General features: G+C 34.1%; 91 protein-coding genes, 8 tRNA genes and 2 other RNA genes (1 of these 101 running past the window's edge). 64 read left to right on the top strand and 37 right to left on the bottom strand.

Going from position 1 to position 115,343, the window contains the following annotated elements; translation table 11 throughout:
* From H3T96_RS03495 to H3T96_RS03470, 6 genes are all read left to right on the top strand, one after another.
* Positions 1-522, top strand: the 3' end of a protein-coding gene (locus H3T96_RS03495; RefSeq protein WP_025316140.1) for a rod shape-determining protein. It extends 522 nt beyond the left edge of the window; only the last 522 of its 1,044 coding nucleotides appear in the window; the start codon falls outside the window, past its left edge; its stop codon occupies positions 520-522.
* A 139-nt stretch (positions 523-661) separates the two neighbouring features.
* Positions 662-1,504, top strand: coding sequence for a rod shape-determining protein MreC (gene mreC / locus H3T96_RS03490; protein ID WP_144091541.1), 843 nt, complete (start codon positions 662-664; stop codon positions 1,502-1,504).
* Positions 1,491-1,976, top strand: coding sequence for a rod shape-determining protein MreD (mreD, locus tag H3T96_RS03485; protein ID WP_144091542.1), 486 nt, complete (start codon positions 1,491-1,493; stop codon positions 1,974-1,976). Before mreC ends, mreD begins: the two co-directional genes overlap by 14 nt.
* 14 nt (positions 1,977-1,990) lie before the next feature.
* Positions 1,991-3,466, top strand: a complete 1,476-nt coding sequence (gene rng, locus H3T96_RS03480) for a ribonuclease G (RefSeq protein ID WP_086326477.1) — start codon at positions 1,991-1,993, stop codon at positions 3,464-3,466.
* Between the two features lie 112 nt (positions 3,467-3,578).
* Complete coding sequence (tldD, locus tag H3T96_RS03475) at positions 3,579-5,036, top strand: metalloprotease TldD (RefSeq protein ID WP_144091543.1); 1,458 nt, start codon at positions 3,579-3,581, stop codon at positions 5,034-5,036.
* Between the two features lie 30 nt (positions 5,037-5,066).
* A complete protein-coding gene (locus H3T96_RS03470; RefSeq protein ID WP_086326479.1) occupies positions 5,067-5,735 on the top strand; it encodes a DedA family protein in 669 nt (222 codons plus the stop codon).
* A 33-nt stretch (positions 5,736-5,768) separates the two neighbouring features.
* Here H3T96_RS03470 and rnpB read toward each other — a convergent pair.
* From rnpB to H3T96_RS03455, 3 genes are all read right to left on the bottom strand, one after another.
* An RNA gene (rnpB, locus tag H3T96_RS03465) (RNase P RNA component class A) lies at positions 5,769-6,157 on the bottom strand.
* 201 nt (positions 6,158-6,358) lie between these two features.
* On the bottom strand, positions 6,359-6,721 hold the full coding sequence (gene bamE, locus H3T96_RS03460; RefSeq protein WP_039129379.1) for an outer membrane protein assembly factor BamE: 363 nt from the start codon (positions 6,719-6,721) through the stop codon (positions 6,359-6,361).
* A 140-nt stretch (positions 6,722-6,861) separates the two neighbouring features.
* Positions 6,862-7,182 (bottom strand): helix-turn-helix transcriptional regulator, encoded by a 321-nt coding sequence (locus H3T96_RS03455; RefSeq protein ID WP_086326958.1) that lies wholly within the window; start codon positions 7,180-7,182, stop codon positions 6,862-6,864.
* A gap of 177 nt (positions 7,183-7,359) precedes the next feature.
* On the opposite strand from H3T96_RS03455, the gene H3T96_RS03450 reads away from it, so the two are divergent.
* The 13 genes from H3T96_RS03450 (at position 7,360) to H3T96_RS03390 (ending at position 21,636) form a co-directional block, all read left to right on the top strand.
* The gene (locus H3T96_RS03450; RefSeq protein WP_086326957.1) at positions 7,360-7,716 is read left to right on the top strand and encodes a DNA-binding protein; all 357 of its coding nucleotides are present in this window, start codon (positions 7,360-7,362) and stop codon (positions 7,714-7,716) included.
* Between the two features lie 69 nt (positions 7,717-7,785).
* Complete coding sequence (gene proQ, locus H3T96_RS03445; RefSeq protein WP_086326956.1) at positions 7,786-8,334, top strand: RNA chaperone ProQ; 549 nt, start codon at positions 7,786-7,788, stop codon at positions 8,332-8,334.
* A 9-nt stretch (positions 8,335-8,343) separates the two neighbouring features.
* The gene (gene prc / locus H3T96_RS03440; RefSeq protein ID WP_144091544.1) at positions 8,344-10,419 is read left to right on the top strand and encodes a carboxy terminal-processing peptidase; all 2,076 of its coding nucleotides are present in this window, start codon (positions 8,344-8,346) and stop codon (positions 10,417-10,419) included.
* Positions 10,420-10,454: 35 nt separating this feature from the next.
* Complete coding sequence (locus H3T96_RS14975; protein WP_141677587.1) at positions 10,455-10,544, top strand: YnhF family membrane protein; 90 nt, start codon at positions 10,455-10,457, stop codon at positions 10,542-10,544.
* A gap of 72 nt (positions 10,545-10,616) precedes the next feature.
* Positions 10,617-10,704, top strand: a tRNA-Ser gene (locus tag H3T96_RS03430).
* A 151-nt stretch (positions 10,705-10,855) separates the two neighbouring features.
* A complete protein-coding gene (gene prmB, locus H3T96_RS03425; protein ID WP_086308148.1) occupies positions 10,856-11,749 on the top strand; it encodes a 50S ribosomal protein L3 N(5)-glutamine methyltransferase in 894 nt (297 codons plus the stop codon).
* 28 nt (positions 11,750-11,777) lie between these two features.
* Positions 11,778-12,851, top strand: coding sequence for a chorismate synthase (gene aroC, locus H3T96_RS03420; RefSeq protein ID WP_086308149.1), 1,074 nt, complete (start codon positions 11,778-11,780; stop codon positions 12,849-12,851).
* Positions 12,848-13,600, top strand: a complete 753-nt coding sequence (locus H3T96_RS03415) for a TSUP family transporter (protein WP_086308150.1) — start codon at positions 12,848-12,850, stop codon at positions 13,598-13,600. Before aroC ends, H3T96_RS03415 begins: the two co-directional genes overlap by 4 nt.
* Positions 13,601-14,895: 1,295 nt before the next feature.
* The gene (locus H3T96_RS03410) at positions 14,896-15,819 is read left to right on the top strand and encodes a LysR family transcriptional regulator (RefSeq protein WP_086327165.1); all 924 of its coding nucleotides are present in this window, start codon (positions 14,896-14,898) and stop codon (positions 15,817-15,819) included.
* A 150-nt stretch (positions 15,820-15,969) separates the two neighbouring features.
* On the top strand, positions 15,970-16,239 hold the full coding sequence (gene rpsO, locus H3T96_RS03405) for a 30S ribosomal protein S15 (protein ID WP_025316125.1): 270 nt from the start codon (positions 15,970-15,972) through the stop codon (positions 16,237-16,239).
* Positions 16,240-16,513: 274 nt separating this feature from the next.
* On the top strand, positions 16,514-18,628 hold the full coding sequence (gene pnp, locus H3T96_RS03400) for a polyribonucleotide nucleotidyltransferase (protein WP_144091545.1): 2,115 nt from the start codon (positions 16,514-16,516) through the stop codon (positions 18,626-18,628).
* A gap of 23 nt (positions 18,629-18,651) precedes the next feature.
* Positions 18,652-19,512, top strand: a complete 861-nt coding sequence (gene nlpI / locus H3T96_RS03395) for a lipoprotein NlpI (RefSeq protein ID WP_144091546.1) — start codon at positions 18,652-18,654, stop codon at positions 19,510-19,512.
* A 354-nt stretch (positions 19,513-19,866) separates the two neighbouring features.
* On the top strand, positions 19,867-21,636 hold the full coding sequence (locus tag H3T96_RS03390; protein ID WP_144091547.1) for a DEAD/DEAH family ATP-dependent RNA helicase: 1,770 nt from the start codon (positions 19,867-19,869) through the stop codon (positions 21,634-21,636).
* Between the two features lie 83 nt (positions 21,637-21,719).
* On the opposite strand, the gene H3T96_RS03385 is transcribed toward H3T96_RS03390, so the two are convergent.
* Entirely contained in the window at positions 21,720-23,114 is a 1,395-nt protein-coding gene (locus H3T96_RS03385; RefSeq protein ID WP_144091548.1) for an MFS transporter, read from the bottom strand.
* A 147-nt stretch (positions 23,115-23,261) separates the two neighbouring features.
* On the opposite strand from H3T96_RS03385, the gene H3T96_RS03380 reads away from it, so the two are divergent.
* From H3T96_RS03380 to recB, 3 genes are read left to right on the top strand one after another with little or no spacing between them, the layout of a single operon-like run.
* Complete coding sequence (locus H3T96_RS03380; protein WP_086326658.1) at positions 23,262-23,558, top strand: YfcZ/YiiS family protein; 297 nt, start codon at positions 23,262-23,264, stop codon at positions 23,556-23,558.
* Positions 23,559-23,583: 25 nt separating this feature from the next.
* The gene (sixA, locus tag H3T96_RS03375) at positions 23,584-24,024 is read left to right on the top strand and encodes a phosphohistidine phosphatase SixA (RefSeq protein WP_198227058.1); all 441 of its coding nucleotides are present in this window, start codon (positions 23,584-23,586) and stop codon (positions 24,022-24,024) included.
* A complete protein-coding gene (gene recB, locus H3T96_RS03370; RefSeq protein WP_144091549.1) occupies positions 24,006-27,467 on the top strand; it encodes an exodeoxyribonuclease V subunit beta in 3,462 nt (1,153 codons plus the stop codon). Before sixA ends, recB begins: the two co-directional genes overlap by 19 nt.
* A 75-nt stretch (positions 27,468-27,542) precedes the next feature.
* Here recB and H3T96_RS03365 read toward each other — a convergent pair whose 3' ends face one another.
* Entirely contained in the window at positions 27,543-30,629 is a 3,087-nt protein-coding gene (locus H3T96_RS03365) for a beta-galactosidase (protein ID WP_144091550.1), read from the bottom strand.
* A 390-nt stretch (positions 30,630-31,019) separates the two neighbouring features.
* Between H3T96_RS03365 and H3T96_RS03360 the strand changes: the two genes are divergently transcribed.
* Positions 31,020-32,798: a carbohydrate porin gene (locus H3T96_RS03360; protein WP_144091551.1), complete on the top strand. Its 1,779-nt coding sequence runs from the start codon at positions 31,020-31,022 to the stop codon at positions 32,796-32,798.
* Between the two features lie 93 nt (positions 32,799-32,891).
* On the opposite strand, the gene H3T96_RS03355 is transcribed toward H3T96_RS03360, so the two are convergent.
* Both H3T96_RS03355 and H3T96_RS03350 read right to left on the bottom strand, forming a co-directional pair.
* Positions 32,892-33,896 carry a substrate-binding domain-containing protein gene (locus H3T96_RS03355; protein ID WP_144091552.1) on the bottom strand — a complete coding sequence of 335 codons (1,005 nt, stop codon included), beginning with the start codon at positions 33,894-33,896 and terminating at the stop codon, positions 32,892-32,894.
* Positions 33,897-34,239: 343 nt separating this feature from the next.
* Complete coding sequence (locus H3T96_RS03350) at positions 34,240-36,357, bottom strand: alpha-galactosidase (RefSeq protein WP_144091553.1); 2,118 nt, start codon at positions 36,355-36,357, stop codon at positions 34,240-34,242.
* Between the two features lie 185 nt (positions 36,358-36,542).
* Between H3T96_RS03350 and H3T96_RS03345 the strand changes: the two genes are divergently transcribed.
* The 9 genes from H3T96_RS03345 (at position 36,543) to H3T96_RS03305 (ending at position 39,206) form a co-directional block, all read left to right on the top strand.
* Complete coding sequence (locus tag H3T96_RS03345) at positions 36,543-37,193, top strand: TIGR04211 family SH3 domain-containing protein (protein WP_086308160.1); 651 nt, start codon at positions 36,543-36,545, stop codon at positions 37,191-37,193.
* Positions 37,193-38,290 (top strand): multifunctional CCA tRNA nucleotidyl transferase/2'3'-cyclic phosphodiesterase/2'nucleotidase/phosphatase, encoded by a 1,098-nt coding sequence (locus H3T96_RS03340; RefSeq protein WP_144091554.1) that lies wholly within the window; start codon positions 37,193-37,195, stop codon positions 38,288-38,290. The genes H3T96_RS03345 and H3T96_RS03340 overlap by 1 nt, the downstream gene beginning before the upstream one ends.
* 117 nt (positions 38,291-38,407) lie before the next feature.
* Positions 38,408-38,484: transfer RNA gene (locus H3T96_RS03335), tRNA-Met, on the top strand.
* 37 nt (positions 38,485-38,521) lie between these two features.
* A tRNA-Leu gene (locus tag H3T96_RS03330) sits at positions 38,522-38,606 on the top strand.
* A gap of 25 nt (positions 38,607-38,631) precedes the next feature.
* Positions 38,632-38,706, top strand: a tRNA-Gln gene (locus H3T96_RS03325).
* Between the two features lie 77 nt (positions 38,707-38,783).
* Positions 38,784-38,866: transfer RNA gene (locus H3T96_RS03320), tRNA-Leu, on the top strand.
* A 25-nt stretch (positions 38,867-38,891) separates the two neighbouring features.
* Positions 38,892-38,966, top strand: a tRNA-Gln gene (locus H3T96_RS03315).
* Positions 38,967-39,031: 65 nt separating this feature from the next.
* Positions 39,032-39,116, top strand: a tRNA-Leu gene (locus tag H3T96_RS03310).
* A gap of 15 nt (positions 39,117-39,131) precedes the next feature.
* Positions 39,132-39,206, top strand: a tRNA-Gln gene (locus H3T96_RS03305).
* Between the two features lie 986 nt (positions 39,207-40,192).
* Here the strand turns inward: H3T96_RS03305 and H3T96_RS03300 are convergent.
* From H3T96_RS03300 to H3T96_RS03280, 5 genes are all read right to left on the bottom strand, one after another.
* The gene (locus tag H3T96_RS03300; protein ID WP_144091555.1) at positions 40,193-41,599 is read right to left on the bottom strand and encodes a hypothetical protein; all 1,407 of its coding nucleotides are present in this window, start codon (positions 41,597-41,599) and stop codon (positions 40,193-40,195) included.
* A 3-nt stretch (positions 41,600-41,602) separates the two neighbouring features.
* Positions 41,603-42,973, bottom strand: coding sequence for a DUF6384 family protein (locus tag H3T96_RS03295; RefSeq protein WP_144091556.1), 1,371 nt, complete (start codon positions 42,971-42,973; stop codon positions 41,603-41,605).
* The gene (locus H3T96_RS03290; protein WP_039129465.1) at positions 42,973-44,124 is read right to left on the bottom strand and encodes a hypothetical protein; all 1,152 of its coding nucleotides are present in this window, start codon (positions 44,122-44,124) and stop codon (positions 42,973-42,975) included. The genes H3T96_RS03295 and H3T96_RS03290 overlap by 1 nt, the downstream gene beginning before the upstream one ends.
* 584 nt (positions 44,125-44,708) lie before the next feature.
* Complete coding sequence (locus tag H3T96_RS03285) at positions 44,709-45,509, bottom strand: YdgH/BhsA/McbA-like domain containing protein (protein WP_172398387.1); 801 nt, start codon at positions 45,507-45,509, stop codon at positions 44,709-44,711.
* 346 nt (positions 45,510-45,855) lie between these two features.
* On the bottom strand, positions 45,856-46,470 hold the full coding sequence (locus tag H3T96_RS03280) for a CoA pyrophosphatase (RefSeq protein ID WP_086327434.1): 615 nt from the start codon (positions 46,468-46,470) through the stop codon (positions 45,856-45,858).
* A gap of 84 nt (positions 46,471-46,554) precedes the next feature.
* Here H3T96_RS03280 and H3T96_RS03275 point away from each other — a divergent pair, with 84 nt between their 5' ends.
* The 10 genes from H3T96_RS03275 to H3T96_RS03230 all read left to right on the top strand — a co-directional run bounded on the left by H3T96_RS03275 (position 46,555) and on the right by H3T96_RS03230 (position 59,865).
* Entirely contained in the window at positions 46,555-49,047 is a 2,493-nt protein-coding gene (locus tag H3T96_RS03275) for a class I adenylate cyclase (protein WP_143422867.1), read from the top strand.
* A gap of 211 nt (positions 49,048-49,258) precedes the next feature.
* A complete protein-coding gene (gene rpoE / locus H3T96_RS03270; protein ID WP_086309220.1) occupies positions 49,259-49,834 on the top strand; it encodes an RNA polymerase sigma factor RpoE in 576 nt (191 codons plus the stop codon).
* Positions 49,835-49,875: 41 nt separating this feature from the next.
* Positions 49,876-50,436 (top strand): RseA family anti-sigma factor, encoded by a 561-nt coding sequence (locus tag H3T96_RS03265; protein ID WP_086326228.1) that lies wholly within the window; start codon positions 49,876-49,878, stop codon positions 50,434-50,436.
* 141 nt (positions 50,437-50,577) lie between these two features.
* Complete coding sequence (locus tag H3T96_RS03260; RefSeq protein WP_172398386.1) at positions 50,578-51,426, top strand: MucB/RseB C-terminal domain-containing protein; 849 nt, start codon at positions 50,578-50,580, stop codon at positions 51,424-51,426.
* Positions 51,427-51,579: 153 nt separating this feature from the next.
* Positions 51,580-53,376 carry a translation elongation factor 4 gene (lepA, locus tag H3T96_RS03255; RefSeq protein WP_065738724.1) on the top strand — a complete coding sequence of 599 codons (1,797 nt, stop codon included), beginning with the start codon at positions 51,580-51,582 and terminating at the stop codon, positions 53,374-53,376.
* Positions 53,377-53,395: 19 nt separating this feature from the next.
* Positions 53,396-54,400 (top strand): signal peptidase I, encoded by a 1,005-nt coding sequence (lepB, locus tag H3T96_RS03250; RefSeq protein ID WP_144091558.1) that lies wholly within the window; start codon positions 53,396-53,398, stop codon positions 54,398-54,400.
* An 8-nt stretch (positions 54,401-54,408) separates the two neighbouring features.
* Positions 54,409-55,086 carry a ribonuclease III gene (gene rnc / locus H3T96_RS03245; protein ID WP_370528571.1) on the top strand — a complete coding sequence of 226 codons (678 nt, stop codon included), beginning with the start codon at positions 54,409-54,411 and terminating at the stop codon, positions 55,084-55,086.
* Positions 55,083-55,988, top strand: coding sequence for a GTPase Era (gene era / locus H3T96_RS03240; RefSeq protein WP_065738727.1), 906 nt, complete (start codon positions 55,083-55,085; stop codon positions 55,986-55,988). The genes rnc and era overlap by 4 nt, the downstream gene beginning before the upstream one ends.
* A 459-nt stretch (positions 55,989-56,447) precedes the next feature.
* On the top strand, positions 56,448-58,487 hold the full coding sequence (locus tag H3T96_RS03235; RefSeq protein WP_144091559.1) for a beta-galactosidase: 2,040 nt from the start codon (positions 56,448-56,450) through the stop codon (positions 58,485-58,487).
* Positions 58,480-59,865: an MFS transporter gene (locus H3T96_RS03230; protein WP_186279218.1), complete on the top strand. Its 1,386-nt coding sequence runs from the start codon at positions 58,480-58,482 to the stop codon at positions 59,863-59,865. The genes H3T96_RS03235 and H3T96_RS03230 overlap by 8 nt, the downstream gene beginning before the upstream one ends.
* Positions 59,866-60,519: 654 nt before the next feature.
* Here H3T96_RS03230 and H3T96_RS03225 read toward each other — a convergent pair.
* The 4 genes from H3T96_RS03225 to H3T96_RS03210 all read right to left on the bottom strand — a co-directional run bounded on the left by H3T96_RS03225 (position 60,520) and on the right by H3T96_RS03210 (position 66,006).
* The gene (locus tag H3T96_RS03225) at positions 60,520-61,212 is read right to left on the bottom strand and encodes an L-ribulose-5-phosphate 4-epimerase (protein ID WP_144091561.1); all 693 of its coding nucleotides are present in this window, start codon (positions 61,210-61,212) and stop codon (positions 60,520-60,522) included.
* Between the two features lie 84 nt (positions 61,213-61,296).
* Complete coding sequence (locus tag H3T96_RS03220; RefSeq protein WP_232356411.1) at positions 61,297-62,661, bottom strand: sugar porter family MFS transporter; 1,365 nt, start codon at positions 62,659-62,661, stop codon at positions 61,297-61,299.
* Positions 62,662-62,796: 135 nt separating this feature from the next.
* Positions 62,797-64,305, bottom strand: a complete 1,509-nt coding sequence (araA, locus tag H3T96_RS03215; RefSeq protein WP_144091563.1) for an L-arabinose isomerase — start codon at positions 64,303-64,305, stop codon at positions 62,797-62,799.
* Between the two features lie 39 nt (positions 64,306-64,344).
* On the bottom strand, positions 64,345-66,006 hold the full coding sequence (locus tag H3T96_RS03210) for a ribulokinase (protein WP_144091564.1): 1,662 nt from the start codon (positions 66,004-66,006) through the stop codon (positions 64,345-64,347).
* 202 nt (positions 66,007-66,208) lie between these two features.
* On the opposite strand from H3T96_RS03210, the gene araC reads away from it, so the two are divergent.
* The 3 genes from araC to purD all read left to right on the top strand — a co-directional run bounded on the left by araC (position 66,209) and on the right by purD (position 70,622).
* Positions 66,209-67,111: an arabinose operon transcriptional regulator AraC gene (araC, locus tag H3T96_RS03205; RefSeq protein ID WP_144091565.1), complete on the top strand. Its 903-nt coding sequence runs from the start codon at positions 66,209-66,211 to the stop codon at positions 67,109-67,111.
* Between the two features lie 539 nt (positions 67,112-67,650).
* Positions 67,651-69,243, top strand: a complete 1,593-nt coding sequence (gene purH, locus H3T96_RS03200) for a bifunctional phosphoribosylaminoimidazolecarboxamide formyltransferase/IMP cyclohydrolase (RefSeq protein ID WP_144091566.1) — start codon at positions 67,651-67,653, stop codon at positions 69,241-69,243.
* Positions 69,244-69,323: 80 nt separating this feature from the next.
* Positions 69,324-70,622, top strand: a complete 1,299-nt coding sequence (gene purD, locus H3T96_RS03195; RefSeq protein WP_144091567.1) for a phosphoribosylamine--glycine ligase — start codon at positions 69,324-69,326, stop codon at positions 70,620-70,622.
* Positions 70,623-70,720: 98 nt separating this feature from the next.
* Here the strand turns inward: purD and H3T96_RS03190 are convergent, their stop codons facing one another.
* A complete protein-coding gene (locus H3T96_RS03190) occupies positions 70,721-71,089 on the bottom strand; it encodes a hypothetical protein (protein WP_144091568.1) in 369 nt (122 codons plus the stop codon).
* Between the two features lie 770 nt (positions 71,090-71,859).
* Between H3T96_RS03190 and rnr the strand changes: the two genes are divergently transcribed.
* The 9 genes from rnr (at position 71,860) to H3T96_RS03145 (ending at position 81,547) form a co-directional block, all read left to right on the top strand.
* Positions 71,860-74,337, top strand: a complete 2,478-nt coding sequence (rnr, locus tag H3T96_RS03185) for a ribonuclease R (RefSeq protein ID WP_144091569.1) — start codon at positions 71,860-71,862, stop codon at positions 74,335-74,337.
* Entirely contained in the window at positions 74,338-75,090 is a 753-nt protein-coding gene (gene rlmB, locus H3T96_RS03180) for a 23S rRNA (guanosine(2251)-2'-O)-methyltransferase RlmB (protein WP_086308866.1), read from the top strand.
* 14 nt (positions 75,091-75,104) lie between these two features.
* On the top strand, positions 75,105-75,719 hold the full coding sequence (locus H3T96_RS03175) for a hypothetical protein (RefSeq protein WP_144091570.1): 615 nt from the start codon (positions 75,105-75,107) through the stop codon (positions 75,717-75,719).
* Positions 75,720-75,907: 188 nt separating this feature from the next.
* Entirely contained in the window at positions 75,908-77,998 is a 2,091-nt protein-coding gene (locus tag H3T96_RS03170; RefSeq protein WP_144091571.1) for a transcription antiterminator, read from the top strand.
* Between the two features lie 26 nt (positions 77,999-78,024).
* Positions 78,025-78,327, top strand: a complete 303-nt coding sequence (locus H3T96_RS03165) for a PTS sugar transporter subunit IIB (protein WP_065738740.1) — start codon at positions 78,025-78,027, stop codon at positions 78,325-78,327.
* 21 nt (positions 78,328-78,348) lie between these two features.
* On the top strand, positions 78,349-79,638 hold the full coding sequence (locus H3T96_RS03160; protein WP_065738741.1) for a PTS sugar transporter subunit IIC: 1,290 nt from the start codon (positions 78,349-78,351) through the stop codon (positions 79,636-79,638).
* 14 nt (positions 79,639-79,652) lie between these two features.
* Positions 79,653-80,057 carry a tetratricopeptide repeat protein gene (locus H3T96_RS03155; protein ID WP_144091572.1) on the top strand — a complete coding sequence of 135 codons (405 nt, stop codon included), beginning with the start codon at positions 79,653-79,655 and terminating at the stop codon, positions 80,055-80,057.
* Between the two features lie 12 nt (positions 80,058-80,069).
* On the top strand, positions 80,070-80,927 hold the full coding sequence (locus tag H3T96_RS03150) for a class II fructose-bisphosphate aldolase (RefSeq protein WP_144091573.1): 858 nt from the start codon (positions 80,070-80,072) through the stop codon (positions 80,925-80,927).
* 11 nt (positions 80,928-80,938) lie between these two features.
* A complete protein-coding gene (locus tag H3T96_RS03145; protein WP_144091574.1) occupies positions 80,939-81,547 on the top strand; it encodes an AAA family ATPase in 609 nt (202 codons plus the stop codon).
* A gap of 203 nt (positions 81,548-81,750) precedes the next feature.
* Here the strand turns inward: H3T96_RS03145 and H3T96_RS03140 are convergent, their stop codons facing one another.
* The 13 genes from H3T96_RS03140 to H3T96_RS03080 form a co-directional block, all read right to left on the bottom strand.
* Complete coding sequence (locus H3T96_RS03140) at positions 81,751-82,296, bottom strand: 5-formyltetrahydrofolate cyclo-ligase (protein WP_144091575.1); 546 nt, start codon at positions 82,294-82,296, stop codon at positions 81,751-81,753.
* Positions 82,297-82,328: 32 nt separating this feature from the next.
* Positions 82,329-82,510: non-coding RNA, 6S RNA (gene ssrS / locus H3T96_RS03135), on the bottom strand.
* Positions 82,511-82,575: 65 nt separating this feature from the next.
* Positions 82,576-82,860 carry a cell division protein ZapA gene (gene zapA / locus H3T96_RS03130; protein WP_065738746.1) on the bottom strand — a complete coding sequence of 95 codons (285 nt, stop codon included), beginning with the start codon at positions 82,858-82,860 and terminating at the stop codon, positions 82,576-82,578.
* Positions 82,861-82,867: 7 nt separating this feature from the next.
* A complete protein-coding gene (gene dxs / locus H3T96_RS03125; protein ID WP_198248589.1) occupies positions 82,868-84,730 on the bottom strand; it encodes a 1-deoxy-D-xylulose-5-phosphate synthase in 1,863 nt (620 codons plus the stop codon).
* 15 nt (positions 84,731-84,745) lie between these two features.
* Entirely contained in the window at positions 84,746-85,615 is an 870-nt protein-coding gene (ispA, locus tag H3T96_RS03120) for a (2E,6E)-farnesyl diphosphate synthase (protein ID WP_144091577.1), read from the bottom strand.
* The gene (gene xseB, locus H3T96_RS03115; RefSeq protein WP_065738748.1) at positions 85,608-85,853 is read right to left on the bottom strand and encodes an exodeoxyribonuclease VII small subunit; all 246 of its coding nucleotides are present in this window, start codon (positions 85,851-85,853) and stop codon (positions 85,608-85,610) included. Before xseB ends, ispA begins: the two co-directional genes overlap by 8 nt.
* Before the next feature lie 192 nt (positions 85,854-86,045).
* Complete coding sequence (gene rmuC / locus H3T96_RS03110; protein ID WP_086326053.1) at positions 86,046-87,392, bottom strand: DNA recombination protein RmuC; 1,347 nt, start codon at positions 87,390-87,392, stop codon at positions 86,046-86,048.
* Between the two features lie 2 nt (positions 87,393-87,394).
* Positions 87,395-88,369 carry an elongation factor P--(R)-beta-lysine ligase gene (gene epmA / locus H3T96_RS03105; protein WP_144091578.1) on the bottom strand — a complete coding sequence of 325 codons (975 nt, stop codon included), beginning with the start codon at positions 88,367-88,369 and terminating at the stop codon, positions 87,395-87,397.
* A 67-nt stretch (positions 88,370-88,436) separates the two neighbouring features.
* Complete coding sequence (mdoH, locus tag H3T96_RS03100; protein ID WP_144091579.1) at positions 88,437-90,794, bottom strand: glucans biosynthesis glucosyltransferase MdoH; 2,358 nt, start codon at positions 90,792-90,794, stop codon at positions 88,437-88,439.
* An 18-nt stretch (positions 90,795-90,812) separates the two neighbouring features.
* Positions 90,813-92,375: a glucan biosynthesis protein G gene (locus H3T96_RS03095; protein ID WP_198248587.1), complete on the bottom strand. Its 1,563-nt coding sequence runs from the start codon at positions 92,373-92,375 to the stop codon at positions 90,813-90,815.
* A gap of 17 nt (positions 92,376-92,392) precedes the next feature.
* Positions 92,393-93,058, bottom strand: coding sequence for a hypothetical protein (locus H3T96_RS03090; protein ID WP_144091581.1), 666 nt, complete (start codon positions 93,056-93,058; stop codon positions 92,393-92,395).
* A gap of 151 nt (positions 93,059-93,209) precedes the next feature.
* A complete protein-coding gene (locus tag H3T96_RS03085) occupies positions 93,210-93,446 on the bottom strand; it encodes a YecH family metal-binding protein (protein ID WP_144091582.1) in 237 nt (78 codons plus the stop codon).
* 176 nt (positions 93,447-93,622) lie between these two features.
* A complete protein-coding gene (locus H3T96_RS03080; RefSeq protein WP_144091583.1) occupies positions 93,623-95,563 on the bottom strand; it encodes an exoribonuclease II in 1,941 nt (646 codons plus the stop codon).
* 136 nt (positions 95,564-95,699) lie between these two features.
* Here H3T96_RS03080 and H3T96_RS03075 point away from each other — a divergent pair, with 136 nt between their 5' ends.
* Complete coding sequence (locus H3T96_RS03075; protein WP_086326306.1) at positions 95,700-96,473, top strand: alpha/beta fold hydrolase; 774 nt, start codon at positions 95,700-95,702, stop codon at positions 96,471-96,473.
* 31 nt (positions 96,474-96,504) lie between these two features.
* Here H3T96_RS03075 and H3T96_RS03070 read toward each other — a convergent pair whose 3' ends face one another.
* Genes H3T96_RS03070 through H3T96_RS03055 form a run of 4 tightly spaced genes read right to left on the bottom strand, consistent with a single transcriptional unit; the run spans position 96,505 to position 98,275 of the window.
* Complete coding sequence (locus H3T96_RS03070) at positions 96,505-96,828, bottom strand: prepilin-type N-terminal cleavage/methylation domain-containing protein (RefSeq protein ID WP_086326307.1); 324 nt, start codon at positions 96,826-96,828, stop codon at positions 96,505-96,507.
* A complete protein-coding gene (locus H3T96_RS03065) occupies positions 96,821-97,258 on the bottom strand; it encodes a DUF2509 family protein (RefSeq protein ID WP_144091584.1) in 438 nt (145 codons plus the stop codon). The genes H3T96_RS03070 and H3T96_RS03065 overlap by 8 nt, the downstream gene beginning before the upstream one ends.
* A complete protein-coding gene (locus H3T96_RS03060) occupies positions 97,227-97,805 on the bottom strand; it encodes a prepilin peptidase-dependent protein (RefSeq protein ID WP_086326309.1) in 579 nt (192 codons plus the stop codon). Before H3T96_RS03060 ends, H3T96_RS03065 begins: the two co-directional genes overlap by 32 nt.
* A complete protein-coding gene (locus H3T96_RS03055; RefSeq protein ID WP_086326310.1) occupies positions 97,799-98,275 on the bottom strand; it encodes a prepilin-type N-terminal cleavage/methylation domain-containing protein in 477 nt (158 codons plus the stop codon). The genes H3T96_RS03060 and H3T96_RS03055 overlap by 7 nt, the downstream gene beginning before the upstream one ends.
* A gap of 220 nt (positions 98,276-98,495) precedes the next feature.
* On the opposite strand from H3T96_RS03055, the gene dapD reads away from it, so the two are divergent.
* From dapD to H3T96_RS03025, 6 genes are all read left to right on the top strand, one after another.
* Positions 98,496-99,320 carry a 2,3,4,5-tetrahydropyridine-2,6-dicarboxylate N-succinyltransferase gene (dapD, locus tag H3T96_RS03050; RefSeq protein ID WP_065738760.1) on the top strand — a complete coding sequence of 275 codons (825 nt, stop codon included), beginning with the start codon at positions 98,496-98,498 and terminating at the stop codon, positions 99,318-99,320.
* A gap of 104 nt (positions 99,321-99,424) precedes the next feature.
* Positions 99,425-99,916: a YajQ family cyclic di-GMP-binding protein gene (locus H3T96_RS03045; RefSeq protein ID WP_025316067.1), complete on the top strand. Its 492-nt coding sequence runs from the start codon at positions 99,425-99,427 to the stop codon at positions 99,914-99,916.
* A gap of 232 nt (positions 99,917-100,148) precedes the next feature.
* A complete protein-coding gene (gene bglX, locus H3T96_RS03040) occupies positions 100,149-102,422 on the top strand; it encodes a beta-glucosidase BglX (protein ID WP_370545714.1) in 2,274 nt (757 codons plus the stop codon).
* A 52-nt stretch (positions 102,423-102,474) separates the two neighbouring features.
* Positions 102,475-104,175 carry a sensor histidine kinase gene (locus H3T96_RS03035; protein WP_144091586.1) on the top strand — a complete coding sequence of 567 codons (1,701 nt, stop codon included), beginning with the start codon at positions 102,475-102,477 and terminating at the stop codon, positions 104,173-104,175.
* The gene (btsR, locus tag H3T96_RS03030; RefSeq protein WP_065738764.1) at positions 104,169-104,888 is read left to right on the top strand and encodes a two-component system response regulator BtsR; all 720 of its coding nucleotides are present in this window, start codon (positions 104,169-104,171) and stop codon (positions 104,886-104,888) included. Before H3T96_RS03035 ends, btsR begins: the two co-directional genes overlap by 7 nt.
* 321 nt (positions 104,889-105,209) lie before the next feature.
* Positions 105,210-107,357 (top strand): carbon starvation CstA family protein, encoded by a 2,148-nt coding sequence (locus H3T96_RS03025; RefSeq protein WP_232356410.1) that lies wholly within the window; start codon positions 105,210-105,212, stop codon positions 107,355-107,357.
* Between the two features lie 472 nt (positions 107,358-107,829).
* Here the strand turns inward: H3T96_RS03025 and H3T96_RS03020 are convergent, their stop codons facing one another.
* Complete coding sequence (locus H3T96_RS03020) at positions 107,830-109,008, bottom strand: NAD(P)-dependent alcohol dehydrogenase (protein ID WP_198248586.1); 1,179 nt, start codon at positions 109,006-109,008, stop codon at positions 107,830-107,832.
* 149 nt (positions 109,009-109,157) lie between these two features.
* Here H3T96_RS03020 and H3T96_RS03015 point away from each other — a divergent pair, with 149 nt between their 5' ends.
* Complete coding sequence (locus H3T96_RS03015) at positions 109,158-110,051, top strand: LysR family transcriptional regulator (protein ID WP_144091588.1); 894 nt, start codon at positions 109,158-109,160, stop codon at positions 110,049-110,051.
* 338 nt (positions 110,052-110,389) lie between these two features.
* On the opposite strand, the gene H3T96_RS03010 is transcribed toward H3T96_RS03015, so the two are convergent.
* Together H3T96_RS03010 and H3T96_RS03005 are read right to left on the bottom strand one after the other, a co-directional pair.
* Positions 110,390-110,857: an NfeD family protein gene (locus tag H3T96_RS03010; RefSeq protein ID WP_144091589.1), complete on the bottom strand. Its 468-nt coding sequence runs from the start codon at positions 110,855-110,857 to the stop codon at positions 110,390-110,392.
* A gap of 106 nt (positions 110,858-110,963) precedes the next feature.
* On the bottom strand, positions 110,964-111,872 hold the full coding sequence (locus H3T96_RS03005) for an SPFH domain-containing protein (protein WP_039127625.1): 909 nt from the start codon (positions 111,870-111,872) through the stop codon (positions 110,964-110,966).
* Between the two features lie 310 nt (positions 111,873-112,182).
* Between H3T96_RS03005 and H3T96_RS03000 the strand changes: the two genes are divergently transcribed.
* Together H3T96_RS03000 and H3T96_RS02995 are read left to right on the top strand one after the other, a co-directional pair.
* Complete coding sequence (locus tag H3T96_RS03000; protein WP_144091590.1) at positions 112,183-114,813, top strand: sel1 repeat family protein; 2,631 nt, start codon at positions 112,183-112,185, stop codon at positions 114,811-114,813.
* Between the two features lie 71 nt (positions 114,814-114,884).
* Positions 114,885-115,343 (top strand): helix-turn-helix domain-containing protein (locus H3T96_RS02995; protein WP_144091591.1); only part of this gene is annotated, 459 nt, incomplete at its 3' end.

Here is a 115,343-nt window from a genome sequence, read left to right as displayed (position 1 = left end):
GTTATTTCGTTAAATGGTGTTGTCTATTCTGCATCGGCAAGAATTGGTGGTGACCGTTTTGATGAGGCAATTATCAATTATGTTCGTCGTAATTATGGTGCGTTAATTGGTGAAGCAACCGCTGAACGAATTAAACATGTTATTGGAAGCGCGTATCCAGGGGATGAAGTTCTTGAGATTGAAGTGCGTGGTCGAAACCTTGCTGAAGGTGTGCCTCGTAGCTTTACTTTAAATTCCAATGAAATTTTAGAGGCGCTTCAAGAACCACTAAGTGGTATCGTCAGTGCCGTTAAAGTTGCGTTAGAACAGTGTCCTCCTGAACTGGCCTCTGATATTTCAGAACATGGTATGGTATTAACTGGCGGTGGTGCTTTATTACGTAATATTGATAAATTACTATCGGCTGAAACGGGTATTCATGTGGTTGTCGCTGAAGATCCTCTTACATGTGTGGCACGAGGCGGTGGCAAAGCTCTCGATATGGTTGATATGGAGGGCGGGGATCTCTTTAGTGAAGAGTAATTATTTTCTAATTATTGATTAATCTAATTTTTATGAAATCGATAATTAATAAACATCTCACTTTTTCCGCCGACATAGTCGGCGGAGTCATATCTTGAATTAATTAGATTTTAAGCATATAACAGGTAAGTACTGGATAATGAAATTACTTTTTTCTAAACGTTCTCCTCTTAGTGTGCAGTTATTTATATCTTTGCTATTATCTATTATATTGATAATATTAGATTTAAATTATCGTCCGTTTAAAGAAGTTCGTTACTATTTAGATACAATGATTTCGCCATTGTATTACATTTCAAATGCACCAAAAGCGACCTATGACACACTTTATGAGATGTCAAAGACGCGTGAAGCGTTAGAAAAAGAAAATGCAAATTTGAATAATATACTGCTTGAAAAAAAGACAGACTTGTTATTGCTTGAGCATCTTAGACATGAAAACGATCGATTGAGAGAATTGCTTGGGTCTCCTTTAAGACATGATGAACATAAAATGGCAGCTCAAGTTATATTAGCTGATACGGATCCTTATGTTTATCAAGTCGTTATCAATAAAGGTAAAAATGACGGTGTTTATATAGGTCAACCTGTCGTTGATGATAAAGGTATCGTTGGGCAAATTTATGAAATCGCTCAAAAAACTAGCCGAGCAATTTTAGTTTGTGATTATCAACATGCAATACCTGTACAAATATTAAGAAATGATATTTCTATGGTGGCAGTTGGTAATGGATGCAGTAATGATTTAACACTCGATTTTTTACCAAATAATGTTGATATCAAAGTCGGCGACATATTAGTAACTTCTGGACTAGATGGTCGTTTTCCTGAAGGCTATCCTGTTGCAGTAGTAAGTTCTGTCAAACTTGATATTAGCGATTCAACACCGGTTATTTCAGCAACGCCGACAGCCGATCTAAAACGTTTACGCTATCTATTATTACTATGGGGAGATCAAGGAGTAAAACATGAGGGCTCGTAATAGCATATTAATTATTTGGTTCACTTTGTTAATAGGCTTATTTTTTCAAATTATACCTTGGTCACCTTCATATGATGTGTTTAAACCACATTTGTTTTTATTAATTATCGCTTATTGGTTAATTACTCTACCTTATCAGATTGGCATAGGTACCGCATTTGTTTTTGGTTTATTGATAGATTTATGCTCGGGAACAGTATTAGGCGTACATGCTTTCATCTATTCTTTAATTGCCTATTTACTTGTATTCAAATACCAATTGTTGAGTAATTTAGCTTTGTGGCAACAGGCTTTTATCTTATTTGGTATTTCGGTATGTTATAATGCATTAATCTTTATATTTCAGGTAAGTATTTATCATACAATTACTATGTCGCCTTATATACTATTATCAAGTTGTGTTGATGGCTTTTTATGGATATGGATATATCTGCTATTGCAAAGCATAAAACAAAACTTTGCAATTAATTAGGGGAATGTTTCTGTATGTCTGTTGAATTATTAATGAACGTAACTCCGTCTGAAACGCGAGTTGCCTATATTGAAGATGGTGTATTGCAAGAAATTCATGTTGATCGTGAATCGCGTCGAGGCATTGTCGGTAATATTTATAAAGGAAAAATTATTCGTATTTTGCCTGGTATGCAGGCAGCATTTGTCGATATTGGTCTTGAAAAGGCAGCATTTTTGCATGCATCCGATATCATGCCCCATACTGAATGTGTGTCAGATTCAGAACAAGAGCAATTTCAAGTAAAAGATATTTCTGAACTTGTCCGTCAAGGACAAGATTTAATGGTACAAGTCGTTAAAGATCCATTAGGAACTAAAGGCGCTCGACTCACAACTGATATTACTTTACCGTCCCGTTATTTGGTGTTGATGCCAGGTCAAAATTCTTCACACGTTGCTACTTCTCAACGCATAGAAAGTGAAGAAGAGCGTCAAAGACTAAAACATATTGTTGAACAATATGTAACCCCAGACGGTGGTTTTATTGTTAGAACTGCTGCCGAGGGTGCAAGTGCTCATGAGCTTGAGCAAGATGCAAACTTTTTAAAACGGTTATGGACTAAAATTCAAGAACGAATGGCACGACCTACCAGTAAAAATTTAGTTTATGGTGAGTTAGCTTTATCTCAACGAGTGTTAAGAGACTTTGTAGGTGATCCAATTGAGCGTATTTTAGTTGATTCTAAATTGACTTACGATCTTCTTGTCGATTTTACTCAAGAGTTTATGCCAGAAGTGACTGATAAACTCTTTCATTATCGTGGTAATATCCCAATATTCGATCTATATGATACTGAAAATGAGATTCAACGAGCATTAGATCGCAAAGTTAAACTGAAATCGGGCGGTTATTTAATTATTGATCAAACCGAAGCCATGACAACAATTGATATTAACACTGGTGCATTTGTTGGTCATCGAAATTTAGAAGAGACAATCTTTAACACTAATATAGAGGCAACCATTGCTATTGCGCGTCAATTAAGATTACGCAATTTAGGTGGTATTATTATTATCGATTTTATCGATATGCAAGAAAATTTGCATCGAGAACGTGTATTACAATCATTGCAGGATTCTTTATCGAAAGATCGAGCTAGAACGACTATTAATTCATTTTCTACATTAGGACTAGTAGAAATGACACGTAAACGAACTCGTGAAAGTATTGGGCATATTTTGTGTGAAGAATGTCCTGCTTGTAAGGGTAGAGGAATAGTCAAATCAGTTGAAACTGTTTGTAATGAAATTTTACGTGAAATTGTAAGAGTATATAAAGCTCATCGTTCTGAATATTTTTTAGTCTATGCGTCATCTGCTGTTGCGAATGCTTTAACGATTGATGAATCACATGCACTTGCTGAAGTTGAAGTCTTTGTTGGTAAAAGAGTTGAAGTGAAAATCGAACCACTTTATATTCAAGAACAATATGATGTGGTATTAATGTAAAGCAATTACATGTTAAAAAGTTTCAGGTTAACTATACGTTTCAGTATAAAAATAACATAATAATGGATATATATCAAAAATATAGCATTATAAATTAAAATTTAAGGAATTTATGATAGTAACTCAAGTGAGTGAACGGCTACTCAACCCTAATAACTTAAGCCAACGTGATATTTCACATTTGCTTGATATGTTAAGTTCAAGGCAAATTGATTTTGGTGATTTATACTTTTTATCTGGTTATTATGAAAGCTGGGTACTGGAAGATAGCATTATTAAAAATGCTTCGTTCCATCGTGATCAAGGTGTTGGCGTTCGTGCAGTTGTTGGCGAAAAAACCGGTTTTGCTTATACTGATCAGCTCTCTTTAAATCGTTTAGAGCAGAGTGTATTGGCAGCCAATTCAATCACTAAACAGCAAACTCCAATTGTTGTCACACCTTTTAAAACGGCTAAAACGGTACCAATGTATGCATCAATCAATCCAATTAACTCTTTTTCTCAAGAGCAAAAGATTGCATTGTTACGACATATTGATCAGTTAGCAAGGTCAATTGACAAAAATGTAATTGAAGTATCAGCCAGTTTAACTGGTAGTTATGAAGATATTTTGATTGCAGGTACTGATGGTACACTATGCGCCGATGTCCGTCCATTAGTACGTTTATCTGTATCGGTCATTGTCGAAAAAGACGGGAAACGTGAGCGAGGCGGTAGTGGCGGTGGGGGCCGTTTTGGTTATGAGTATTTTTTAAATATTAATCCTAAAACGTCTGAAAGCTTTGCTGATAGTTATACTCGAGAAGCTGTGAGATTAGCATTAGTTTCATTGTCAGCTAAAGCTGCCCCTGCAGGTACAATGCCTGTAATTTTAGGTGCGGGTTGGCCAGGAGTACTACTTCATGAAGCGGTAGGACATGGTTTAGAAGGGGATTTTAATCGCAAAAACAGCTCGGTATTCTCAGGAAAAATTGGTGAAAAAGTCACCTCAGAGCTCTGTACCATTGTCGATGATGGAACAATTGAAAATCGCAGAGGTTCATTATCAATTGATGACGAAGGTACCGTGAGTCAAAAAACCGTTCTTATCGAAAATGGTATTTTAAAAGGTTATATGTTTGATAAGACTAATGCTAAATTGATGAACACTCATTCAACCGGCAATGGTCGTCGTGAAGGATATGCATGCTTACCTATGCCAAGAATGACTAACACTTATATGTTAGCTGGAGAATCGACTTTCGACGATATTATCAATAGCGTTGACTATGGCCTTTATGCACCTAATTTTTCGGGTGGTCAGGTTGATATCACTTCTGGTAAGTTTGTATTTTCAACATCAGAAGCCTATTTAATTGAAAAAGGAAAAATAACTACCCCAGTTAAGGGCGCAACATTAATTGGTTCCGGCATTGAAACCATGCAACAAATATCGATGGTAGGGAATGATCTCACATTAGATTCAGGTGTTGGTATTTGTGGCAAAGCTGGACAAAGTGTTCCTGTAGGGGTTGGTCAACCCACTTTAAAAGTGGATAATTTAACCGTTGGCGGAACGATTAATAACTAATAACTATAAATAAAATGGGAAATTAAATAGATGGAAACAATCATCAATCTTTATCATGCTTTTATTAACTTGGATATTGCAATCTTATCCAATCCGAATGTGCTTTGGACGCTTTATGGGATGTTGTTTGTCGTCATTTTATTAGAAAATGGCGTATTACCAGCAGCATTCTTACCGGGTGATAGTTTATTATTCCTAACTGGGGTTTTGATTAGTCGTGATGTTTTTCATTTTGGTTTAATAAATGTTATTTTAATTTCTGGTGCGGCTTTAGGTACTTGGTTAGGTTACATACAAGGTCTCTGGTTAGGTAATACTAAGCTGGTTAAGGGGTGGATGGAGCATGTTCCTGAAAAATATCATAAAAAATCAGAAGTGTTATTCCATAAATATGGATTGCAAGCTTTATTCATTGGACGCTTTATTGCTTTTGTACGTACGTTATTACCTATGATGGCGGGAATCTCAGGGCTACATAGTCGAAAATTTCATATTTATAACTGGATCAGTGCGACATTATGGATTTTTCTAATTGTGACATTAGGTTACTTATTTGGTTTATCACCATTTTTTGATAAATATGAAAAACAAATCATGTCTCTTCTTATGTTGATTCCTGCCTTTTTATTGGTACTAGGATTAATTTTTTCACTATGGCTTGCATTTAAACGTTGGTTAGCAAATAAGAAGCAATCTTAAAATTTAATATTGAAGATAAATTTATAAAGAAGAGGGCGAAATTAACCGATAAGCCGGGTTCTGTCGTGGACAATCATTCCTCTAGGCTAATGCTCACGCATTAGCTCAAGCAGTCTACCCGGATTCAACGCGGGCCGCGCCAATGAATCCCTATTTGACCTTGCTCCGAGTGGAGTTTACCGTGCCACAACTGTTACCAGTTGCGCGGTGCGCTCTTACCGCACCCTTTCACCCTTACCTGTACTTATAAATAAGTCATCGGCGGTATACTTTCTGTTGCACTAGTCGTGAATGTTTGCTCACGCCAACATCCCCCAGGCGTTACCTGGCACTCTGCCCTATGGAGCCCGGACTTTCCTCCCCTCTGTTTGTCTCCTTTTTACAAAGGACTACAACAAAGCAGCGATTGTCTGGTTAATTTCGTCAATGAGTATAACTTAATGTATGATTTTGTCCAGTAATGTCTGTTTTTGAATAGGCAGGTGGGTAAAGTATATACTTTTTTATACTGATATTGCCGGAAAAGGTAGGATCATACTTAATGATGCATCAATTAATTAACTTGCTCACTCTAATAGCACATTATAACAATGTGCTATTGGTATTAGATAAAGTAAGTTTAACTACCATCTTTTTTGTTCATGATTTTCATTATAATTATACCAAGTTACAACACCTTTCGAAATGATAACATCCAGTGTTCCGCTGATAGTATTAGATTGGGTTTCGCCAATAATTAAATGGCTGGTTGAACTCTTTCTAATATATTTGTATGTCCATTGCACTTCATCAGAATTAATCACTTTCTTACTTACTGGTTCACCAAATAATGATATTATTTGTGACTCAGTTGTTGAACCTTCAACTATACTACTAACTTTGTCTTTACTTAGTGGTGTACCTTGTTCAATAAAATTATTTTGTGAACAACTCGATAATATTATTATTGAGAATAAAGCGATAAAGAACTTATTAACATTTTTCATTATATTGTAGCCTGATAATTAATGTTTTTTCTCCATGTATATGAATGATAACATATGTTTGGTAACGTTCAAGATCAACTAAAATTTAATCTATAATAAATATAGAAAATGTTTCATTTCTATATGTTTCCATAGTTTCATCATTCTTTATTAATTTTTTTTCGTTTACTCGTTGATTTTCGTTTTTTCTTCTTCTTTGTGGTGGTTGTAAGTCGTAATACGCGTTTTATTGGTTCGTTGGTGATTGAATCAATATAACGGCTTGGCCAAATTTCATTAGGCTCTACATCTAGCGCTTGGGCAATAATGAACTCTCCTTTTGTCCAAGGTCGAGCTAAAGCATTACTAAGCGTTGATGAACTTAGACCTGATTGTCGAGATAGATTAGCAAGAGTTGTCCCCTTCTTTTTTAGTGCGGCAATAATGTCTGCAGGATGCCAATCACTAGAATTTATTTTCATTTTTTATTTCCTCTTTGTTTATAACCTTGTATATCTATGTTATGCTTTGATGTTACTAAAACAAGTAAGTTTATAATCTAACTATAGTTATTTATGATTTCTTGTTTCTTATTTATTGTATCAAAGTTTCTTTAATTTCTGTATTTTTTTCTTATTGTGTTAAAATGGGATGATAAAATGAAAGAATGGTTCTCATCAAAAGAGCTATTAAGTATTGCCGGGATGCCATCAACGATACAAGGTGTTAATCGTAAAGCAAGATCAGAAAATTGGACTGCACGCAAAAGAACAGGTGTTCGAGGAAAGGCTTTAGAATATCATATAAATAGCTTACCTCTTAGCGTCAAAAGAGCATTGTATCTTGAGGAAGAAAGTGCAACTTATGTTGTTCCGCCAATTGACCCATTGCAAATATGGATGACAGCATTTGAACAGTTATCTGTTGATGAAAAATCAATTGTTATATCATGGTTGATGCGAAATGGTATTAAAGATTTTATAAGTTTTATTTATAAAGATAAAAAAGATAGTTAGTGTTATTGCGCAAGCTGCGATATACTCTAACGCTAGTAAAAAATTAATTTAGTTGCTATGGAATAAACAATGGAAAGTCAGTTTCAATTAACAAATAGTAAAGATATTATTGCATATTTAGCTCAACAATTTCCTAATTGTTTTACTCTCGAAGGTGAAGCGAAACCTTTAAAAATTGGAATTTTTCAAGATATCCTTTCACGCTTGGATAGTGAAGCACTAAGTAAAACTAAACTTCGCGTTGCTTTACGCGGTTATACCATGAGTTGGCGTTATTTATACAGCATTAAAGAAGGCGCTCATCGTATAGACTTAGATGGAAATCCAGATGAGATTATAAGCAAAGAACAAATGGAATATGCCCAACAACAGCTAAAAGAAAGTAAGCAGAAAGCAAAAGAACGTTTAAAAGAACGGACACAAAAAGAAAAACGTAAAAACCCACGTCCGCCTGTGAAAAAAGCGAAGACTTTAAAAGTGGGTGACTATGTTAAAGTAATATTAGGCAATAAACCGTTAAAAGTACAAATCATTAATATTGAAAAAGAGCATATCAAAGTAAATGTTGGCTCTGGAATGGAATTAACTGTTAAACCTGAGCATATTATTACCAAATAGAGAATTTGAATGAATAAATTACTCAAAGGCACCATTAAATTAAGCCTAGCATTATGTATTGTAAGTTTGAGTGTCCAGGCCAAACAACCTGCCACCGATCCATTACCAGTACTTAAACAAGATGATGTACACCAAGTCGTTGCTAAGCGAGTAACGAATTTTTTTACTCAAGCGCACTATCGTAACTTTGCATTAAACGGTGCATTTTCAGCTAAAATTTTTGATCGCTATTTTAAAATGCTAGATGGTAGTAAAGCGATATTTATTCAAAGTGATGTCGATACTTTCCGCAATCGACAAGAGTTATTAGGTCAAGAATTATTCGATGGTAATTTAAAAACTGCTTACGATATCTATAATCTTGCAATGCATAAACGTTATGAGCGTTATAAGTATGCACTTAAAGTTTTACAATCTCCAATGGATTTTTCTACCGACGATGAAATTGATTTTAATCGTGAAGATATATCTTGGCCAACCACTGAAAAAGAGCTCGACTCTTATTGGGATAAGCGCGTTAAATATGACGAACTTAGCTTATCTTTATCTGGCAAAGATGAAAATCAAATTCGAGAAACGTTAACTAAACGTTATAATCGAGTTTTAAAAACCATTGAACAATCAAATAATGAAGATGCTTTTCAAGTATTTATGAATGCATTTGCGCGAGAAATTGATCCCCATACCAGTTATTTAGCACCACGCAAAAAACGTGATTTTGATACTGAAATGAGTTTATCTTTTGAAGGTATCGGTGCAACGCTTAGCCAACAAGATGATTATACAGTAATCATGTCTTTTGTGACTGGCGGTCCGGCTGAGAAAAGTAAATCGATTGCCGTAGGTGATAAAATCATTGGTGTTGGGCAAAGCAATTCTCCAATAGAAGATGTAATTGGTTGGCGTTTAGATGATATCGTTGACAAAATCCGTGGTCCTAAAGGAACCGTTGTTAAACTCGAAATATTGCCTGCGGGTAATAACAGCAAACCAAAGGTTATTGAGCTGACTCGAGATAAGATCCACTTTGAAGATCGTGAAGCAAAATTAAATATTGTTGATAATCAAAGAGGAAAAGTTGGTGTTATTGATATACCAAGTTTTTATATGGGTTTAACCGACAAAGTTGAATCACTTTTATTGGAAGCCAATAAAGCTAAGTTACAAGGTCTGGTTATCGATTTACGCAATAATGGTGGCGGTTCATTAGCTGAAGTTATCTCTTTGACTGGGCTTTTTATTGATTATGGACCAGTAGTTCAAGTTCGCGATAATCTTCAAAAAGTTATTGTTTATGATGATAAAAATAAAGGCATCGAATATACAGGTCCGATTGTTGTAATGGTTAATCGTTATAGTGCTTCGGCCTCCGAGATATTTGCCGCAGCATTGCAAGACTATGGCAGAGCTGTAATAGTTGGTGAAACAACTTATGGTAAAGGGACGGTACAAACCTCTCGAAATATTGCTTATCAAACTGATGCTAGACTTCATCCTAATTGGCCAGAGCTTGGTGGTATTCAGTATACCGTGCAAAAATTTTATCGTATCAATGGCGGTAGTACACAACTTAAAGGTGTCGAGCCCGATATTGAAATGAGTAAAACTAAATATGATGATGAAACTGGTGAACGTTTCTTAGATAACGCTTTGCCATGGGATAAAATTCCATCATCTGAATATTTAACTCTGACTAATATAAAAACAATATTGCCTTATTTGAAGTCCGAACATTTAGCACGAATTTCAAATAATCCAGAGTTTGTCTATATTGATCAAGATATTAAAGAGCTTAATGATAAAAAAGATCGTCGATATATTGTGTCTCTCAATAAAAAGAATCGTGAAGCAGAACAAAAAAGTTATGAAGATCGCGATTTAAAAAGAATGAATGAACGTTTAGCTCGAGAAGGCAAACCTCCTATTACTAAATTAGAAGATTTACCTAAAGATTATAAGCAACCCGATACTTATCTAAACGAATCAGTTGAGATATTGTTAGATTTGATATCTAAATACCCAAATATTGACGATAAAAAATTAACTCAAGAGATTATTTCACTTAGATCACCTATTAAAAACTAGGTGAATAAATATTAAAACGATTGGAGATAATAAACATGTGTACAGATTTGAAATACGCTTTAATGACGACAACTGCAATTGTATCGGTTTTGATTGTGTTTGGCGCCATTGTTTGCATGAATTAAAAAAGCTTGATTAATTCGCTTGGGATTATTATAGTATGCAACCTGCTCTTCTAAAGCAGGTTGTAAATAGATGGTGAGGTGTCCGAGTGGTTGAAGGAGCACGCCTGGAAAGTGTGTATACGGCAACGTATCAAGGGTTCGAATCCCTTCCTCACCGCCATATTAATTTTTAGTTATTGGAAGTGAAAAGCCTTTTGGCTCATCGTGATTGTTATTAGTCACTTTCAATATTAATTTAGTGCATTTCCTCATTATAATGTGATCGGAAGTGACGAGTAATACCTTCCCTCTCCTTAATCATTGGAGCCATTATGGAAAACTTACGCACGGTTCAGGATTTTATACGCTGGACATCATCACAACTTAGTCTATCAGATGTTTTCTTAGGTCACGGTACAGATAATCCTATCGATGAAGCTAAACAACTTATCTTAGCCACTTTGGGTTTATCATTGTTTATTCCTACCGAATTTTATTCTGCAAATCTTACCAATGACGAAAAACAAGCGCTTTTCGATATTATCCAAAAACGGATTAGTGATCGAGTGCCAACGCCATATTTAACTAATCAAGCTTGGTTTTGTGGACACAGTTTTTACATTGATGAACGTGTATTGATTCCACGTTCTCCGATTGGTGAATTAATTGATAATCATTTCCAATCTTTATTATCACAGCCACCCCAACAGATTTTAGATCTCTGTACAGGTAGCGGCTGTATTGGTATTGCTTGTGCTTATGCTTTTCCTGAGGCACAAGTTGATATCACTGATATTTCATTAGAAGCGTTAGATGTAGCACAACAAAATATTGACTTGCACGAAATGAATTTTCGAGTTACACCAATGCTATCTGATTTATTCAATGATATTCCAGCAAAACAATATGATCTTATTGTTACTAATCCTCCTTATGTTGATAATGAAGATATGGACGATTTACCTGATGAATTTTCCTATGAACCTAAATTAGCACTTGAAGCCGGATTTGATGGTTTAGATATCGTTAAACGAATTTTAAGTGATGCAATTAATTATCTATCACCACAAGGAATATTAGTTTGTGAAGTAGGAAATAGCTGGGTTAGCTTACAAGAGCAATATCCTCAAGTTCCTTTTAATTGGTTGGAGTTTGAACGTGGCGGATTAGGTGTTTTTTCTATCACGCGTGAAGAATTAATTCAATATCAACACTGTTTTAAATAAGCTGTTTTTAATATACGGAAAAATTATTATGGCTGGAAACTCAATTGGAAAATTATTCAAAGTTACAACATTTGGTGAGTCACATGGCATTGCGCTAGGTTGTGTTGTTGATGGCGTTCCGCCTGGTCTTGCTTTGACTGAATCAGATATGCAATATGATCTTGATCGTCGTCGTCCTGGTTCATCGCGTTATACCACTCAAAGGCGTGAAGCTGACCAAGTAAAAATCTTATCAGGCGTTTTTGATGGAGTAACAACGGGAACCAGTATCGGCCTATTGATCGAAAATACCGATCAACGTTCACAAGACTACAGCCAAATTAAAGATATTTTTAGACCGAGTCATGCTGATTACACTTATCAACATAAATATGGGATTCGCGATTACCGAGGAGGAGGGCGTTCTTCCGCGCGTGAAACTGCTATGCGAGTTGCAGCAGGCGCAATAGCAAAAAAATATTTGCATGAAAAATTAGGGATTACCATTCGTGGCTATCTAGCTCAAATGGGTGAGATAAAATGTCAATTAAAAGATTGGCAACAAGTTGAACAAAACCCATTTTTTTGTGCAGATGAAAGTAAACTTGATGAGCTAGATCAATTATTAAGATCATTAAAAAAAGAAGGCGATTCAATTGGTGCTAAAGTTTGTATTGTTGCTGAAAATGTACCTGTTGGTTTGGGTGAGCCTGTTTTTGATAGATTAGATGCCGAACTAGCTCATGCACTCATGAGTATTAATGCCGTAAAAGGTGTAGAAATTGGTGATGGTTTTGATGTTATCAATAAACGTGGCAGTGAAAACCGTGATGAAATAACGCCACAAGGTTTTTTATCTAATCATGCTGGTGGTATTTTGGGTGGAATTAGCTCAGGGCAAACTATTTTAGCCAGTATTGCATTAAAACCGACGCCGAGTATTGAAATTGCTGGTCAATCAATTAATATTCATGGTGAAAGTGTAGAAGTATCAACCCATGGTAGGCATGATCCATGCGTAGGTATAAGAGCTGTGCCGATTGCTGAAGCAATGGTTGCTATTGTTTTAATGGATCACTATCTTCGTTATCGCGCTCAGTGTAATGATGTAAATGAATTATGAGTTATGAACTACTTTTATTATTATTTGCTATTGCTGCTTTAGCTGGATTTATCGATTCAATTGCTGGTGGTGGAGGATTATTAACCGTACCAGCATTATTGGCGGTTGGCTTACCACCAGCTAGTGCATTAGCCACCAACAAATTGCAAAGTTGTGGTGGTTCATTTTCTGCGAGCCTCTATTTTATACGGCAAAAAATGGTTGATTTAAATCAACAAAAATGGGCAATTGTAGCAGCTTTTGTTGGTTCAGCCATTGGCACAATATCGGTAATGCATATCCAAACCGATTTTTTGAAATTATTGCTGCCAATTTTAACGATTAGCGTAGGGTTATATTTTTTATTATCCCCAACGATTGGTGAAAGTGATCGTAAAAGTCGTTTTTCTATTCTTCAATTTGCTCTTATTCCTGCTTTAGGGATTGGTTTTTATGATGGCTTTTTTGGACCAGGTGCCGGGTCATTTTATGCTTTAGCATATATTACATTGGCAGGATTTAATCTAACCAAAGCTACCGCCCACACTAAAGTACTTAACTTCACCTCAAATTTAGCTGGTTTACTATTTTTTATTATGGGCGGGCAAGTGGTATGGTCGATTGGTCTTGTCATGCTGGTTGGTCAGTTTATTGGAGCAAGGTTAGGCGCTAAAATGGTTATTGCTAAAGGGCGTAAATTAATAAGACCAATGCTTATTACGGTTTCTACTATTATGAGCATTAAACTGATTTATGAAAATTTCTTTTAAAACAAGTTGTTCAATTTGTTGAATCCTGTATAACAGCAAAAAAAGAGATATTGCAGAATTCATATAAGGTTAGTTTGCGATTTAAGTAGTAATAAACCTACTACAATAATCGCAAAAGCAATTATGTTTATAAAACCAGCCTTTTTAACTTGTTTTAATATTGAAATGTCGATTGATTTTAAATAAATTATTAGAACTATAAACTTCACGAAAAAATAAAAAATTAACCAATATTATTCTTAAATCCTGTCTTTTACTCAAATTTCTCAATACTATTTTTCAAACTTTACTGCAAATAATAAATGAAATTTACTGAAGTCTATATTACAAGTTATTATTTAAAACAAATTGATGTGTTTTTAGCTTATAAAATAGGAATTGAATAAATTAAACAAAACCCAGAGTTTATCCCTATGTGTATAGGGAACAAACCAATTATAATCTATTGTTTTATTTTGAAAATAGTGGCATGCAAATTTCTACCAACTTTTTGCATATTTTTTGAATAATCTTATGATTTTATAATGTCATCGGAGTTAAATATGATATAAGCCGAAAATATTTATTTTCACAATATATATCTATTTAGAACCATTGTAAAAAAGTTTGAGGTCATGCCTACATTTCAGCAAAAAACTTTTATTAAATTCAGTTATTAACTGATAACAATAATAAAACAAGATAAATTAGATAATTAATTTAAAAAAATGGTGTTTATCAGTCTCGTTTTTAACTGTTATTCATCTTTTTGTAAAAAAGTTTGAGGTCACGCTTACTTTTCAGCAAAAGACTTTTATTAAATTCAGTTATTAACTGATAACAATAATAATATAAATTAAATAATTGATATAAAAAATATGCGGTTATCAGTCTCGTTTTTAACTATTATTCATCTTTTTGTAAAAAAGTTTGAGGTCACGCTTACGTTTTAGCAAAAAAAATTTATTAAATTCAGTTATTAACTGATAACAATAATAAAATAATATAAATCAAATAATTGATATAAAAAATACGGCATTTATCAGTCTCGTTTTTAACTGTTATTTATTTTTTGTAAAAAAGTTTGAGGTCACGACTACGTTTCAGTAAAAATTTATTAATAGTATGTTTCATACATTTTATCGAATCATCTTTTGATAAAGATTATCTAAAGTTTAAATCAAATGGCATAAAATTCATTGCATACAATTTTTGCTATGTAAGTTATGATGTATAGGATATTTTAGATAAGCAAATAATTATAAAGCTTGTTTAATTTAACCTATTTTACTTTTGACGATAATCTATTTGATGTTATGAAATTACAACAATTACGTTATATTTTAGAAATTGCTCGCTCAGGTTCAATTAATGAAGCGGCTAAAAATTTATATATTACTCAACCGAGTTTATCAACCGCCGTAAAAGAGTTAGAGGCTGAATTTGGTATTGAGATTTTTGTTCGAACATCAAAAGGGGTTTCACTTTCAACTGATGGTGTAGAGTTTTTAGGGTATGCTAAACAAGTTTTAGATCAAGCTGAACTATTAGAACAGCATTATGCTAAAAAAGAGCCCTCTAAACAGCTGTGTAGCATTTCAACTCAGCACTATGCCTTTGCGGTAAATGCATTTGTTAATTTGATTAAAAAAAATCACACAGATGAATATGAATTTACCTTAAGAGAAACCCGAACTTACGATATTATTACTGATGTAGCTAATTTACGTAGTGAAATTGGCATTTTATATATTAACGATTTTAACCAAAAGGTGATCTTGCGTTTATTGAAAGAACATCGGCTAACGTTTAACCCGTTATTTGAAGCAGATCCTCACGTATTTATCAGTACTAATCATCCTTTATCTGATATGAAATCGTTAACTTTACATGATTTAGAAGAGTATCCTTACTTATCGTTTGAACAAGGTGAGTATAATTCGTTTTATTTTTCGGAAGAGATTTTGAGTACGGAATACCATAAAAAAAGTATTCATGTTAGTGATAGAGCAACTTTGTTCAATTTACTACATGGGCTAAATGGTTATACTATAAGCACGGGAGTATTGAGCACGGATTTAAATGGCTCTGATATTTTATCTATACCGCTCAAAGTCAAAGAAAAAATCTTAGTAGGGTGGATCACATCTCAAAAAGTACAATTGAGTATGTCGGCACAAAATTATATTGAAGCACTTAAAAAGCTCATTCAAGAAGAATATGGCTTTACCCTTAAGTAATACCAATGCAATAAGGAACAAATCAAATTGCTATTTCAGTAAATTCTAGTATAATTGCGCACGATTCATATATCTAATATATGAATATCGAGGAGTGTCTGAATTAGAGATCGGTCATTCCATATTTTATGTTAATTTAAGAGGTTTATTATGTCTCTAACTGTAGAAGCTAAAGCGAAAATCGTTGCCGACTTTGGTCGTGGTACTAACGACACTGGTTCAACTGAAGTTCAAGTTGCACTTTTAACTGCACGTATTAATGACTTACAAGGTCATTTTTCTGAACATAAGAAAGATCACCATAGCCGTCGTGGTTTGTTACGCATGGTATCTAGCCGTCGTAAATTATTAGATTATTTACGTCGTAAAGATTTCGATCGTTATAGCCAATTGATTCAAAAATTAGGTTTACGTCGCTAATTTATAATCTACTTGAAAAGAGGCTTAGGCCTCTTTTTCGTTGTGAAAAATTAGGGCTCTGATATAATGCTGAGCTCAAAAGTAAAAGATTATATCTCATGTTTCGCGCGACTAATGAGAGCTCTATAATTTATAGATTTGTCATTAGTCGTGACAGTGAAATAATCTTTTGTTGATTATCCCCACATTGTTGAAGTCAGTATCATAACTTAAGTTGTGCTGCTCTCTATCAAAATATTAAACTTCAACAAAATTACTACAAGAGGACATTATTTTGTTTAATCCGACATATCAAAAATTTCAATATGGTCGTCATACCGTTACTTTAGAAACAGGCATTATGGCTCGTCAAGCAACTGCTGCCGTAATGGTTAATATGGATGACACGGCTGTATTTGTAACTGTTGTTGCTGATAAAAAAGTTAAAGAAGGTCAAGACTTTTTCCCTTTAACAGTTAACTACCAAGAACGTACTTATGCTGCTGGACGTATTCCAGGGGGATTTTTTAAACGTGAAGGCCGCCCAAGTGAAGGTGAAACTTTAATTGCTCGTTTAATCGACCGTCCACTTCGTCCTTTATTTCCAGAAGGTTTTGTTAATGAGATTCAAATCATTGCAACAGTCGTATCAGTTAACCCAGATGTTAGCCCAGATTTGGTTGCGATGATTGGTGCTTCTGCTGCACTATGCTTATCTGGTGTGCCTTTCCATGGACCAATTGGTGCTGCACGTGTGGGCTTTATTAATGATGAATTTGTTTTAAATCCATCAGTAAAAGAGCTAGCAACAAGCCGTTTAGACTTAGTGGTTGCTGGTACTAAAAGTGCGGTATTAATGGTTGAATCTGAAGCTGATTTATTAACTGAAGATCAAATGTTAGCTGCGGTCGTATTTGGTCATGACCAGCAACAAGTTGTCATTGATAATATTAATGAGTTTGTCGCCAAAGCTAATTGCGAAAAATGGGATTGGGTTGCACCAGTTAAAGATGAAGCGCTTTATAATGCCGTTTCTGAATTAGCAAAAGATCGTTTAGGTGAAGCTTATCGAATTACTGAAAAACAAGCGCGCTATGCTCAAATCGATTCAATTAAAGAAGATGTACTTGCAGCACTTAAAGCACAAAACGAAGAACTTGATGAAAACAAAGTTATCAATATTATTGTTGATTTAGAAAGTCAAATCGTTCGTCAACGCGTTATTGCTGGTGAACCACGTATCGATGGTCGTGAAAAAGATATGATTCGTGCGCTTGATATTCGTACAAATGTATTACCAAGAACTCACGGTAGTGCACTATTTACTCGCGGTGAAACTCAAGCATTAGTAACAGCCACTTTAGGTACTGAACGTGATGCTCAAATTATTGATGAATTAACCGGTGAATACACTGAACGCTTCTTATTGCATTATAACTTCCCTCCATATTCAGTTGGTGAAACGGGTATGGTTGGTTCGCCAAAACGTCGTGAAATTGGTCATGGACGTTTAGCTAAACGTGGTGTTGCAGCAGTAATGCCAAGCATTGAAGAGTTCCCTTACACTGTTCGTGTCGTTTCTGAAATTACGGAATCAAATGGTTCATCTTCAATGGCTTCTGTATGTGGTGCGTCATTAGCTCTTATGGATGCGGGTGTACCAATTAAATCATCTGTAGCTGGAATCGCAATGGGGCTAGTGAAAGAAGGTGATAAATTTGTTGTTTTATCGGATATTTTAGGTGATGAAGATCATCTTGGTGATATGGACTTTAAAGTAGCGGGTACTCGTGAAGGTGTGAGTGCGTTGCAAATGGATATCAAGATTGAAGGTATCACTAAAGAAATTATGCAAATTGCGCTTAATCAAGCAAAAGGCGCTCGTTTACACATTTTAGGTGTGATGGAACAAGCGATTAATAAACCTCGTCAAGAGATTTCAGAATTTGCACCACGTATTTATACTATGAACGTCAATCCGGATAAAATTCGCGATATCATTGGTAAAGGAGGCGCAACCATTAGAGCCTTGACCGAAGAGACCGGCACTACTATTGAAATCGCTGATGATGGTACTGTTAAAATTGCTGCTTCAGACAGTAATAAAGCGAAAGATGCAATGGAGCGCATTAACAATTTAGTTGCTGAGGTTGAACTTGGCAAAATTTATACAGGTAAAGTAACACGAATTGTTGATTTTGGTGCTTTCGTTTCAATTATCGGTGGTAAAGAAGGTCTTGTCCATGTGTCACAAATCGCCGACCATCGCGTTGAAAAAGTTTCTGATTATCTAAAAGTCGGACAAGAAGTGAATGTTAAAGTTTTAGAAATTGATCGACAAGGTCGAATTCGTTTGAGCATGAAAGATGCTGTTGAACCAACGACAGAAACAGCTCAAACTTCCGAATAAAAAATTATTCACTAGGAGTTAAGATGAGACAGTTCAACCTGATGAGAATTCTAAGCTTTTCATTAGCGGTTATTCTTATGTCAGGTTGTTCTAACTCTCAGCCTTTACTTGCTGTTCCTGAGCAAGTTTCGTATGATGATGAATTGAAAATTGCACAGATTAGTCAACAGTTATCTCAAAAAGATATTGATGCAGTAACGCGGATACAGCTTATATTTCAACGTGGCGTTGTCTACGATTCACTGGGCTTTAAAGCATTTGCACAAAGTGATTTTAGTTATTTGATGGAATTCAATCCTGAAATTCCAGACATTTATAATTTCATGGGAACTTATGCTTTACGTGAAGGGGATTTTGACAATGCCTTAATGTCCTTTAATACGACAATTGAACTTGATCCAACATATGTTTATGCTTATTTAAATCGTGCCATTACTTTATACCGTACTGGCCATTATCAATCAGCAGAACGCGATGCATATCAATTCTATCAATTTGATGTGAATGAACCGATCAGAATTTTATGGCTTTATTTGATTGACAGAGAGATAGATAATGAAGCTGCACAAAATAAGCTACAAAAACGTTACGATCTAATAAATGATAAAACGATTTATAGTAGCGATATTATTGCATTTTATTTAGGTAAGATTAATGAATCTAAGTTAATGCAAAATCTTCAACAAGGCGTTGAAAGTAACCGGCAGTTAGCCGAACGTCTTTGCGAAGCCTACTTTTATTTAGGTAAATATTATCAAAGTAAAGGTAATAACGAGCGTGCTAAAATGTTATTTAAATATGCTTTAGCTAATAATATTTATAACTTTGTTGAACATCAACAGGCGCTCTATGAAATGAAGTTACTTGAAGAAAATGAAAAGTAACATGGGTCATGCCAGTTTAAAAGTGAAAATATTGTTATAGCGTAGTTCTGATTTGCCAAAAAATATATTCTCAACATTTGATAATACAGTTAGTTTTATCATCTTTTAAATAAATATCATTTAACTTTAAATTTATTTATTTTATATACATTGGATTGTAGTTGAGTCAATATCGGCAGTTAGTTATTGGGGTGAGTTGTAAATTTTCAATTTAGTGAGCTGGCATAAATTTATATAAACTTTCTTTGTTTGAAACAGTAATAATTTAACGATTACTGTCATTCGTTGATCAAAATGCTTAATTTGGTTAACCAAAAGTAAGTTTGTATATTCAAAATTTTTAAGCGAGTTTACATGACAAAAGAAATTTCTTTTATTGACCTTGGTTTATCTGAGGATATCCTTAACGCATTAAATGATCTTGGTTTTAGCAAACCATCACCAATCCAATCTGAATGTATCCCTCTATTATTAGCAGGTAACGATGTATTGGGTATGGCACAAACAGGTAGTGGTAAAACCGCTGCATTTTCAATTCCTTTTTTAATGAATATTGATGCAAACCTAAAAGCACCACAACTTTTAGTTTTAGCGCCAACGCGTGAACTTGCGATTCAAGTTGCTGATGCTTGCACAGAATATTCAAAATATATGAAAGGAATAAAAGTATTAGCATTATATGGTGGTCAACGTTATGACGTTCAATTGAGAGCATTAAAGCAAGGACCTCAAATTGTGGTCGGTACACCAGGACGTTTACTTGATCATTTAAATCGTAAAACGTTAGATCTTTCTAATCTTAAAGGATTAGTGCTAGATGAAGCTGATGAAATGCTAAGAATGGGCTTTATTGATGATGTTGAAAGCATCATGGCGACAATTCCTGAAGATCATCAAACAGCACTATTTTCAGCGACAATGCCTGCGCCAATTCGTCGTATTACTAAACGATTTATGCATAATCCTAAAGAAGTACAAATCAAAGGCACTAACCAAACTGCACCCGATATTGAACAGAGCTATTGGCTTGTTCGTGGTATGCGAAAAAATGAAGCGATTGTTCGCTTTTTAGAAGCTGAAGATTTTGATGCGGCAATTATTTTTGTTCGTACAAAATCAGCGACTTTAGATGTTGCAGAAGTGCTCGAAAAACATGGTTACAGCTGTGCTGCTTTAAACGGTGATATGACACAACAATTACGTGAACAAACATTAGATCGATTACGTAATGGTCGTTTAGATATTTTAATTGCAACCGACGTTGCAGCTCGTGGTTTAGATGTTGAGCGTATCAGCTTAGTTATCAACTATGATATCACCTTAGATTCAGAATCTTATGTTCACCGTATCGGACGAACAGGGCGAGCAGGTCGTGCCGGTCGTGCAATTTTATTTGTTGACAGCCGCGAACGTCGTTTACTTAAAAATATTGAGCAAACAATTAAGAAAACCATTCCAGAAGTGGGCTTACCGTCAAAAGATCTGCTTGAAGCACGTCGTTTAGCGAAGTTTACTGAACAAGTTCAAAAACAACTTGAAAGTAGTGATTTACCACAATATCAAACCTTGTTAGCGCAAATACAAGCTGATAGTGGAGCTGATCTTGAAACGATTGCTACAGCGTTATTAAAATTAGCTCAAGGTGAACGTCCATTAATTTTACCACCAGACCCGGTATTTAAGCCGTCACGTGAAATGCGCGATCGTGATAATCGTGGAGGTGAGCGCCGTTTACGTGGTGATAATCGTGAAACGCCAAAACGTCGAGAACGCCGTGATGTTGGTGAAATGGATATGTACCGTATTGAAGTGGGTAAAGAAAACGGTGTTGAAGTACGTCATATTGTAGGTGCAATTGCAAATGAAGCAGATATCAGTAGTCGCTACATTGGTAATATTAAGCTCTATGAAACTTACTCAACTGTTGAGTTACCAAAAGGTATGCCAAAAGATATCTTAAAACATTTTGAAAAGGTAAGAGTACTTAATCAACCGATGAAAATGAGCTTAGTTAGTGGTAATACTTCGGAAACTAAGCGTGGTCGTAAAAGTACTAAATCTGATGCTGGTGATAACAAAAGTTCACCTAAAAAACGTGGTCGTCCAGCAGCGCCGAAGTTTTAATACATTTAGTTTTAATACATTTTAGTGTTAATACTTTTTAGTTTTGATTGTTGCAAACCTCTATCTTTATGGTAGAGGTTTTTTTATTGTTTTTCTTTTAGATTGTTGCCTGCATTTTTAGGTAAAGTAATGAAATCAATCATCGCCAGTAAAGTCATGCCTGCCACCATAAACAGCGCTAATTGAAAATCTTCAACCATTAAACCCGTTTGGCTATGCCCATTATAGCTGGAAGCAATAAATAGAAATAACGCACTTAAAACAATACCCAGTACGTTATTTAATTGTTGAAAAATGGTTGATAAGATGTTGGCGCTTTGTATTTCATTTTTATCAATTTCTGAAAAACTAAGTGTTGTGATTGTGGTAAATTGGATAGAACGTGCACCACCCGAAAAGAATAGAACCAATATAATCCATATGATTGGTGTTTCTGGTGTGAAAAGAGCACATAATACAAAACTAAATGACAGTAACAAACCATTAACAATAAGAATTTTACGGAATCCAAACTTGTGTATTAATCGAGTATTCACGGTTTTAAGGATAATATTGCCGGCAAATAGTGAAAGTAGTAACGAACCAGCGGTTAATGGCGACCATCCAAAGCCGACTTGAAACATAAGAGGTAAGATAAATGGTGCACTGTTTAAACCAATTCGTATTAATGAACCGCCAAAAAAGGTCATTCTAAATGTGCGTTTTGAAAACGCGTACAGGCTGATTAATGGGCACTGCGTATGTGTAAGATGATAATAGGCAAAGATTAATACTAAACTACCGACCAAAGAAATGCTAAGACCCAGCCAGAGGCTATGATTTGAGTGAGAAACCATTTCCAGCCCATAAACAAACAGTAATAAGCCTAAGCCACAGGCGATAAAGCCCACACTATCAAATGTACGCTTTTCAGGTTGCTCTTTAGGTAACAGTCGATGAGCGAAAAACAGAGCGATAAAACCTAAGGGAATATTAAGAATAAATATCCAATGCCAAGTGAGATATTGAGCAAAGAATCCACCAATAATTGGTCCCATCAATGGCGCAATTAAGCCGGGCCAAACTAGAATCGAAATTGTGCTAACCAGATGCTGCTTTTCGGTTCGACTTAATACAACGGTTCTGCCTACTGGTACCATTAAAGATCCACCTAATCCTTGAATTAACCTTGCGATGGTAAACATGGTCAGACTGGTTGATAAAGCACACAATATTGACGCTAACATGAATAATACAATCGAAATGGAGAAAATCCGATACGCTGTAAAACGATTTGCTATCCAGCCACTCGCAGGTAAACCAATTGTAAGCGCTAACATATAAGCGCTAATACCAATAGATAAATCTTGTGGATTAGTTAAAAATGATTTTGCCATTGCAGGTATTGCAGTTGTGATTACCGTCGCGTCCAGATTTTCCATGAAGAACGTTGCGGCAACTAAAATCGCCATTTTTCGGACGTGATTATTTTGCTGCATTATATTATTTAATCGATTGAGAAAAATAAAAATAATATTCTAATATACGCCAAAAGTTTGAGTTATGATACAGCTTTTTACATTTTGCCCTTAGTTATGATTAAGGGTATACTATAGGTAAAATTAATTGGTAAATAGAGGTATAGCATGACAGATTCTTTAAACAAATGTAAAGCGAATGAAACCCCAGCGTGTTGTTGTGTAGATGTTGGTACTATTATTGACAATGAAGATTGCAGCGCTGAGTATGAGCATGTCTTTGCAACAGAATCAGAAGCCCAAGCTAAATTAGCATCATTGACACAAGCTGCCAAAACAGTTGAAACGGAACCTTGTGAAATTAATAGTAATATAGAAAAAGTTAACGATGGTTTTAAATTATCTGCAACATTTACTTTTTGCTGCGGTGCAGAATGCATGATCTTCCAATTAAAATTACGCTAATAAAAGATTGATGAAAGTTTGTATTATGAGACATGGTGAAGCGGGATTTTCTGCTTCATCCGATGCAAGTCGAACCTTGACTGATTATGGTATTGAACAAGCAAAACAAGCTGGAATTTGGCTCAAGGAGCAAAATTTCCATTTTGATTTAGGTTTAGTCAGCCCCTATTTACGAGCACAACAGACGTTAACAGAATTATCATCACAGGTCAGTGTTGCAAAAGTGACAACCGACAAATTCTTAGTCCCAGGCGGTAGTGCATCTTATATAGCTGATACATTAACGATGCTAGTAACCAATGGTGTTAATAATGTAATTGTTGTCTCACATCTACCATTAGTGGGATATCTTGTTAATGAACTTTGTCCGCATGTTTCGCCACCTATGTTTCCAACTGCTGCAATTGCTTGTGTGGAGCTATCATTAGATGCTTCTGGAAAGCTTGAATGGTTTCATCAAGCGTAGTAAAAAAACTTAACCTTTTTGATTTACCTTTAACCGGTCGAAGTTTAATTGAAGCATCGGCAGGAACGGGTAAAACTTATTCACTCGCCTTTATCTATTTAAGGCTATTACTTGGTATTGGGCAAAATAGTTATCCAAAGCCTCTTGATGTTAGCCAAATTCTTGTTGTAACTTTTACTAAAGCAGCAACGCAAGAATTACGCTCACGTATTCGTCAAAATATACAAGAATTAAGACTTGGTTTAATCCAAGGGCATCATCAAGATCCTATTTATCAAAAATTAATTGATTTAATTGATGATCGCCAGTCAGCAGTGCAAAAGCTTACTGATGCTCAACAGGCAATGGATGAAGCGGCGATCTATACTATTCATAGTTTTTGCCAACGAATATTAACCAGCCATGCATTTGAATCAGGAGTATTATTCGAACAAAAGTTAGTAGCCGATGAATATCAATTGCAATTACGTGTAGTACAAGACTTTTGGCGTCATTATTTCACGCCATTAGATAAATCGCTTGCTTATCTTATTATTGATACTTGGAAAGATCCTGCCACATTATTGAGAGATATTAACCCTTACTTGGGATTAGGTGCTGAGGATGATGATGAATCAAATCCTGATATCAGAGCAACGATTGAAGCTTTTTATGAAAAAAATCATAAAAAAATAGAAGAGATTAAACAAGATTGGTTGATTGCAGTTACTGATTTGAGCGAAATTATTACTCAATCTGGTGTGAGTAAACAATCTTATAGTAGCCGAAATTTACCCAATTGGTTAAATAAAGTATCGACATGGGCAAACAAAGCAACACAAACGTTTGAATTACCCAATGAACTTGAAAAGTTTCGTCAGTCGGTATTAAACGAAAAAACCAAAGATGGAAAAAGTGCTCCTTGTCACTCTATTTTCGAAAAAATCGAGTCACTTTATCAACAACCCCTTAATTTACGTAGTCAAATCTTAATGGATATTGTTGGTATCATTCAAAAAGGGATCTATAAGGAAAAACTAAAAAATGGTGCTATAAGTTTTGATGATCTTATTTGGCAACTTAATCGAGCTCTGTTTGTAAAAAATGGCAAACGACTGGCGAAAAGTATTGCATCACAATATTGTGTTGCCTTAATTGATGAATTCCAAGATACCGATCCATTACAATATCAAATATTTAATCGTATTTATGATAGCCAGCAGTCCGATCGTGGATTGTTATTTATTGGTGATCCAAAGCAAGCTATATATAGTTTTCGCGGTGCTGATATTTTCACTTATTTAGAGGCTAAACGATCGACGGGTGAAAATCATTATACGATGGATGTAAATCATCGTTCTTCTGCAACAATGGTGAATGCGGTTAATCAGCTATTTGCTAATCATGATAACCCATTTGTGTTTGATGAGATTCCTTTTTTACCAATGCAGGTGGCAGAAAGAAATCAAAAAAAAGCATTGTTGTTAGACGCTCAAGAAGTCTCCGCATTAACGGCTTATCTATTACCTCAGGAAATTTCAACAAATGCTGATTATCAAGAATATATGGCAAGTTGTTGTGCAAAGCAGATTGTGACTTTATTGTCGAGTTCTTCAATACTAGTAGATAATCAGGAAAAACAACGTCCGGTAATGACGGCAGATATTGCTGTTTTAGTGCGAACAGGACGTGAAGCTGAAATCATCAGACAAAAATTAGCATTGTTGGGCGTTAAAAGTGTTTACTTATCAAATCATAGTAGTGTTTTTTCATCAACGGACGCAAAAGATGTACTTAACCTATTGCAAGCCGTGTTAATGCCCGAAAACGAATCAACACTGCGCTTAGCCTTAATGACATCACTGTTTGGTCAAACAATGACTGAACTTGAGCAAATTACTGATGACCAAGATAAGTGGGAAAGTTTGGTTGAAGAATTTAAGCAATACCAAGCTATTTGGCTACATTATGGCGTTTTAGTCATGTTACGCCGAATGATGAAACGACGTCATTTAGCTGAAAATATCTTAGCACGTCAAGATGGTGAACGAACTTTAACCAATATAATGCATCTAGGAGAATTGCTTCAAGAAGCTGCGGATGAATTAGACAGTCCTCATGCTTTAGTTCGTTGGTTGACCAAACAAATAGTCAGTCCAGATCTTAATTTAGAAAATCACGAGCAACGTCTTGAGAGCGATGAAAACTTAGTTAAAATTATTACAATCCATAAATCAAAAGGGTTAGAGTTTCCTATTGTTTGGTTGCCTTTTATCTCATTGTATCGATCATCTGACAGTCAATTTTATCATGATAAAGATAATGACTATAAGTTAACTTATGCATGGTTATTGACGGATGAAATTAAGCAACAAATAGAAGATGAACGTCTTGCTGAGGATTTACGTTTATTGTATGTGGCTATGACGCGCTCGGTATATCATTGTAGCATCGGTCTTGCTTCTTTGAAAAAAAGTCAGTCAGCTATTAATCATCTTTTAAAAAATGACTTAAGGGCTATTGGTAATATGGCAAACTTAATTGATGTCGAATTGCCAATTAATGGTGAACGCTATGTTCCTCCTATGTTATCGGTTCCAACACTATCTGCTAATGTTTTTACACGTAAGCTCTCAAACTGTTGGCGAGTAACCAGTTATACTGAATTACAGCAACATCAAAATACCTTATTGAACTATAATCTTGATATCATTAATGATTGGGATGAGCCGCAATTTAAATCCACTAGTGAAGAACTTGTAGAATTGCAATATGACATTCACCATTTCCCTAAAGGGGCATATGTGGGTACTTTAATGCACAGTATTATGGAACATATTTCATCCGATAACATTGATGAATTATGTACTGAGATGGTGAAAAAGCTCAATCTTGATTCTAACTGGAATAGTATTGTTGCCAATTGGATGAGACAAGTATTGGCGACTGAATTGGGTCAGTCAGGATTAATATTATCAAACATATTGATGGGTAAATGTATTAACGAGTTACAATTTTATTTACCTATACGTCAATCTGTAACTTGCCAGCAATTAGATTCTCTTTGCAAGAAATATGATGATTTATCTCAATCACGTTCTGAATTATCCTTTGATTCTGTGCAAGGTATGTTAAAAGGATTTATTGATTTAGTCTTTGAATTTGAAGGTAAATATTATGTGGTCGATTATAAGTCAAATTGGTTAGGTGATAATATTGATCATTATGGGCAAAATGCACTGAAAAAAGTGATGATAGAACATCGTTATGATCTACAATATCAACTTTATAGTTTGGCATTACATCGATTTTTGAGAAGCAGGATATCTAATTATCAATATCAGACCCATTTTGGTGGGGTATATTATCTCTTTTTACGGGGTATGCCTGATCAGGGGATTTTTTATCATCGACCTCAGCAAGAATTTATAGAAAAACTCGATCAATTATTTGAAGGCCATTAGGCATTAACTCTTTAATTAACTAACATTCAGGCACGATTAAATCGTGCCTTATTTTAGTCAAATAATTTCTGTTTGTTAACATTTAAAAATCAATTGATAGCGATAATGTTTATCCATTAGTAAAAATTCTGGATGTACATTTGGTGTCCAAGAATCATCACCACCAATGCCCATATGATAAGCATCTATACTGACGTAGGCGCATGTTTGAGGCGCTAATAAATGACGATGTGTTTTTTCCATCAACTGTTTAGTACCATATTGATTAATATTAAATTTAAATTGCTGACCTGTAATTATCATATCATTAAGGATTAATTGTTTGACATCACAACGTAAGCCATTTTCACAAGGATAAATATAAGGCGTATAAAGTTCGGCAAATGGTAATGACCAATCACCAAAAATTGCAGAGGTTTTTCGATCAGGATAGTTTTCATGAGGTCCTAATCCAAGCCAGTTTACCTGTTTTGGTATCTCTTTCAATTGATACGTCAAACCAATACGGGCTGGCGCTGGCATATCATTCGCAATATCGACTTCTACTGTTATCGTCAAGTTTCCATCCTGATCAAATTGATGTAACCATTTACTTTGAATGACTTTGCGTTTTTTCACACTATAACCATGAAGCGCTTCAATAATTATATAGTCATCTGTTTGTGACGCTTTGATTGCTAAACACTGATGGCGCAAATCAAAATAGCCAGCGGCTTTCCACTGTTCAACCCATGCAAAAGGGTTATTATTACTATTAAAATCACCACTAATACCAATATCATTATCAATCGGAGCTCGTATAAACTGATCAGCCAGTGCGCTGGCTAACAATGGTTTCTTATTTTTAACCCATTGGTTCAGCTGTCCTGTTTTTTTATTAATTTGCCAACTTTGATTTTTCCAATTGATAATAAACTCATTTTTATTTTCAGTTAATTTTAGTAGCTTTTTATTTTTACTTAAAGTCAATTGCGGAATAAACTGGTTAATTAATTTGAATTGTTCCCAAGCCACAGTATGTTTTGCTGGAGACCATGCGGTGGCTCTGTTTTGAATGACTTTAAGTGATAGGTGCAAGTTTTCTGCATCAAAATTATCACCAATGTCGTCAGTTATTTTTAGTTCAATTGTATCGTTAGGCTTAATATTAAGTTTAAGTTTACCACTTTGTTGACTTTTACCATCAAGCAGCAGTTCCCAATACAGTATTTCATTGTCTGTAGTACGGAATAGATACTCACTAGTTACTTCAATAATCAGAGGTTTTTGACTGACAAGTTTGAATTGAAATGGCTGTTGCACTTTTTTGGCTTCAATTAAACTTGGATGAGGTTTACGATCAGGAAAAACTAAACCATCTAAACAAAATTGTCTATCGTGATAAGCTTCACCAAAATCACCACCATAAGCCCAATAACTTTCACCTGATAGATTATGGCAACGGATACCATGATCTGCCCATTCCCAAATGAAACCACCTTGTAATCTAGGATATTGCCTAAATGCCTGCCAATATTTATAAAAAGTACCTAAACTATTACCCATAGCGTGAGCATATTCACATAAAATAAGTGGGCGTTTTTCATCAGGCATTGAAACCCATTTTTTTATTGACCACTTAGGAACATTAGGGTGGGGTTGATCTTGATCAACTCGCGCATACATAGGACAAATAATGTCAGTGGCAGCTGTGTTAGCGCCTCCTCCCTCATATTGAACTGGGCGGGTTGGATCATTACTTTTGATCCAACTATAAAGCGCATCGTGATTTGCACCATGTCCTGATTCATTACCAAGTGACCAAATAATAATTGATGGGTGATTGCGATCACGTTGAACCATACGAGTTACTCGTTCACTATAGGCAGCCAACCAAAGAGGATCGTCAGACAAACGTGACATTGGGAACATGCCGTGTGACTCAATATTTGCCTCATCGACTAAATAAAGGCCATATTCATCACAAAGTTCATACCAACGTGGATCATTTGGATAATGGCTACAACGCACCGCATTAAAATTGTGTTGTTTGATTAATTCTATATCATGAAGCATAGCTTGCTCGGTAACTGCGTATCCCATATCAGGATAAAATTCATGACGATTTGTTCCCTTAATGATTAGTGGTTTACCATTCAAACAAAGTTGCCCATGTTTGATTTCGACAGTTCGGAAACCAATGTTATAAGCTTCAGATTCAATTAAACCCGTATTATTATGATTCAAACTAATAACAAGCCGGTAAAGATTAGGTGTTTCGGCACTCCATAATTGTGGTTTGGTCACTGGAATATGGCAAATTACTCGGTCATTGTAACCACCTTTTTCATCAATTGCAGGAGTACCGATTGATTGTGAGTGTTCAAGGACTAATTTATCTTTTTGCCATAATTCAATATTTACATTGAGCATCTCTATATCGTCTTGATGCTTCACATCGATTTGCAAAGATAAGGTAGCATTTTGATAGCAAGCATCAAGTATTGTTTTAACTTGAATATCTTGTAAATGTGATTTTGGTTTATTAAGTAGTGAAACGCCACGGAAAATACCACTTAATCGCCACATATCCTGATCTTCAAGATAACTACCATCACACCATTTTAAAACTAGTACAGCAATGCGGTTTTCACCTTTCTTTAAAAAAGGAGTTAAGTCAAATTCAGCTGCAATGCGACTATCTTGTGAATAGCCAACCCATTTACCATTACACCAAAGATGAAATGCGGCACTGACACCATCAAATATAATTCTTGTATCACCTTTATCTAACCATTTTTTATTAATATTAAAGTACCTTGAATAACAACCCGTTGGGTTATCTTCAGGAACAAAAGGAGGATTATAAGGAAAAGGATAACGAATATTTGTATAAACCGGCGCATCGTAACCATGAAATTGCCAATTTGATGGAACAGGAATAGTGGTATTATCGAGTTCTTTATCCAACCATGATTTTGGTACTTGCTTTGGGTTATTAAAATAACTAAAAAACCAATCACCATTGAGCGATAAGATTGCGTCTGAATCACTATTATTTTTTGCTTGTTGTTTATCTCGCCAGCTATTAAATTTGGGATGTGTATTAAGTCGATTAATGCTTAAAATAGATAAATTATTCCAATCCGCTCGATTGATAACTTCACTGAAACAAAAATTCATTATTTTCTCCTGTTGTTCAACTCATTATTTATTTGCAATTTCACTTAATAAACTGGCTTTTTTATTCATTATAAATAGTTTTTATTTTATTTAAGTGATCTAGTTAACATTTTATGTAATCGATTACATTTGTATTTTTTTATTTTTCAAAAAATAGTACATTTAATAATAATTTTAATATTAATGTGACATTTGTCACATTATGTATATTTATATTATTAATGATTAATTTTATTAGTTATATTAAATAAGCTTATTTATTAAGCATTGGATTGCTACCGTAAAATTATGGGCAAAACCTAAAGAATAGTTATCGCTATTTTTTAGGTTTTTTTTTGTCTCAAATTTATGAGACTTCTTTAATATCTATATAATAATGAGTAGAAAAAAATGAAATATTTAACTAAGGTAGTATTAAACGTCAAACCTAAACGAATTGTTTTAATTACATTACTTGGCTTGTGTTCTATACAAAACTCTTTTGCTGCTACTCAAGAAGAGTTAGAAGCAAGAATATCGATGTTAGAACAAAAATTATTAGCACTTTCTGAAGAATCCATAGATTTAAAAAAGCAAGTGATTGAATCTAATAAACAGCTAGCACAATTAAATAAGAATATTCAACAACAACAGATTGTAATTAATAATCAGCAAAAGGCATTGAAAAATCAGAGTGTTGCTTTAGCACAAACTTCAACCCAAATTCCAGCATCAAAACAAAACCAGACCCAACCTAATGTTAATTCTAAATCTGTTGTTCAACAAAAACCGGCAGTCGACAATCAAATTGTTATAGTTAATGATACTAAGCAAAGTGATAATGCAGCCCCAATATCGCAAACCAAATCAGTTAAAAACTCCTTTACTTTGTCAGAGTTTAAAGATTACATCAAAGACGAAATCGGTTTTTCATTTAATGGGTATTTTCGTGGTGGTTGGTCTACCTCCCAAAACGGCAAACCTAAAAATTATGCTGAAGGGGCATTAGGCCGATTTGGTAATGAGTATGGTGGTTGGTACGATCTTGTCTTTAAACAAAAAGTGTATGATGAAGATGGCCATAGAGTGGATGCCATTGTTATGATTGATGGTAATGTAGCTACTAATAAAGCAGCTGGTTTATTCAATACTCAAGATGACAATATTATGCAGTTTTCTGATATTTACTTATCAACCAAGGGATTTGTACCAGGATTTCCTGATGCAAATTTATGGGTAGGTAAACATTCACTTCCTTATAATGAAATCCAAATGTTAGACTGGAAAACTCAAAAAACACCTGCAGGTGGTGGGATTGGTATTGAAGATCTTGGAATTGGCGTGGGTAAACTTGATTTAGCTTTGGTACGAGCGGATGTTAATGTTAAACAAGTTAAAAAAGTTGAAGTTGTAAACAATGGCAATACCGAAATACAAACCGTAACTAAACGCGATGAAGTCGACTTGAACGAAATCGAGTTTCGCTATCGAGATATTCCTTTATGGCAAGATGCCACTCTTGCAATTAATGGTCGTTATTCTGCACCCAATAAATCCAAAATTCAGGATAGTGTTAGTGTAAAAAATGCTTGGTTAGGAAGTTTTGTTTTAAGACAAAATAATTTCTTTGGTGGATTTAATCAATGGACTTTACAAACTGCGACCAATTCTGTTGCATCACAATTAGCTAACATTAATACTAATAACCCTGAATTTGCAGCCAATTCTGATAATGATTACATCGGTACTCATACAGGAGGAAAAGCTTATCGATTGGTATCGGAAGGTGAGGCGTATTTAGCCGATAAAGTGATTGTCGCCCATGCACTTGCACTTACAACGGGAACAGATGTTTATTCCTATGACCTCAATTTGGCTCATACTGATTTTTCGAGTTTCAAATCAGCCATAAGACCTGCTTATATATGGGACAACTACAACCAAAGTGGCATCGAATTAGGTTACTTTAGACAGAAAAATAAAGTTAAAGGCAAAAGCTATAATGAAGAAGGTTTTAAAACAACCATTTTCCACTCATTTAAAGTTGGTGAAAGCATTTTGACATCAAGGCCTGATATACGTTTCTATGTCTCATATATAGAATCTTTGCAAAATGAAATTAGTAAATTTGACTTTAATGGTAAGGATAATCAAATTAGCTTTGGCGTGCAAACTGAAGTTTGGTTTTAAATAATCTTATCTGAAAAAATTGCTAAATGTCGGAAACACATAACTTTTAGGGCTTTCGACATTTTTTTAATTTAGTTTTTAAACTAATACCGATCATTTTATTTGGGTAACAGAATATCGCTTAGTTAAAGTTGGGGTAAAAACATTAATTAAATTGGCAGGTAGCACTTCTTTTTTTGCTAATAGCAATGCGAGTTCCGCAGCTTGCTCAGCCATAGTTTGCAATGGATAGCGAATGGTTGTCAGTTTAGGATGTAAATACCGAGCAAGTAATAAATCATCAAAACCAATAATCGAAATATCTGACGGAATTTTTATATCATTATCATATAATACAGAAATAGCACCTGCTGCCATAGAGTCATTGTAACAAGCAATAGCAGTAATTTGTTGATTACGCTCTAAAAGAGACATCATAGCTTGTTCTCCACCTATTTCATTTGGTGAAGAAATAGCAATCAAATTATCGTTTATGTCAATATTATGTTCTAATAGCGCATCTTTATAGCCTTGTAAGCGGTCGGATGAATCTGATATATCATGATTTGAACACAAATAACCAATGTTGGTATGGCCATGTTGTATTAAATGTTTAACAGCTAAGTAAGAACCATAACGGTCATCGAGTGCAATGCAGCGTTTCTCAAAACCTTTCACTATACGATTAATTAATACCATTCCAGGAACTTGCTCCATCAATCTTATTAAAGTACTGTCGGAAAGCATTTTTGCATGGACAACCAACGAAGAGCAACGATGCTCAATTAATTGAGTTATAGCATTATATTCTTTACTTTCATCGTGATAACCATTACCAATCAATAAAAAATGTCCGGTTCGGTAAGCTACTTTTTCAACTGCACTGACCATTGCACCAAAAAAAGGATCTGAAACGTCTGCGACAACAATACCAATGGTTTTTGAATTTTGCTGAGATAACGCACGAGCGTTTGCATCTGGATAATAATTTAATTTTTCCATAGCAGTTTTTACAATCTCACGCTTATTATTGCTAACATTGTTTGCATTATTGATAACACGAGATACTGTTGCAACCGAAACATTGGCTAATTGTGCAACATCTTTTATTGTCGCCATAAAACTCCTTTTTAATTTGATATTATTACTAACACTTTATATCCATAATATTTAAAGTTTATCCATTTAAAATATTGTAGTTTACCAACGATTAAAGCAAAAATGGTCCGCAAAGAGGGGAGAGAACCTATACTTGAAATATTTTTGTTTATATCTTTTAGCAAATTCAGTCGGTTGAACCCTGAATATATGAGATAAGATCTTATAATAATGGAAAAATTTTTATTTGCCAATCACTGTATTATTGGCTGAATCGTTTCAAATTCAATATATTATAAAAGAGAATGAATGCTTTCACTCCCTTTACTATTCAATAATTTTATATTTTTTATATTTTTTTGATTTATTTGGTTGTGATCTTGATAAGCATAGCCGTTGCTGGATCAAGCACAGGTAATGGTAATCCTATATTCATTAACCAATCGCCAGAAAGTATTGTTTGAGATTTCATCCATAGTGGTAGTACTTTCATCGCATGACCACTGATTTTAGGATCAATATTGTCTGGCATATCAAGAATTTCTATTTGATATTGCTTATCCGTTAATAATCCTGTCAAACGTAAATTACCACTCAACGCATAAGTTGGTAATGATAATTGGGCGATAATAAACGCTGCTTCTTTTTGATCTTTGCTAACAACTCCATAACTTTGCATCGCACGAGGATCATCGACATCCAAACGAACACTATTACCGCTATGTAATAGTGGACGCAATTGTTTGTGCAAATTAATATAATGAGCAAACGCTTTTTGTTCTTTTTCAGATTCTTTAACAGGATCAAGTTCAACACCCATATGACCAAACAGTGCAGTCAAACCACGTAAATTCATATGTAATTCACGGAATGTAGTATGACATAAGGCCCCTCCAATATGAGCACCCATTACCTCAGGAGGGAAGAAGTAACTCATACCACGCTGAATGATCTGTCGATCTAATGCATCGTTAGAGTCTGATGTCCAGAAACGTTGAGTACGTTTTAATATTTCATAATCAATACGTCCTCCACCGGAAGAGCAAGATTCAATTTCAACATGAGGGAATTTTTCTTGTAAAATATCAATTAGACGATATAACGCTTCAGTTTGTCCAACAATGGCTGGATTACCATTGTGGCCTGCTTGCACAATTTCACGATTCATATCCCATTTTATATAGTCAATGTCATAGCTTCCAAGCAACCATGTTAATCTTTCAAGTAAATACTCAAAAACCGCTGGATTTTGTAAATCAAGTAAATATTGATGACGACCTTCAGGTTGATTATAACCATGCAGTTCTAGTAACCAATCTGGGTGAGCGCGATAAAGATCGGAATTTTTATTAATCATCTCTGGCTCGACCCAAATACCAAATTCCATGTCCAAATCTTTAATATGTTTAATCACGGGTTCTAAGCCGTTTGGATATTTTCGTTTATCCAAATACCAATCTCCCAACCCTTGATAATCATCGTCACGTTTACCAAACCAGCCATCATCAATAATAAATCGTTCAACCCCCATATGTGCAGCCTTAGTTGCCATTTGTATAATATAGTCCGGATTATGATCAAAAAAGATACCTTCCCAAGTATTAAGATGGACTGGGCGTGGTTTATTTTGACTAAATTTAATAATGTTGCCACGTAAAAAATCATGGAAGTGCTGACTCATCTCATTCAAGCCTTGATCACTATAAGTTGCATACAACCAAGGTGTTGAAATTGACTCGTCTTTAGCTAATGTAATTTCACCTGCCATATATAAGGCTTCGGCCTGAATAAAACGTTTTCCATTACTTTTTACCGCTACCTGAATTCGATGATTTCCACTCCAACCTAAATGAACACCCCATACTTCACCGGATTGTTCTTTAAAACCATCGGTACCAACTACCATCCCCGGAAAATACTCATGTGAAGTACGTCCACGACGGTTTTCTTGCAAATAACCACAATGTTCGATTTTAGTACGATGAGGAAAGAACTCCTTAATCCAACGTCCACTAAAGGCCATTAATTCTTGTGCTCTTTCTGGAATGGGAAGAGTGATTGATAAGCGATTGACCTGATAAGGTTCATTGCCTAAATTAATTAAACTATTTTGGCATTGTAATACACCACTGTTATCTAAAATAAAATGACTGGTGAAACGTAGGTTAGCAATATTATCTTCACTAATAATGGTGATTTTATTTTCTGTTTGAATAACTTCTTTGGTGATAAAAACAGGAGACCAATCTTTACCATTGCGATGACCTTCAAGTCCTGGTGTACTAAAATTACCCAAACCTTCTTCAGGGCACAAAGTAAACGGTACGTCAACATCAATACGAGCGTTTGGAACAGCGGGGGTTAACATTTCCAGATTTTCGAGTTGAATATTTTGTAAGCGTTTACCAAAATAGCTAAGTTCAGCATAAGGTGTTGTACGAAATAGGACATCTATGTTGTTATTGTTAAGACGATAGTTCATAATGACTCCAAGATTGTGGTTCTTTATCTATCTAAAATAATTACATTTCTATTAAAATAAAATGATTATTTTTTTAATTTGTGATTAAGATCTCACAAAAAATGTAATCGATTTCATTTTTTGTGTTGCTAGTTATTTTGTAGAAACATATATTGTGAAATGAATATGCGAAAAGTTATTTTTTTATGTTATTATGGTTAAAAAATGGATGGATTGAGTTAAATATGATGAAAAAACATAATATTATTATAATTTCTTTTCTTGGCTTTGTGTTTAATGCTAATGCTGCAGATAAATATGTGACAGATGATATAGATATCTACTTACGTCGTGGCCCTAGTGCTAATTATGGTTTTTCTGGTGCGGTTAAAACTGGCCAAAAAGTGACTTCTCTTGAAAAAAGTGACGATGGTAAATACACAAGAATCCAAATTAGTAATGGTAAGATAGGGTGGATTGAGACCAATAAACTTAATGATGAGCCAAGTTATCGAGAACGCCTTCCCGAGTTAGAAGCAAAATTAGCCGAATATCAAGATAAAGTAAATAATGTTGATGAAAATCAACGAAAAATCGTAAATGAATATGAGCAAAAATTGCAATCTGCAGAAGAATTAATTGAAACTCTTCAAAATAAAAATGCCGATCTTGATAAACAAGTCAAACAGCAAAGAACTCAAATAGATTCGATGTTAAATCAAGTTGATGATAAACGACTCGATCTTATTCTTACATGGTTTACTTATGGCGGTCTTGTTGCTGGTGGAGGTCTAGTATTAGGTCTAATTTTACCAATGATAATGCCTCGTCGTAAAAAAGATCGTTGGATGCGTTAATGTCTCAAATCTATCTAGTTGGAGGGGGTGTTCGGGATAGATTGTTAGGATTACTGAGCGCGGACCGTGATTGGGTTGTTGTTGGAGCGACACCAGAGGAATTACTATCTTTAGGCTATCAACAGGTCGGTAAAGATTTCCCTGTATTTTTACATCCAGTTACAAAAGAAGAATATGCATTAGCGAGGACAGAACGCAAAGCAGGTAATGGCTATACTGGATTTATTTGTGATTTCAGTAAAGACATTACTTTAGAACAAGATCTTATCCGACGAGATCTTACCATCAATGCTATTGCTATGGATGAAGAAAATAATATTATTGATCCTTACCATGGCGTTGAAGATATCAAACGTAAGCTGTTACGCCATGTCTCGCCAGCTTTCCGTGAAGACCCTTTACGAGTTTTGCGAGTCGCACGTTTTGCTGCACGTTATCATCAATTAGGTTTTGTTGTTGCAACAGAAACAATGAATCTTATGAAAGATATGGTTTTAGCTGGAGAAATTAGTTATCTAACCCCAGAACGTGTTTGGAAAGAGACTGAAAAAGCCTTATCTACTTTAGATCCTCAAATCTATTTTCAAGTTTTGGAACAATGTGGGGCACTTGCTATATTGTTTCCACCATTAGTCTTATCCGATACGGTTATTGATGCTTTAAAACACTCTGTTTCATTAACTAACGATTTAACCATCCGTTTTAGTGTTCTTTGTTCGCAATTATCTACTAGGCATGCAGTTGAAAATTTATGTAGCAAAGTCAAATCACCCAATAATTATACTAAGCTTGCCATAATGGTTAAGCAATACTATAAAGATGTCCTGTCGGTGCAAACACTCCCAGCTGAACAAATTATCTGTTTACTAAATAAAATTGATGTATGGCGTAATCCACAACATCTTTCTCAATTGATTATGGCAAGCGAGGCTTTAGCTAAAACTGCATCCTTTCCTCAAGCACAATATTTAGAAAATGCTTATAAACTAGCTAATAGTGTTAATGTGCAAAAAATTATTTCCGATGGGTTTACTGGAAAAGAAATTCAAATTGAACTACAAAAAAGGCGAATTGAATTGTTATTAAACCGGATTTGATTGCATCTTAATCGATCGTAACTTTTTTTCAAAATATCTAAAAAAAAGTGTTGACGATTTGCCGGAACTTAAGCATAATGCGCCTCGCAGTGTTGGTTATGACGTTGCGAATGAGATGGCTACGTAGCTCAGCTGGTTAGAGCACATCACTCATAATGATGGGGTCACAGGTTCGAATCCCGTCGTAGCCACCATTAAGATTAGGTAGTACTTTTACCGGAAGTATTCAGTGCGGGTGTGGCGAAATTGGTAGACGCACCAGATTTAGGTTCTGGCGCCGCAAGGTGTGTGAGTTCAAGTCTCTCCACCCGCACCATTTAATCTTAATATTAATCCTTTATTGGGGTATAGCCAAGCGGTAAGGCAGCGGGTTTTGATCCCGCCATGCCCAGGTTCGAATCCTGGTACCCCAGCCATTCCATTCTGCGTAATTTTTTAAGATGCTTTAGTCCGTTTAATTTTTTAGGTTTATACCTCTTTATTGATTATTTATACGGGTGTGGCGAAATTGGTAGATGCCCAGATTTAAGTTCTGGCGCCGCAAGGTTGTGAGTTCAAGCCTCTTCATCCGTACCATTTAATCTTAATAATTATCTTTTATTGGGGTATAGCCAAGCGGTAAGGCAGCGGGTTTTGATCCCGCCATGCCCAGGTTCGAATCCTGGTACCCCAGCCATTTTATCCTGTATAATATATTAAAATTTTTAAATCTGATATATACTATTTTATCAATAGTTCAATACGGGTATGGCGGAATTGGTAGACGCGCTAGATTCAGATTCTAGTTCCGAAAGGTGTGCGAGTTCAAATCTCACTACCCGTACCATATATTTTTTTATAATGGGGTATAGCCAAGCGGTAAGGCAGCGGATTCTGATTCCGCCATTCCAAGGTTCGAATCCTTGTACCCCAGCCATAAATATGCATTCCTTTCTTATATTTGGTCAACTCTTTCACAATATTATTTGAGTCCATAAATAGCATTAATTCATATTTTTTTGTAACTATTTAGTTGCTCTAACAGATACATTGATTTGATATTGATTATCCTTGTTCTTCTCCTTTTAAATGCAATTTATATTTATGAACATTTATTACTAATGTATGGTTAATAATATAAATTATGATTACCTAATTCCATTTAGTCAAAAAGCTTGTATTAACTTAATCGTTACAGTGTTGGGTTAAGATAACTAAACTAAAAATAGTTGTATAAAGTCTATGTTTATCTACTTTGAAATTAAAAACACCTTGAACATTGTTAGTTTAATTCCAATAGTCGATAAAACATAATTTTCTTGGTAATGTTGAATTTTTTGACCATAAAGTGATGTCTTTCATTTATGGTGAAATAAAATATCAATAGGCTGTAGAATGCTATCAGATACTCAATAATGAAAAAATTAAAGATCGAAAAATGGTAATCTCAAAATAAATTTAGGCTCAATTAGTGTGAAATCTAAGCGTTAGAAAAGAATAATTAAAAGTCTTTGTTCCTACACAAGTAAAAAATTAGCTCAAATTCCTATAGAATTTATGATTGATTAGATAAAATCTATTTGTCGTTATTATAGAACTTTTATATCGCAATTTTTCTATAATTATTTAACAGAAGTACTATATTAATTATCAAGTCAGAATAAATTAGTAACCTAGTGGAAAAATGTTAGAAGCGTATAAAACCAAAATATAGTATAAGTAATCAAATAATATGACACAAATCAAATATAGAAAAGTATTAAGTAATCAGCATTATTTTCATATTGATTTATGTGTTTCTAATAAGTAATTTATATGTAGATAGTATATAAATTGCCAATAAAACAGAGATTTTTAAAATTAATCATTATCCACGATAGAACGTGAATAATGAATATATTATAAAAAAGCTCATACCTAGATTTAAAAACTGTCTGTCGTTTTATATCCTCCACCACCTGACGATGAACTTGATGAGTAACTACCGCGACTTGATGATGAACTACTACTGGATGAAGAACTACTACGGTATGAAGACCCCCAAGAAGATGATTTTGATGAATAGCTCAATAATGATCCGATACTGCTTTGATGTACCGAAGTTCTTCTTTCGATTTTTATTCGTACTCTATAGCTAAGTAGTGTCTCAACAATGGTAATTGGAAAAACATCATTGTTTAATAATTTATTTAATAGTTCATTCAGATTATACGAAGATATCCTATATTCATATAAAAAACTGGAAATATTGTATTCCTTAAAAAGATCAAGTGTTTCATTAAAACGCTCATAGGTTTTCATTAAATCTGAAGTTGTATTACGAAGATGAACAATATGATTCTCAGATTGCTTTATCTGTTTCTCTATTTCATAGAGCTTTTTAAGTAATATATCATCTCCTTTAGTTTTTGTTTGTAAGGTTAGCTGCTGAAGTCTATCAAAAGACTTATGTTTTAAAAACTCAGCAAGTTGCAAAGAGAGTCTTTTAAACTCGAGGCTTTTTCCTGTTTGTGTTTCATTTAAAACATTATAATTTTCTTGCTTTTCTCGCTCTAGATTCGCTAAATCCTGCTCAATTTCTGCTAATTCAACTCTTATCGCTGGTATTTTCAAAACAGTTTCAACACTATGTTCTTTCTGTTCTTTTTGTTTTAATGCTAATTCATAAGATCTTGTTTGATTTTCGTAACGTGATTTTGATTCATTTAGTAATGAATTGATTAATTTGTAATTTTTGTAATTTTGAGAAAAATTAACAAATCTTGCTAACCATGCATCTAGGTTTTTTAAGATCCAAAAAGCTTTGTAATTATTTTCACCATAGTTTCGCTTAATTAAATAATTAAAATACCTATTTTCGTTATATTGAACAAGTTTTTCTGAAAACTCGCTTTGAGAAGCTTCAAAGTTTTCAGTTTCTTTATCAAAGCGTTCTTTTTCGATAGTAAAGCGATCAAATAGCGATAGATAATCGGGATCTTTCTCAAGTTGTAGCGTTTTTTCGGTTGTAAGTTCATCTAATCTTATCAAAATTTCTGTTAATTTTATCTGCTGCTTATCAATTTTTTTGTCTAAACTGTAAGATTTGCTTTTTAATTGCTTTAAAACATTTTGTAACTGGTCAATAATTTTTTGTATTTTAATATCGTTATTTTCAGGTGATTCTAATAAATAGATAGTCGCAATTTTATTATAAATATTTGCTTGTTGAGTCTTTAAATCAAGTAATTTTTCATGTGTATCATGTAATTCTTGATTGGCTGAGTCCAAAGAAGCCTTAGTTGTCCGAGCTTTTTGATTAATGGTGCTTTCAATTGTTCTTGTCTGCATGGTTTACCACTCTAAAATCCTGCCTGATTTAACTGAATTTGGACAGTTAAACGTTAAACGTCCTTTTGGTTTAGCACAAAGTTTATTATTATCAATATGCCCATCATTTATTTTATCCTCTTTAACGGCATTAAATGCTTTTAAGGTAACTTGTTGACCAAACATCTCTACTAATTTGGTTTCACCGGTTTCGATGCTTTTTACCCATATTGATGTTGGCTTACCAGTTGATGTTAATGCTTGGACAATTAAATACCAAGATTTACCATTAGTATTCTCATGTGTGCGTTCAACCCCAGATTTATGATCTGGATGGTCAACGATGGTCAACATTAAATTAGTTTGTGCTAGTTTAATGTAGTAAGCCATCATTGTTTGATAATTTTCAACATTTTCAAAATTTAAATCTTTTAAATCAGCAAGTAATGAAGTTTGAAGCGCAATAATGGGATCCATATCTGATTTAGGTACGCTTAATTCTAGTAACTGTTTCGTATCAGACTCAATTTTCTTTTCAAGAAATTCTGCACGTTCAATTGAAGAATAAAGTGTTTCAATCCGATTAGTATCGATATTTGTTTGACCTTGATTAAGGCTATCAATAATAGAATCGACAATATTTTGTAAAATAGGGTATTTTTTACTAGCATCAGTAAATTCTTGATTTTGGATTAATTTAGTTAATTTCTTATCCGTTTCAATTAATTCTTGCAATTGTGTTATTTGCGAAGTGACTTCGGATAATTTAGTTTTGATTGAGTAGTCAGTCTCTTTTAAATATTTAAGTATATCTTTATCTTTTTGCGCTATTGAAGATAGATCTGCCCCAGGTTTTACTATAGAAGAAATATTATCTTGGTTAAGCAGATCAATAATTGAGTTTTTTAATTTTTTTATTGGAACTTGGGCAAAATTGACAGAATGCTTATCAATTTCAAGAAATTTTCTATTTAAATCATTTAAACTACTTTTTGCGGATAAAATATGGTTATAAGTACTATCAATATTACTTTTTATTTTTTTTGTAATCGTTACTTCTGCAAAGTTAATTAACGTTAAAACGAATAAAATAATATATATAATAGAAAATACAATGTTTCTTTTAATATAACATAAAGCAAGAAAATGCATAAACCAATTACGTTTAGGTACATTAAACCGCAAACGTTTATCAAACCAAAGATTAATTCCTTTTTCTATAAGACTATCATCAATAAATTGTCCTTTGGTTTGATAGTAATTTTTTATGTTTTCTTTCAATTTATCCCGCAAAACATTGCGATCAAGATGCTCAAGTAATAATTGCTGTTTTTGATAAAGCTCATCAATTATTGCCATCGCTCCTAATTGTTCACTAAGCTTAATTTCCGACATTAACTATTAACCTTTAGAATAATATTGTTAAAGCGTTGTTTTCCATCTTCAACAATACGATCTATTTCTTTTGCATTTTCAATTGATTCATTTCGTAATTCGCTAATTAGCTGTTGGCTTGATTCTTGATAATTAACGATCGCTTCAACTAAAGAACGTAACGAATCGGCTTTAATAGTAGAACCATACCCAGCTCGTAAAGCTTCATCTAATTGTTTATTACCAGCAGATGCTATACTTTCTATACCTTTATTCATACCATCTTTCAAGGCTTCTAAGGTTTTAGTACTTTCACTTAAACCAGTTAAAGAGGTTATTGAAGCACTTAAAGCAGTAAACACAATTTCATTCGTTGAAAAAAAGTTAACACTTTGTTGATATACTCGTTCTTTTACTGAAGTTGTTTGTTGTAAACGGGCAAATACTGCTTCGGCTGAATTATAAGATACGGTTAAATTATTGGCTAAATCCAAAATAATTTGATAACGACTATCTTCTTGTTGAACATTACGTAATGCTTCATCTCTAATGAGTTCTAAACGTGCTCGAGCAACATGATCATCAGAATTGAAATTATCTACATCGGCAATGGCTAATGATAATTTATTTTTACAATCTTCAAGGCGGGCTGTTGCCATATTGACTAATTCTTCGGCGGTAATTTGTGCTTGTTTTAATCCAAATCTAAAATCCTGATAAGCATTTAAAATAATACGTTCACGTTCGACCTGATTACCTGTTTCTTTTGATACTTCTAAGTAAGTAGATTTGATAAGATTGAAACGATCTGGAATTGATCCGCGTTTAAGTTTCATCCAACCAATTTTGATTCTTTCCAAAAAGTCTAATCGACCATCATCAAGCCAACCTATCATTTTTTCCATATCAGTACGAATACTATCAAAATGATTAACAATTTTGGTATAGCGCTGTGATACTTCAACACCATCAATTTGATCACGGACTACTTCATTAAATGCACCTTGTTGTTGCAACGTACGAGCTATCGACATAACTCGGTTTTTATCAATTTCAGTAACATTATCCAGTAATTTTAAAATTGGGGCATCGGTTTGAGGTTTAAGTATAATGCCGATTTTATTTAATACCTGTACTGCTCTATCGACATAAGGAACAACTTGATTAGACATTTTTTAATCCTTTAAAATATTTGTAATAAATTTATTAGGTAACGCAAAAAATTATATATCATCAACTTAATTTTAACAATTTACCATTGATTTAAAATAGAAATTATAAAAACTCTTTTTAATATAATTATTAAAATTTAATTAAACATATTCAAAAGAACGATTTATTTTCTTTAATGTTGTTATATCTTTTGTTAAAGAAGTTGAGGTATAAACATTATGATGATGAAAACTAATTAATGCATTTCCAAATGTTATAACACCTGATAATCGTAAATCAGATAGTATTTACTTAAACAAATTTTAGTGGATCATTGTATTTGACATATTAAGCAGAAGATTTGAATGGTATGCATTTAATAATTATGGTTCGGGCAAAACCAAAGAGGTATAATATGGAAGCTTTTAGCATCAAAAAACTATATAATAATTAAAATAGTAGTCAACAAATAGACCACAAAATATCTAGCAAAAAATATCATTTTAAATTCAATTGATATACTTTTAATGAGGAGTGAATAAGATAACTTTCCACGTGGGTAAATGGCTATTTCACGTAGAAAGTTATATAAAAAATTAACTTATTATCTATATAAATTTACATAAACGGTTTGTATTGTACTGGCTGGATTTGTTGTTATTTCTTTCACATAATAAAAGTGTGCATCATTAGCAATTGCATATTTTTGAGCCTCAGCGCTGATTTCGGCTGTATTGTTGAATGAACCATGAAAACTAATCGTTTCATAAGGTGTCATTGTTTTAAACGCATCACTCGTGATTTCGTAAGCATCCTCACCTTCTATTGCTTTAGAAACAATGAAATCTCTTACTACTGCATCTTTTTTATATAATGCAACATCGACTTCTTGTGCCTGATTTTTGATATCAGAAGGCGCAATAGAGAAAACATAAAAAGCATATGCATTCTTTTCTGCGGCTAATTTACTCGCATCATTCGTTATTTCGGCAGTATTATTGTAATTACCTTTAAATTTGATAACTTCAAATGGAAGATAATAAAGCGCTTTAGCTCGTGGATAAAGAACAACACCATTTTGTGTCACTTCTTTTTTTTCCACTGCAACAGGTTGGTTAGATTGATAAATATCAGCGTAAACAACAGCGCTATCGGCTGAGTTATTAGTCATTGCATTCTCAATTGCTTTAATATGATAATACTTAGCGCCAGCTTCATCAGCTGCTCGAGAAATATCATCTGCTGCATTTTCAGCTTGTAAATATCTACCCGTTACAGAAATTTCTTTAAGTGGAATTAAGTTTTTTGCTTCTTGAGAGGTTAAAGCATCTGCTGCATAAACACTAGCAACAGGTAATGATAATAAAAGAGCAAGAGTAATAGATAATTTGTTTAAACGTTTCATGATCATTTCCTTCATTTTTAAATTATTAAAACTAAAGTTAATATTTAACGCTTTTTTTAATTTGCAAATATAAAACATAATTTAAAGATATTTATACACCATCAAACTTTAAGATTTTTATGTCTATATCTACCTATTATTAATTACGTTTGGCCATAAATTTTTATCTAAGAAATAAAAGAACTGTTTGTTTTAAACTATTTGGATTTAATGATACTCACTAAAGAAATATATAGTAATAAATGAAACTTATAGAAACATTGCGTTAAAAATAAACGCTTACTGAAGAACGTTGATTTAAGTAAAAATACTTTTTAAATTCGTTAGCTAATTTTTTAATATTATATTACTTATATTGAATAATATTAATGAATTGTTTTATTATTTGAGCGGTTAGACCCCAGATAATATAATTATTATAGTGATAAAAGTAAACTAAATGTTCAGATCTTTTTTGCCAATCTTTTGAACGATTGGGTAATAAGTTATAAGGAAAATCATTATCTGGTTTATGCCCAACTTGCATTGTAGCATGTAAAGGCTGATTGTTTTTAAACCATTCAAGCGGAACAGTAAAAATACTTTCAACTTCGTCAAAGTTTAGCTTTAAATCATCGATAGAATCAATTTTACCTACAAATGGATAAATTATCATCCCTAATGTGGCAATAAATTTTGGCAACTGACCTAAAATAGTAATTTCATTAATTGAAAGTCCTAGTTCTTCACATGTTTCTCTTTTCGCGGTTTGTTCTGGATTTATATCTTCAATTTCAACTTTACCACCAGGAAAACAGATATCACCAGGTTGCCATTTGAGTTTATGGGATCTAATTTGGAATAACAAGTGTAATTGATTATCTACTTTTACAATTGGAATTAACACTGCGGCTTTATTATTGATTTGTTTAGCATGCTTAGTTGTTCTCAAAATATCCGTTATTTTTTCTAATGTGATCATAATATTTATTTTGTTTTTAATTTAACGTTCTATTTACGTTATAATAAGAAAATGTTAGATTGAAATTGTTTGTTAGTAGTACACGTGTTTTACTTGAATAATGCCATGCAATATTATATTAACAACATAAAAAAACAACTTAAAGATCTTGCTTTATTGAAACATGAACGTGCTCTGAATGCTATGTCAGAAGAATTTCAACGTGTTTTTTCGTTTCTGCCGGCTCTTTTTCACTTTCATGATCCTAAACTTCCAGGCTATCTAAATGAAGATACGCCTATGGGTATTGCTTGTTATGAAATTTCTGAAACTGTTTCTACTCAATTACAAAATGATTTTAATTTCATTGCTCCATTAACAACTGTCAAATCTGACATTTCCGCCCTGTATTCAATGGGAAGTACATGTTCAATTGGACAATCAGTTGCATCAGATTTGGATATTTGGATTTGTATTGAAAATAATTTATCAGCAGATCGAAAGTCATCTTTACAAAAAAAATGTCGTTTAATTGAGCAATGGGCAAAAGAATTAGGGATTAAATTAACCTTATTTGTTGTAGATGTAGATCGCTTTATCAATAAACATCATGAATGTTTAATCGGTGAAAATTGTGGTTCGGCACAACATATATTATTGTTAGAGGAGTTTTATCGTTCGGCTAACTTATTGGCAGGTAAATTATTATTGTGGTTTGCAGTGCCTAGCGATTTAACTATCAATAACACCAAATATCCGACTTATGAAAAGTGTGTTCAAGCATTAATTGAACAGAATATTATCATACGTGATGAATGGATCGATTTTGGTTCATTAACTGGATTATCTGCAGAAGAATATTTTGGTGCTAGCTTATGGCAACTTTATAAAAGTATTGATTCGCCATTTAAAGCCGTATTGAAAACTTTATTACTCGAAGCTTATTCATGGATTTACCCTGAAAATAAACCAATCGCTTATGAGATGCGAAGTTACATTCAAAAGGCAGAAATTTATCAAGGTTGCTATTTAGATTCGTACTATATGCTTTTGCAAAGGTTAACTCATTACTTAGTTGAAATTGAAGATTTTGCACGATTAGAACTGATTAGAACGTGTTTTTATCTAAAAGTTAATGAACAATTATCTGTTCCAACTAGCTTGCCATCGTGGCGTCGAAAAGTTCTTGATGATTTAGTGAAACAATGGGGATGGAGTAAAGAGTTCATTGCTAAATTAGATGCCAGTAATACTTGGAAGATAGAACAAGTTCGTGAAATACACGAAATATTATTACAGACTATGATGACAGGTTATCGCAATTTACTAAATTTTGGTCGTCGTAATAATTTAGATTCACTAATTAGCCCACAAGACTTAGCGATATTAACACGTAAACTTTATGCTTCTTTTGAAGTATTGCCTGGTAAAATCACCACATTAAAACTCAATATTTCTAATAATTTACAAGAAGATACACTTACTTTTATTTATGTTAAAGAAGATAGAATAAATCGCTCGGGTTGGTATGTGTATAAACAAAAGCCAGTTTTAAATGACATTATTGGTCACCAATATATAGAATATAGTAAATATTTGGTTAAATTAGTTAGTTGGTGTTATTTTAATAATATGATTTATGACTCAACAGAGTTTTATTATCATAATGGTGAAGATCGGGATAAGACTAAAATAACCAAATTCATTCAAGATCTAAAAGCATATTTTCCTATTAATGTTCCAACCGCAACGGAAGAACAACTTTATGGACCCTGTGAGATACGTCACTTAGCCATCATTTTAAATCTCGAAAACGATCCTACATCTAATTTAAACTTAGAAGATGAATTTAATTCGAATGTATTAAATTATGGTGAAAATGAATTAAGCTTAGTTGGATCAATAGACTTACTATACCGTAATTCTTGGAATGAAATTCGTGTTTTACATTTTAATGGTAAATTATGTGTTCTTGAAGCTATTAAAGCGTTACTTAACCGAATGCATAAAGATGCTGATTTACCAAATTCAATGGAAATATTTTGTTACAGTCAATGTTTAAATAGCCAAATTAGACAACAAATAAAAAAGTTGATGGATGATTGCATTGAACTGCGATTAAGTTCTACGATAAATAATTTAACGCAAGTTAAACCTTTAAGAATTGATGGCGCATCTTGGTATCTATTTTTTGAACGACTTGGTGTCTCACTTCATCAATTTGAAAATACCATTGATTTTTACGGTGCAGTGTCTAATAATAAGGCTCAAGGAAGACCATTAAATATATTAGATGAAACAAATGAACTGCCTAAAGAAATAGACAGTGTAGCCTACCAAGGTGTAATTCAGTTCTTTTTCGAAGATACTGACATTGGGTTTGATCTCTATATTTTAAATGAACATAATCAAATAGAAATATATCGAAATTGTAACGGCAATAGAGAAAATATGGTCAAAGCAATTAATGATTTTTATGTTTTATCTGATGATAGATTTACTTTTACTACAAGTAGTTCTGTCAATTTCAATCTACCGCAATTTTATCAAATTACTTATAATAATGCTGGTGAACGAGAGATCTACTTATTGAATTAAAACTGATCTGTAAAGTTAAGTCATTTTATAAAAAGTTCAATAAAATTAATATTCTTTGTTGTAAAAAATGTTTTAAAGGTATTTTGATATGAAAAAAACTTATATTTCTATTAAAATAAATGGGAACTTTTTACGAATTTAACAATCTAACTGTTAGTAAGCACATTTTTGGGCCACAAGCAGTTATTAACATAGTGAGGGTTGGCCTTTAATGGGGGAGCAAATAACAGACCAAGTATTAGTTGATCGCGTATTAAATGGGGATAAAAATGCGTTCAATTTGCTTGTTGTTCGTTATCAAAATAAACTCGCTCATTTGGTTTCTCGCTACGTTTCAGCTTCTGAAGTTCCAGATGTTGTGCAAGAGACTTTTATTAAGGCTTACCGATCTTTAAGCCTATTTAAAGGTGAAAGTATATTTTATACATGGTTGTACAGAATAGCGGTTAATACAGCAAAAAATTATCTAATTTCTCAGGGACGTCGGCCTCCATCATCAGACATTGATGCAAGTGAAGCTGAAAGTTATGACGGTGCAGAATCTTTAAGAGATATTGATAATCCAGAAAGTTTAGCACTTTCAAAAGAAGTTGGAAAAGTGGTATTTGAAGCAATTGAAGCATTACCCGATGATTTAAAAACTGCCATTACATTGCGCGAAATTGATGGTTTAAGTTATGAAGAAATTGCCGAAATTATGAGTACACCTGTTGGTACAGTAAGATCACGTATTTTTAGAGCTCGTGATATTATTGATGAAAAGATTAAACCATTAATAACTGATTAAATCATTTAATTTAAAGTAGCTATAAAATTAAGGTATCTACTATGCAAACAGAACAGAAACAGCAACTTTCATCCCTTATGGATGGTGAGCTTAAAGATGATTATTTCATTGATGCTGTATCAAAAGATGAAGATTTACAGTCATGTTGGCATCGCTACCATGTTGTAAGATCCGCTATGCGTGGTGAGCTGCACAGTAGTACGTTAACTTTAGATATTTCAAAACAAGTTGCTCAGGCTATTGCTGATGAAAACTTATATTTTGAAATGGCAGATCAGCCAACCCCACATGAAGTCACTATACCAAAAGCTGAAAATCTATTTTGGGATCGAGTAAAAGATGCAGTGGCAAAAGTCAGTCAAGTTGGATTGGCGGCTTGTGTTACGTTAGCAATTATTGCTGGTGTTCAATATCAGCAAGGGCAATCAAATAATATAAATGGCGCTCCAACACTGAATACTTTACCGGTTGGAGTCAATGTTGCCCCTGTTGGTGGTATCCAACAACATAACGACCAACAATTACTCGAAAAAAGACAATATGATAAAATTAGATTGCTTGTACAGGATTATGAGTTACAAAAAAGACTAAATGCTCATTAATTTTTTATGAATTGTTTATTTTATTTAAATACATCTAAACTCAAACAGAGTATAAAATTTATCGTTACTCTGTTTTTGATGCTATTTACTTTATCTGCCTATCCGGAAAACAACGATAAAGCGCTACTATTGATGAATAGTATGCACAAAGCTGTTAAAACGAGTACTTACCAAATTCATTTGCTTTCTCAAGATAAAGATCAATACGTTACCACTTATGAATATTCTCATTTAGGATCAGAAAAGCAAAATGATATCAAAGCTCAATTGCTTTATCTTGAAGGCCCCGCAAAAGAAATTATTTTGAACAATGGTGTAACGAGTTATTTTCAACCAGATAGTGCCTCTTTTTCTATTACTAGTCCACGTATTACTGAAGCTTTTCCCGATGTGATTTATAATGATTTCAACCAATTGGTTGATGTTTATGATTTTATTTTATTAGGTAAAACCAGAACAGCTAATCGTAGTGCGCAATTAGTAAAAATGATTGCTAAAGACAAAGATCGTTATAGTTATATTATTTGGATTGATGATGAAAATTTTTTGCCTCTTCGAATTGACTTGCTTGATCAAAATGGTGAAATCATAAGTCAACAAAAAGTGGTTAATTTAGACGAAAAATTCGATCCAAAAGAGATTAAAGAATATATAGACAGTCGCAATTATCCTATCTTATTATCAATTGAAAAACAAAATGACATATTAGAAGTTTGGCGCTTAGCATGGTTACCTAGAGGATTTAAAGAAATTGCGGCCTATAATGTTAATTTTTATAATTCTGATATTGCCACTAAATTGTTTTCTGATGGTGTTTTTTCATTTACCGTTAATGTATCTTCGGAACAATCAAGCCAGCTAAATCAGCTTATTACGCAAGGTGATCGGACTATTTTTTCGACAAATATTAATAATAAAAATATCATTATTATTGGTAATCTACCTAAAGTTACTATTGAGCGTATTGCCCAAAATATTGTTGAGAAATAATCGCAAAACTTTCGATAACACTATGCTTCGCGGTTATTAATGTGTAAAATGTGCCTTTTCTATTTTTCGTGATTATCTAACCTGTTATTTTTGGTAATAACATTCCGGGTAATTAACAGTATATAACTAAAACATAAAATATAATTTATTGATATGAATAAAAATATCCGCAATTTTTCAATCATTGCTCATATTGACCATGGTAAATCAACGCTTTCAGATCGTATTATCCAAATTTGTGGAGGACTTTCTGATCGTGAAATGGAAGCGCAAGTTCTTGATTCAATGGATCTTGAACGTGAACGTGGTATTACAATTAAAGCGCAAAGTGTTACATTAGATTACCATGCAAATGATGGTCAAACATATCAGCTTAATTTTATCGATACACCTGGACATGTAGACTTTTCTTATGAAGTTTCTCGCTCACTTGCAGCATGTGAAGGCGCACTATTAGTTGTTGATGCAGGACAAGGCGTTGAAGCTCAAACCCTTGCAAATTGCTATACGGCTTTAGATATGAATTTAGAAGTTGTTCCCGTACTTAATAAAATTGATTTACCTGCGGCAGAACCTGAGCGTGTAGCTGAAGAAATTGAAGATATTGTCGGTATTGATGCAAGTAATGCGGTTCGCTGTTCTGCCAAAACAGGGGTAGGCGTGGCGGATGTATTGGAGCAATTAGTAAAAGATATTCCACCACCAGAGGGGGATTCAAATGCACCACTACAAGCACTTATTATTGACTCATGGTTTGATAACTATTTAGGGGTCGTATCTTTAATTCGTATCAAAAATGGCGAATTACACAAAGGCGATAAAATTAAAGTTATGAGTACCGGTATGACTTATAATGTTGACCGTCTTGGTATTTTTACGCCTAAACAAGTTGATAAAGATACTTTAAATTGTGGGGAAGTTGGCTGGGTGGTTTGTGCCATTAAAGATATTTTAGGTGCGCCAGTAGGGGATACTTTAACTTTAGCTAAAAGTCCAGCAGATAAACCATTACCTGGTTTTAAAAAGGTTAAACCGCAAGTTTATGCTGGTTTATTTCCAACAAGTTCTGATGATTATGAAGCTTTCCGTGATGCATTGGGCAAATTAAGTTTAAATGACGCATCACTATTTTATGAACCAGAAAATTCTGGCGCTTTAGGATTTGGTTTTCGATGTGGTTTCCTTGGGTTATTACATATGGAGATCATACAAGAGCGTTTGGAGCGCGAATATAATCTTGATCTTATTACCACAGCGCCAACAGTAGTTTATGAAGTTTTAACGACTTCAAATGAAATTATTTACGTTGATAGTCCTTCTAAACTTCCAGCGGTAAACAATATTCAAGAACTACGAGAACCAATTGCCGAATGTAATATATTGGTTCCACAAAACTATTTAGGTAATGTAATCACGTTATGTGTTGAGAAACGTGGTGTGCAAACTAATATGGTTTATCACGGTAATCAAGTTGCATTGACTTACGAAATTCCAATGACAGAAGTAGTTTTAGACTTTTTTGATAAATTAAAATCTACTTCTCGCGGTTACGCTTCATTGGATTATAGTTTTAAACGATTCCAAATTGCTGATATGGTGCGATTAGATGTATTAATTAATGGTGAACGTGTTGATGCATTAGCCTTAATTACTCACAGAGATAATGCACCTTATCGTGGACGAGAATTAGTGGAAAAAATGAAAGACCTCATTCCTCGTCAACAATTTGATATCGCTATTCAAGCCGCTATTGGTAATCATATTATTGCTCGTTCAACGGTTAAACAATTACGTAAAAACGTCTTAGCCAAATGCTATGGCGGTGATGTTAGCCGTAAAAAGAAACTTTTACAGAAGCAAAAAGAAGGTAAAAAACGTATGAAACAAGTTGGTAATGTTGAGTTACCACAAGAAGCGTTTTTAGCCATTTTACATGTGGGAAAAGATTAATCAGTTAAAGAGGTAAAAAATGGCTGGAACATTTGCCATCATATTAACAGTAGCGACATTGATTACTGCAATCTTCTGGTTTTTAGAAAAATTTAGGTGGAAACCAGCAAGACAACGAAAAGTAGAAGAGATTCGCAAGCAACATAATGGCGAAATAGATGGAAAAATACTTGCAGAAGTAGGTAAACCAAAAGCTTGGGTTGAAAGTATATCATCGTTCTTCCCTGTTTTATTTGTTGTATTTGTGATTCGTTCATTTTTATTTGAACCGTTTCAAATACCATCAGGTTCAATGATGCAAACTTTACTTATTGGTGACTTTATTGCAGTTCAAAAGTATTCTTATGGATTAAGAGATCCTATTACTAATACAGTATTAATTTCTACAGGCCACCCTAAACGAGGTGATGTCGCTGTATTTAAACATCCAAATAATCCTCAAATGGATTTGATTAAAAGGGTGGTTGGAATGCCAGGCGATAAAATAGTATATCTCGTTAAAGAGAAGAAAGTACTGATTTATCCTGCTTGTCAAACTAATGATGCAAATTGTGTGGGTGGGCAGAAATCTGAACCATTAGACTTACATTATACGCAACCTCAACCAAGCAATTGGAAAGAAGTGCATCAAGAGTTTAAAACAAGTCCGAATTTTTATACATTAGAGCAATGTGCAGATAAAGGTATTGTCAATTCTCAATCTGTTTTCTTACTTGATATGAATATACAACAAGAGACGTTAGGCGATAGACCTCATGAAATTTTAACCACTCTAGGTTCACATGAGGATCCTAATTATTTTTATCGCCAAAATGGACAACCAATTGCTACATGGATAGTACCTAAAGATCACTATTTTATGATGGGTGATAATCGAGATAATAGTGGTGACAGTCGTTATTTTGGCTTTGTACCTGAACAGAATTTTGTTGGTCGCGCAACAGCAATTTGGATCAGTTTTGAGAAACAACCAGATGAATGGCCAACAGGCATCCGATTTAGCCGTATTGGTGGTATACATTAATTGCAATGATAATGAAAAAGTTTAATCAAATACAACAATCAATTGGTTACCAATTTAATAATTTATCTTTATTAGAATTGGCACTGACTCATCGAAGTGCTAACAAATTGCATAATGAACGTTTAGAGTTTTTAGGTGATTCAATTTTAAGCTTTGTGATTGCTAATGAACTGTATGAACGTTTTGTCAAACAAGATGAGGGTGATTTGAGTCAAATGCGTGCAACACTTGTTTGTGGGCAAACACTGGCTGAAATGGGTAAAGAATTTAAATTAGGTGATTACCTTATTCTTGGTCAAGGCGAATTAAAAAGTGGCGGGTTTCGTCGTGACTCGATTATTTCTGATGCCGTTGAAGCTATTATTGGTGCTATTTATTTAGATAGCAATATCGAAACGGTACGACGCTTAATTTTGACGTGGTATCAAACTCGATTGAACCAAATTCAACCCGGTATTAAACAGAAAGATGCCAAAACACGCTTACAAGAATATCTGCAAGGCATCCATTGTGAGCGCCCATGTTATTTAATTCTTGAAGTAACAGGTGATAATCATGAGCAAGAATTCTTAATTCAATGCAAACTTGAGAATGATAGCCGTGAATATTTAGGGCGAGGTCTAAGCCGTCGCAAAGCCGAGCAAGCAGCTGCTCAAGAAGCACTTAATCAATTAGGTATAAAATGACAAAAACAACACAACATTGTGGATTTGTCGCCATAGTAGGTCGACCAAATGTAGGTAAATCAACATTATTAAATCAACTACTAGGCCAAAAAGTTTCTATAACATCGCGTAAAGCGCAAACAACACGTCACCGTATTGTTGGTATTGATACTCAAGATAATGATCAGGTTATTTATATTGATACTCCCGGCTTACACATCGAAGAAAAAAGAGCGATTAATCGTTTAATGAATCGTGCTGCAAGTAGCTCAATTGGTGATGTCGAATTAGTAATCTTTGTCGTTGAAGGTACACATTGGAATGATGACGATGAAATGGTTGCCAACAAGCTTAAAGATTGCAAATGCCCAGTATTGTTGGTAATTAATAAAATTGACAACGTTATCGACAAAACTCAATTATTACCGCATATTCAAGAAATTAGCCAAAAAGTTAATTTTCTTGATGTAGTGCCAATTAGCGCTGAAAAAGGTGATGGCGTTGATATTATCAGGAAAATTGTCAAAAAACATTTGCCAGAAGGCGAACATCATTTTCCTGAAGATTATATTACCGATCGATCTCAACGATTTATGGCTTCCGAAATTATTCGTGAAAAGTTAATGCGTTTTTTAGGTGATGAGTTGCCATACTCAGTCACTGTCGAAATTGAGCAATTCAAAGTTGATGAACGTAATGGAATGTATCGTATCAACGGCTTAATATTAGTTGAAAGAGATGGTCAAAAGAAAATGGTCATTGGCAACAAAGGTGAAAAAATCAAAAAAATTGGTATAGAAGCCCGCAAAGATATGCAATCATTTTTTGACAACAAAGTACATTTAGAGCTTTGGGTTAAAGTTAAAGCGGGTTGGGCCGATGATGAGCGCGCGTTGCGTAGCTTAGGTTATAGTGATGATTAATTACTGCATTTAATCTTAAAATTTGAAAGTCAGGTATCATAAGATACCTGATTTTTGATAAATTCATCTATTTAAAACTGAATTGAAATATCTTTAAATATTAAAAAATTCAATCCATTCAAATCCATATAACGGATAAATAACTTCAAAAAACCTAAAAAATATAATAATCTCCAAATTATCAAAATTTATTAATCAACTAATAAACTAACTTCATGAAGCATCAATAATACATCCAAATTTATAGCAAATAATCAATCCTAAATATAAGTTGTTTTGAATATTGCAATAAACAAATGAAAAGGAATGGTTATGATTTAATAGTGTGATGTATCCCTCATTTTATATTAGCAAGCAAATAATTCCATATTAATAGCATGATTATTCATATGTTTAAATAGAATGCTTAATTATCATAAAAAATAATAGCTAATTTAACAAAAAAGAGAGATATAAACTATGGATAAAATTTATTATGGGGTTGCTTATTATCGAGAATATTTACCAGAAGAAAGATTAGATAAAGACATTAAATTAATGTTAGATGCAGGAATAAACTATGTGCGTATCGCAGAAAGTACTTGGAGTACTTTTGAAAAACAAGAAGGAGTTTTTGATTTTAGTTCTATTCTTATAGTACTTGATAAGATGTATCAAAATAACATTGATGTAATTATTGGAACTCCTACTTATGCTATTCCAGCTTGGCTTGAAAAGAAATATCCAGAAGTTATGGCTATAACGCCAAATGGTCGTAATAAATATGGTCATCGTCAAAAAATGGATATTACTCATCCAGCTTATCTATTTTATGCCGAACGTCTTATAAGAAAACTAATGCAAGCCGTAGCTAATCATCCTGCCGTTATTGGATTCCAGATTGATAATGAAACTAAATATTATGATGTTTGTGGAGATAACATACAAATAGATTTCGTTAAGTATTTGAAAGAAAAATTTGCAGGTGATTTATTAAAATTAAATCATGAGTTTGGTTTAGATTATTGGAGCAATAGAATCGATGCATGGGAAGATTTTCCATCAACAGTTGGAACAATAAATGCTAGTTTAGGTGCTGAGTTTCAGAAATTTCAGCGTAAATTAGTAAAAAAATTTTTGCAATGGCAAGCTAATATTATTAATGAATATAAATCAGAAAAACAATTTTTGACTCATAATTTTGATTTTGAATGGAGAACATGGTCATATGGAATTCAATCTGAAGTAAATCATTTTGATACATCTGAAATTTTAGATATAACTGGTGTTGATGTTTACCATCCTAGTCAAGATCAGTTAACAGGTATTGAAATTGCATTTTCAGGAGATGTAGCTCGTAGCACCAAGAAAAAAAATTACCTTGTATTAGAAACACAAGCTCAAGCATTCAAAAACTGGACTCCTTATCCCGGTCAGTTACGTTTACAAGCGTATAGCCATATTGCTAGTGGTGCAAGCTTAATTGGTTATTGGCACTGGCATTCAATTCATAACTCATTTGAAACATATTGGAAAGGAATTTTAAGTCATGATTTACAGCCAAATCCAATCTATGAAGAAGCTTCTATTGTAGGTAATGAGTTAAAGATTTTATCAAAGCATTTACGTGAAATAAAAAAATATAACCGAGTAGCAATTATTGTAAGTAATGAGTGTTTAACAGCTATTGATTGGCATCCTTGGCATGGTCATCAATTTAATAGGGATTCATTACATCAATATAACGATATTTTTCGTGCTTATTACGATACCTTATATAAAATGAATATAGAGGTAGATATTCTTTCAATTGATGATGACTCTATATTTAATTACGATCTTCTAATAATCCCACTTCTTTATAGTGTTAGTGACCTTAAATTAGAGCAATTAAATAATTATGTTCTAAATGGCGGAAATGTAATTTATTCATTTAAATCTGGTTTTGCAAATGAAAATATGAAGGTGAGAACTGTTGTTCAACCTGGCATTATTTCAGAAGCTTGCGGGATTTCATATCAACTATTCGTTGAACCTAATAATGTAAGTTTGATATCTGACGAGATCGATCTGGCCAATTGTGATTGCAAGATAAATGATTGGATGGAGCTGATTGAGCCAGATGTTAATACAAAAATTTTAGCCAAGTATCAACATCCATATTGGGGAAAATATGCAGCAGTTACTAGTAATCGGTATGGGCGCGGTTCTGCCACTTATATAGGTTGCAATATAAGTACTTCTGTACTACAAAAAATTTATGAATATATTTTTAATGAGGAAAAATTGGCAGATCTTAAATGCCAGGATAGCTTTCCACTAATTATTAAAAATGGTATCAATTATAAAAAAGAAAAAATTAGATTTTACTTTAATTATTCTTCTAACCCTATAAATGTTTGTTTTACTGAAAAAAGCGGACTTAATTTATTAACCGGTTCAATTTTAAAATATAACGACAAATTTGTATTAAAAGATTGGGATTTAGCTATTATTTTGTTGGGAACTAATCATGAATAGTTTTATAAATAATTCTGATATCGATTCAGAAAAAATTAAATTCAAGGAAAGATTTTCTTTTGGTCTAGGCGATTATGGTACAAATTTAACTTATACTTTAATGGTAACCTTTTTGGCATATTTTTATACTGAGGTTGTCGGTGTTTCTGCCATTCTAGTCGGCTCTTTGATGTTTTTTGCTCGTGTTATAGATGGTATTTTATGTGTTTTTGTTGGTATAAAAATTGATAAAACAAATACTAAATATGGCAAGGCAAGGCCATGGGTTCTATTTACAGCTATTCCTTTTGGATTATCTGCATTTTTAATGTCAACAATTCCAGAAGCGAGTGATAATGTAAAAATATGGTATGTATGCATAACTTATTTATTAGCTAATATTTTATTTACTGCAAACAATATTGCTTATGGCTCATTACTTGCTCTTATTACAAGAAGTATTTATGAAAGAGGTGTGTTAAGTGTATTTAGAAATGGACTTTCTACGTTAGGATCTCTAACTGTTGGGGTTTTTACTCTCCCAATTGTTGGATATTTTGGCAATACTAAAGTGTCTTGGATAATTTTATTTGCTATCTTTGGGTTCTTTACTGCAATTTGTTTAATTATTACTGGATTAAATGTTAGAGAAAGAATTAAGCCAATCAAAGAAGATAATGATAGCAATATAAAATTGGATCAAGTGTTAAAAGCTATGCTAAAAAACAAATATTGGATTATGATATTTTTCTATTTGTTTATAACTTTTACCAGTTTAACTGCACTTTCAACTGTAAGTGTTTACTATTCAAAATATATTTTAGAAGATGTTTACTATATGTCTTACATAAGTATGGCTCAATATATTCCTAGTTTATTGACTTTACTTATCATTCCATATCTTCTTCGTCATTTTGGTAAAAGAAACCTTGCATTATTTGGGCTTATTGTTTGTTGCATTGCTTGTTTAATTCCATTAATTGATAAACAAAATGCGCTATATATTATTATATCTACAGTTGTTCGAAGTATTGGTTTTTGTGGAGTTGGTGCAACTATGTTTGCCTTTTTAGCAGATACTATCGATTATGGTGAATGGATCACTAAATTAAGAATCCAAGGGATTTTATTTAGTGCAGGAACATTAGGTCAGACATTAGGTATGGGGATGGGTACCGCTAGTATTGGTTGGATACTCGGCGCTTTCGGATTCATCAGTGGCGGTGATGTACAGCAAACAAATGAAGTTCTATCTGTGATTGAGTTTTTATTTATATACTTTCCTTTTATTCTCGCGTTAATTAATATCGCTATTTTGTGTTTTTATAAACTTGAATCAATCTATAGTGAAGTTGAACGGGATTTATCTAATGGTAAATTTAGAAGTGAGGAAATCTAATATTTATATACTTTAATAATTGATATCAAATTCTTAAACCCAAATATTTAAATAATTATTTGGGTTTAATATTTAATATGGGTAAATAATTAGTTTAGAGAATAAATTATTTATACATTCAATTAACGCTAACGATTGAACCTAAAATAAAAAGGAATATTTCAATATATTACTAACTAAATTTAGTAATCGTTATTTTATGATATTGTATTTTCAAAATTGTCAGTAAATTTATCTCTTTTAAATTAACTCTAATATTATTTATTTAGTTAGTTAATCCTAATGTCTTAAGTAATTTAAGGATATTCTCAAATAAATAAGTTTTACTTTTATAAAGGCTCCAAAAAGTTATAAATTAAATGGATTATAGACTAATCTAAAAATTTTATACCACATGAAAGTATAACGTTTTTAGTTTGCTAACATAAACAATAAGGTAAGTTTGATTACGTTATTTGATGAGTTCATTGTAATTATAAGTGATGATCCAAATGAAACGGAATTTAATGGGGACTATATTGATAAAATTATACTGGATATTTTAACACTTAATCTTAACGACTGTTTGAGGTAAGAATGCCAAACAAAGATGTTTGGCGGATGGCTGATATTTTTAAATAGTATAACTTTTACTAAACCTAATTTTTAATAGTTTTATGATTGCCCATAATAGGCATTTTTACCATGCTTACGATAATAGTGTTTATCCAATAATTCTTGTTGGATTTTAATACCGATATTCAGATTGCGAGTTGCTAATGCCATAGCAGCAATTTCTTCTAAAACAACCGCATTATGTACGGCATCATCAGCATTTTTCCCCCATCCAAAAGGACCATGCCCAGACACAAGCACACTAGGTATTGCCATAACATCAATATTGCGTTTATTAAACTCCTCAATTATGACTTTCCCCGTATTGAGTTCATAATTATTAGTTATTTCAGTTGGTGTTAATAAGCGAGTACAAGGAATATCACCATAAAAATAATCTGCATGAGTAGTTCCTAAAGCAGGAATATCTAAACCAGCTTGTGACCAAATTGTTGCATTACGGGAATGAGTGTGAATAACTCCGCCAATTTGTTCAAATGTTTTATAAAGTTCAATATGCGTTTGGGTATCGCTTGAAGGATTCAGCTTACCTTCAATTTTATTTCCATCAAGATCAATTATGACAATGTCTTGTGTTGTCAGTTCATCATAAGGAACGCCAGATGGCTTAATGGCAATGACACCATTATTTCTATCAATTTCTGATACATTTCCCCATGTAAAGGTTACAAGTTGATAATAAGGTAATAATAAATTTGCGGCTAAAACGCGTTCTTTTAATTGAGTAAACATACCAAGCATCCTGTTTAATAATGAATAGAAAAAACGATTGTTCATATAGGACAATACCAATCAGCATTGTCCTTAATGGATTAATTATTGTTCATCACCGATATGACACAATTTCTTACCTAACATCAGATTTTTTTCGATACGCTCAAGGGAAATATTTTTTGTCTCAGGCACGAAGAAAATAACAATGAAAATGAATAAAACATTCATGCCGGTATATAACCAAAATGTTTGTGCGACACCAATATTATTTAATAATGTAAGGAACGTTGCGCCAATAATCATATTTGAGATCCAGTTTGTGGCTGTAGAACAAGTTACACCAAAATCACGACTTTTAAGGGGTTGTATTTCAGAACATAAAATCCACACAACAGGTGCCGCACTCATTGCATAACCACCAATACACATAATCGCCATACCCACTGCTGCATAGGATGTGAGTGATGATGCATTACCATTTTCAATAAGTTGCAAGCAAATACCCAATATCAAAGTACCTAAAGCCATAATACCAAATCCAACTTTTAGAATTGGTTTTCGGCCCAGTTTATCAACCGTAAAAATCGCAATAAATGTTGCTAATACAAAGGTCAACCCGACAATTATTGTTGCAATCATTTGTTGTTGTGTGCTTTCAAAGCCTGCAAGGCTAAAAATTTTAGGTGCGTAATACATAATGATATTCATTCCGGTAAACTGTTGCATCGCTTGTAAAGCCATACCAAGATAAACTGTTCGGCGAACATTTTTGTTTGCCTTAAACAGTGTCCATCCTTCCTGTTTTTCTTTTAAACTGTCTTTAATATCATTAAACTCTTGCTTAATTTTTTCAGGGTCGCTACGGATCGACTTTAAAACCTGCTCAGTTTCATTTAATCGTCCTTTTGATGCCAACCATCTAGGACTATTAGGCAGAAAAATAACAACAATAAATAAAATAATTGCTGGTACAGAAATAATACCCAGCATCATTCGCCAATTACCCGTGTAACTAAAATAAGTATCAGATAAAAAAGCTACTAAAATACCAACTGTAACCAGAAGCTGATAAGCGGCAATCATTTTTCCTCGAATATTTTCTGGAGCCATTTCAGAAAGATAAAGTGGTGCGGTGTATGATGCGATGCCAACGGCAAAACCTAAAATAACTCGCCAAACTAGCAGGACTTCTACATTAGGCGCTAAAGCAGATCCAAAGCAACTTACAATAAAAAACAAGGCTCCCGCTAATAAACTATACTTTCTTCCTAAATAAAAAGATAACCACCCATTAGACAATGCTCCTAAAGCGGCACCCAACATCATAGAACTTACTACCCATTCTTGTAGTTGAGTCGTTAATTCAAATTGAATTGTGATGAATGGTAAAGCTCCTGCAATAACACCAATATCCAAACCAAACAATAATCCGGCCATTGCAGCAGAAAAGCCAATTAAGAAAGTCATCTTTTTGGCAGAATCTTTTGCTATTTCATTCGTCGCTAAAAGCGTATTTATACTCATGTTTTTTACCCTTTTATTCTGTAATTTTGGAAATAATTGGAAAAAAATATTTCCAATTATTAAATTAAAATGAAGTTATCAAGCATAAGGATTACAATACGCAATCTCATTCCAACGTAATTCATTTCTAAAATCATTAATTCGCGTGTCACCATCAATAACTAATAATTCAATATTGTGCAGTTGTGCATAAAGTCTAAAGTAGTCCATTGAAAGTGCTTGGGTATAAACTGAATGATGTGCAGCACCCGCTAAAATCCATGCTTCAGCAGATACATTAAGTGATGGTTTTGGTTTCCAAACTGCACAAGCTACAGGTAAATTGGGTAGTGTATAAGGCTGTTTAATTGTTTCGATCTCATTGGCGACTAATCTGAAACGATTACCGATATCGATCAAACTTGCATTTATGGCTAAACCTGGCTTTGATGGAAAAATAAGCCGTGCAGGATCAGCTTTATTGCCAATACCTAAATGTTGGATATCTAACAAAGGTTTTACACCATCATCTATAATTGATGGGCAAACTTCTAACATATGTGAACCGACAACTAATTCATTACCTTTAGTAAAATCATAGGTATAATCTTCCATAAATGCAGTACCACCAGTAAGACCTTTAGCCATTAATTTCATAGTGCTAAGTAAGGCTGCGGTTTTCCAATCCCCTTCACCAGCAAAGCCATAACCTTTAGCCATTAATCGCTGAACGGCAAGTCCGGGTAATTGCTTCATACCATATAAGTCTTCAAACGTTGTAGTAAATCCAGAATAGTTGCCTTGTTTTAAGAATTGCTCAATTCCTAATTCAATTCTCGCTGCATCAATTAGATTTTGTCTTTTTTCACCATTAATTTGTGCAACAGGAGTAAGTTGATAAAGTGTTTCGTATTCATCAATTAATTGATTGATTTGGCTGTCATTAATTGAATTAATGACTGACACTAAATCGCCAACTGCATGGGTATTGACCGAATAACCAAATTTAATTTGTGCAGAAACTTTATTACCTTCTGTTACCGCAACTTCCCGCATATTGTCGCCAAATCTAACAATTTTCATGGTTTTTTCTGCATTAATTGCAACGCAAACTCTCATCCATCGTGCAATTTGATCATGCACATCTTTATCTTTCCAATAACCCGTTACCAGAGAATGAGGTTGGCGCATACGAGAACCAATAAAACCAAATTCGCGTCCACCGTGCGCAGTTTGATTGAGATTCATAAAATCCATATCCATTGAATCCCAAGGAACGACTTCATTAAATTGAGTATGAAGCTGTAAAAGAGGTTTTTGTAAATGATTTAATCCATTAATCCACATTTTAGCGGGTGAAAACGTATGTAACCACGTTATTAATCCAACACATTTTGAAGAATAGTTTACGTCCTGACAAAGGTTGTATATATCGTCAGGTTTTGTCGCAAGTGGTTTAAGAATAATCTTTACTGGTAAATTTGCTTCTTTATTAAAATAATCCGTTACCTGTTGGATATTCTTTTTTATTTGTTCAAGTGCTTCTGGTCCATAAAGGTGTTGACTACCAGCAACAAACCAAATTTCAGCTTCTTCATAAACAAACATAATGGACTCCTTTAGAATTTATTCACATTGTTGGTAAAACTAAGCGTTATAGTTAGGTTCACTCGATGCAGACCAAACTAAATACTTTTCATATAATTCCTGATATTTTTCTACCCTATTCTCATTAGGGGTAAATGTGGTTTCGAGCTGACTGGACATCCTATTTTGAGCACTTGGGATATCTGTATAAACATTGGCTGATACGGCGGCAAATATTGCAGCGCCTAATGCACAACATTGTTCTGAACTCACCACAGTTAGTGGTCTATTCATTACATCAGCACAAGTTTGCATAATGATGGGTGACTTTTTAGCTATTCCCCCTAATGCTACAATGTCATTAACTGGCACATGTTGATTAATAAAACATTCCATAATGGCTCTTGCACCGAAAGCAGTTGATAAAATCAAACTACCAAATAAGGTGGCTGCATCAGTTGAAATAGTTAAATTAGTAATAACACCTTTAATTCGTTGATTAGCGTAAGGGGTTCTTCGACCATTGAACCAATCAAGAGTGATTGGGATAGTATCTAAATTTGGATTTTCGTCCCAAGCTTGTGCAATATCGCTTAGAAGATTATGTTTTAAAGTTTGTACAGTCGATTGTAATTCTGGGGAAGTTGAAATTAATTTTTCTAATGGCCAACACACGAGTTTTTGAAACCATGCATATATATCGCCAAAAGCGGATTGACCAGCTTCAAGACCAATAAAATTGGGCATTACACTACCATCAACTTGGCCACAAATACCCTTAATTGAACGATTAGCAATAACAGTTTGCTCAGCTAATAAAATATCGCAGGTCGAAGTACCAATTACTTTCACTAACGTATAAGGTTTTGCACCCGCACCAACGGCACCCATATGACAATCAAATGCACCACCTGCAATAACGACTGTTGGTGGTAATCCTAATTTTTCAGCCCATTCTTGGGTAAGAATTCCAACTTTATTGTCAGCAGTATAAGTTTTTTCAAATAAAGGATAAGGTAAAGCAGTGACTAAAAGTGGATCGATTTTTTCAAAAAATTCATAAGGAGGAAGGCCATTCCATTCTTCGCTCCAAAAACACTTATGACCAGCAGCACACCTACCACGCTTTATCTCATTCGGTGCGGTCGTTCCTGATAATAAAGCAGGTACCCAATCACAAAGTTCAATCCAAGATGCGGAAGCATTTTTTACACCACTATCTTGGCGAAAAATATGCAAAATTTTTGCCCAGAACCATTCCGAAGAATATACTCCACCGCAATATTCTAAATATTTAGCATAAGGTTCATTTTTGCAAACGTTATTAATCTCTTCCGCTTCATTTACTGAAGTATGGTCTTTCCATAAAATAAACATCGCGTTAGGATTATCCATAAACTCTGGTTTTAAAGCTAAAACATCCCCATTTTCATCAATAGGGGCAGGCGTAGAGCCAGTTGAATCAACACCAATTGCAACCACATTTTGTGCATCTGATTTAAGTTGTTTTACAACCGATTGTATTGATTGAGTCATTGACTCAATATAATCAAGAGGATGATGTCTAAATTGATTTTTTTTAGGATCACAAAACTGACCTTTAGCCCAACGTGGGTAATAAACGACTTCTGTAGCTAATTCTTTTCCATTCTGGCAATCGACAGCTAATGCTCTGACAGAATCGCTACCAAAATCTAATCCAATGGTTATTTTTTTATTCATCCGCTAACACCTCTAAGAAAAATCAAATGGAGTTTTTAGGAGAATAATTAATTTCGGATAGAACAAGTAGGTGTGTTATTGCTATAAATATAGACGATTTTGCACACCTAATTTGTTTTGTGATGAAGATCTCACAATTGTCACTACTCAAAAAAATTTTTTATGTGAAAATAAAAAAATCTCGAAAAGTAGGAGATGACATATGACAAATCAACAACAAAATGACCCTTTATTACCGGGTTATTCATTTAATGTCCATCTGGTTTCTGGACTAACACCGATTGAAAAAGAAGGAAAATTTGATTTCTTTATTGACCGCCCTAATGGACTAAATGGCTACATTATTAATCTTACTTATGCAGGGCAAGGAACGATTTATCGTAACGATGAATCATTTAACTGTTATCCGGGAGATTTTGTACTTTTTCCACCAAAAGAACCTCATTTATATGGGCGAAAAGAAGATGAAAACAATTGGTTTCATTTTTGGATCTATTTCAGACCAAAATCAACCTGGAAATTTTTATTAACTTGGGAGAATCGAATAAAAAAGACTGGCTTTTATCGTCCTAATACGCAAGTCAAAGATGAGTTCGAAAAATTATTTATTAAAATCGTCGAGGTAGGGCAATCAAGTACAATTTATTCTGAAAATTTAGCAATGAGTATGTTAGAGCAATTTTTAATACGTCGTGCACAAGAAACATCAAGCACTAACCATCCTAAAATTGATACACGAGTACTGCAAGCTTGCAACTATTTAATTGATACACTGGATGAAAACAACTTTAAGCTCGACATTGTTGCCCAAAAAGTTTGTTTGTCGACATCTCGAATTGCTCATATTTTTAAAGATCAGATTGGTATGTCGATTGGTGAATGGCGACAAGAGCAACGCGTAAATCGTGCTAAACTATTATTGCAAACCACTAACCTGAATATTGCCGATATTAGTCGAACAATTGGATTTGATGATCAGCTTTATTTTTCGAGAATTTTCAAAAAAAGAATTGGACTAAGCCCTCAAAAATATCGTCATAGTACTCAAGAGCAAAATGAACGAAAAATCCAACGTGTTAATTCGCTTTATCTATATGATAAATAAAATAGCTGAATTGCTAAAAAATTTTAGCTAACTAGCGACATTTCTATAAGGCATTAAATTTTAATAAACCAAAAATTATTTATGCGGTAACCAGAGAGCGGAACGTTGTCTTTTTTCGCATTGTATTAAAGTAAATGCCCTTATAGATTTTTTATAAGGCTGAATTTAGCTAACATAAAAGCAATTAAATTCTAATAGTTATCAAAATTACTAAACTTAACTATATTAAGATAATCGAAAGTCACTTTTTGTAGCTATTAAAATATCAAGGAAGTAGATTAATTTTAGTTGAGTATTCATAAGTAGTGTTTGGATGAAAAAAATGATATCAACCCCAATAGTTGTAAAAAATCTTAAATCAAGATACCTCTAATTATCAGGAATTAACAAAGGTTGTGTATTTAATTATTCGCTTGCAAAATAAAATAATTCAAATGTTTTGATTTTTTTTAAGAAGTCAATACTAAACATCGTTCCTCGTTTTATATATAATAGCCACTTACAGACTTGGATTTAGAATATAAATTTCGGAGTTTTTCATGCAGCAGTTTCGTCCTATTCGTCGTGCTTTACTTAGTGTTTCTGATAAAACAGGAATTATTGAATTCGCCAAAGCCTTATCAGAAAGAAATATTGAACTCCTTTCTACTGGTGGTACCGCCAAATTATTAATCGATAACCATATTCCAGTCACCGAAGTATCCAATTATACGGGGTTTCCTGAAATGATGGATGGACGAGTCAAAACCCTACATCCTAAAATACACGGTGGCATTTTAGGACGTCGAGGTATAGATGACGAAGTCATGCAGCAACATCAGATCGATCCTATAGATATGGTGGTTGTTAATTTATATCCTTTTGCTAAAACGGTTGCTAATGCCAATTGTACTTTAGAAGATGCGATAGAAAACATTGATATCGGTGGACCAACCATGGTGCGATCCGCTGCAAAAAATAATAAAGATGTTGCCATCGTAGTTGATTGTCAAGACTATAGCGCAATCATTGATATGCTGGATAAACAGCAAAATTGCCTAACTTTCAAATATCGATTTAGTTTAGCCATAAAAGCATTTGAACATACCGCTAAATATGACGGCATGATTGCTAACTATTTTGGCAAACTTGTTCCGCCATATTATGGTGAAATCGAAAAACCAGCAGGAGAGTTCCCGCGAACCTTAAATCTTCAATTCATTAAAAAACAAGATATGCGATATGGTGAGAATGCTCATCAACAGGCCGCTTTTTATATTGAAGAAAATCTTGAGCAAGCTTCGATTGCTACCGCTAAACAGCTACAAGGTAAAGAATTATCCTATAATAATATTGCCGATACGGATGCAGCGCTAGAATGTGTGAAATCCTTTGATGAACCAGCTTGCGTAATTGTTAAACATGCTAACCCATGTGGTGTTGCTGTAAGTGATAACATTTTAAATGCCTATCTTAATGCTTTTAAAACCGATCCAACTTCCGCGTTTGGTGGAATTATTGCTTTTAATCGACAGTTAGATGCTAAAACAGCCCAAACAATCATTGATAAACAATTTGTCGAAGTGATTATTGCACCGTCAATTAGTGCTGATGCATTGGCTATCACACAAACTAAAAAGAATGTACGAGTGCTTGAATGTGGTGAGTGGTCAACGTCATCGTTAGCGAGTTTAGACTTTAAGCGAGTTAATGGTGGTTTATTAGTGCAAGAGCGTGATTTGGGTATGATTACACCCGAGCAGTTAACTGTTGTTACCAAGCGCCAACCAACTGAGCAAGAGCTTTCAGATGCTCTATTTTGTTGGAAAGTGGCTAAATTTGTAAAATCGAACGCGATTGTTTATGCAAAAAATAAAATGACCATCGGTATTGGGGCTGGCCAAATGAGTCGTGTGTACTCAGCTAAAATTGCTGGTATTAAAGCACAAGACGAAAATCTAGAGGTTGCCGGTTCTGTTGTTGCTTCTGATGCCTTTTTCCCATTTCGTGATGGTGTTGATGCGGCAGCGGCAGCTGGGGTAACTTGTGTGATCCAACCAGGCGGCTCGATTCGCGATGAAGAAGTCATCCAAGCTGCAAATGAGCATAATATTGCGATGATTTTTACCAACATGCGCCATTTTAGGCATTAATGCGTTTTTCTAGTTTGTTTTATATTTATTAAAATTACATTGGTTATCTTCTTAAGGAAGAAGCATATAAAGGATCTTTTATGAAAGTATTAGTGATTGGGAATGGTGGACGCGAACATGCGTTAGCTTGGAAAATAGCACAGTCACCATTAGTATCAAAAGTCTTTGTCGCTCCAGGAAATGCAGGGACTGCACTTGAATCAGGTCTGGAAAATATTAACATTAAAGCGACGGATGTTAGCGGATTATTGAATTTTGCTCAGCAAGAGCAAATTGATCTTACTATTGTTGGTCCTGAAGCTCCATTAGTCATTGGTGTTGTTGATAGCTTTCAAAAGGCTGGATTAAAAATCTTTGGTCCAACAAAATCAGCATCACAACTTGAAGGTTCGAAAGCCTTTACCAAAGATTTTTTAGCACGGCATAACATCCCAACCGCCGAATATCAGAATTTTACTGAACTTGAGCCAGCACTAGCCTATATTCGTGAGAAAGGTGCACCAATTGTGATTAAAGCTGATGGTTTAGCTGCGGGTAAAGGTGTTATTGTTGCCATGACACTTGAAGAAGCCGAAGCTGCTGTAAACGATATGTTGGCAGGCAATGCTTTTGGTGATGCTGGACACCGTGTGGTTATTGAAGAGTTTTTAGAGGGTGAAGAAGCCAGCTTTATTGTTATGGTGGATGGCAAAAATGTTGAACCAATGGCAACCAGTCAAGATCATAAACGCGTTGGTGATGGTGATACTGGTCTTAATACGGGTGGAATGGGAGCGTATTCGCCAGCACCAGTTGTGACCGATGAAGTTTTTGCTAAAATCATGGATCAAGTGATCTACCCAACAGTCAATGGCATGGCGCAAGAGGGCAATGTATATGTTGGCTTTTTATATGCAGGTTTAATGATTGATAAAGAGGGAAATCCCAAAGTTATTGAATTTAACTGTCGCTTTGGTGATCCTGAAACTCAACCTATCATGATGCGTTTGCAGTCAGATTTAGTCAAATTATGTTTAGCGGCAGTCGATGGTAACTTAGATACCGTAAAATCAAAATGGGATCCTAGACCAGCATTAGGTGTTGTAATGGCTGCAGGAGGTTATCCTGGCGACTATAATACGCAAGATGAAATCATTGGATTACCAACCGAATCATCTTCAGATTGCAAAGTATTCCATGCAGGTACTAGCTTTGAAAAAGGGCAAGTGTTTACCAAAGGTGGGCGCGTTCTTTGTGTCACCGCTTTAGGTAACACAGTCCTAGAGGCTCAACAAGGTGCTTATCAGCAAGTTAATAATATTCGTTGGCATGGCTGTTTTTATCGCCATGATATAGGTTATCGAGCCATTGAGCGTGAAAAACATAATCATAAACAGTAATATTAGCTAAATTTAATAACTTAAGGCGTCCTAGGGCGCCTTTTCATTAACAAAAACGTTAATCAAAAGTCTAAACTTTTAAAGCAATGGGAAACTTCTCAATGACTAAAAAACACAAAAAGGGCTAAAACCGTTCCTATAACAACGATATTATAAATACCATAGGCTCGAATAAAATAGGCGACGGAAGGTGAAAAAATAGGTAAATACGACGCTATAATACATACAAAGATAGCGATAAATAAGTATTTTAACCAATTTTCACATTGTTTATCCCAAATAAATATTATAAATACAGTAATAATTGATAACATAAAGGAAGAAGATGCCAATTTTACGTTCTTAGAAGTAAATATGCCATGCCAACTTTCTACTGAATAGTCTACAAGGCCTGCAACGAACAAACCTGGTAATATTATACAAGCCCAAAGAATTTTTTCTAAAATAAAAACAATCGTTTTTTTCATGTTTTTCAGTATTTCCTTATGTTCGAAATTATTATCTAAGTTATAACTAAATTTTATATCAATATTATATTGATGCATAGCATGTTGTAAATCAATAAGATAACACAATAATACAGTTGAAAATTGAATATAAAAAATTGTTTAATTAATATAACTGTATGTGTTGGAAAGGTTAAAAAAACAAAAACTATTTCGTTAATAAATTTTTTAAATTCAGAAATTAATGTAATTCAAATTCTAAAAGAAAACATATCAATTAATTGGGTATTAATTGGATGCAATAAAATAAAGAGTAAACAAAAAGATAATAATGATTTTATAAGCGTTAATAGAGTTATTACTAGATTGAAATAGCTTATATAACTTAAATTGCTTATATTATTTTAGTAAATAAAATGACTGCTTATATATAATATGTGGATCGTTATTATTACAGCTAACATAAAAATAGCTTAGTGAAAATAACATTTAATTGAAACTAACTAATGCGTTATTTTAAGAAGATACATTCGATAATTTTTTAGCCCAATCATTTTTACCGTCTAATTTTTTATGATCTAAATTATCGTCTGAATAGTAAATTGCTGTTGATGTATAATGTAATAAAGCTTGATATCTGTCTTTTGTGTTTATCAATATTAATAATTTATTAATAAAAATTAAAAATGAATTAAGAATCCTCTGATTGTTCTTGATAAATTGAATGTTCATTTTAAGTTATATCACTCTGTGTTATGCTAGCATTAATATTAGATCACAGGATGTTACTTATGATAAAAGATCCTTTCTTTGATAGAGAATCAGAAAAGTATGATTCTCCAATTGCCAGTCGTGAACTTATTTTAGATTACCTTAAAAAAGAAGCAAAACCAGCCAATTTAGAGAAAATTGCCCAAGCTGTTGCGATTAAAAGTGAAGAGCAAAAAGTAGCTTTGCATCGTCGTTTGCGTGCGATGGAACGTGATGGACAAGTCGTGTTTACCCGCCGCAAATGTTATGCCTTACCTGAAAAATTTGATATGGTTAAAGGAAGTGTAATTGCACACCGTGATGGCTTTGGTTTTTTGCGAGTAGAAGGTAATCCAGAGGATTATTTTTTATCACCTGAACAGATGAAAAAAGTGTTACAAGGCGATGTGATTTTAGCTCAACCATTGGGAACCCAATATCGTGGTAAAGTCGAAGCACGGGTCGTGCGAATTTTAGAGCCACGTAGTAATTTTATTGTCGGACGATATTTTATCGAACAAGGTGTCGGCTTTGTAGTGCCAGATGACAGTCGTTTAAATTTTGATATTTTGATTGTGGGCAAACCTGATCGTACGGTACGTATGGGCTCTGTTGTGGTAGTTGAATTACAGCAACGACCAGAGCGTCGTCAAAAAGCGGTAGGGATCATTAAAGAAGTGCTTGGCGAAATTATGGGAACCAATCTTGCCATTGATATTGCGCTTCGTAATCACGAGATCCCTTATGAATTACCGAAAGCGGTTATAAAAGAGACCAGCAAATTTACCGAACAAGTTCCAGAAAATGCCAAAAAAGGACGCAAGGATTTGCGTGAATTACCTTTGGTTACAATTGATGGCGAAGATGCTCGAGATTTTGATGATGCTGTCTATTGCCAAAAAAATCGTGGAGGAGGTTATCGCTTATGGGTCGCAATTGCAGATGTAAGTTACTACGTTCGTCCAGGTAAAGCATTAGATAAAGAAGCCTGCTTACGCGGTACATCAGTCTATTTCCCATCTCGCGTGATCCCTATGTTACCAGAAGTGTTATCTAACGGGCTTTGTTCGTTAAACCCGCAAGTTGATCGCTTATGTTTAGTGTGTGAAATGACTGTATCAAATAAAGGTCGTCTAACAGGTTATGAATTTTACGAAGCTGTGATGAATTCGCATGCAAGATTGACTTATACCAAAGTTGCTAAGATTTTAGATGGTGATAAAGAATTACGTGAGCATTATCGTGATTTAATCCCACATCTTGAAAACTTGCAAGGTCTTTATAATGTACTTGATAAAGCTCGTATTGCACGTGGTGCGATAGGTTTTGAGTCCGAAGAACCAAAATTTATTTTTAATGCCGATAAACGTATTGAAAGTATCGAATTGACTCAGCGTAATGTTGCTCATAAAATCATTGAAGAATGTATGATCTTAGCGAATGTAGCTGCTGCAAAATTCGTGATTAAAGCTGATGTACCATCTTTATTCCGTGTACATGATAAACCTGATGAAGAGCGTATGAATAATCTGCGCAGTATCTTAAGTGAACTTGGGTTATCACTTGGAGGTGGTTCTAATCCTAAACCAAAAGATATTGCTGAGTTAATGGTTGCGGTTGAAGAGCGACCAGATCATGATATGCTACAAACTGTTATTTTACGGTCAATGAAACAAGCCATTTATGATCCAGAAAATCGTGGACATTTTGGCTTAGCACTTGAAGAGTACGCACACTTTACTTCGCCTATTCGTCGTTATCCAGATTTACTCTTACATCGAGCCATTAAATGGATTTTAGCTGATCAAAATCACAAAACAAGCAAAACGGGTGGTTATCGTTATAGTACCAGTGAAATGCTTTACTTTGGTGAACACTGCTCAATGACAGAACGTCGAGCTGATGAAGCTGTTCGCGATGTTGTGGATTGGCTTAAATGTGATTACATGCAAGATCATGTTGGTGAAGTCTTTAATGGAACTATTTCAAGTGTCGTTAATTTTGGATTCTTTGTTCGTTTAGATGATTTGTTTATTGACGGTTTAGTTCATGTCTCTTCACTTGAAAATGATTATTATAATTTTGATGGCTCACGCAACCGTCTTATCGGCGAAAATACTCGTTTCGTATATCGTTTGGGCGATAAAGTACAAGTTAAAGTCGATAATGTGAATCCAGAAGAACGTAAAATTGATTTTTCGTTAGTGGGAAGTAATAATAAGCCGAAACGTCAAGGTAAAACAGCCAAAGATAGATCCAAACAGGATAAAATCGATTTAAGTGTTGATTTACCCATTAAACGAAAAGCGAAAAAATCATCCAGCAAGAAAAGAAGTACTAATGCTAGCACTAAAGCTGAAAATAAAACCCAAAGCAAAACCCAAAGTAAAACTAAGACCAAAACAAAAGCGAAAGCGATTGTAAAAACTAAAACTAAATCAAAAAATAACACTAAGAAAAACAGTAAATCGAAATCGACAACTAAAAAACAACGAGTTAAAACAAAGAGTAGCAAATAGATGAGTGAAACAGTTTATGGTATGCACGCTATTGAAGCATTATTAGCGCGTTCACCAGAAAGAATTATTGAAGTATTTATTATTAAAGGGCGTGAAGATAAACGTCTAATTGCCCTTATTCATCAATTGGAACAACTGGGATTGCCTGTTAAAGTAGCCAATCGTCAGTGGTTGGATGAAAAAACCAAAAATGGTGTCCATCAAGGTATTCTAGCTATGGTTAAACCAAGCCGTGGTTATCATGAAAACGATATTCCACTACTGATGGAACAGCAACCCAATCCTGTCATCTTAATTTTAGATGGTGTGACTGATCCACATAATTTAGGGGCATGTATACGTACAGCTGATGCAGCTGGTGTAAGTTTTATTATCGTGCCAAAAGATCGCTCAGCACCACTTAATTCTACCGCACAAAAAGTAGCGTGCGGTGCGGCAGAAAGTGTTCCTGTTGTGCGAGTAACTAATTTAGCGCGTACCATGCGAATGCTACAAGATGAATACCAAGTTTGGATTGTCGGTACTGCTGGTGAAGCCGATAGAACGCTTTATCAAACTGAATTTTATAAATCATCGACCCCGACGTCACTGGCTTTGGTGATGGGTGCAGAAGGTGAGGGCATGCGTCGTTTAACGAAAGAACATTGTGACGAATTAGTCAGTATTCCAATGTCAGGCATTGTCTCTTCGCTTAATGTATCAGTTGCAACAGGTGTTTGTTTATTTGAAATTGTACGCCAAAAGAGTAAATAGTAAGGGCGGGTAATATGCTAGGATTGCTTAAAAAACTATTACCAACCAAAAAAGAAATGCCAGCGCTTTCAGGGCGAGATCTTCATGGTCGTAATAATGTTGGTTATCCGACTATGCAAATTTCACGTGAAATTGATAATGTGGTAAAAACGCAATACAAAGCCATCAAACCGATCATCAACCAATATAAGGATACTCTATTTTTTAAATGGGGACCGAGTGTTATAAATGATAAATTGAACGATGAACAACTGGCTAATTTATCAGGTCGCAATTTACAAATGGTCTATTTGTTGTTATTTCGTGACATGCTTCGGTACCTTTCTGAACTCGTTACGTTAAAAAATGTACCCGAAAACTGGCCAGAAGTTTTTGCCCAAACCGTGTTGGATAATTGTCGTATGCTTAGTGATGCAGACGATAAAGATATTGCGAAGAAACAGCAATTATTTGCTAATACTGAACGTTTTGCAGTGGATGTCCCCATTGATGAAAAAAATCCTGACAACACAGAAATTCCTGATTGGACAGTACCTATTGCTGAACTGATCATGATTCCGTCAGATATGATCTATAAATGTCATCGCCCATTGATAACCGCAATTGAAAAACGAGAAAAACATGGTTAATGTTATTTTCTAAAAAATAATTAAATGAATCCTTAAAGCAGGATTCATTTTTTATCTTTTCTTAATTTCCTTTCTTTGATTATTTCCAATCTGTAAATTTTGCAATTTATATTTGCAAAAATACCAACTAGGTAAGCAAATTTATCTCACTTATACTGCATTTAAGAAGTAAATAGGTGAATAAGTTTATGCGAACAAGAACCATTGAATTATTTAAGAAATTTATTTCCATCGACTATCCTTTAACTGTCGAAATGCTATCGGAAGATTTCCAAATTAGTGCCCGAACGCTACGCAATGAAATTAATGAAATTAATGCTTTTTTACAAAAAAGATGTTTACCCGAAATTTCAACGGTACGTAATAAAGGCTTTATCATTGATGCCACACAAGAACAAAAACAGCAAGTCCATAATGCGTTATTAGGGGTATCTATTTCACCCATTTTAAGTAAGGATGAACGCCAATTTGATTTGTTGTTATCCATTGCTTTTTCTAGCTGCCCAACTATTTTATGTCATAAAGAAAATATCTATTTTGTTTCGAAAAGTGTATTAGATGAAGATATTCGTAAACTTAAAACACGATTAAAAAAATACGATATTGAATTAACCAGCTTGCCTAAACAAGGAATGCAGCTCATAGGATTAGAGCGCTCTATTCGTTTAATGATGTATGAAGCAATTAACCAATTCTATGGTAATCTAGAATTGAATAAACCATTACATGAACTGAGTTTAATACAGCAATTACTCTTTAAGTATGTACCTCAAAATCTGATTATAAACCTATTAAAACTTGCCCATAAAACCATCAGTCAAATTCATGATGAAATTTATGTTCAACAAATTGTAATTTTTACTGCCATTTGGGTCATTCGCAATCAACATCAACATCATTTAACTATGGTTAGAGCCGATTTTAAACACCATGAATCGGGGCAAATCACAAAATTTATTCATTTAGTTTGCCAACATGAAAAGTTGCAAACCAATCGACAAGAACAACAATATATTATCTACATGCTTGAAGCATTCAACACTAAAGATATTAATAACTATGTCGAGTGGTTAAATGCACAGTTATTGGCAATTAAATTGGTGAATTATGTTGAAGAAAAAACACAAATTCCATTTTCAACCAAACAAGAACAACTTTATGAAAACCTTTGTAAACACTTAGCAGGATTGATTGCCAGAGTAAGTAATAATATCCACATTATTAATCCGTTACTTGATAATATTAAACAAAATTACGATGAAATTTACACCGTAATTAAACGCTTTATACAAAGCCCTGAAGCAAATTTAAGTCATAAAGTTTCTGACGATGAAATCGCCTTTTTAACAATTCATTTTTCTGCTTTTGCTAGTGCAATTAACCAAGATCGTAGCTATTTTTTTAAAGCAGTGGTTGTTTGTGATCATGGCATTGCGACTTCTAATTTATTAGCTGAAACACTCAAAGAGTTTTTTAATATTGATATTTTGGCCATTCTAGGTCGAAATAATTTTGATCTATTAGATCAGCTTGATTATGACTTAATTTTTTCTACATTTCCGTTACAGCATTCGGCTCATCCCGTATTGGTGTTAGAACCCATTTTGAAAGAAAAAAATCATCCCATTATCACCGATTTTCTAGCTAAACACCGATCTAACCAACGAATTGTCAACCATTTAGATGATGCCACTGATCTTTTTTACTCTCTTGTTAATTTAATTCAAGAAAGTGGTGGCGTTGTGTCTGCACCAATCTATAACCGGCTTGAGAAGTGTTTAGCGATTAATAATCTTAAAATCAATAAAAGGAAAATTCAGCCTATGTTGAAAGATATTTTGACTGATGATGACATCATATTACAGCAAGATTGCCGTGATTGGCGACAAGCTATCACTACTGCTGCTGAACCACTACTAAAAAAAAGTTTCATCTTACCATCCTATATCCAAGCCATGATTAGCTCGGTTGAACAATATGGTCCGTATATTGTGATAGGAAAGGATTTAGCATTAGCACATGCTCGACCAGAAGATGGCGTGAATCAATTAGGGGTGAGTGTGGTAACGATGCGTGAACCCGTGGATTTTGGTAACTCAGATATGGGGCCAGTAAAAATTATATTTTGTTTGGCAGCCATCGATTCTTTTTCTCATCTCAATATTATGCGTAGCTTAATTGAGTTGATTAATGATGAACAAAAACTTACGCAACTCACCACGTGCCAATCGGTACAGGAATTTAAAACAATTTTATTTAATGAAACAAAATCGGCTTAAACAACTCAGTCGTAGGAGGATTGAAAATGAGTAATTTAACTATTTTATTTGTTTGTGGCGCAGGATTAGGCAGTAGTTTTGCTGCACAAATGGCTACCGAAGACGTGCTAAAAGCTAAAGGTATTGAAGCTAATTTAGATCATACTGATATTTCATCCGCTGCGGCGATGAATGCCGATATCATTATCACGGCTGAAAACTTTCGCCCACAGTTTGCCAAATTCAATATCAACGATAAAACCACCATCGTGTTTCTTAGAAATATTGTTTCCAAAGTTGAAATTGAGGAAAAGCTTTGCCCCGTTTTACAGCAAAAAGGACTGATTTAGTCGCGATAACAGGAGAATATTATGAATGTGATTAACTTTATTATCGACAATATTTTAACGCAGGCTTCAATAACCATTAGTTTAATCGCCATGCTTGGGCTTATTTTACAAAAAAAATCAGTCGGACAAATTATTTCAGGAACACTAAAAACCTTATTAGGCTTTCAGGTGTTAAATGCAGGTTCAAGCATTATTGTTGGTAGTTTGACTTATTTTGGTCAAATCTTTACCGCCGGTTTTGATATGCAGGGAATTATTCCATCCATTGAAGCCATAAATGGACAAGCCATGAATCAACTAGGTTTAGGTCGCGATATTGCACTGACCTTTTTGATGATCTTTATTTTCAATATTCTTATTGCTCGTTTGACTCGTTGGAAGTATATCTTTTTAACTGGACAGGCGATTTTGTGGATGGCGACCATGACGACCGTATTTGGTAGTGTAGCAGGCCTTTCTGGAATAGCTTTAATTTTAGTGGGAGGTTTAATTGGTGCTATTTTTGCAGTAATGATGCCAGCCATTGCGCAGCCAATTATCTATAAAGTGACAGGATCAAATGATATTGCTCTTGGTCATTTTTGTACAATCGGTTATCTATTTGAAGCGGGTGTTGCTTATGTAGTGGGTGAAAAAGGTGAGAACAAACGCTCAATTGAAGATATGAAATTGCCCAAGTCATTCGAATTTTTACAAGATACTTATCTATCTGTAATGGTGGTTATGGTACCACTTTATGTCATTACTGTACTGTTTGCGGGTGAACAATATGCCTCAACTTTATCAGGCTCACAAAACTATGTGATTTATGCCTTTACACAATCAATTATTTTTGTGGTAGGGATCTATGTATTGTTAGCAGGCGTGCGCTTATTGCTGGGTGAAATCGTGCCAGCGTTTAGGGGAATTGCCATGAAAGTGGTACCAAATGCCATTCCAGCGCTTGATTGTCCGGTGTTCTTTCCATATAGCCCAAATGCAGTAATTTTAGGTTTTATTACTACTTCAATTGGTACAGTGATTGCGATGTTAACACTGCCGTTCTTTGGTTTAGCGATGATCTTACCTGGCATGTTAACTAACTTTTTTGCAGGGGGAACCGCAGGCATATTTGGTAATGCGATTGGTGGGCGTCGTGGTGCTTTAATTGGCGGGATAGCACATGGCTTTTTTATTACCTTATTGCCTGCACTGCTGGTTACTATTTTTACGCAAATGGGCTTTGTTAATGCTACAGCAACGGATGTGGATACCGTTACAGTCGCATTACTTTATGCGTGGGTGTTAGGTCCAATTTTGAAACACTTTTAACAAGGATAATTGCTATGTTTAGCTTCTTCAGAAAAAACAAACCAAAAGTCGAAGAACCCAAGACCGAAATAAAAGCCAGTTTAACATCAGAACAAATCGTTCAAATTGAGCAATCGATTCAGCAATTGCAACAACAAATTGCGAACAGTGACGATGCAAAACTTTTGGCTGTTTTATACGAAAAAACAGGAATGTTGTATTACCAATTAGAACGTATTGATTTAGCGATTGAGTATTTAGAAATCAGTTTACAACATAAAAAATCAATTGGAGAGGGTTATAAAATTTTAATGAGTTTATATAACCTAAAACGCGCCGAGGCTGCAACACATGGGTCAATGGCTGATATCGATTTTTGGCTGAATAAAATGGATTCCATGCGTAATATCGCCAAACAAGTTACGATTCTACGAGATTAAAGGAAAATTATTATGTATACCAATTTAAAAGCTGTCACTTCATTAGCACAAAAGCTTAATTTTACCGTAGGTGCATTTAATACACATAATTTAGAAATGTTACCCGATATGCTTCGAGCAGCCAAAGAAGTAGGTGCCCCCATTATTATCCAAACAAGTGTCGATACGGCACGTTATATTGGCTATAAAGTTTTGGTAAATGCAGTAAAAGCCATCGCAGATGAAGAGATAGTCGATGCTGTATTGCACTTAGATCATGCCAAAAATTTTGATGATATTAAACAAGCTATCGACAGCGGTTTTACCTCAGTCATGTTTGATGGTTCTTCACTGCCTTTTAAAGAAAACATATTAAAAACGCGCGCGGTTGTTGAATATGCCCATGCGCGTGGAGTATCAGTTGAAGGGGAGCTGGGCACCATAGGTGGCACAGAAGAGGGGATTAAGGTTGATGATAATGACAAAGTCTATACTAACCCTAAAGATGCGTTAGAATTTGTTAAAGCAACGGGTATTGATGCTCTAGCCGTTGCGATTGGCACTAATCATGGACAATTTAAATCAAAAACAGAAGTGAATATTCCGTTATTGAAAGAAATTTATTCTCTTGTCAATATTCCGTTGGTTATTCATGGTGGGACAGGTGTTAAAGAAGAAGATTACCCTGAATTGATTAATAATGGTATTCGCAAATTTAATGTAGGTACCGAGTTATTAGTTAACTGGACACAAGTGGCCAAAGATAAGTTCGCACAAACTGAAGTCAATAAATCATTACGCCACAATGTTATTCCTGCTAATCAGGCAGTAAAGGAAATTGTGAAGCATAAAATGAGTTTATTTCTTAATGTGAATGGTCGTGTTAACTGAGGTGCATTGATATGCAGAAATATTTAATTTTACTGGCAGGTTGTCCATGTACAGGCAAAACGTATCTAGTTAAACAATTGCAACAGCAATTTAAAGACAGCTTTGTATTAACACCCGATGAAGCTAAAGTTTTGTATGCCGAATCGATCGGTTTTAATTCTAAAGCTGAAAAAGAGGCATTAGAACACAAAGTCTGGCATTTTTATTATGGTGTGTTGCAACTGTATATGGATGCAGGTAAAAAGATCATCATTTCTGAATATCCTTTCAGTGATAAGCAAAAAAAGCAACTCAGTGAATTTGCTGATCACTATTATTATCAAGTGGTTACAATTCGCTTAATTGCTGACTTTGATATATTATGGCAACGTCGCTACCTGCGCGACCGCTCGCCAGAACGTCATTTGAGTCATATTATGCAACATTATCACTATGGTGATAAACTTGAAGATCGCAATTTAGCCGACGATTTAGTGACGAAAGAACAATTTTATCAAATCTGTCAAACCAGAAAGTATGATCAGTTTGCTTTAGGTCAAGTGATTGAAGTAGATGTAACCCACTATGCAAAGGTCAATTATTCAAGTTTATTAGATGAACTCAAACAAATTGTTAAATAACAACTCTTTTTAGGTAAAAAATGCCGACTTAGCTTTTTCAACTTATCTTTTTCAACTTAGCTTTGCCGACTCAGTTTTGTCGGCATAGTTATTTTGTTTGCTTACTTACTTTTTATCATTTCAACAGCAAATCAATGATAAGAATTAAAAAAGTTTGCACAATAATGCTTAACCATACTGGGTTATTGCCATTATTGATAATATTAAGCGTAGATAATTTCTGGTAGTTTGACATCCCATGGTTGATTATCAATATGAGGTACTTTTTGGCAGGCAAACGCCAGACCGATAGGCAGAATTTGCTGGCTTTGGTAATTAGCTAACATACGATCATAATATCCTCCACCCATACCCATACGATAACCTCTTTCATCAAAAGCAACCAGTGGAGTAAAAATAATATCTAATTTTTGGAATGGTAATACATTTAGTACATTTAAAGCTGGTTGCAGTATATTAAATTTGTTTTTAATTAAAGATGTTTGTGGGGTGTATTTTAAAAAGAGTAAATGCGAAGAAGCAAATGGGTGTATAACAGGCAAATAGACAGACTTATTTTGTTGCCATAGATATTCTATAATCGGTTTCGTTTCCACTTCACCATCAAATGATAGAAATATTGCTATATTTTTTGCTAATTTTATATTTTGATGTTGAGTGATTTGTTGATAAATAGAATTTTGCGCATTAATGCGTTCGGTTAAGGAGAGTTGACGCCTTTTTTGACGTATATTCTGTCTAATATTCATCAGTTATCACTGTAGAAATAAAACAAGATAAAAGCACTCCAAGATGTCGTTTAGGGTCGTAACCCTTGAACCCAAGGTTCAAGGTGAACAACATGTTTCGATTTTTAGGTTTCCTTACAAGTAAGGCTTACACACCAATCAAAAGTCATATCATTCTAATATAAAGAGTATCGGCTCAGGGGACTAACCCACATCGCGAACATCCCAGAGATGCATATAATATTACAGAATTTAACAAATGATACAAGGAAGTTTTTATCAAATTTACAAATAAAAACGTTAATTGTTGGTATTCAAAGCAGAATCAAGCAATTGTTGTAGCATTTTTAGCCTATGGCTAAATTCGTTACTTTTTTCTTTTTCCTTAGTTAACTCGTAAGAAATATTGAGTGCTGCGGTCATGATAAGTTGCTCACTACCTATTTGTGGAGATTTTTCACGCAAATTAGATAAGCGCTCATCCAAATCTTTTGCGGCATTGGTTAGTGCGTCAACTTCATCAACCGGACAATTGAATTTTAATGTACGTCCAAAAATTTGAATAGTGACAGCTTGAGTTTCCATATTTAACCTATTGATTTATAAATTCATTAATTTTTTCTATAATATGTTTACAGTTTAATCCCATCTCATCTCTCATCTCATTTTGAGATCCTTGAGGAATAAACTTATCTGGTAATCCAATATTTAAAATATCACATTTTATTTTTTTAGATAATAAAAATTCACAGACGCCACTACCAGCACCGCCTTTAATACTATTTTCTTCTACAGTGACAAGTATATTATGAGTTTGGCTAATGTGCAAAAGGACTTTTTCATCTAATGGCTTAACAAAACGCATATCTATGACTGTAGCATTAATTTTTTTACCCGCCTGTAAAACTTCAGGTAGTAATGTGCCAAAATTGAGTAAAGCTATATTTTCTCCCTCAATGCATAATTTTGATTCACCTATTGGTATGGGCGTTAATGGTTCTAATTGCACTCCAACACCTTCACCACGAGGATATCGCACTGCTACAGGACCATTATGTAAATAACCTGTATAGAGCATTTGTCGACACTCATTTTCATCACTAGGCGTCATTATGACAAAATTAGGTATGCAACGCATAAAACTTAAATCAAATGAGCCCTGATGCGTTTCACCGTCGGCACCAACAATACCTGCTCTATCTATAGCAAATAAGACAGGTAAGTTTTGAATGGCAACATCATGAATAACTTGGTCATAAGCACGTTGTAAAAAAGTTGAATATATTGCTATGATTGGTTTTAAACCACTAATAGCAAAACCCGCAGCAAGTGTCACTGCATGTTGTTCAGCGATGGCGACATCAAAAAATTGATCTGGATAAAGATTGGCAAACTTGGTCATGCCAGATCCTTCACTCATTGCAGGAGTGATAGCCATTAGTTGTTTATCATTTTGCGCCATTTCACACAACCAATCACCAAAAACTTGAGAATAGGTTGGTATAACTTTATTTGTCTCTGGCAATATTCCATCTTTGGGATTAAATTTTGGTACACCATGCCATAAAGTTGGATTTTGTTCTGCTGGTGCGTAACCTTTGCCTTTCTGCGTAATAACATGAAGCAATTGAGGGCCTTTTAGCTGCCGAACTTTTTGTAAAGTGGTTACTAAACTTTCAACATCATGCCCATCAATAGGACCAATATAATTAAAACCAAGTTCTTCAAATAAGATTGCTGGTGTCACTAAACCTTTTAAATGTTCTTCGGTTTTTTTTAATAATTCTTTTAAAGGTGGAATATTAGCAAGCACTCGTTTGCCACTTTCACGAAAAGAAGTGTATGTTTTACTTGAAAGAATTTGGGCTAAATGTTGGTTAAGTGCACCCGTATTTTCCGAAATTGACATGTCATTGTCGTTAACAATCACTAACATGTCGGGTTTAATATGCCCAGCATGATTCATTGCTTCAAATGCCATACCAGCGGTGAGGGCTCCATCCCCAATGATTGCCGCTACCTTTTGTCCGGATTGTTTTTTTTGCTCACTAATAGCAATACCTAAAGCGGCGCTGATAGAAGTTGAAGAATGGCCTGTAGTTAAGACATCATATTCACTTTCACTGCGATGTGGAAATGGATGAAGTCCACCTTTTTGCCGGATTGTGAGCATTTGATCACGTCGGCCAGTTAAAATTTTATGTGGATAAGCTTGATGACCAACATCCCAAATAATTTTATCAAAAGGGGTGTGATAAACATAATGCAGTGCTACTGTTAATTCAACCACCCCCAGCCCTGATGCTAAATGTCCACTAGATTGACTTACACAATTTAACAAAAATTGTCTTAACTCACGACAAATTTCAGGCAGCTGAGATTGAGGATAACATCGTAGATCCTCTGGAAAGTTAATTTTTTTTAATAAGGGATAATTATCCAAATTCATTTTTATCATTAAGTCATCGTGTTAACTATTTCGATTTATAATAAAACCAGCGAGATCTTGCAGTGGTTGGCTATTATAAGGTATTTGGTTGAGACTATCGATAGCTTGATCATATAACTGTTTTGTCATGCCTATAGCTGTTTGTAAGCCTAATAAAGCAGGATAGGTAGATTTCTCATGTATAATATCGGAGCCTTTAGGTTTGCCCATAATAGCTTGTTCACCAATGACATCTAAAATGTCATCCTGAATTTGAAAAGCGAGTCCAATTGCTTGAGCATAGCTATCGAGCAAGGAATAGTAAGGCTTGCTTATATCGCCACTGGCAAATGCACCTAATCGGACCGCCGCGTTAATTAATGTTCCAGTCTTATAGTTGTGGATTTTTTGTAAATGTTCAAGGGTGATAGATTGGTGCTCTGCTTGCAAATCAAGTGACTGTCCTAAGCACATACCCGCTAATCCGCTAGCATTGGCAAGTTCTGCAATCATATTAATTTTAACTTGATTATCCAGATGTTGGCTTTCAGATAATATGCTAAACGCTAATGATTGTAATGCATCACCAGCAAGTATCGCTTCAGCGTGTCCATATTGGATATGACATGTCGGTTTTCCACGTCGTAAGTTATCATTATCCATAGCCGGTAAATCATCATGAATTAATGAATAAGTATGAATCATTTCAATTGCAGCCGCTGCTTCATCAAGTTTTGATAACGGACAATCAAACATTTGCCCAGTTAAATAGACCAGTATTGGACGGATTCGCTTACCGCCAGCTAGCAAGCTATAGTTCATAGCTTGTTGCAATTTAGAAGAAGGGAACTGAGCAATATATGTCGTTAAGAACGTATTGATTCGCTCTTGTAATGGTTTTAAATTATTCATTATTATCGGTTAAAAATTCAGATAGTTCTGCATCACTATTTTCAGATAATAATATCTGAATGCGTTGTTCCGCTTGTTGTAATTGCTTTTGACCTGATTTAGCTAATTTGACACCTTTTTCAAACTCATTCAATGCTTCGTCTAATGGTAAATCACCATTTTCTAATTGTGAAACAATGGTTTCAAGTTGTTTAAGTGTTTCTTCAAAACTAGGTTCAGTTACTTGTTTTTTAGCCATATTGTATTCCTTGTTGTACAAAATGAGTATACACGTATTTTCAGTAATGGTGAATTAAGATGTTTTATACTCAAACGTATGCATTACCTGAAACTTTTTGACAAAATTTAATAATGTAATTTCGACAATGTACTTTAAAAAACGTAAATTCAACAACGTTAATTTAATTGATTAGCCATCACAGTAAGATATTTAATCTTTATTTCGGTTAAGTTCATCTACAGATAATAATGCAATGTCTGGATTAATTGGTTTTTTAACTTCTACGCCTAATTCACGAAATCGCTCAATTTGACCAATAATATTACCGCGACCTTTGGAGAGCTTATTAAGAGAGTTTTGATAAGTTTGTTGAGCTTTATCAAGCGTGCTACCAAGGTTTTCCATGTCTTCAACAAAACCGCGGACTTTATCATACAATTTACTTGCTTTATCTGCAATTAGCTCTGCATTACGATTTTGGTGTTCATAACGCCATAAATTATGAATCGTACGTAAGGCAACCAAAAGAGTGGTTGGGCTGACAATCATAATGTTATTTTTGAGCGCATCATTAATCAAAGATGGATCACTATCAATAGCACATAAAAATGCTGGCTCTACAGGGATAAACATTAATATATAATCTAATGAATTAATGCCAATTAACTTATGATAATCTTTTTGACTAAGCTGCTTTAAATGGTTACGTACTGAAGTTAAATGATCGGATAATGCTTTGGTTTTTACAATTTCTTCATCATTATTGAAATAACGTTCATATGCTACTAGTGTCACTTTTGAATCAATAACCACATCACCTCCTTGAGGTAGATGTACAATGACGTCAGGTTGTAAACGTTGGTTATTTTCATTGGTTAAATTGACCTGTGTATCATATTCATAACCTAATCTTAAACCCGAATTATCAAGTATTTGGCTAAGTATAAACTCTCCCCAATTTCCTTGAATTTTATTGTTACCTTTTAAAGCATTAGTGAGATTGGTTGCCTCTTTAGTCATTTGTTGATTCAGTTGCTGTAAATTGCGAATCTCATAAGTAAGCGTATGGCGTTCTTTTGCTTCCTCGCCAAAACTATCTTGCACTTGCTTTTTAAAGCTCTCCAATTGTTCTTTTAATGGTGATAATAAAAAATTAAGGCTTTGCTTGTTTTGTTGTTCAATTTTTTTACCACTGTGCTCAAATATACGATTGGCTAAGTTTTCAAACTGAGTTGTAAGTCGTTGTTCACTTTGCTCAAGTATTGTCTGGCGTTCATGGGCTGCATTACGCGTTTCTTCTAAACGCGTTTTTAGTTCACTAATAGTCGCAAATTGCGCGATATTTTGTTGTCGATACTGGTTTAACTCACTTTCAAGCTGATTTAATTCATTAGTTAATGTTTGATTCTCTTGTCTTATCTGAGAAAGTTGTAAATTAAATAATTGGTTTGAATTATTAATAACTAGCTGTGATTTAACTAATAAAATTAATAAAATCAATGACACTATTCCAAGAATAATCGCGACCCACTCAGTAAGACCAAAATTACTTATCATCACTAAGCCCTTTCAAAGGTAAATGAAATGACATCATCTAGTTTCTTTGAATCAAGCGCTAACATGATTAAGCGATCTAAACCTATCGCAACTCCAGCGCAGTCAGGTAGACCATTTTCCATTGCTGCTAATAGCTCAATATCGATTTCTTGTTGAGGAAGATTCAGATTGAGTCTATCTTGATTGTTTTGTTCAAAACGTAGTCTTTGTTCTTGTGGGTTTGTTAATTCTTTAAAACCATTAGCAAGTTCAACACCTTTGTAATAGAATTCAAAGCGCCCAGCAACGCGATGATCTTCACTGCTAATTGCAGCTAATGCTGCTTGTGAAGCAGGGAAGTTATATACGGCAATCGGTTTATCATGACCAATATGGGGTTCAACGCCAAAAGTAAATAAACATTGCAATAAACCATCTTTATCAAACTCTTCTGTTTTGATCCCGATATTGAGCTGATTCACTGCGTTAACTAACGTTGCTTGATCTGCTTCTAATGGATCAATATTAAGGTGACGTTGAAACGCTTTTTGGTAAGAAACACGTTCCGCTGGTTCACAATCTAAAATTGTTTGTAATAGATCATCAACTTCATTAATCATTTGCATCATATCAAATTGAATACGATACCATTCAAGCATAGTAAATTCAGGATTATGAAAATCGCTGATTTCCTCATGATTGCGAAAACATTTACAGATCTGATAGATTGGACCACTTCCCGCTGCTAATAAACGTTTCATGTGGTATTCTGGACTGGTAATTAATGACATCTTTCGCCCAAGTTGTTCGTCGAATTCCCCCGGTCTAAAAAAGGTAGTAGAGAAAGAACTCAAATGCACATCAGTAACGGCATATTGGCTCAAGGTCGGCGTTTCGACTTCCAATATACAGCGATCAGTAAAAAATTGTCGTACTTGTGAAATAATTTTCGCGCGCTTAAGTAGGTTATTGATAGATGCGGAAGGTTGCCAAGTCATAAAAAATATCCATGGATTTTGATCAATTACTAAAAGAAGAAAAATAGGGCTTAAGCCCTATTTTTTATTATTGACGTTCATTTTGCCATAAAGTGAATAAATTGTCGTATTTTTCTTGCAACTGCCAAACATGCTGATGTAGCTCAGAAAGAATGATTGGATCTTCCAAAATTGCTAACTGTTGTTCTTTATTGATTTTTTCTAAATCAGCTTGTTTAAATTGCTCAATTAGCTCAAGACGCCTTTGCTCAATTTTTATATTAGGTAAATGGCGAGAAGTGGACAATGCGCAAGCTAACGCATTGTAAATAGGATCAACCAATGCCATGATAAAACCATGTTCAACGATATTAGCTTCCGTTTTAACTAGATATTCTCCCGTCATGGTCACAGCTTTAGCTGGATGAGTTTCCTCTGGTGTTAAAAATAGACCTAGTTTTTTCGCGCTCATGCCAATGCTTGATAATCCTGAAATTCTAATCACTAATGGCGAAATAGTCAGTGGAATTAGAATAGCAATATACCAGTAAGTAAACTGAGGATTTAACCAAATAATCACGCCAAGCCAAATAATGCCTAATAAAGAGAGAGGCCAACAAAAATAGAAAGATTCACCCCATGTTAAAGCATCGTCGTTTCTTGACGGGGATTTCCATTGAATTTTACTGCCTAGCCATGCTTTTATCACAAACTTACTATGGAATATCATGCGTATTGGGGCGAGTATCATCGACCAGAACATTTCGATGAATATTGATAGAGTCAGCTTGAAAATCCCCCCCACATCTTTGGCACCTGTTTTAGCAATGATAATGCCATAACTAAAGAATTTAGGCGCAAACAATAATACCATCGTCGTAGATAACAATTGTAATGCCAAATTTTCATCCCATCTTGGCCATGTCGGATAAAATTGGTTAGGTTGGAAAAAATATTGTTGATCAGATAAATTAAAAACTAATAAAAGCAGCGTTGAGAAAAATAAAAATGTTAACCATAATAAAGATGAAATATAAGCCATTCCACTCGTTAAAAACATAACTCTGTGTGTTAAAGTTATACCACTTTTAAAAATCAATTTTAAATTAATTAAGTTCCCCATACACCAACGGTTATCTCGTTTTAGATCTTCAATCATATTGCCTGGTAGCTCTTCGTAACTGCCATTCATATTATAGGCGATCCAAACTCCATATCCTGCACGTCTCATTAAAGTCGCTTCAACAAGATCGTGTGACAAAATATGAATCGGCCCTTTACGTTTTTGTAGTGGGGATAAAATACAGTGTTCAATAAAAGGTTTTAAGCGAATCATCGCATTGTGTCCCCAATACTGTGCTTCACTAAGTTGCCAAAAATGGGTGCCTGCACAAAAAATATCACTGTAAATCTGATTGGCAAATTGTTGGATTCTACCATAAAGCGTCTTCATTCTAACTGATTTTGGCGGTGACTGTAATATGCCCGCTTTAGGTGTCATTTCCATCATGGCAATCATATTTAATATACAATCACCAGTCATAATACTGTCGGCGTCAAGTATTAACATATATTCATATAAATGTCCCCAGCGTCGACAAAAATCATCAATGTTACCACTTTTACGTTTTACTCGACGTTTACGATGTCGGTAAAAAATATTGCATCCATTATCATCGTTCTGAGCATTAAAATCTGCCCATGCTTTTAATTCATTTACATAAAGATCGGGATCATTCGTATCGCTTAAAATATAAAAATCACAGCAATTCGCGTGACCAGTTTCAACCAAAGATTGATAGGTCGCTTGTAATCCAGCAAAAACGCGTGCTACATCTTCATTACAAATTGGCATAACTAATGCAGTACGATGATTAACATCAATGTGTTTTGCTGCATCTTTAGGGATTTCAATAGTATAGCGGTCTTTTCTTATTACAGCTAAAATGAGTCCCATAACGCTTGTCCAAAAACCAATCGAAATCCAAGCAAATAAAATAGCAAATAGGAAAATTATAAATCCTTGTATAATATAAGGAACAATGCTGTATATGGCTAATTCAGGATTATTTGCCCAATTAGCCATGAAATTAATTTTTTCCCAACTTTGATAAGGTAACAGTGTCGATAGATAGGTAGTCCCGAAATATGTTTGTATTACAATTAGTGCAAACATTATTAAGCGACGAATAACCGCAATGAGATTAACTTTAGTTTTGAAATTGGCTTTATAGCGTTTGTTCCATTTTTGTGGTTGAATCGAAACGCGTTCAACTTTAGGATAACTGGGTTGCTGATTTCTTTCATCAATGTAGTTTGATGTATCGCTAATTTGATTTAGGCGATATTTCAGAAACTCAGTATCATTTGGTTCAATTTCATTGTTTTTTGATTTCTGGCGCCAACTATCTGCGCCAGAAAGAGTAGCAAAGTAATCTTTTTTCATTATGTTATCTTATTATGGTTATTGCCCTGGATATTGACCGCTCCAAGTTTCAGATAAAATCTGATTCATTTTTTCTGAAGCTAATTGAACGCGAATATCCGTTGGTTTTTTATTGTCTTGAACATTAAACCGAATAAGTACTCGCCAACCTTTTGTTACAGAATTATATTGTACATCACAGCTCACAATCGATCCGTTATTGATGCTTGATATTGCTTTAACAGGCTCTTGTTCTGATAAATTAGGACCAGCAAAGTCAATAACATAAGCGTTTGAACCATCAAGTTTACGAATTAAATTTGCTTGCTTTATATCACCTAATGACAATCGAGTGCTAATTGCTCTAGCTACATTATCGGGATAACGTTGCTTTTCATTTAATGAATAATGTAATCGGTACTTAACATCAAGACTGTCACCAGCTTTATATTGTTTTTCGGGTACCCAGAATGAAACGATATTATCGTTTGTTTCATCAGCAGTTGGGATTTCAACCAGTTCAACCCGACCTTTTTGCCAATTGCCTAAGATTTCTGTCCAAACACTAGGACGAAGTTCATAATGATCATCAAGATCTTGATAATCTTCAAACCCGTTATCTCGTTGAATCAATCCAAAACCTTTAGGATCTTCAAAACTATATGAAGAAAAAGATAACCGTTTTGGATTATTTAATGGTCGCCATATCCATTCACCACTGTTTGATAAAATGGATAACCCATTAGAGTCATGCATTGCAGGTCGATAATTTAATAAAGGCGATGGCTGATTTGGGCCAAATAAATACATGCTAGTTAAAGGCGCAATACCAAGTTTTTTCACCGAATCACGAAAAAATATTTTAGCTTGTACAGTTATTGTTGTATCCACGCTTGGTACTAAAATAAGTTTATATGCACCCGTTACACGAGGTGAATCAAGTAAAGCATAAATGACTAAATGTTTTTGTTTAGGTGATGGTCTTTCGATCCAAAATTCTTTAAAACGAGGAAACTCTTCGCCTGTCATCTCACCGGTATCAATCGCTAATCCGCGAGCAGACAAACCATATCGCTGATCTTTTCCAACTGCTCGGAAATAGCTGCCACCAAGAGCTGTAAAAATTTCATCATCGGTTTTAGTTGGATTGTTTATTGGATAATGAACTTTGAATCCAGCAAATCCAAGTTTTTTTGTGTTTAGGTGATCTAATCCGACTTTACTTAAATCAAAATAACTCGGATCAAATTTAATTTCATTAACCTGATTATTGACAATTTCATTGATTTGGACAGGTGTATCAAAATACATCCCTTCATGATAGAACTCTAATTTAAAACGAGTTTTTTTGTCATTCCAATAAGCTTTTTCATGATTAAATTGAATTTTCTGATAATCAGCAAATTGTAGCGAGGCTAATTCATTGGGGATATTTTTAGAGGGTTGTACATAACTTTTCTTTGCTAGCTTTTCTGCTTTAGTCACAACATCATTAAATGAAAAAGCGTATGAAGAAAAACTAATACAAAGAGCTGAAACTATGCAAAGCATTTTGCACGTTGCTGTTTTACTGAACTGACTGATGGGTAATAAATTATACATAAAAACTCGCATTAAGATTATCGGAAAATATTTAAATAATTGATAATGTTATTTTTAGGATCATTCACACACTTTTCCATAAATTCTGTCTTCATCTCTTGAAGAATACTTGGATTTTCGTCAATCAAAAAGTGAGAATAGTTATCCTTAAGAATTTTAGTATGCAAGATTGATAAGTCTCCTTTATTCATTTTGAATAAAGTTTGAAAAGTAGAAATTTTACTATTATTGTTGGTATAAATGGCTGCTGTAAAATCAGCTGAAAGATCGCAATATTTTTGAATATTCGCTTGGGTAGCATTGATTTTACTTAATTCAATTTTGTGTTCAATTTGTTTATCTTCAATGATTTTTTTAATTTGAATATTATATTTTAAATTATAGTATTCATTAAGGTAAAAATTTAAAACACAAGCTGATTGGTTTGGGTCGTTGACACACTTTAGAATACCTTCATTAGAAATGTATTCATTAAAATTTTGTGATTGGAGTAGTTTTTGTAATTGATCTTTTGCATTAACCACATAAGGGTTATTCGATTCTGTTTGTTGCATTAGCACAGATAATGGATCCATTTCAATCTGTGGTGGCTCTTCAATTTTAATTGGTGTAGCCGATTTATGCGCACAACTGGCAATAAAAATAGGAACCATTGTGCATATAAAAATATTACTTAATTTCATATATAAATTCCATGAATATATTTTTCGAGTTGTAATTTTTGGGCAGGCTAGATCTGCGCGAAATTATATACTCATATTCTATTAAATACACTATACGATTAGTTTAAAAGTGTAAAAAAGCATACTGAACATTCACTAATATCTTATAGAGTTAATGACGACAGATTTTTGTTTCGTTGACTGTAAATCCAGAATTATTATCAGATTTGAATTTACCTTTTAACTTTAAAAAGCAGATGAGTTGTTCAGCATTCATATTAGCTTCAGAGCAAGTGTGAAATTTAGCATTTTTGCCAAACCTTTTTTCAATGGCTTCAAGTAGAGATGATTCTGTATAGTTATTACCAGCCATCATTTGTAAGACTTCATGTCCATGAATTGATAACATAGCACCCTCTGAATCTTATTTTTTAGTTGATACAAATATTTTAATGGATGAAGAAAGATATCAGATATTGTTAAGAAAAAAAAGTGTTTAAGCGTTAAAATATCATTAATTATTAGTTAGGAAACCCCTATGTAATACTAGGGGTTGTTGAAAAAATAAAACAATTGTGAATTCAACTAGTTATCTGTAGCTAATTTTACTATTATTGATTGATTTTCTTTCTTAACTTGATGCATCTTCACAGTAAGAGTATCTGAAAGTTTATAACAAATATTATTATTAATTTTAATGACACCCTCTTCAGGACTTGAAACGACTTCTTCTCGATTAGGGTGAATCATTGAAAGTGGTAAAAATACAAATGCACCAATATCAGTTAAACGCAGACGTGCACCGCCGCGGTTGATATCGACAATTTCAGCTACAAAATTATCACCAATTTTATCCGATAAATATTGAACATAAAGATTTTCAGCGATATCACGTTCAGCATAACGTAATAATTTGCGCCTTTCATTCATGATTTTCAACTGCTCTTTATCGGGCTCATTCAAGGTTTGTGAACGTAAATAATTTTTAATTAAACGATGATTAATCATATCCCCATATTTACGTATTGGTGAAGTCCAAGTTGCGTAAGCAGTTAATCCTAAGCCAAAATGAGGTTGTGGTTGAATAGAAAAATCGGCAGGACTTTGACATTTGCGGAGCCGAGCCGTTAAAAACGCATCATTATCGATAATTCGTCGTAATTTGATATACCCATCAAAAGATAATAAAGATTCTTTATCAAATCCTTCAATACCATGATTGGTTAAAACTTTTAAAATTTGATCAATAAATTTAATATCAAAACCTGAATGAATATTGAATATACCAAATCCAATTTTATTATTTAATAGCAAAGTTAAGGCTTGATTCGCGATGATCATGACCTCTTCAACAATTTGACGTGCAATTCGACGAGATTCTTTATTGATGGATTTTACATGACGGTTTTCATCAAGCACAAAACGATAATCATTACTATCTTTAAACACTAACGCATTGTTTTGTCGCCAAATGGTTCTGGTTTTTGCTAAGGAAGACAATAAATTGAGTTGTTCGGGTAAGGTTGCGTTATTAGATAGCAATTCATCATTATTTTCTAAAAAATCTGAAACATTATTATAAGAAAGTTTCGCTTTTGATTCGATAAATGCGGGCATAAAAGTGATACTATTTTCATCTATTATACCATTTGCATCAATATTAATATTGCATACTAACGCTGGTCGTTTTTGGTTTTCTTTTAAAGAACAAAGATCATTCGCTAACTCTTTAGGTAGCATTGGAATATTAAAATCGGGTAAATAAGTTGTGAAATTTCTTTGTTTAGCAATTTTATCAAGTTGACTGTCTTGTAAAATATACGCAGTTGGATCTGCAATAGCGACTTTCAGTTGGTAATTACCTTGCTCGTCCTTTGAAACAGCAATGGCATCATCCATATCTTCTGTATATTCACTATCTATGGTAAAAAAGTTTATATCGGTTAAATCTTGACGATTAATCAGTTCATTTTCATCAATTGTTAATGTATCCGGCTGTGGTGAATTATCTTCTAAATTATATCGGGCCAGAGTTTTTAACCAAGGTAGATAGATTGAACTATTTTCAGCAATAAAATGCGTAATTTCCGCTACAAAATTATTTTTACCTTCTTCAAGAGGATGAGAAATCAATTTGGCAACGACCCAATCATCTTCTTTAAGTTTTTCTTGAATTTGTTTGTTAATTTTACAGCGGATGGCTAAATTTGCAGGCATGTTTTCAGGATAAATAACCATTGTTCGCTCTTGAAAACCTATTTTTCCTATAAATCTTTGTAGGGGGCTTTCAATTAATGATTCTGGTTCAAAAACCTTTTTATCACCATTTTCAATTACTGTTCCAGATACTTTATCGCCATTGCATACGGTTTTCATTTTATTTGCAGTAATGAAATAACTGGTTTTATTATCAACATCTAAAAAACCAAATCCTTTTTCATGGGCTCGGACCGTACCTTCAATACGAGGTGTTTGTTGATGAAGTTCTTGCTTTAGTTGTGCAAGTAGCGGATTATTTTGAAACATACGATTTAACACTTTTAAAAAATTGTTTCAAGATTTTATCATAGTTATAGAGATTATTGTTATTGAATTAATAGTTGGTGACTTTAGCAATAACTATATAATATTAATATTTAACTATAAAAGACTAAGTTGGAATATGAAATTAAATTATAAATTGCAAGGTATAGGGCAGCCAATTGTTTTTCTGCATGGTGTATTTGGTAGTTTAGATAATTTAAATATGTTAGCTAAAGATCTGGTATCTGATTATCAAACAATTCAAGTTGATTTGCGCAATCATGGGCAATCTCCTTGGTCTGATCAAATAAATTATCCCGCTATGGCACAAGATGTAGCTGACCTTTGTCATGAACTTCAATTAAAAGACATAATTTTAATTGGTCACTCTATGGGGGGCAAAGTAGCGATGCAATTATCACAAGTCATACCGCAGCTCATCCAAAAAATCGTTGTAATTGATATTGCACCAGTAAAATATAGCAGTTCGCCCAATGCCATTATATTAAGAACTTTAATGTATTGCCTTAATAACCAAATCACCGATAGAAAGCAAATTATGGCAGTTATGCAAGAAGCCGGTCTTAGCGAAGCGACTTGTTTATTTTTATTAAAATCTTACAAAAACCAACATTGGTTATTTAATTTACCAACTATCAATGATCAATATGCTAATATTTGCGACTGGCAAACCATACCATCCACTTCGCCATGTTTAAAACCAATTTTATTTATTCGTGGAGGGAATTCGGTTTATTTAGCCGACAAATATCAAGATACAATTTATGCTCAATTTCCTAATGCTAAAATTGTTACGATAGAAGGTGCAGGGCATAATGTACATGCTGAAAAAACACAACAAGTTTTGCAACTTCTACATGATTGGTTAAATTGCTCATCTGATGATGTATAATTTCAATGTTTTGAGTATTCAATATCGATAGTTAATTACAAAATAGCCGTTTTTGTTTTACTGATTTAAGATTGTTCGGTGTAACAGTAACTAAAACCATTTTGCATCTACTATTGTATGGATCACTTTGTAAAGTATATTGCCAACCATTTGGAATGATATGGTTAGCAATATCCGGATAACTTTCAAGGAGTTCAAACGCTATTTGTTCTGCTTGTAACCGATTAGAAAGATAATGATGCTGATGAATAAGTGTTTTTTGGAAGCCTGTAAAACCAAGAATAATTATTGAAAATAGTAAACTTGCTATCATTAATTCAATTAAACTAAAACCCATACTATTTTTATTATTCACAATCACTACTCCTTTTTTCAGGACAGTAATCTAACCAATGACCTTTTTCTACAACCAGTTTTGTCCCCTTGAAATGTGCAAGAGAATATAAAAAGAAACCGTCAGCCTCGCCTCGTAAAAGTTGATAATTATCCACTTTTAATTGTGATTTTTTTACACAAGCTTTTAATTGGTATTTTGTGTCTTTTAAGCATTGCCACTGATCGGTTGGTGTTTGCCAATCTTGCGTTAACGCCCAATTTAATGCCGAACTGGCTTGATTGAATCGTTTATAATAGCGAGTTTCCATAGCAATGGTTTTATGCCAGGAAATCAATAGTTGATTAAAACCAGTTAATAATAGTAATCCAACGACCATTAAGATAACGACCATTATAATCGCGCTAAATCCGTTTTCATTATTTTGATTCAGTATTTGATAGGTTTTCATTTTTGATTATTTTAGTCACCTGATATTTAACGTGTTTCTGTTTTTTTAGTTCTGCTCCTATCGATAATTCAATAGTGTTATTTTTCTGTTTAATATCGAATTTCGTTACTTTAATTTCAGCAGGGTCAAATAATTTTTCCCACTTAGTCTCTTTGCAATTCACTGCACCTGTTTTGTATTCAACATTATTATTTTTAAAGCGATAGGTAAAAATATCAGAATTGTTCAAGTTCCATGGATCGTAGACCCAATCATGGCGGATTTCACTGTCATATCGGATAATCATACAATTTTGAGCGTTCACAATCTCTAGAGCGTTGTTTTTCATTTTATGCGGATCATCGGCGATAAACCCCGCTCGTTTGATGTCTTTTGATAAACCAATTAATGCTTGATCAACAGCTTGTTGTAAACGCGTTATTTGATAATAATGCAATGTATTTTGTTGTAATTGATAATAAAAAGAGGTTGCACTAATAATAATCATGCTTGTTAACGTAATGCTGATTAGCATTTCAAGTAATGAAAATCCTAACTCTTTTAACATGGTGGTAAACTAGGTAAATAACTGTTCAACTGGCAAAATCGAATGCGTCCACGATAGGATACAAAAACCTTACTTTTACCAATCTCATTAGAGAGTTCTAAGGAAAATGATTGTGCCATATTGCGTCTTCCCCAAAAGTAAATAAGTTTTTTCTCAGTTAATCCAGTAATTTCTACAGAATTATTCGGTTTGATAAAATGTAATTCACCTTGTTTACATGATGCAAGGCGTTCTTCTGAGGTAATGGTTAAACACCATGGGGATGAAAAAACAAAAAGTTTATAATTTTGATTTTCAGTATAAGCTTTAACTTGAACTTCATTTAAAAAGTAAGCTAATTGTTGTGTTGTTGAAACTAATTCATTACGAAGTGCAATTGCTTTCCAATGATGAATGCCTACCGTTGCAACAATAGAGCTAATACCTATAATTATCAAAAGTTCGAGTAATGAAAATCCTTGAGTATGCATAATAGTTTTGTGCTTAAAATGGATATAAATGATTCTACAATTTACTCATCAAATGAGTTTTAGTTAGGAAAATTTTGTGTGATTTATTCCAAATAAATTTTATTTTTTTCTTGCTGTACTTACTCCTGTTGACAAACCACTTAAAAAGCAAGACAGATTATATTATACTGTTTATCCATTTTATTTTTACTAACGGACTTATAAGTAAAGGAAACTCGAGATGCAACAATTACAAACTATTATCGACGCAGCCTTTGAACGCCGCGCGGAAATCACTCCTTCAAATGTTGATACAGTAACACGTGACGCAATTAATCAATGTATCGCTTTATTAGACAGCGGTAAAATGCGTGTTGCAGAAAAGATTAATGGTGATTGGGTGACTCATCAATGGTTAAAAAAAGCGGTGTTGCTCTCTTTCCGTATTAATGAAAATCAACTTATTGATGGTGGTGCAACCAATTATTACGATAAAGTACCATTAAAATTTGCTGATTATGATGAAGCGCGATTCCAACAGGAAGGTTTTCGTGTTGTACCATCGGCTATTGCGCGTAAAGGTGCTTATGTGGCACGCAATACTGTGTTAATGCCATCTTATGTCAATATTGGTGCATACGTTGATGAAGGTACAATGGTTGATACTTGGGTAACCGTTGGATCTTGTGCGCAAATTGGTAAAAATGTTCATTTATCTGGTGGGGTAGGTATCGGTGGTGTATTAGAACCATTACAAGCTAACCCAACAATTATTGAAGATAACTGTTTTATCGGTGCTCGTAGTGAAATTGTTGAAGGTGTAATTGTTGAAGAAGGTAGCGTAATTTCAATGGGCGTATTTATTGGTCAAAGCACTAAAATCTATGATCGTGCAACAGGCGAAGTCCATTACGGTCGCGTACCAGCGGGTTCAGTGGTGGTATCCGGTAACTTACCAACCAAAGATGGCAAATATAGCCTATATTGTGCAGTAATTGTTAAAAAAGTTGATGCAAAAACTTTAGGTAAAGTAGGTATTAACGAGCTACTACGTACCATCGATTAATTTAGCTGTTATCGTCTTTACATGCCGCCTTTTTAGAAAGGCGGCAAATATTTTATTCATTCTTAAATTTAATCATATTTATAACCACTCTAAGAGGAGAGTTTATGCCTTCTTTTGATATTGTATCTGAAATCCAAATGCCTGAGGTTAAAAACGGTGTCGAAAATGCTACGCGTGAGTTGGCAACCCGTTGGGATTTCAAAAACGTTGAAGCATCGTTTGAATTAAATGAAAAAAATGAAACGATCAAAGCAACGAGTCAATCTGACTTCCAAGTACAACAGTTGCTGGATATTTTACGTGATAAATTAGCCAAGCGTGGTATTGATGGCGGTGCTTTAGAAATCCCAGAAGAGATGGAACACAGTGGAAAACTGTACAGCATTACTGTCAAGCTTAAACAAGGGATTGATAAAGAGTTAGCTAAGAAAATTGTAAAGGCTATCAAAGATAGCAAAATAAAAGTGCAGGCTCAAGTACAAGGTGAGCAAGTTCGTGTTACAGGTAAATCTCGAGATGATTTACAAGCCACTATGGCTTTAGTTCGAAATGGAGAATTTGGACAACCGTTCCAGTTTACTAATTTTAGGGATTAATCAAATTAACATCCATTTTTGTCGACATTAGTCGGCAAAGTTAACCTTTAACCATTCAATTTATTTTTGTCAAAAAGTTTGAGGTTAACACTACGTTTTAGTATAAAAAATTAAAATAATTATTGCTAAAGCGTCTTAAATATGAAAATCAACTCGGTATAGAGTAAGATTTTATTCAACGAATGCGCTATGCTATTTATTAGTCTATCCTCTTAATTAACAAAATATTATGATAAAAAAAATAACTGTATTTTTATTTTTTATTGCCTTTTCCGGGAGTTTATTGGCCCAACAAACTAATAGCGAAGAAAAAAAACGCTTTATTGATGACCTATTATCCAAAATGACCATTAAAGAAAAAGTAGGGCAACTGCGTTTAATTAGTGTTGGTGATAACCAACCACTTAATAAGACCCTTGATGAGATTGAAGCGGGTGAAATAGGGGGAATATTTAATACTATTGTCGAACCTGATCTATCTCAGATGCAAGATCGTGCTTTAAAATCCCCCAATAAAATTCCTCTATTATTAGGTTTTGATATTATTCATGGCCATAGAACGATATTTCCCATCAATTTAGGCATCGCTGCAACTTGGGATCGCAACGCTATTGCTAAAGTGGCGGAAGTCTCGGCTGATGAAGCAACATCTGATGGATTAAACATTACTTGGGCTCCTATGGTAGATATTACGCGAGATCCAAGATGGGGAAGAGTTTCAGAAAGCTTTGGTGAAGATCCCTATTTAACGTCAGAAGCTGGGCGAATTTTTGTTGAAAAGATGCAAAAACAGTCATTGTCAGATAAAAAATCGCTTGTCACTTCGGTCAAGCATTTTGCCCTTTATGGTGCCGTTGAAGGGGGGCGTGAGTATAACAGTACTGATATGAGTGAACGTAAAATGTTCCAAGAATATTTGGTACCTTATAAAGCAGCTATTGATGCAGGTAGTCGTGCTGTGATGGTTTCGTTAGTGAGTGTTAATGGTATTCCCGCGGCGGCTAATCACTGGCTTTTAACCGAAGTGTTGCGTGATATGTGGCATTTTAATGGCGTTGTGGTTAGTGACCACGGTGCAATACGCGAACTGATTAATCATGGTGTGGCGAGCGATCCGAAAGATGCCGTGCGTGTTGCTATTAATGCTGGTATTGATATAAGCATGAACGATGAATATTTTTTACAGTTTTTACCAGAACTGGTCAAAGAAGGAGTCGTTACTGAAGCTCAAATCGATCAAGCTTGTCGTCATGTGCTTGAACTTAAATATGATATGGGATTATTTGACGATCCTCATCGTAATTTAGATCCTAACTTAGATATTGATACCATGTTTGCTGATAACCGTTTGCATCGCCAAGAAGCAAAAGAGGTGGCACGCCGTAGTATTGTTTTATTAAAAAACAACAATAACGTTCTGCCAATTTCTAAAAATGCAAAGATTGCAGTGGTAGGGCCATTAGCTGATTCAAAACGCGATATTTTGGGCAGTTGGTCAGCCGCCGGTCGAGCTAGTTTAGCGGTAACACCACTTGAAGGCATTAAGCATGCGGTGAATAATACCCAATCAGTAAACTATGCTTTTGGAGCCAATCTCTCAAATGATGCTAACCTATATCGTTTTCTAAATTTATATGCACAAACTACCAAATTTGATAATAGACCAGCGGATAAAATGATTGCTGAAGCGGTTGCCAAAGCTAAAAAAGCTGATGTAGTAATTGCGTTTGTTGGTGAAGCTCAAGGCATGGCACACGAGTCATCCAGTCGCACCGATATATCGTTACCTGCAAGCCAAAAACAGTTAATCAAAGCATTAAAAGCAACAGGTAAACCATTGGTAATTGCTTTGATGAATGGACGCCCTTTAACATTAACCGAAGAATATGCACAAGCTGATGCTATGCTTGAAACTTGGTATTTAGGTACAGAAGGCGGTAATGCTATCGCAGATGTATTGTTTGGTGATTATAATCCTTCAGGTAAATTACCTATGTCTTTTCCTCATAATGTTGGACAGATCCCCGTTTATTACAGCCATTTAAATACTGGACGACCTAGGGGAACTGAAAACATGGGTAAATATACAACTTCCTACTTTGACAGCCCTAACGAACCATTATTTCCATTTGGTTTTGGTTTGAGTTACACCGATTTCAATATTGATTTTGTTCTATCCAGCACTGAAATGACAAAGGACAGTGAAATAGTTGTAACCGCTAATATTGAAAACGTTGGTGATAAACTAGGAACCCAAACCGTACAACTGTATCTACAAGACATAACCGCGTCGGTGAGCCGTCCAGTCAAGCAACTTGTTGGTTTTGAAAATATTACTCTAAAACCGCATGAAAAAGGACAAATAAAATTTGTAATTAAATATGACATGTTAAAATTTTGGAATGATAAAATGCAATATGTTGCCGAACCTGGTAAATTTAATGTGTTCGTTGGCTCTGACTCGACAACTCATAATAAAAAGACGTTTACTTTATTAGACAAATAAGTCAGTAATTTTTTATCGAAATTTTTGATGGTTTCGATTTGGTAGCAATATTATGTTTGAATTTGATCTTGTATTACAGCTACTACAACAAATGTGTGTTTACTTAGTGATTGCTTATTTACTAAGTAAAACACCCATTGTTATTCCTCTTATGCAAGTTACTGTGCATTTACCTCACAAATTAGTTTGCTATTTTATCTTTTCTTTATTTTGTATTATGGGAAGCTATTTCGGCTTACATATTGAAGATACGATTGCTAATACCCGTGCTATAGGTGCTATTTTAGGTGGACTCCTTGGTGGGCCTATAGTTGGGTTTCTTGTGGGCATCACTGGTGGATTTCATCGCTATTTGATGGGTGGCATTACTGCCGAAAGTTGTATGTTATCAACAATTTTAACGGGTCTATTAAGTGGTCTGCTCCACTATGTATTAATGAAAAAAGGGCGGGTGGATCTTATTTATAATCCTTTTTTAGTCGGTATTTTAGGATTATTGGTAGAATCACTTGAAATGGTGTTAGTGCTTGTCATCTCTCGACCTTTTGATGTTGTTTCGCACGCTATCAGAAGTATTGCGGCTCCCATGATTGTTGCCAACAGTATTGGCGCTGCGATGTTTATGCGGATTTTATTAGATAGACGGGCAATATTTGAAAGATATACTTCGGCTTTTTCAGCTAAAGCATTAAAAATTGCTGTCAGCACCGAAGGTTTATTGCGTGATGGTTTTAATCAACATAATAGTACCAAAGTTGCTGAAATTATTTATCAACAACTTGATATAGGCGCGGTGTCGATCACCGATCGAGAAAAAATATTAGCTTTTATTGGTATTGGAGATGATCATCATAAACCTGGCACGTTAATAACATCCAATAGCACTTTAGAGGCGATTGAAAAAAATGAAGTACAATATCTTGATGGGATCCATCAACCTTATCAATGTTCAATAAGTAAAAATTGTCGTTTAGGCTCAACTTTGGTTATACCTCTTCGAGGTGAAAACAATACCGTTGTTGGTACAATTAAATTGTATGAGGCAAAAAATACCTTATTTAGTTCAATCAATCGAACGCTTGGCGAAGGTATCGCTAGCCTGTTGTCCGCACAAATTTTAGCTGGTCAAAATGAACACTATAAACAACTGCTGTCTAAAACTGAAATTAAATTACTGCATGCGCAAGTGAATCCTCACTTTTTATTTAATGCGTTAAATACTTTGCTTGCCGTCATACGTCGTGACAAAACGCAGGCCTCGCAATTAGTTCAAAATCTGTCTACTTTTTTTAGAAAAAACTTAAAAAGAACTGAAGAGATAGCCTCTTTAAAAGATGAACTTGAGCATGTTAATGCTTACTTACAAATTGAAAAAATGCGATTTATGGAGCAGTTGACTATCGAATTTGATATTCCAACCGAATTAGAATTTGTACAATTGCCGGCATTTTCACTACAACCCATTGTTGAAAATGCGATAAAACATGGTACTTCACAATTGATAGGTATAGGTAAAGTAATTATTCGCGCTCACGCCTACAGCCAATCGATAATATTAGAAGTAATTGATAATGCTGGTAATTACTGTGAAAATAAAAAAGATAATAAAGGATTAGGACTTAATCTTGTCGATAAACGAATTAAGATTCGTTATGGTGAAAAATATGGTATCAATATAGAATGTGAACCAGATAAGTATACTAAAGTAATGTTAACCTTGCCTTTGCAAAAGGATACGAATGTTCAATGTTAAAAGTTATTATTGTCGATGATGAATTACCCGCACGCGAAAATTTACGTTGCTTATTAGAAACTGATCCTGAAATATCTATTATTGCCGAATGTAATAATGCAATGGAAGCTATCCGTGAAATTCATCGGCTGCAACCAGATGTTGTTTTTTTGGATATTCAAATGCCCAAAATAAACGGTTTTGAAATGTTATCTATGCTTGACCCACAAACAAAGCCTAGAATCGTATTTTTAACTGCTTATGGTGAATTTGCTATCAAAGCATTTGAGGAACAAGCTTTTGATTATTTACTTAAACCAGTTGAACAAGAAAGATTGAATAAAACTCTCTATCGTTTACATCATCAATGTTTATTAGGAAATACTAACCAACTAAAAGAAGTAAATCAGGGTTTAAAATACATTCCATGTGTTGGTCATAATCGAATTTACTTGTTAAATTTGGAGGATGTCTTTTATGTTTCATCGAAAATCAGCGGAATTTATGTTTTTAATCAATCCAATAATGAATATTTTACTGAGTTAACCCTAAAAACACTTGAAGACAAAACACCTTTAATACGTTGTCATCGACAATACCTAGTTAATTTAAAAAAACTGAAAGAAATCCGTTTTAATGATGCTGGCGGTGTGGATGTCATTTTTATCAATGATATATCTGTTCCGGTCAGTCGCCGTTATTTAAAATTCCTTAAAGAAAAGTTAGGTCTATAACAATTGGACATAAGCATACTTCACGGGTAGATGTTTTACCAATAATGTTTTACCGCTTAGCGTCTAATTTTGACCACTCATAGTCTTAATCTAACCTGAAACTTAAATATTATTACTATTTTTACAAGTTAAAAATTACTATATTCTCGAACGTAAAAGGACCGTTAGTTGATATATTAATCCATTGAAATTATGTGGATTTAATCTTTGAGTAATGTTAAAAATTTTTTATTAATCATTCGTAACAATCGTTAAATAGCATCTGTTTTGATGGACTTAAGTATCAAACTAATTAATTTTAAACTTATAAAGAGAATTATTATGAATAATAAAGTCTTTAAGCATATTCCATGGCTAATCTTGGCCCTTGTTGGAGCATGTTGCCTTGCTGTTGTTGCCTTAAGGCGTGGTGAACATGTTAGTGCACTTTGGATTGTTGCCGCTTCGGTATCAATTTACCTTGTTGCATATCGTTATTACAGTTTGTATATCGCCTCAAAAGTGATGCAACTCGATCCTACTCGCGCAACTCCGGCTGTCATTAATAATGATGGTTTAAACTTTGTACCAACGAATAAATATGTCTTGTTTGGTCACCATTTTGCTGCTATTGCTGGTGCGGGTCCTCTTGTTGGTCCTGTTCTTGCAGCACAAGTAGGTTATTTACCGGGTACGCTTTGGTTACTTGCAGGGGTCGTTTTTGCTGGTGCGGTGCAAGACTTTATGGTTCTATTTTTATCTTCACGCCGTAATGGTTCATCATTGGGTGAAATGATAAAAGAAGAGATGGGGCCTTTTCCGGGAACCATTGCCTTATTTGGTTGTTTTTTAATTATGCTAATTATACTAGCCGTATTAGCATTAATCGTTGTTAAAGCATTAGCTGAAAGCCCTTGGGGGGTATTTACCGTCTGTTCAACTGTACCAATTGCCTTATTTATGGGTATTTATATGCGATTCCTTAGACCAGGAAGAGTTTTAGAAGTTTCAGTTATTGGTATTGTGTTATTAATCTTATCAATATGGTTTGGTGGTGTTATTGCTCATGACCCTTATTGGGGGCCAGCGTTAACGTTCAAGGCAACCACAATCACCTTTGTTCTTGTAGGTTATGCTTTAGTTTCTGCTATGTTACCAGTGTGGTTAATTTTAGCACCACGCGATTATTTAGCGACTTTCTTAAAAATCGGGGTAATTGTTGGTCTCGCAATAGGGATTGTTATTTTAAATCCTGATTTAAAAATGCCAGACGTTACTCAATATGTCGATGGTACAGGTCCTGTTTGGAAAGGTTCGTTGTTTCCATTCTTATTTATTACCATTGCTTGTGGTGCGGTTTCAGGATTCCATGCACTGATTTCATCAGGTACTACACCGAAATTATTGGCTAATGAAAACGACGCACGTTTTATTGGTTATGGTGCAATGTTAATGGAATCTTTCGTGGCAATGATGGCTTTAGTTGCAGCCTCAATTATTGAACCGGGTCTCTATTTTGCGATGAATACTCCGCCAGCAGCGTTAGGTATCACCATGCCAGATTTGCATAAACTTGGGACTGATGAAGCGCCAGTGATTTTGGCACAATTAAAGGATGTCACAACACATGCTGCTGCAACGGTAAGTTCTTGGGGATTTGTTATTTCACCTGAAGAAATCCTACAAACTGCAAAAGATATTGGTGAACCATCTGTATTAAATCGTGCTGGTGGCGCACCAACGTTAGCGGTGGGGATTGCTCATGTGTTCCATCAAATTCTTCCGGGTGCCAATATGGGCTTTTGGTACCATTTTGGGATCTTATTTGAAGCACTGTTTATCCTTACTGCATTAGATGCAGGTACGCGATCTGGTCGCTTCATGTTACAAGACTTATTAGGTAATTTTGTACCATTCTTGAAAAAAACAGATTCACTTGTAGCAGGCTTTATTGGTACATTAGGTTGTGTTGGTTTATGGGGTTATTTACTCTATCAAGGCGTTGTCGATCCATTAGGTGGTGTTAAGAGCTTATGGCCATTATTTGGTATCTCTAACCAAATGTTAGCAGCTGTTGCGCTTGTGCTTGCAACTGTTGTATTAATTAAGATGAAACGAGCCCAATATGTCTGGGTAACAATTATTCCAGCAATATGGTTATTAATTTGTACAACATGGGCATTAGCATTGAAATTATTTAGTAATGATCCGCAATTGGAAGGATTCTTCTATTTAGCAAGCGAGTATAAACGTCGTATCGCTGAGGGCGGTTCATTAACGCAACAGCAAATTGATAACATGCACCATATTGTAATCAACAATTATACTAATGCAGGCTTAAGCATTCTATTCTTGGTTGTTGTTTATAGCATTATCTTCTTTGGTATTAAGACAGCTTTAAAAGTTCGTAATAACAAACATAGAACTGATAAAGAAACCGCTTATGTACCTATTCCCGAAGGTGGTGTAAAAACGTCTATGTCACATTAGTTAATCATCATTAGGATGTTCTATTAATCAGGCATCCTAATGATAGTGATAAATAATCAATTTTCATTTTATGCTCATCAATCAATATCGGTTGATGAGCATTTTTAATAAATAAATTTACGGATTCAAAATAGATTGCTATTTACTTTTCCCTGATATGATTTTCTTGGAAAGATTTCCATGTTGATAGCTTTTGCTCGTTGACTAATTTTATCTTGCATGTAATGGCTAATGCTCTATTTTTTAGAAAGATATTGTCAGTTTTCTGATTTAATGATTATTAATTCATCAGGATAAAAGCAACATCAAAAATCTTGCCAATGATGTGAACTTTTCCTGCTTTTTTCGTGAAGCTTTATACTATCGGAAAGCCGTACCTTTGTATCCTCAAACCAAAAACCGTTCATTTAATACGACTTTTGGTTTTAATGATGTTTGATGATACGTATTGCCTTTAATTTGCTAATTTAATCTAAATGGTGGCGGCATCAATCACATAACGGAAGCGTGCTTTTTTCGCTACCACATCTTTCCACGCTTGATTAATTTGATTTGCGCTGATCATTTGAATTTGTGGGCGCACTCCCGTTTGAGAACAGAACTCCAAAAGCTCTTGAGTTTCAGCAATACCACCAATCAATGAAGCATTAAAATTCACTCGCGACTGTGACATTATAATATTGCTGATATCAAGCATAAAATTTTTCCCCATTCCGACCACGGTAAAATAACCAAATGGTTTCACAGTTGCCGCGTATTGTGCTGCATCAAACTGTTCTGGCACGGTGGCAATCATGTAATCTAATTTGCCTTTATAAGGTTGTAATTTACTAAGATCATCGACTAAAATCACTTCTTCTACACCAAGCTTACGGATATCTTGTTCTTTTTCAGCCGTAGTAGTAAAGGCATAGACTTTGGCCCCTTTGGCAATAGCAATTTTCACGGCTAAATGTCCTAAACCTCCAATGCCGACAACGCCGACTTTATCACCCTTATTAATTTTGTATTTCATCAATGGCGAATATGTTGTTATGCCAGCACACAATAATGGTGCGGCTTCTTGTAGTTTAATGTTTTCAGGAATATGTACCGCAAAATGATCGCGTACTACAATGTGACTGGAATAACCGCCTTGAGTGATTGAGGTTGGCTCACGGTTGTCTGGATTGCCATAGGTGAATAGCGTTTGATCATTGTCACAATGTTGTTCTAAACCATTTTTACAGCTTTCACATTCTAAACAAGAATCAACCATGCAGCCCACACCTGCACGATCACCTATTTTAAATTTGGTCACATTTTTCCCTACGGCAACAACAATGCCCACGATCTCATGACCCGGTACTTGCGGATAGGTCATTTTGCCCCAGTCGCCTTTTTCTTGATGAATATCTGAATGACAAATGCTAGCGTATTTGATTTCGATTAATATATCATTATCTCCTACAGGGCGACGTTCAAACTCCCATGGACGCAGTTCTCCCGATTCATCAAAAGCGGCGTAGGCTTTTGTTTTTACATTACCGCCTGTGTAATGATATTTCATTTGGGCGGTTGGGATAATTGAGGCAGTATGAGCAGACACCATACCTACTCCGACAGTGGCAGACAATTTTAAAAAATTACGTCGAGAAATTAATGTGTTCATAATTGAATCCTTATCCATTATTTAAAATGAGGTTGTTTTATTAGCAATTCACCTTTTTTATAAAGCTATCGATTACATTGTAATCTACTGAATGATCTCTTAAAATGACTAAAATAAGAAAACACAATTCCAAAAAATGAGATCATGAATTGAATCGTTTAGATGCGTTGAAATATTTTGTAGTAGCGGCAGAAGTATTGAGTTTTAAAAAAACCGCTGCGCAATTTTCTGTTTCACCACAGGTGATCACCCGAATGATTGCCGAATTAGAAAATGATTTGGGCGAACCACTATTTAAGCGAAATACCCGAAGCATTACGTTGACTGATTTTGGCGAGACGTTTATACCTAAAGCGGTGCATTTTTTGCAGGAAGAAGAGCAGTTATTTGGTTTGCCCAAAAATGCAAAAGATGAATTGCGTGGTACAGTTCGAATCACTTTACCGCCGTATCCATATTTCGACCGAATTCTATACCAATTATTGACCGCACTGGCTCTATATCCACAGATTAATATCGAATGGCGGACGGATTTTGAAATTCTTAAAGCTGTAGACGACCAAATCGATATCGGTATTCGCATTAGTAAAACGCCCAACGAACATTGGATTGCTAAAAAAATCTATGTTATGCAAGAGCCGATTGTTGTATCACCTAAACTTATCACCCAAACAGGTTTGCCAAAAGATATATTTGAATTGGCACAAAAATTTCCTGTAGGGAATATTTTTAATTCAAGTACTGGTAAAGCATGGGATTGGATTATAGGTGATTTGCCAATACCTCTGGTCAATCCTTGTGTCGTTACTACCGATTTAAAGAGCTTACTGCAAGCTACATTAGCAGGTCGAATTTTTGCGCCGATTGCTCGCCAAGATTGCCAGCATTATCTTGACTCAGGAGAGCTGGTCGTTGTGTTCGATAATTACGAAAATGAAATATGGTCATTTTATCTTTACAGGCCAAATCAAACAATTACCCCTAAACGGGTATTACTTGTTTATGAAATATTAGAACAACTTTTAACGGAATCGACTACTTAAAATACCAATACCAATTTTTTAGTGACCCAAACCCAAAGATAAATTTATATATCAGTTTTAAATTATTCGTTATAAAAAATATCATTTTTAGTCTAATAATTTAAAACACTAGGTTTCATCTTAGGCAATTAATGAGGATATTCTTGTCTAGGGCATCGGGATTTAATTATCAAAATAACATAATAATATTTAGTTTCGAATGTATGAATTAAGAGAATTTTACCGAACAAATACTCGTTTTAACTATTGAGTATATTGCGATTATGACCATAAAAAAACGCGTCAATGACGCGTCTTGTAATTAAATTGTTTCTGTGATTAATTCAACCAATACAGTATCACTCATGATTTAATGGTTTTACATGCAAAGTTAAACCATTAATTGAAATAACCTCAACTGATTGACCAACGTCGAGATCTTTATCACATCTTGCTGACCAAGTCCCATCTTTAATTTTAACTCGCCCTGAACCATTAATAATCGCATCGGTAACAACCGTTTTAATGCCAATTAACTCCTGTTGAGGTTGGTTGATCTGATTTTTTTGTGATTTATTGTGATCTCGTTTTTTTAATACAACCCACCAAATATAAGCTGAAGTGAGAGTGAAAATCGAAAAAAGGATCCATAAAACAGGCCAAGATAAAGGTAAAATACAAGCGATTAAACCAACAACAATGGCTGCAATTCCACTCCAGAGTGCATATCCGCCCGTTCCTAATAGTTCAGCAATCAGCAACAGACCGCCTAAAGCGATAAATACCCAGTGAGGAGAATCATAAATAACCATTAAAAAATCAGACATTGGTTTTACCTTTCATTTATTGATTGAAATATATTTTTCAATTATCTCCTAGCTAATTGATTATCAGCTAGGAAATTTGTGTTACTTAAACTTAATTTAATACCGATTATTTAGAATTTTTAATTAATTCCGCAATACCGCCAATGCTTCCCATCAGAGATGAAGCGTCAAGCGGCATCATTACCACTTTACTGTTATCTGAAGCGCCGATCTGTTGTAATGCCTCAGTATATTTTTGGGCAACAAAGTAGTTAATTGCATTAATATTACCAGCGGCAATCGCATCCGAAACCATTTGTGTCGCTTTTGCTTCCGCTTCTGCGGCACGTTCACGAGCCTCAGCTTGTAAAAATGCGGCTTGTTTTTCACCCTCGGCTTTTAAAATTTCTGACTGTTTTTCACCCTCGGAACGTAAAATAGCGGCTTGGCGGATCCCCTCAGCTTCTAGAATTTCAGCACGCTTATTACGCTCAGCTTTCATCTGTGCATTCATGGCTGCAATCAACTCTGCCGGTGGGCGCACATCTCTAATTTCAATACGGGTAATTTTAATGCCCCAAGGACTGGTTGCATCATCAACAATACTCAGTAATTTTGAGTTAATGTGGTCACGTTGCGATAACATCTCATCAAGTTCCATACTACCGAGTACGGTACGAATGTTGGTCATCATAAGATTGATCACAGCACGTTCAAGTTGATTGACTTGATAAGCGGCTCTTGCAGCATCTTGTACTTGAATAAAGCAAACTGCATCAATTTGCACATTAGCATTATCTTTAGAAATGACTTCTTGAGATGGAATATCAAGCACTTGTTCCATCATATTAATTTTACGACCTACACCATCCATAAAAGGAATAATAATATTTAAACCCGGTTCAAGAGTGTGAGTATATTTACCAAAACGCTCAATAGTGTATTGGTATCCTTGTGGCACAATGGTAATGGCTTTAAAAACAGTTACTACAGCAAGTAAAACAATTACTGCAATAAGAAGATAAAATATAGGCATAAGTTAAATTCTCAGGATTTTGGAGATAATTTAAAAGTGTAAATCATTTTAATCGCTATAAGGTACTTTGACAAATTATTAATTTACATAACTATATGAAATTAAAATAGCTTCTTGCATTGATTCTACTTATAAACATAAACATATTTATAACAAAATTGTTCAAAATAAAATCCATTAACAAAATGTTTTCGTATTTTATTTAACTGTTGATAAAATCAAATGACTAAAAAGTATACCTAATATTATTAACAGTGTAATAGCTAAAATACTATTAATTGAATATAAAAATAATAAAAAAGGAATTGGAATGGAACAACAAAATATAGAATTAAAAATCCAACAACGAATTGAACGACTCAAAAAAATTACTCGGAAAGATGGTCAAGATGGTGATGAGGAATATGCACTAGCTCAATTTGAATTGGGTACAATTTATTACGAATATAAAAAAGATTGGCGGCAAGCGATAAAACATCTTTTAAATATTAAACAGGCGGATAATCCAGAAATATATGCTAATGCACAATTGAATTTAGGTTTTATCTATCAAGAAGAAGAATTTAACATTGAGATGGCTGAACAATGTTATTTAAATGTTAAAAAGGAAGATAATCCTAAGGTATATGCTCAAGCACAATGTAAATTAGGTGTTATCTACCAAACAGTAAAGTATAACATTGAGATGGCTGAACAATGTTATTTAAATGTTAAAAAGGAAGATAATCCTAAGTTATATGCTCAAGCACAATGTAAATTAGGTGATATTTACCGAAAAGAAAAACATAACATTAAGCAGGCTGAGCACTATTATTTAAAGGTTAAAAAGGATGATAATCCAGAGGCATATGCTCAAGCACAATTGAATCTAGGTATTATTTGCCAGAATGAAAACAATAACATTGAGAAGGCTGAACAATGTTATATAAATGTTGAAAAGCAAGATAATCCAGAGGCATATGCTCAAGCACAATTGAATCTAGGTATTATTTGCCAGAATGAAAACAATAATATTGAGAAAGCTGAACAATATTATATAAATGTTAAAAAGAAAGACAATCCAAAGGCATATGCTCAAGCACAATTATATTTAGGGATTATTTACCAATATGAATATAATAATTATAATCGGGCGGAAGAATATTATTCAAATATTGAAAAGCAATATTATCTAGATAATCTAAGAGTATATGCTACAGCACAAGTGTATTTAGGTATTATTTACCAATATGAATATAATAATTTTAATCGGGCAGAAGAATATTATTCAAGTATTGAAAAGCAAGATAATTCAGTGGCATATGCTGTGGCACAATTTAATTTAGGTGTTATTTATCAAAATAAACAAAATATTGAACTAGCTGAATATTTTTATTTTAATGTTGAAAAGGAGGATAATCCAGGGATATATGAATTTGCACAATTTTATTTAGGTGATATTTACCAAAATCAACATAATATTGAGAAGGCCGAACGCTGTTATTTGAATATTGGAAAGCAAAATAATCCAATAATATATTCTTATGTACAATGGATATTAGGTGATAATGTTTTCTTTAACAAAACAAAAGTTAAATTAAAATCAGCGGAAGAGTATTATCAAAATGTGGTTTATTATGATGATATTTTTGGAATTTATATTGTTGCTCAAATGATGTTATCTGTGATTAGCAATAAAGATTCATCAATATTTGAAAAAAAACAAAGGGATAATCTTGTTGCTAAAATTTGTGATATTAGAGAATTAACACTTCACATACAAAAAGAACTACTTGTAGAGTTTAATTTAAATGAATCTGAAAATAATGATGGACTAATATTTGAACGGCAAGTGGCTCATTATACAAAACCAGAAGTGTTATTTAACCTTTTAAAAAATAAAAATAAACCAAGTGATTTTCGTTTAAATGTGGTGGATTTTATGAATGATCCAACTGAAAACAAAGTTTTAACTGACTCGTTAGGTGTTAAGACTGAAAAAGATAATGAAATCAAAACTTTTTTAGCTAGTTTTTCATTTAATCATAATTCATTAAATCAATTCAGGCTTTATGGTAATGAAAACAATATTGTCGGTTCAAGTGTCAGTTTGGTTTTTAATAAAAAGTTTTTTGGTGATGATATTAATAGAAGTATTAATCCTGAGAGTATTAATCATTTGTTCAATAATACTGCTTTAGGTTTACCAATAAATGATTCAGCTAAAAGCGTAGTGACAACTATGGGATTAAATAATTCAAATGATAATTTGAATCATAAGAACGATAAAACCGAGAATAATTTAAACGAAAATTCAGACCTAAAAAACTCTGAAACTGTTACTGAAAAAAATATTACATCTTCTGTTGGTTCTTTGCCATTATTCCGTTGTCTCTATTTTGATCCAAAAAATGGTTACATTAGTATTGCTAAACGTAACAAGTACTCCTTTTATTTAGAACATCAAAGTGATTCTGCTGAAAATATTGATGCTAAGTGGAATAATTATTTAGACTCGCTAAATGAAGAAGCAAAAATAAATACAGTTAGAAAAAAATTACAGCAAATTGAAGAAATTATTCATTCTTTGAAAAATCCTGAAGAACCTAAGCAAAAAGAGATAATCGAAAAAATAACTAATTTGGATCAATTGATTGCTTTAGCATTGATGCCTATCTCATGCTTAGTCAAGCATGCCGCCTTTGAGGATGAAGATGAATGTCGGATGTTTTATATTACCAATATTGCTGATGAGTTAATACAAGCACCGAAAGATTATGCTTATGCAAATAGTCTATTTGTTAATTATGGCAAAATAGAAGATTATCTTGAAAAGATCTACTTAGGTCCTCAATGTCAACCTCACCATAAATTGTGGATCACAAACCATGTGAGAACCTCTCAATCTAAAACCAGAAGTAAGCCGATTAAAGTAGTTCAATCGGAAATGCCATTACGTTAACAATAAAAAGCGCGGATTAATCAATGAAGTGACCCCCAATAGTTGGACAACCAATAACTGGGGGTCTTTTTATGTCAAAATATAGTCGAGATTTAAAAATTATCATAGCTAATGAATTCTTATCAGGAGAATCATCGGAAATTCTTTCAAAAAAATATGCGATATCTTCTAGTCAGATTCGGTATTGGTCGCAAGTGGTTGCGATTCATGGCGATAACTCCTTTCAACCAACACCTCATTTACGTGATGCCGAAGCAAGATTACAAGCACTAAAATTAATGTGGACAAATAATTGGTCTCTCGGGCACACTAGTGCTATGCTTAATTTAAGCTCCCCCGGTCTTCTATTTGTTTGGCTTGATAGATATTATAAAAAAGGTTTCCGGGGGCTTGAATATCGTTCCAGAGGAAGACCCTGTATGAAGCGAACCCGTATTGAACCCACTCACAGTGATGATGAAAAAACAATTGAAGCATTAAAAGAGGAAATAGCTTATCTACGAGCAGAAAATGCTGTTCTAAAAAAGTTA

It is taken from the genome of Gilliamella sp. W8136, assembly GCF_016101285.1.
In the GTDB taxonomy this organism is placed as follows: domain Bacteria; phylum Pseudomonadota; class Gammaproteobacteria; order Enterobacterales; family Orbaceae; genus Gilliamella; species Gilliamella apicola_N.
The sequence above is the reverse complement of the archived record's forward strand: the minus strand, read 5'-3'. Positions and strand labels throughout refer to the sequence as shown.

Excerpts from the sequence above, each read along its gene's own strand:
- mreC (WP_144091541.1), top strand. The coding sequence starts at position 662 with ATGAAATTACTTTTTTCTAAACGTTCTCCTCTTAGTGTGCAGTTATTT.
- mreD (WP_144091542.1), top strand. The coding sequence starts at position 1,491 with ATGAGGGCTCGTAATAGCATATTAATTATTTGGTTCACTTTGTTAATA.
- rng (WP_086326477.1), top strand. The coding sequence starts at position 1,991 with ATGTCTGTTGAATTATTAATGAACGTAACTCCGTCTGAAACGCGAGTT.
- tldD (WP_144091543.1), top strand. The coding sequence starts at position 3,579 with ATGATAGTAACTCAAGTGAGTGAACGGCTACTCAACCCTAATAACTTA.
- H3T96_RS03470 (WP_086326479.1), top strand. The coding sequence starts at position 5,067 with ATGGAAACAATCATCAATCTTTATCATGCTTTTATTAACTTGGATATT.
- bamE (WP_039129379.1), bottom strand. The coding sequence starts at position 6,721 with ATGAAAAATGTTAATAAGTTCTTTATCGCTTTATTCTCAATAATAATA.
- H3T96_RS03455 (WP_086326958.1), bottom strand. The coding sequence starts at position 7,182 with ATGAAAATAAATTCTAGTGATTGGCATCCTGCAGACATTATTGCCGCA.
- H3T96_RS03450 (WP_086326957.1), top strand. The coding sequence starts at position 7,360 with ATGAAAGAATGGTTCTCATCAAAAGAGCTATTAAGTATTGCCGGGATG.
- proQ (WP_086326956.1), top strand. The coding sequence starts at position 7,786 with ATGGAAAGTCAGTTTCAATTAACAAATAGTAAAGATATTATTGCATAT.
- prc (WP_144091544.1), top strand. The coding sequence starts at position 8,344 with ATGAATAAATTACTCAAAGGCACCATTAAATTAAGCCTAGCATTATGT.
- H3T96_RS14975 (WP_141677587.1), top strand. The coding sequence starts at position 10,455 with ATGTGTACAGATTTGAAATACGCTTTAATGACGACAACTGCAATTGTA.
- prmB (WP_086308148.1), top strand. The coding sequence starts at position 10,856 with ATGGAAAACTTACGCACGGTTCAGGATTTTATACGCTGGACATCATCA.
- aroC (WP_086308149.1), top strand. The coding sequence starts at position 11,778 with ATGGCTGGAAACTCAATTGGAAAATTATTCAAAGTTACAACATTTGGT.
- H3T96_RS03415 (WP_086308150.1), top strand. The coding sequence starts at position 12,848 with ATGAGTTATGAACTACTTTTATTATTATTTGCTATTGCTGCTTTAGCT.
- H3T96_RS03410 (WP_086327165.1), top strand. The coding sequence starts at position 14,896 with ATGAAATTACAACAATTACGTTATATTTTAGAAATTGCTCGCTCAGGT.
- rpsO (WP_025316125.1), top strand. The coding sequence starts at position 15,970 with ATGTCTCTAACTGTAGAAGCTAAAGCGAAAATCGTTGCCGACTTTGGT.
- nlpI (WP_144091546.1), top strand. The coding sequence starts at position 18,652 with ATGAGACAGTTCAACCTGATGAGAATTCTAAGCTTTTCATTAGCGGTT.
- H3T96_RS03390 (WP_144091547.1), top strand. The coding sequence starts at position 19,867 with ATGACAAAAGAAATTTCTTTTATTGACCTTGGTTTATCTGAGGATATC.
- H3T96_RS03385 (WP_144091548.1), bottom strand. The coding sequence starts at position 23,114 with ATGCAGCAAAATAATCACGTCCGAAAAATGGCGATTTTAGTTGCCGCA.
- H3T96_RS03380 (WP_086326658.1), top strand. The coding sequence starts at position 23,262 with ATGACAGATTCTTTAAACAAATGTAAAGCGAATGAAACCCCAGCGTGT.
- sixA (WP_198227058.1), top strand. The coding sequence starts at position 23,584 with ATGAGACATGGTGAAGCGGGATTTTCTGCTTCATCCGATGCAAGTCGA.
- recB (WP_144091549.1), top strand. The coding sequence starts at position 24,006 with ATGGTTTCATCAAGCGTAGTAAAAAAACTTAACCTTTTTGATTTACCT.
- H3T96_RS03365 (WP_144091550.1), bottom strand. The coding sequence starts at position 30,629 with ATGAATTTTTGTTTCAGTGAAGTTATCAATCGAGCGGATTGGAATAAT.
- H3T96_RS03360 (WP_144091551.1), top strand. The coding sequence starts at position 31,020 with ATGAAATATTTAACTAAGGTAGTATTAAACGTCAAACCTAAACGAATT.
- H3T96_RS03355 (WP_144091552.1), bottom strand. The coding sequence starts at position 33,896 with ATGGCGACAATAAAAGATGTTGCACAATTAGCCAATGTTTCGGTTGCA.
- H3T96_RS03350 (WP_144091553.1), bottom strand. The coding sequence starts at position 36,357 with ATGAACTATCGTCTTAACAATAACAACATAGATGTCCTATTTCGTACA.
- H3T96_RS03345 (WP_086308160.1), top strand. The coding sequence starts at position 36,543 with ATGTTATTATGGTTAAAAAATGGATGGATTGAGTTAAATATGATGAAA.
- H3T96_RS03340 (WP_144091554.1), top strand. The coding sequence starts at position 37,193 with ATGTCTCAAATCTATCTAGTTGGAGGGGGTGTTCGGGATAGATTGTTA.
- H3T96_RS03300 (WP_144091555.1), bottom strand. The coding sequence starts at position 41,599 with ATGCAGACAAGAACAATTGAAAGCACCATTAATCAAAAAGCTCGGACA.
- H3T96_RS03295 (WP_144091556.1), bottom strand. The coding sequence starts at position 42,973 with ATGTCGGAAATTAAGCTTAGTGAACAATTAGGAGCGATGGCAATAATT.
- H3T96_RS03290 (WP_039129465.1), bottom strand. The coding sequence starts at position 44,124 with ATGTCTAATCAAGTTGTTCCTTATGTCGATAGAGCAGTACAGGTATTA.
- H3T96_RS03285 (WP_172398387.1), bottom strand. The coding sequence starts at position 45,509 with ATGAAACGTTTAAACAAATTATCTATTACTCTTGCTCTTTTATTATCA.
- H3T96_RS03280 (WP_086327434.1), bottom strand. The coding sequence starts at position 46,470 with ATGATCACATTAGAAAAAATAACGGATATTTTGAGAACAACTAAGCAT.
- rpoE (WP_086309220.1), top strand. The coding sequence starts at position 49,259 with ATGGGGGAGCAAATAACAGACCAAGTATTAGTTGATCGCGTATTAAAT.
- H3T96_RS03265 (WP_086326228.1), top strand. The coding sequence starts at position 49,876 with ATGCAAACAGAACAGAAACAGCAACTTTCATCCCTTATGGATGGTGAG.
- H3T96_RS03260 (WP_172398386.1), top strand. The coding sequence starts at position 50,578 with ATGCACAAAGCTGTTAAAACGAGTACTTACCAAATTCATTTGCTTTCT.
- lepA (WP_065738724.1), top strand. The coding sequence starts at position 51,580 with ATGAATAAAAATATCCGCAATTTTTCAATCATTGCTCATATTGACCAT.
- lepB (WP_144091558.1), top strand. The coding sequence starts at position 53,396 with ATGGCTGGAACATTTGCCATCATATTAACAGTAGCGACATTGATTACT.
- era (WP_065738727.1), top strand. The coding sequence starts at position 55,083 with ATGACAAAAACAACACAACATTGTGGATTTGTCGCCATAGTAGGTCGA.
- H3T96_RS03235 (WP_144091559.1), top strand. The coding sequence starts at position 56,448 with ATGGATAAAATTTATTATGGGGTTGCTTATTATCGAGAATATTTACCA.
- H3T96_RS03230 (WP_186279218.1), top strand. The coding sequence starts at position 58,480 with ATGAATAGTTTTATAAATAATTCTGATATCGATTCAGAAAAAATTAAA.
- H3T96_RS03225 (WP_144091561.1), bottom strand. The coding sequence starts at position 61,212 with ATGTTTACTCAATTAAAAGAACGCGTTTTAGCCGCAAATTTATTATTA.
- H3T96_RS03220 (WP_232356411.1), bottom strand. The coding sequence starts at position 62,661 with ATGACTTTCTTAATTGGCTTTTCTGCTGCAATGGCCGGATTATTGTTT.
- araA (WP_144091563.1), bottom strand. The coding sequence starts at position 64,305 with ATGTTTGTTTATGAAGAAGCTGAAATTTGGTTTGTTGCTGGTAGTCAA.
- H3T96_RS03210 (WP_144091564.1), bottom strand. The coding sequence starts at position 66,006 with ATGAATAAAAAAATAACCATTGGATTAGATTTTGGTAGCGATTCTGTC.
- araC (WP_144091565.1), top strand. The coding sequence starts at position 66,209 with ATGACAAATCAACAACAAAATGACCCTTTATTACCGGGTTATTCATTT.
- purH (WP_144091566.1), top strand. The coding sequence starts at position 67,651 with ATGCAGCAGTTTCGTCCTATTCGTCGTGCTTTACTTAGTGTTTCTGAT.
- purD (WP_144091567.1), top strand. The coding sequence starts at position 69,324 with ATGAAAGTATTAGTGATTGGGAATGGTGGACGCGAACATGCGTTAGCT.
- H3T96_RS03190 (WP_144091568.1), bottom strand. The coding sequence starts at position 71,089 with ATGAAAAAAACGATTGTTTTTATTTTAGAAAAAATTCTTTGGGCTTGT.
- rnr (WP_144091569.1), top strand. The coding sequence starts at position 71,860 with ATGATAAAAGATCCTTTCTTTGATAGAGAATCAGAAAAGTATGATTCT.
- rlmB (WP_086308866.1), top strand. The coding sequence starts at position 74,338 with ATGAGTGAAACAGTTTATGGTATGCACGCTATTGAAGCATTATTAGCG.
- H3T96_RS03175 (WP_144091570.1), top strand. The coding sequence starts at position 75,105 with ATGCTAGGATTGCTTAAAAAACTATTACCAACCAAAAAAGAAATGCCA.
- H3T96_RS03170 (WP_144091571.1), top strand. The coding sequence starts at position 75,908 with ATGCGAACAAGAACCATTGAATTATTTAAGAAATTTATTTCCATCGAC.
- H3T96_RS03165 (WP_065738740.1), top strand. The coding sequence starts at position 78,025 with ATGAGTAATTTAACTATTTTATTTGTTTGTGGCGCAGGATTAGGCAGT.
- H3T96_RS03160 (WP_065738741.1), top strand. The coding sequence starts at position 78,349 with ATGAATGTGATTAACTTTATTATCGACAATATTTTAACGCAGGCTTCA.
- H3T96_RS03155 (WP_144091572.1), top strand. The coding sequence starts at position 79,653 with ATGTTTAGCTTCTTCAGAAAAAACAAACCAAAAGTCGAAGAACCCAAG.
- H3T96_RS03150 (WP_144091573.1), top strand. The coding sequence starts at position 80,070 with ATGTATACCAATTTAAAAGCTGTCACTTCATTAGCACAAAAGCTTAAT.
- H3T96_RS03145 (WP_144091574.1), top strand. The coding sequence starts at position 80,939 with ATGCAGAAATATTTAATTTTACTGGCAGGTTGTCCATGTACAGGCAAA.
- H3T96_RS03140 (WP_144091575.1), bottom strand. The coding sequence starts at position 82,296 with ATGAATATTAGACAGAATATACGTCAAAAAAGGCGTCAACTCTCCTTA.
- zapA (WP_065738746.1), bottom strand. The coding sequence starts at position 82,860 with ATGGAAACTCAAGCTGTCACTATTCAAATTTTTGGACGTACATTAAAA.
- ispA (WP_144091577.1), bottom strand. The coding sequence starts at position 85,615 with ATGAATAATTTAAAACCATTACAAGAGCGAATCAATACGTTCTTAACG.
- xseB (WP_065738748.1), bottom strand. The coding sequence starts at position 85,853 with ATGGCTAAAAAACAAGTAACTGAACCTAGTTTTGAAGAAACACTTAAA.
- rmuC (WP_086326053.1), bottom strand. The coding sequence starts at position 87,392 with ATGATAAGTAATTTTGGTCTTACTGAGTGGGTCGCGATTATTCTTGGA.
- epmA (WP_144091578.1), bottom strand. The coding sequence starts at position 88,369 with ATGACTTGGCAACCTTCCGCATCTATCAATAACCTACTTAAGCGCGCG.
- mdoH (WP_144091579.1), bottom strand. The coding sequence starts at position 90,794 with ATGAAAAAAGATTACTTTGCTACTCTTTCTGGCGCAGATAGTTGGCGC.
- H3T96_RS03095 (WP_198248587.1), bottom strand. The coding sequence starts at position 92,375 with ATGTATAATTTATTACCCATCAGTCAGTTCAGTAAAACAGCAACGTGC.
- H3T96_RS03090 (WP_144091581.1), bottom strand. The coding sequence starts at position 93,058 with ATGAAATTAAGTAATATTTTTATATGCACAATGGTTCCTATTTTTATT.
- H3T96_RS03085 (WP_144091582.1), bottom strand. The coding sequence starts at position 93,446 with ATGTTATCAATTCATGGACATGAAGTCTTACAAATGATGGCTGGTAAT.
- H3T96_RS03080 (WP_144091583.1), bottom strand. The coding sequence starts at position 95,563 with ATGTTTCAAAATAATCCGCTACTTGCACAACTAAAGCAAGAACTTCAT.
- H3T96_RS03075 (WP_086326306.1), top strand. The coding sequence starts at position 95,700 with ATGAAATTAAATTATAAATTGCAAGGTATAGGGCAGCCAATTGTTTTT.
- H3T96_RS03065 (WP_144091584.1), bottom strand. The coding sequence starts at position 97,258 with ATGAAAACCTATCAAATACTGAATCAAAATAATGAAAACGGATTTAGC.
- H3T96_RS03060 (WP_086326309.1), bottom strand. The coding sequence starts at position 97,805 with ATGTTAAAAGAGTTAGGATTTTCATTACTTGAAATGCTAATCAGCATT.
- H3T96_RS03055 (WP_086326310.1), bottom strand. The coding sequence starts at position 98,275 with ATGCATACTCAAGGATTTTCATTACTCGAACTTTTGATAATTATAGGT.
- dapD (WP_065738760.1), top strand. The coding sequence starts at position 98,496 with ATGCAACAATTACAAACTATTATCGACGCAGCCTTTGAACGCCGCGCG.
- H3T96_RS03045 (WP_025316067.1), top strand. The coding sequence starts at position 99,425 with ATGCCTTCTTTTGATATTGTATCTGAAATCCAAATGCCTGAGGTTAAA.
- H3T96_RS03035 (WP_144091586.1), top strand. The coding sequence starts at position 102,475 with ATGTTTGAATTTGATCTTGTATTACAGCTACTACAACAAATGTGTGTT.
- btsR (WP_065738764.1), top strand. The coding sequence starts at position 104,169 with ATGTTAAAAGTTATTATTGTCGATGATGAATTACCCGCACGCGAAAAT.
- H3T96_RS03025 (WP_232356410.1), top strand. The coding sequence starts at position 105,210 with ATGAATAATAAAGTCTTTAAGCATATTCCATGGCTAATCTTGGCCCTT.
- H3T96_RS03020 (WP_198248586.1), bottom strand. The coding sequence starts at position 109,008 with ATGAACACATTAATTTCTCGACGTAATTTTTTAAAATTGTCTGCCACT.
- H3T96_RS03010 (WP_144091589.1), bottom strand. The coding sequence starts at position 110,857 with ATGTCTGATTTTTTAATGGTTATTTATGATTCTCCTCACTGGGTATTT.
- H3T96_RS03005 (WP_039127625.1), bottom strand. The coding sequence starts at position 111,872 with ATGCCTATATTTTATCTTCTTATTGCAGTAATTGTTTTACTTGCTGTA.
- H3T96_RS03000 (WP_144091590.1), top strand. The coding sequence starts at position 112,183 with ATGGAACAACAAAATATAGAATTAAAAATCCAACAACGAATTGAACGA.